This is a genomic window from Streptomyces sp. NBC_01750, assembly GCF_035918095.1.
Taxonomy (GTDB): Bacteria; Actinomycetota; Actinomycetes; order Streptomycetales; family Streptomycetaceae; genus Streptomyces.
This window is the reverse complement of the sequence record NZ_CP109137.1, coordinates 1,490,001-1,605,343: the sequence shown is the minus strand read 5'-3', so window position 1 is coordinate 1,605,343 and position 115,343 is coordinate 1,490,001. Positions and strand designations below refer to the sequence as shown.

Annotated in this window: 96 protein-coding genes, 2 pseudogenes and 1 riboswitch; of the genes and pseudogenes, 67 read left to right on the top strand and 31 right to left on the bottom strand. The window is 70.9% G+C overall.

The genetic code is table 11. The features are described 5' to 3' along the window. The first annotated feature begins 15 nt into the window (after positions 1–15). From OG966_RS07090 to OG966_RS07030, 13 genes are all read left to right on the top strand, one after another. Complete coding sequence (locus tag OG966_RS07090; RefSeq protein ID WP_326648579.1) at positions 16–1,002, top strand: aspartate carbamoyltransferase catalytic subunit; 987 nt, start codon at positions 16–18, stop codon at positions 1,000–1,002. A gap of 2 nt (positions 1,003–1,004) precedes the next feature. Next, positions 1,005–2,291: a dihydroorotase gene (locus OG966_RS07085; RefSeq protein WP_326648578.1), complete on the top strand. Its 1,287-nt coding sequence runs from the start codon at positions 1,005–1,007 to the stop codon at positions 2,289–2,291. Further along, the gene (locus OG966_RS07080; RefSeq protein WP_326648577.1) at positions 2,288–2,851 is read left to right on the top strand and encodes a PH-like domain-containing protein; all 564 of its coding nucleotides are present in this window, start codon (positions 2,288–2,290) and stop codon (positions 2,849–2,851) included. Before OG966_RS07085 ends, OG966_RS07080 begins: the two co-directional genes overlap by 4 nt. Further along, the gene (gene carA / locus OG966_RS07075) at positions 2,848–3,999 is read left to right on the top strand and encodes a glutamine-hydrolyzing carbamoyl-phosphate synthase small subunit (protein WP_326648576.1); all 1,152 of its coding nucleotides are present in this window, start codon (positions 2,848–2,850) and stop codon (positions 3,997–3,999) included. Before OG966_RS07080 ends, carA begins: the two co-directional genes overlap by 4 nt. After that, positions 3,992–7,300 carry a carbamoyl-phosphate synthase large subunit gene (gene carB / locus OG966_RS07070; protein WP_326648574.1) on the top strand — a complete coding sequence of 1,103 codons (3,309 nt, stop codon included), beginning with the start codon at positions 3,992–3,994 and terminating at the stop codon, positions 7,298–7,300. Before carA ends, carB begins: the two co-directional genes overlap by 8 nt. A 114-nt stretch (positions 7,301–7,414) precedes the next feature. Further along, the gene (locus tag OG966_RS07065) at positions 7,415–8,524 is read left to right on the top strand and encodes a quinone-dependent dihydroorotate dehydrogenase (RefSeq protein WP_326648573.1); all 1,110 of its coding nucleotides are present in this window, start codon (positions 7,415–7,417) and stop codon (positions 8,522–8,524) included. Further along, positions 8,521–9,369 (top strand): orotidine-5'-phosphate decarboxylase, encoded by an 849-nt coding sequence (gene pyrF / locus OG966_RS07060; protein ID WP_326648571.1) that lies wholly within the window; start codon positions 8,521–8,523, stop codon positions 9,367–9,369. The genes OG966_RS07065 and pyrF overlap by 4 nt, the downstream gene beginning before the upstream one ends. Positions 9,370–9,721: 352 nt before the next feature. Then, positions 9,722–10,045, top strand: a complete 324-nt coding sequence (locus tag OG966_RS07055) for an integration host factor (protein WP_005319887.1) — start codon at positions 9,722–9,724, stop codon at positions 10,043–10,045. A gap of 38 nt (positions 10,046–10,083) precedes the next feature. Then, on the top strand, positions 10,084–10,656 hold the full coding sequence (gene gmk / locus OG966_RS07050) for a guanylate kinase (protein WP_326648570.1): 573 nt from the start codon (positions 10,084–10,086) through the stop codon (positions 10,654–10,656). A gap of 88 nt (positions 10,657–10,744) precedes the next feature. Further along, the gene (gene rpoZ, locus OG966_RS07045) at positions 10,745–11,017 is read left to right on the top strand and encodes a DNA-directed RNA polymerase subunit omega (RefSeq protein ID WP_005319902.1); all 273 of its coding nucleotides are present in this window, start codon (positions 10,745–10,747) and stop codon (positions 11,015–11,017) included. A 131-nt stretch (positions 11,018–11,148) separates the two neighbouring features. Then, entirely contained in the window at positions 11,149–12,351 is a 1,203-nt protein-coding gene (gene coaBC / locus OG966_RS07040; RefSeq protein WP_326655110.1) for a bifunctional phosphopantothenoylcysteine decarboxylase/phosphopantothenate--cysteine ligase CoaBC, read from the top strand. 242 nt (positions 12,352–12,593) lie between these two features. After that, positions 12,594–13,802 (top strand): methionine adenosyltransferase, encoded by a 1,209-nt coding sequence (gene metK / locus OG966_RS07035; protein ID WP_326648569.1) that lies wholly within the window; start codon positions 12,594–12,596, stop codon positions 13,800–13,802. A gap of 136 nt (positions 13,803–13,938) precedes the next feature. Then, positions 13,939–16,083, top strand: a complete 2,145-nt coding sequence (locus tag OG966_RS07030) for a primosomal protein N' (RefSeq protein WP_326648568.1) — start codon at positions 13,939–13,941, stop codon at positions 16,081–16,083. Positions 16,084–16,194: 111 nt separating this feature from the next. Here OG966_RS07030 and OG966_RS07025 read toward each other — a convergent pair whose 3' ends face one another. Continuing rightward, positions 16,195–16,731 carry a hypothetical protein gene (locus OG966_RS07025; RefSeq protein WP_326648566.1) on the bottom strand — a complete coding sequence of 179 codons (537 nt, stop codon included), beginning with the start codon at positions 16,729–16,731 and terminating at the stop codon, positions 16,195–16,197. 248 nt (positions 16,732–16,979) lie between these two features. Between OG966_RS07025 and fmt the strand changes: the two genes are divergently transcribed. The 7 genes from fmt to OG966_RS06990 all read left to right on the top strand — a co-directional run bounded on the left by fmt (position 16,980) and on the right by OG966_RS06990 (position 25,723). Continuing rightward, complete coding sequence (gene fmt, locus OG966_RS07020) at positions 16,980–17,924, top strand: methionyl-tRNA formyltransferase (RefSeq protein WP_326648564.1); 945 nt, start codon at positions 16,980–16,982, stop codon at positions 17,922–17,924. 56 nt (positions 17,925–17,980) lie between these two features. Then, positions 17,981–19,414: an RsmB/NOP family class I SAM-dependent RNA methyltransferase gene (locus OG966_RS07015; RefSeq protein WP_326648562.1), complete on the top strand. Its 1,434-nt coding sequence runs from the start codon at positions 17,981–17,983 to the stop codon at positions 19,412–19,414. Positions 19,415–19,769: 355 nt separating this feature from the next. Further along, positions 19,770–20,501, top strand: coding sequence for a DUF4230 domain-containing protein (locus OG966_RS07010; protein ID WP_326648561.1), 732 nt, complete (start codon positions 19,770–19,772; stop codon positions 20,499–20,501). A gap of 486 nt (positions 20,502–20,987) precedes the next feature. Continuing rightward, positions 20,988–21,674 (top strand): ribulose-phosphate 3-epimerase, encoded by a 687-nt coding sequence (gene rpe / locus OG966_RS07005; RefSeq protein WP_326648560.1) that lies wholly within the window; start codon positions 20,988–20,990, stop codon positions 21,672–21,674. 75 nt (positions 21,675–21,749) lie between these two features. Next, complete coding sequence (locus OG966_RS07000; RefSeq protein WP_326648559.1) at positions 21,750–22,784, top strand: sugar-binding transcriptional regulator; 1,035 nt, start codon at positions 21,750–21,752, stop codon at positions 22,782–22,784. Positions 22,785–23,263: 479 nt separating this feature from the next. Then, complete coding sequence (locus tag OG966_RS06995; protein ID WP_326648558.1) at positions 23,264–24,706, top strand: GuaB1 family IMP dehydrogenase-related protein; 1,443 nt, start codon at positions 23,264–23,266, stop codon at positions 24,704–24,706. 141 nt (positions 24,707–24,847) lie between these two features. Then, a complete protein-coding gene (locus tag OG966_RS06990; protein WP_406732710.1) occupies positions 24,848–25,723 on the top strand; it encodes an RNA polymerase sigma factor SigF in 876 nt (291 codons plus the stop codon). Positions 25,724–25,864: 141 nt separating this feature from the next. Here OG966_RS06990 and OG966_RS06985 read toward each other — a convergent pair whose 3' ends face one another. Beyond that, positions 25,865–26,263 carry an ATP-binding protein gene (locus tag OG966_RS06985; RefSeq protein ID WP_326648557.1) on the bottom strand — a complete coding sequence of 133 codons (399 nt, stop codon included), beginning with the start codon at positions 26,261–26,263 and terminating at the stop codon, positions 25,865–25,867. A 47-nt stretch (positions 26,264–26,310) separates the two neighbouring features. After that, positions 26,311–27,324, bottom strand: a complete 1,014-nt coding sequence (locus OG966_RS06980) for a GDSL-type esterase/lipase family protein (RefSeq protein WP_326648556.1) — start codon at positions 27,322–27,324, stop codon at positions 26,311–26,313. Positions 27,325–27,580: 256 nt separating this feature from the next. Between OG966_RS06980 and OG966_RS06975 the strand changes: the two genes are divergently transcribed. From OG966_RS06975 to OG966_RS06945, 7 genes are all read left to right on the top strand, one after another. After that, on the top strand, positions 27,581–29,926 hold the full coding sequence (locus OG966_RS06975; protein WP_326648555.1) for a sensor histidine kinase: 2,346 nt from the start codon (positions 27,581–27,583) through the stop codon (positions 29,924–29,926). Then, a complete protein-coding gene (locus OG966_RS06970; protein WP_326648554.1) occupies positions 29,919–30,341 on the top strand; it encodes a roadblock/LC7 domain-containing protein in 423 nt (140 codons plus the stop codon). Before OG966_RS06975 ends, OG966_RS06970 begins: the two co-directional genes overlap by 8 nt. A gap of 3 nt (positions 30,342–30,344) precedes the next feature. Further along, complete coding sequence (locus OG966_RS06965) at positions 30,345–30,713, top strand: DUF742 domain-containing protein (protein WP_326648553.1); 369 nt, start codon at positions 30,345–30,347, stop codon at positions 30,711–30,713. 247 nt (positions 30,714–30,960) lie between these two features. After that, positions 30,961–32,439 (top strand): amino acid permease, encoded by a 1,479-nt coding sequence (locus OG966_RS06960; RefSeq protein WP_442806667.1) that lies wholly within the window; start codon positions 30,961–30,963, stop codon positions 32,437–32,439. A 10-nt stretch (positions 32,440–32,449) separates the two neighbouring features. After that, positions 32,450–32,905, top strand: coding sequence for an Lrp/AsnC family transcriptional regulator (locus tag OG966_RS06955; RefSeq protein WP_326648552.1), 456 nt, complete (start codon positions 32,450–32,452; stop codon positions 32,903–32,905). Positions 32,906–33,213: 308 nt separating this feature from the next. Next, a complete protein-coding gene (locus OG966_RS06950) occupies positions 33,214–34,005 on the top strand; it encodes a carbon-nitrogen hydrolase family protein (protein ID WP_326648551.1) in 792 nt (263 codons plus the stop codon). 56 nt (positions 34,006–34,061) lie between these two features. Next, positions 34,062–35,771 carry a flavin monoamine oxidase family protein gene (locus OG966_RS06945; RefSeq protein WP_326648550.1) on the top strand — a complete coding sequence of 570 codons (1,710 nt, stop codon included), beginning with the start codon at positions 34,062–34,064 and terminating at the stop codon, positions 35,769–35,771. Between the two features lie 148 nt (positions 35,772–35,919). On the opposite strand, the gene OG966_RS06940 is transcribed toward OG966_RS06945, so the two are convergent. Then, entirely contained in the window at positions 35,920–36,624 is a 705-nt protein-coding gene (locus OG966_RS06940) for a DUF5995 family protein (RefSeq protein WP_326648549.1), read from the bottom strand. A 104-nt stretch (positions 36,625–36,728) separates the two neighbouring features. Between OG966_RS06940 and OG966_RS06935 the strand changes: the two genes are divergently transcribed. After that, positions 36,729–37,907 (top strand): glycoside hydrolase family 6 protein, encoded by a 1,179-nt coding sequence (locus tag OG966_RS06935; RefSeq protein ID WP_406732718.1) that lies wholly within the window; start codon positions 36,729–36,731, stop codon positions 37,905–37,907. Here OG966_RS06935 and OG966_RS06930 read toward each other — a convergent pair. Next, positions 37,886–38,014 (bottom strand): hypothetical protein, encoded by a 129-nt coding sequence (locus tag OG966_RS06930; RefSeq protein ID WP_326655562.1) that lies wholly within the window; start codon positions 38,012–38,014, stop codon positions 37,886–37,888. The genes OG966_RS06935 and OG966_RS06930 overlap by 22 nt on opposite strands. On the opposite strand from OG966_RS06930, the pseudogene OG966_RS06925 reads away from it, so the two are divergent. Beyond that, positions 38,013–38,461, top strand: a pseudogene (locus OG966_RS06925) (alginate lyase family protein); the annotation flags it as partial. The gene OG966_RS06930 and the pseudogene OG966_RS06925 overlap by 2 nt on opposite strands. 44 nt (positions 38,462–38,505) lie before the next feature. On the opposite strand, the gene OG966_RS06920 reads toward OG966_RS06925, so the two are convergent. Beyond that, positions 38,506–39,729: an MFS transporter gene (locus OG966_RS06920; RefSeq protein WP_326648548.1), complete on the bottom strand. Its 1,224-nt coding sequence runs from the start codon at positions 39,727–39,729 to the stop codon at positions 38,506–38,508. A 91-nt stretch (positions 39,730–39,820) separates the two neighbouring features. Between OG966_RS06920 and OG966_RS06915 the strand changes: the two genes are divergently transcribed. The 11 genes from OG966_RS06915 to OG966_RS06865 all read left to right on the top strand — a co-directional run bounded on the left by OG966_RS06915 (position 39,821) and on the right by OG966_RS06865 (position 50,113). Then, positions 39,821–40,990 carry an ROK family transcriptional regulator gene (locus tag OG966_RS06915; RefSeq protein ID WP_326648547.1) on the top strand — a complete coding sequence of 390 codons (1,170 nt, stop codon included), beginning with the start codon at positions 39,821–39,823 and terminating at the stop codon, positions 40,988–40,990. A gap of 291 nt (positions 40,991–41,281) precedes the next feature. Beyond that, positions 41,282–41,412, top strand: a riboswitch (FMN riboswitch). 152 nt (positions 41,413–41,564) lie between these two features. Further along, entirely contained in the window at positions 41,565–42,650 is a 1,086-nt protein-coding gene (ribD, locus tag OG966_RS06910) for a bifunctional diaminohydroxyphosphoribosylaminopyrimidine deaminase/5-amino-6-(5-phosphoribosylamino)uracil reductase RibD (protein ID WP_326648546.1), read from the top strand. Continuing rightward, complete coding sequence (locus OG966_RS06905) at positions 42,651–43,259, top strand: riboflavin synthase (protein ID WP_326648545.1); 609 nt, start codon at positions 42,651–42,653, stop codon at positions 43,257–43,259. 5 nt (positions 43,260–43,264) lie between these two features. Beyond that, positions 43,265–43,909 (top strand): nicotinamide mononucleotide transporter family protein, encoded by a 645-nt coding sequence (locus tag OG966_RS06900; protein ID WP_326655104.1) that lies wholly within the window; start codon positions 43,265–43,267, stop codon positions 43,907–43,909. Further along, positions 43,906–45,243, top strand: coding sequence for a bifunctional 3,4-dihydroxy-2-butanone-4-phosphate synthase/GTP cyclohydrolase II (locus tag OG966_RS06895; RefSeq protein ID WP_326648544.1), 1,338 nt, complete (start codon positions 43,906–43,908; stop codon positions 45,241–45,243). Before OG966_RS06900 ends, OG966_RS06895 begins: the two co-directional genes overlap by 4 nt. Before the next feature lie 24 nt (positions 45,244–45,267). Further along, complete coding sequence (gene ribH, locus OG966_RS06890) at positions 45,268–45,753, top strand: 6,7-dimethyl-8-ribityllumazine synthase (protein ID WP_326648543.1); 486 nt, start codon at positions 45,268–45,270, stop codon at positions 45,751–45,753. Between the two features lie 83 nt (positions 45,754–45,836). Then, the gene (locus tag OG966_RS06885) at positions 45,837–46,109 is read left to right on the top strand and encodes a phosphoribosyl-ATP diphosphatase (RefSeq protein WP_142215995.1); all 273 of its coding nucleotides are present in this window, start codon (positions 45,837–45,839) and stop codon (positions 46,107–46,109) included. 71 nt (positions 46,110–46,180) lie between these two features. Then, complete coding sequence (gene hisG, locus OG966_RS06880) at positions 46,181–47,029, top strand: ATP phosphoribosyltransferase (RefSeq protein WP_326648542.1); 849 nt, start codon at positions 46,181–46,183, stop codon at positions 47,027–47,029. A 15-nt stretch (positions 47,030–47,044) separates the two neighbouring features. Then, entirely contained in the window at positions 47,045–47,503 is a 459-nt protein-coding gene (locus OG966_RS06875; RefSeq protein WP_326648541.1) for a PH domain-containing protein, read from the top strand. A gap of 190 nt (positions 47,504–47,693) precedes the next feature. Further along, entirely contained in the window at positions 47,694–49,034 is a 1,341-nt protein-coding gene (locus tag OG966_RS06870) for a hemolysin family protein (RefSeq protein ID WP_326648540.1), read from the top strand. Beyond that, the gene (locus OG966_RS06865) at positions 49,031–50,113 is read left to right on the top strand and encodes a hemolysin family protein (RefSeq protein ID WP_326648539.1); all 1,083 of its coding nucleotides are present in this window, start codon (positions 49,031–49,033) and stop codon (positions 50,111–50,113) included. The genes OG966_RS06870 and OG966_RS06865 overlap by 4 nt, the downstream gene beginning before the upstream one ends. 15 nt (positions 50,114–50,128) lie before the next feature. Here the strand turns inward: OG966_RS06865 and OG966_RS06860 are convergent, their stop codons facing one another. Next, complete coding sequence (locus tag OG966_RS06860) at positions 50,129–52,021, bottom strand: AAA family ATPase (RefSeq protein ID WP_326655103.1); 1,893 nt, start codon at positions 52,019–52,021, stop codon at positions 50,129–50,131. 409 nt (positions 52,022–52,430) lie between these two features. Continuing rightward, positions 52,431–53,015 (bottom strand): uridine kinase family protein, encoded by a 585-nt coding sequence (locus OG966_RS06855; protein ID WP_326648538.1) that lies wholly within the window; start codon positions 53,013–53,015, stop codon positions 52,431–52,433. Positions 53,016–53,201: 186 nt separating this feature from the next. Between OG966_RS06855 and OG966_RS06850 the strand changes: the two genes are divergently transcribed. The 3 genes from OG966_RS06850 (at position 53,202) to OG966_RS06840 (ending at position 55,657) form a co-directional block, all read left to right on the top strand. Further along, positions 53,202–54,554: a peptidase C39 family protein gene (locus tag OG966_RS06850; protein WP_326648537.1), complete on the top strand. Its 1,353-nt coding sequence runs from the start codon at positions 53,202–53,204 to the stop codon at positions 54,552–54,554. A gap of 118 nt (positions 54,555–54,672) precedes the next feature. After that, the gene (locus OG966_RS06845) at positions 54,673–54,822 is read left to right on the top strand and encodes an SCO1431 family membrane protein (RefSeq protein WP_326648536.1); all 150 of its coding nucleotides are present in this window, start codon (positions 54,673–54,675) and stop codon (positions 54,820–54,822) included. Between the two features lie 118 nt (positions 54,823–54,940). Beyond that, positions 54,941–55,657 carry a TetR/AcrR family transcriptional regulator gene (locus OG966_RS06840; RefSeq protein ID WP_326648535.1) on the top strand — a complete coding sequence of 239 codons (717 nt, stop codon included), beginning with the start codon at positions 54,941–54,943 and terminating at the stop codon, positions 55,655–55,657. 54 nt (positions 55,658–55,711) lie between these two features. Here OG966_RS06840 and OG966_RS06835 read toward each other — a convergent pair whose 3' ends face one another. Then, positions 55,712–56,974: a glycoside hydrolase family 18 protein gene (locus OG966_RS06835; protein ID WP_326655102.1), complete on the bottom strand. Its 1,263-nt coding sequence runs from the start codon at positions 56,972–56,974 to the stop codon at positions 55,712–55,714. Between the two features lie 342 nt (positions 56,975–57,316). Between OG966_RS06835 and OG966_RS06830 the strand changes: the two genes are divergently transcribed. Continuing rightward, positions 57,317–58,489, top strand: a complete 1,173-nt coding sequence (locus OG966_RS06830; RefSeq protein WP_326648534.1) for an acyl-CoA dehydrogenase family protein — start codon at positions 57,317–57,319, stop codon at positions 58,487–58,489. Between the two features lie 505 nt (positions 58,490–58,994). Here OG966_RS06830 and OG966_RS06825 read toward each other — a convergent pair. After that, positions 58,995–59,399: a hypothetical protein gene (locus OG966_RS06825; protein ID WP_326648533.1), complete on the bottom strand. Its 405-nt coding sequence runs from the start codon at positions 59,397–59,399 to the stop codon at positions 58,995–58,997. Positions 59,400–59,602: 203 nt separating this feature from the next. On the opposite strand from OG966_RS06825, the gene OG966_RS06820 reads away from it, so the two are divergent. From OG966_RS06820 to fxsA, 4 genes are all read left to right on the top strand, one after another. Beyond that, positions 59,603–60,043, top strand: coding sequence for an Lrp/AsnC family transcriptional regulator (locus OG966_RS06820; protein ID WP_326648532.1), 441 nt, complete (start codon positions 59,603–59,605; stop codon positions 60,041–60,043). Positions 60,044–60,052: 9 nt separating this feature from the next. Next, on the top strand, positions 60,053–61,693 hold the full coding sequence (locus tag OG966_RS06815) for an amidohydrolase (protein ID WP_326648531.1): 1,641 nt from the start codon (positions 60,053–60,055) through the stop codon (positions 61,691–61,693). A 517-nt stretch (positions 61,694–62,210) separates the two neighbouring features. Next, positions 62,211–62,978 carry a polyprenol monophosphomannose synthase gene (locus tag OG966_RS06810; protein ID WP_326648530.1) on the top strand — a complete coding sequence of 256 codons (768 nt, stop codon included), beginning with the start codon at positions 62,211–62,213 and terminating at the stop codon, positions 62,976–62,978. A gap of 92 nt (positions 62,979–63,070) precedes the next feature. Further along, complete coding sequence (gene fxsA / locus OG966_RS06805) at positions 63,071–63,667, top strand: FxsA family membrane protein (protein WP_326648529.1); 597 nt, start codon at positions 63,071–63,073, stop codon at positions 63,665–63,667. 200 nt (positions 63,668–63,867) lie between these two features. On the opposite strand, the gene OG966_RS06800 is transcribed toward fxsA, so the two are convergent. From OG966_RS06800 to yczE, 4 genes are all read right to left on the bottom strand, one after another. Continuing rightward, positions 63,868–64,242, bottom strand: a complete 375-nt coding sequence (locus tag OG966_RS06800) for an RNA polymerase-binding protein RbpA (RefSeq protein ID WP_161311542.1) — start codon at positions 64,240–64,242, stop codon at positions 63,868–63,870. A 255-nt stretch (positions 64,243–64,497) separates the two neighbouring features. Continuing rightward, on the bottom strand, positions 64,498–65,844 hold the full coding sequence (locus tag OG966_RS06795; protein WP_326648528.1) for an MFS transporter: 1,347 nt from the start codon (positions 65,842–65,844) through the stop codon (positions 64,498–64,500). 43 nt (positions 65,845–65,887) lie between these two features. Then, the gene (locus OG966_RS06790) at positions 65,888–66,652 is read right to left on the bottom strand and encodes a glycerophosphodiester phosphodiesterase family protein (RefSeq protein WP_326648527.1); all 765 of its coding nucleotides are present in this window, start codon (positions 66,650–66,652) and stop codon (positions 65,888–65,890) included. Then, entirely contained in the window at positions 66,649–67,332 is a 684-nt protein-coding gene (gene yczE, locus OG966_RS06785) for a membrane protein YczE (protein ID WP_326648526.1), read from the bottom strand. The genes OG966_RS06790 and yczE overlap by 4 nt, the downstream gene beginning before the upstream one ends. Before the next feature lie 64 nt (positions 67,333–67,396). Between yczE and OG966_RS06780 the strand changes: the two genes are divergently transcribed. Further along, complete coding sequence (locus tag OG966_RS06780; RefSeq protein WP_326648525.1) at positions 67,397–68,896, top strand: SCO1417 family MocR-like transcription factor; 1,500 nt, start codon at positions 67,397–67,399, stop codon at positions 68,894–68,896. 107 nt (positions 68,897–69,003) lie between these two features. Here OG966_RS06780 and OG966_RS06775 read toward each other — a convergent pair whose 3' ends face one another. Together OG966_RS06775 and OG966_RS06770 are read right to left on the bottom strand one after the other, a co-directional pair. Next, positions 69,004–70,554, bottom strand: coding sequence for an ATP-binding protein (locus tag OG966_RS06775; RefSeq protein ID WP_326648524.1), 1,551 nt, complete (start codon positions 70,552–70,554; stop codon positions 69,004–69,006). Positions 70,555–70,617: 63 nt separating this feature from the next. Then, the gene (locus OG966_RS06770) at positions 70,618–70,812 is read right to left on the bottom strand and encodes a hypothetical protein (protein ID WP_326648523.1); all 195 of its coding nucleotides are present in this window, start codon (positions 70,810–70,812) and stop codon (positions 70,618–70,620) included. Between the two features lie 296 nt (positions 70,813–71,108). On the opposite strand from OG966_RS06770, the gene OG966_RS06765 reads away from it, so the two are divergent. From OG966_RS06765 to OG966_RS06740, 6 genes and pseudogenes are all read left to right on the top strand, one after another. After that, the gene (locus OG966_RS06765; protein WP_326648522.1) at positions 71,109–71,501 is read left to right on the top strand and encodes an ankyrin repeat domain-containing protein; all 393 of its coding nucleotides are present in this window, start codon (positions 71,109–71,111) and stop codon (positions 71,499–71,501) included. Between the two features lie 256 nt (positions 71,502–71,757). Further along, a complete protein-coding gene (locus tag OG966_RS06760) occupies positions 71,758–73,176 on the top strand; it encodes a HEAT repeat domain-containing protein (RefSeq protein ID WP_326648521.1) in 1,419 nt (472 codons plus the stop codon). Between the two features lie 109 nt (positions 73,177–73,285). Then, complete coding sequence (locus OG966_RS06755) at positions 73,286–74,410, top strand: glycosyltransferase family 4 protein (RefSeq protein ID WP_326648520.1); 1,125 nt, start codon at positions 73,286–73,288, stop codon at positions 74,408–74,410. Beyond that, the gene (locus OG966_RS06750) at positions 74,407–75,567 is read left to right on the top strand and encodes a glycosyltransferase (protein WP_326648519.1); all 1,161 of its coding nucleotides are present in this window, start codon (positions 74,407–74,409) and stop codon (positions 75,565–75,567) included. Before OG966_RS06755 ends, OG966_RS06750 begins: the two co-directional genes overlap by 4 nt. A gap of 578 nt (positions 75,568–76,145) precedes the next feature. Then, positions 76,146–77,003 (top strand): annotated as a pseudogene (locus tag OG966_RS06745) (SGNH/GDSL hydrolase family protein); the annotation flags it as partial. Further along, positions 77,000–80,626: a hydantoinase B/oxoprolinase family protein gene (locus OG966_RS06740; RefSeq protein WP_326648518.1), complete on the top strand. Its 3,627-nt coding sequence runs from the start codon at positions 77,000–77,002 to the stop codon at positions 80,624–80,626. The pseudogene OG966_RS06745 and the gene OG966_RS06740, both read left to right, overlap by 4 nt. On the opposite strand, the gene OG966_RS06735 is transcribed toward OG966_RS06740, so the two are convergent. The 4 genes from OG966_RS06735 to OG966_RS06720 all read right to left on the bottom strand — a co-directional run bounded on the left by OG966_RS06735 (position 80,627) and on the right by OG966_RS06720 (position 84,282). After that, positions 80,627–81,493, bottom strand: a complete 867-nt coding sequence (locus OG966_RS06735; protein WP_326648517.1) for a biotin-dependent carboxyltransferase family protein — start codon at positions 81,491–81,493, stop codon at positions 80,627–80,629. It abuts the gene before it with no gap. Then, on the bottom strand, positions 81,490–82,119 hold the full coding sequence (gene pxpB, locus OG966_RS06730; RefSeq protein WP_326648516.1) for a 5-oxoprolinase subunit PxpB: 630 nt from the start codon (positions 82,117–82,119) through the stop codon (positions 81,490–81,492). Before pxpB ends, OG966_RS06735 begins: the two co-directional genes overlap by 4 nt. Next, positions 82,116–82,880, bottom strand: a complete 765-nt coding sequence (locus tag OG966_RS06725; protein WP_326648515.1) for a LamB/YcsF family protein — start codon at positions 82,878–82,880, stop codon at positions 82,116–82,118. Before OG966_RS06725 ends, pxpB begins: the two co-directional genes overlap by 4 nt. Before the next feature lie 124 nt (positions 82,881–83,004). Beyond that, positions 83,005–84,282, bottom strand: coding sequence for an MFS transporter (locus tag OG966_RS06720; protein WP_326648514.1), 1,278 nt, complete (start codon positions 84,280–84,282; stop codon positions 83,005–83,007). Between the two features lie 160 nt (positions 84,283–84,442). On the opposite strand from OG966_RS06720, the gene OG966_RS06715 reads away from it, so the two are divergent. The 4 genes from OG966_RS06715 to OG966_RS06700 all read left to right on the top strand — a co-directional run bounded on the left by OG966_RS06715 (position 84,443) and on the right by OG966_RS06700 (position 93,162). After that, the gene (locus tag OG966_RS06715; RefSeq protein ID WP_326648513.1) at positions 84,443–85,159 is read left to right on the top strand and encodes a GntR family transcriptional regulator; all 717 of its coding nucleotides are present in this window, start codon (positions 84,443–84,445) and stop codon (positions 85,157–85,159) included. A 60-nt stretch (positions 85,160–85,219) separates the two neighbouring features. Then, the gene (locus OG966_RS06710) at positions 85,220–86,746 is read left to right on the top strand and encodes a hypothetical protein (protein ID WP_326648512.1); all 1,527 of its coding nucleotides are present in this window, start codon (positions 85,220–85,222) and stop codon (positions 86,744–86,746) included. 160 nt (positions 86,747–86,906) lie between these two features. Beyond that, a complete protein-coding gene (locus OG966_RS06705) occupies positions 86,907–87,806 on the top strand; it encodes a hypothetical protein (protein WP_326648511.1) in 900 nt (299 codons plus the stop codon). Between the two features lie 34 nt (positions 87,807–87,840). Further along, positions 87,841–93,162, top strand: coding sequence for a hypothetical protein (locus tag OG966_RS06700; RefSeq protein WP_326648510.1), 5,322 nt, complete (start codon positions 87,841–87,843; stop codon positions 93,160–93,162). Positions 93,163–93,173: 11 nt separating this feature from the next. On the opposite strand, the gene OG966_RS06695 is transcribed toward OG966_RS06700, so the two are convergent. Next, positions 93,174–93,614, bottom strand: coding sequence for a hypothetical protein (locus OG966_RS06695; RefSeq protein WP_326648509.1), 441 nt, complete (start codon positions 93,612–93,614; stop codon positions 93,174–93,176). Positions 93,615–94,032: 418 nt separating this feature from the next. Here OG966_RS06695 and OG966_RS06690 point away from each other — a divergent pair, with 418 nt between their 5' ends. From OG966_RS06690 to OG966_RS06675, 4 genes are read left to right on the top strand one after another with little or no spacing between them, the layout of a single operon-like run. Next, the gene (locus tag OG966_RS06690; protein ID WP_326648508.1) at positions 94,033–96,801 is read left to right on the top strand and encodes a sensor histidine kinase; all 2,769 of its coding nucleotides are present in this window, start codon (positions 94,033–94,035) and stop codon (positions 96,799–96,801) included. Then, the gene (locus OG966_RS06685; protein WP_326648507.1) at positions 96,798–97,262 is read left to right on the top strand and encodes a roadblock/LC7 domain-containing protein; all 465 of its coding nucleotides are present in this window, start codon (positions 96,798–96,800) and stop codon (positions 97,260–97,262) included. Before OG966_RS06690 ends, OG966_RS06685 begins: the two co-directional genes overlap by 4 nt. A gap of 9 nt (positions 97,263–97,271) precedes the next feature. Further along, positions 97,272–97,676 (top strand): DUF742 domain-containing protein, encoded by a 405-nt coding sequence (locus OG966_RS06680; protein WP_326648506.1) that lies wholly within the window; start codon positions 97,272–97,274, stop codon positions 97,674–97,676. Beyond that, positions 97,657–98,262 carry a GTP-binding protein gene (locus tag OG966_RS06675; protein WP_326648505.1) on the top strand — a complete coding sequence of 202 codons (606 nt, stop codon included), beginning with the start codon at positions 97,657–97,659 and terminating at the stop codon, positions 98,260–98,262. The genes OG966_RS06680 and OG966_RS06675 overlap by 20 nt, the downstream gene beginning before the upstream one ends. 251 nt (positions 98,263–98,513) lie before the next feature. Here OG966_RS06675 and glpK read toward each other — a convergent pair whose 3' ends face one another. From glpK to OG966_RS06645, 6 genes are all read right to left on the bottom strand, one after another. Next, positions 98,514–100,028 (bottom strand): glycerol kinase GlpK, encoded by a 1,515-nt coding sequence (glpK, locus tag OG966_RS06670; protein WP_326648503.1) that lies wholly within the window; start codon positions 100,026–100,028, stop codon positions 98,514–98,516. Between the two features lie 30 nt (positions 100,029–100,058). Further along, positions 100,059–100,820 (bottom strand): MIP/aquaporin family protein, encoded by a 762-nt coding sequence (locus tag OG966_RS06665; protein WP_326648501.1) that lies wholly within the window; start codon positions 100,818–100,820, stop codon positions 100,059–100,061. Between the two features lie 303 nt (positions 100,821–101,123). Further along, complete coding sequence (locus OG966_RS06660) at positions 101,124–102,314, bottom strand: lipid-transfer protein (protein WP_326648500.1); 1,191 nt, start codon at positions 102,312–102,314, stop codon at positions 101,124–101,126. Beyond that, positions 102,311–102,742, bottom strand: a complete 432-nt coding sequence (locus OG966_RS06655) for a Zn-ribbon domain-containing OB-fold protein (protein ID WP_326655101.1) — start codon at positions 102,740–102,742, stop codon at positions 102,311–102,313. The genes OG966_RS06660 and OG966_RS06655 overlap by 4 nt, the downstream gene beginning before the upstream one ends. Before the next feature lie 66 nt (positions 102,743–102,808). After that, on the bottom strand, positions 102,809–103,156 hold the full coding sequence (locus OG966_RS06650) for a DUF962 domain-containing protein (protein ID WP_326648499.1): 348 nt from the start codon (positions 103,154–103,156) through the stop codon (positions 102,809–102,811). A 142-nt stretch (positions 103,157–103,298) separates the two neighbouring features. Beyond that, positions 103,299–104,108 (bottom strand): M15 family metallopeptidase, encoded by an 810-nt coding sequence (locus tag OG966_RS06645; RefSeq protein ID WP_326648498.1) that lies wholly within the window; start codon positions 104,106–104,108, stop codon positions 103,299–103,301. A gap of 60 nt (positions 104,109–104,168) precedes the next feature. Here OG966_RS06645 and OG966_RS06640 point away from each other — a divergent pair, with 60 nt between their 5' ends. Next, positions 104,169–104,672: an NUDIX domain-containing protein gene (locus OG966_RS06640; protein WP_326648497.1), complete on the top strand. Its 504-nt coding sequence runs from the start codon at positions 104,169–104,171 to the stop codon at positions 104,670–104,672. Positions 104,673–104,694: 22 nt separating this feature from the next. Here the strand turns inward: OG966_RS06640 and OG966_RS06635 are convergent, their stop codons facing one another. Next, positions 104,695–107,055, bottom strand: coding sequence for a glycoside hydrolase family 31 protein (locus OG966_RS06635; RefSeq protein WP_326648496.1), 2,361 nt, complete (start codon positions 107,053–107,055; stop codon positions 104,695–104,697). Positions 107,056–107,272: 217 nt separating this feature from the next. On the opposite strand from OG966_RS06635, the gene OG966_RS06630 reads away from it, so the two are divergent. Beyond that, positions 107,273–109,249: an acetoacetate--CoA ligase gene (locus OG966_RS06630; RefSeq protein ID WP_326648495.1), complete on the top strand. Its 1,977-nt coding sequence runs from the start codon at positions 107,273–107,275 to the stop codon at positions 109,247–109,249. A gap of 152 nt (positions 109,250–109,401) precedes the next feature. Here the strand turns inward: OG966_RS06630 and OG966_RS06625 are convergent, their stop codons facing one another. Beyond that, positions 109,402–110,721 carry an aminotransferase class I/II-fold pyridoxal phosphate-dependent enzyme gene (locus OG966_RS06625; RefSeq protein WP_326648494.1) on the bottom strand — a complete coding sequence of 440 codons (1,320 nt, stop codon included), beginning with the start codon at positions 110,719–110,721 and terminating at the stop codon, positions 109,402–109,404. Positions 110,722–110,768: 47 nt separating this feature from the next. Between OG966_RS06625 and OG966_RS06620 the strand changes: the two genes are divergently transcribed. Both OG966_RS06620 and OG966_RS06615 read left to right on the top strand, forming a co-directional pair. Next, entirely contained in the window at positions 110,769–112,043 is a 1,275-nt protein-coding gene (locus OG966_RS06620) for an MFS transporter (protein WP_326648493.1), read from the top strand. Positions 112,044–112,065: 22 nt separating this feature from the next. Continuing rightward, positions 112,066–113,007, top strand: a complete 942-nt coding sequence (locus OG966_RS06615; RefSeq protein ID WP_326648492.1) for a hypothetical protein — start codon at positions 112,066–112,068, stop codon at positions 113,005–113,007. A gap of 81 nt (positions 113,008–113,088) precedes the next feature. Here the strand turns inward: OG966_RS06615 and ptsP are convergent, their stop codons facing one another. Together ptsP and OG966_RS06605 are read right to left on the bottom strand one after the other, a co-directional pair. After that, positions 113,089–114,759 (bottom strand): phosphoenolpyruvate--protein phosphotransferase, encoded by a 1,671-nt coding sequence (gene ptsP, locus OG966_RS06610; RefSeq protein ID WP_326648491.1) that lies wholly within the window; start codon positions 114,757–114,759, stop codon positions 113,089–113,091. A gap of 78 nt (positions 114,760–114,837) precedes the next feature. Beyond that, a complete protein-coding gene (locus tag OG966_RS06605; RefSeq protein WP_326648490.1) occupies positions 114,838–115,287 on the bottom strand; it encodes a PTS sugar transporter subunit IIA in 450 nt (149 codons plus the stop codon). Between the last annotated feature and the right edge of the window lie 56 nt (positions 115,288–115,343).

Here is a 115,343-nt window from a genome sequence, read left to right as displayed (position 1 = left end):
ACGGAGCACACCCAGATGAAGCGTCACCTCATCTCGGCCGCCGACCTCACCCGCGACGACGCCGTTCTCATCCTCGACACCGCCGAGGAGATGGCCCGGGTCGCGGACCGGCCGATCAAGAAGCTGCCGACCCTGCGCGGCCGTACCGTCGTCAACCTCTTCTTCGAGGACTCGACCCGGACCCGGATCTCCTTCGAGGCCGCTGCCAAGCGGCTCTCCGCCGACGTGATCAACTTCTCCGCCAAGGGGTCATCGGTCTCCAAAGGGGAGTCCCTCAAGGACACCGCGCTGACGCTGGAGGCGATGGGCGCGGACGCCGTCGTCATCCGGCACGGCGCCTCCGGAGCCCCCTACCGGCTCGCCACCTCCGGCTGGATCGACGGCGCGGTCGTCAACGCCGGCGACGGCACCCACGAACACCCCACCCAGGCGCTGCTCGACGCCTTCACCATGCGCCGCCGCCTGGTCGGCCCGGATGCCGGGATAGGGCGTGACCTCGCAGGGCGCCGCATCACGATCGTCGGCGACGTGCTGCACAGCCGGGTGGCCCGCTCCAACGTCCTGCTGCTGGGCACCCTCGGCGCCCAGGTCACCCTGGTCGCCCCGCCCACCCTGGTGCCGATCGGCGTCGAGAACTGGCCGTGCGAGGTCTCGTACGACCTGGACGAGGTGCTGCCGAAGTCCGACGCCGTGATGATGCTCCGGGTGCAGCGCGAGCGGATGAACGCCGCTTTCTTCCCGACCGAGCGCGAGTACTCGCGCCGCTACGGCCTGGACGGCGACCGCATGGCGCGGATGCCCGAACACGCCATCGTGATGCACCCCGGACCGATGAACCGCGGCATGGAGATCACCGCCCAGGTCGCCGACTCCGACCGCTGTACAGCCGTCGAGCAGGTCGCCAATGGCGTCTCGACCCGCATGGCCGTCCTGTATCTGCTGCTGGGCGGCAACGAGCCCGCCGTCAGCCCCACCCACGCGCGCACCGAGGAGAGCAAGTAACCATGAGCAAGATTCTTATCCGTGGCGCGAAGGTCCTGGGCGGCGAGGCACGGGACGTCCTGATCGACGGCGAGACCATCGCGCAGGTCGGCACCGGGCTGAGCGCGGACGACGCGACCGTCGTCGAGGCCGAGGGGCAGATCCTGCTGCCGGGCCTCGTCGACCTGCACACCCACCTGCGTGAGCCGGGCCGTGAGGACTCCGAGACCGTGCTCACCGGCACCAAGGCGGCCGCTGTCGGCGGTTTCACCGCCGTGCACGCCATGGCCAACACCTTCCCGGTGGCCGACACCGCCGGCGTCGTCGAGCAGGTGTACCGCCTCGGCAAGGAGTCCGGCTACTGCGACGTGCAGCCCATCGGCGCCGTCACCGTCGGCCTCGAGGGCAAGAAACTCGCCGAACTCGGCGCGATGCACGACTCCGCGGCCGGTGTGAAGGTCTTCTCCGACGACGGCAAGTGCGTCGACGACGCGGTGATCATGCGCCGCGCGCTGGAGTACGTGAAGGCCTTCGACGGCGTCGTGGCCCAGCACGCCCAGGAGCCCCGCCTCACCGAGGGCGCCCAGATGAACGAGGGCATCGTCTCCGCCGAGCTCGGCCTCGGCGGCTGGCCGGCCGTCGCCGAGGAATCGATCATCGCCCGCGATGTCCTTCTCGCCGCCCACGTCGGTTCCCGGGTGCACATCTGCCACCTCTCCACGGCCGGCTCCGTCGAGATCGTCCGCTGGGCCAAGTCCAAGGGCTGGAACGTCACCGCCGAGGTGACCCCGCACCACCTGCTGCTCACGGATGAGCTCGTACGCTCGTACAACCCCGTCTACAAGGTGAACCCGCCGCTGCGCACCGAGGCCGATGTCCTGGCCCTGCGTGAGGCTCTCGCCGACGGCACCATCGACTGCGTCGCCACCGACCACGCCCCGCACCCGCACGAGGACAAGGACTGCGAGTGGGCCGCGGCCGCCATGGGCATGGTGGGCCTGGAGACCGCGCTCTCCGTCGTCCAGCAGACGATGGTCGACACCGGCCTCATCGACTGGGCCGGCGTCGCGGACCGGATGTCCTTCCGGCCCGCTCAGATCGGCCGCCTGGAGGGCCACGGAAGGCCGGTCTCGGCAGGTGAGCCCGCAAACCTCACGCTCGTCGATCCGGCATACCGTGGAGTGGTGGACCCCGCGGGCTTCGCGTCCCGCAGCCGCAACACCCCCTACGAGGGGCGTGAGCTGCCTGGACGCGTCACCCACACCTTCCTGAGGGGTCGGGCAACGGTCGTCGACGGGAATCTCGCGTGACATCTCTCATCCAGTACGCCGCCGAGCAGAAGTCGGCGGAAGTCACCGACTGGGCCGCCCGCGCAGGCTGGGTCGTCGGCCTGCTGCTCTTCATCGCCTTCGTCTACTGGCTGATGCGCCAGGGATGGAAGTGGCGCGGCAGCCTCCAGTCCGATCTGCCCGAGCTGCCCACCGCGCCCGAGTCGCCGGGCGAGGCGACAGCGACCATGAGCGGCCGCTACCACGGCTCCACGACCGCCGGACAGTGGCTCGACCGGATCGTGGCCCACGGCCTGGGCACCCGCAGCCGCGTGGAACTCACGCTCACCGACGCGGGCCTCGACGTCGTACGCCCCGGCGCGCCCTGCTTCTTCATCCCGGCAGCGCAGCTGCGCGAGGCCCGGCTCGACAAGGGCATCGCGGGCAAGGTCCTCACCGAGGGCGGACTCCTCGTCGTCACCTGGTCGCACGGAGACAAGCTGATCGACTCCGGGTTCCGTGCCGACCGCTCGGCCGAGCACACCGACTGGGTCGAATCCATCAACAGCATGATCAACACGACGGAAGGCACCGCACGATGACGACCTCCAATCCGGGGCACGCCTCGAAGAGGCCAGGGGTGTCTCCCGCCGTACTCGTCCTGGAGGACGGCCGCACGTTCCGCGGCCGCGCCTACGGGGCCGCGGGGGAGACCTTCGGCGAGGCGGTGTTCAACACCGGCATGACCGGCTACCAGGAGACCCTCACCGACCCGTCGTACCACCGCCAGGTCGTCGTGATGACCGCCCCGCACGTCGGGAACACCGGCGTCAACGACGAGGACGACGAGTCCCGGCGGATCTGGGTCGCGGGCTATGTCGTACGCGACCCCGCGCGCGTGCCCTCCAACTGGCGCTCCCGGCGCTCCCTGGGCGACGAGCTCGTCGCCCAGGGCGTGGTCGGCATCAGCGGCATCGACACCCGCGCGCTCACCCGCCATCTGCGCGAGCGCGGCGCGATGCGCGTCGGCATCTTCTCGGGAGACTCTCTCGCCGACGAGGCCACACTGCTGGCCCGGGTGCAGGAAGCCCCTGGGATGAAGGGCGCGAATCTCTCCGCCGAGGTCGCGACGGACCGGACGTACGTCGTCCCGGCGATCGGCACCAAGAAGTTCACCGTCGCCGCCATAGACCTCGGCATCAAGGGCATGACCCCGCACCGCATGGCCGAGCGCGGCATCGAGGTGCACGTCCTGCCCGCCACCGCCACGGTCGAGGAGGTGTACGCGGTCAACCCCGACGGCGTGTTCCTCTCCAACGGCCCCGGCGACCCGGCCACCGCCGATCTGACTGTCGTCAAGGGCGTACTCGAGCGCAGGACGCCGCTCTTCGGCATCTGCTTCGGCAACCAGTTGCTCGGCCGTTCGCTCGGCTTCGGCACGTACAAGCTGAAGTACGGCCACCGCGGCATCAACCAGCCCGTGCAGGACCGCTCCACCGGCAAGGTCGAGGTCACCGCGCACAACCACGGATTCGCCGTCGACGCTCCGCTCGACACGGTCTCCGACACCCCCTACGGCCGCGCCGAGGTCTCCCACGTCTGCCTCAACGACAACGTGGTCGAGGGCCTGCGGCTGCTCGACCAGCCGGCCTTCAGCGTCCAGTACCACCCCGAGGCGGCCGCCGGCCCGCACGACGCCGCGTACCTCTTCGACCGCTTCGTATCCCTGATGGAGGGCCAGCGTGCCTAAGCGCTCCGATATCCAGTCCGTCCTGGTCATCGGCTCCGGCCCGATCGTCATCGGCCAGGCCGCCGAGTTCGACTACTCCGGCACCCAGGCCTGCCGCGTCCTCAAGTCCGAGGGCCTGCGGGTCATCCTGGTGAACTCCAACCCGGCGACGATCATGACCGACCCGGAGATCGCCGACGCCACCTACGTCGAGCCGATCACCCCCGAGTTCGTCGAGAAGATCATCGCCAAGGAGCGCCCCGACGCGCTGCTGCCGACCCTCGGCGGCCAGACCGCGCTCAACACCGCGATCTCCATGCACGAGCAGGGTGTGCTGGAGAAGTACGGCGTCGAGCTGATCGGCGCCAATGTCGAGGCCATCAACAAGGGCGAGGACCGCGACCTGTTCAAGGGCGTGGTCGAGGCCGTCAACGCCAAGATCGGCCACGGCGAGTCTGCCCGCTCCGTCATCTGCCACTCCATGGACGACGTGATCAAGGGCGTCGATGAGCTCGGCGGCTACCCCGTCGTCGTCCGCCCGTCCTTCACCATGGGCGGCGCGGGCTCCGGCTTCGCCCACAACGAGGACGAGCTGCGCCGGATCGCCGGACAGGGCCTCACGCTCTCCCCGACCACCGAGGTGCTCCTGGAGGAGTCCATCCTCGGCTGGAAGGAGTACGAGCTGGAGCTGATGCGCGACAAGCACGACAACGTCGTGGTCGTCTGCTCCATCGAGAACTTCGACCCGATGGGCGTGCACACCGGCGACTCCATCACCGTCGCCCCCTCGATGACGCTCACCGACCGCGAGTACCAGCGGCTGCGCGACATCGGTATCGCGATCATCCGCGAGGTCGGCGTCGACACCGGCGGCTGCAACATCCAGTTCGCCGTCAATCCCGACGACGGCCGGATCATCGTCATCGAGATGAACCCGCGCGTCTCGCGCTCCTCCGCTCTCGCGTCGAAGGCCACGGGCTTCCCGATCGCCAAGATTGCCGCCCGGCTCGCCGTCGGCTACACCCTCGACGAGATCCCCAACGACATCACGGAGAAGACCCCGGCGTCCTTCGAGCCCACGCTCGACTACGTCGTGGTCAAGGTGCCGCGCTTCGCCTTCGAGAAGTTCCCCTCCGCCGACGCCACCCTCACCACCACCATGAAGTCGGTGGGCGAGGCCATGGCGATCGGCCGGAACTTCACCGAGGCGCTCAACAAGGCGCTGCGTTCGCTGGAGAAGAAGGGCTCGCAGTTCTCCTTCACCGGTGAGCCCGGCGACAAGGCGCAGCTGCTGCTCACCGCCAAGGTCCCCACCGACGGCCGGATCAACACCGTCATGCAGGCCATCCGCGCGGGCGCCACGCCCGAGGAGGTCTTCGAGACGACGAAGATCGACCCGTGGTTCGTCGACCAGCTCTTCCTGATCAAGGAGCACGCGGACGACCTCGCCGCCGCCGAGAAGCTCGACCCCGAGCTGCTCGCCGACGCCAAGCGCCACGGCTTCTCCGATGCCCAGATCGCGGAGATCCGCGGCCTGCGCGAGGACGTCGTACGCGAGGTCCGGCACGCGCTCGGCATCCGCCCGGTCTACAAGACGGTCGACACCTGCGCCGCCGAATTCGCCGCCAACACGCCGTACTTCTATTCCTCGTACGACGAGGAGAGTGAGGTCGCGCCGCGCGAGAAGCCCGCCGTGATCATCCTCGGCTCGGGGCCGAACCGTATCGGCCAGGGCATCGAGTTCGACTACTCCTGTGTCCACGCCTCCTTCGCGCTGAGCGACGCCGGCTACGAGACCGTGATGGTCAACTGCAACCCCGAGACCGTCTCCACCGACTACGACACCTCCGACCGGCTCTACTTCGAGCCGCTCACCCTGGAGGACGTCCTGGAGATCGTGCACGCGGAGTCCCAGGCCGGGCCGATCGCGGGCGTCATCGTCCAGCTCGGCGGCCAGACCCCGCTGGGTCTCGCGCAGGCGCTCAAGGACAACGGCGTGCCGATCGTGGGCACCTCGCCCGAGGCCATCCACTCCGCCGAGGACCGCGGCGCCTTCGGCCAGGTACTCGCCGAGGCCGGCCTCCCGGCCCCCAAGCACGGCACCGCGACCACCTTCGCCGGCGCCAAGGCCATCGCCGACGAGATCGGCTACCCCGTCCTCGTACGCCCGTCGTACGTGCTGGGCGGGCGCGGCATGGAGATCGTGTACGAAGAGGCGCGTCTCGAGTCGTACATCGCCGAGTCCACCGAGATCAGCCCCACCCGTCCCGTCCTGGTCGACCGCTTCCTCGACGACGCGATCGAGATCGACGTCGACGCGCTCTACGACGGCACCGAGCTCTACCTCGGCGGCGTGATGGAGCACATCGAGGAGGCCGGGATCCACTCCGGCGACTCGGCGTGCGCACTGCCCCCGATCACGCTGGGCGGCTTCGACATCAAGCGGCTGAGGGCCTCGACCGAGGCCATCGCCAAGGGCGTCGGCGTCCGCGGACTCATCAACATCCAGTTCGCGATGGCGGGCGACATCCTGTACGTACTCGAGGCCAACCCGCGTGCCTCGCGCACGGTCCCCTTCACCTCCAAGGCGACCGCGGTGCCGCTGGCCAAGGCCGCCGCCCGCATCTCGCTCGGCGCGACCATCGCCGAACTGCGCGCGGAAGGCATGCTGCCCGCGAACGGCGACGGCGGCACGCTCCCGATGGACGCGCCGATCTCCGTCAAGGAGGCCGTGATGCCGTGGTCGCGCTTCCGCGACATCCACGGCCGCGGCGTCGACACCGTCCTCGGCCCGGAGATGCGTTCCACCGGCGAGGTCATGGGCATCGACTCGGTCTTCGGCACGGCGTATGCCAAGTCGCAGGCCGGCGCCTACGGACCGTTGCCCACAAAGGGCCGCGCCTTCATCTCCGTCGCCAACCGCGACAAGCGCTCGATGATCTTCCCGGCACGTGAGCTGGTTGCCCACGGCTTCGAGCTGCTCGCCACGTCCGGCACTGCCGAGGTGCTCAAGCGCAACGGCATCAACGCCACCGTCGTGCGCAAGCAGAGCGAGGGGGAGGGCCCGAACGGCGAGCGGACCATCGTCCAGCTGATCCACGACGGCGAAGTCGACCTCATCGTCAACACCCCGTACGGCACCGGCGGCCGCCTCGACGGCTACGACATCCGTACGGCGGCCGTGGCGCGCTCCGTACCGTGCCTGACGACCGTCCAGGCGCTCGCCGCCGCCGTCCAGGGCATCGACGCGCTCAACCACGGAGGTGTGGGCGTCCGTTCGCTCCAGGAACACGCGGAACACCTGAACGCGGCCCGCGACTAGCAGTCCCCGCGGACCGGTAGCGGGCCGGCAATCGGGGAGGGGACACCGGGAACGGTGTCCCCTCTCGGGGGTCTGGGGTGTCCCCCCCAGAAAACAGAGCGTGAGGACGCCTTCATGTACAAGCTCTTCTTCAACCTGGTCTTCAAGCGAATGGATCCGGAGGAGGCCCACCACCTGGCCTTCCGCTGGATCCGCCTCGCGGTCCGCATCCCTGTGCTGCGGACGTTCGTCGCGGCGGCATTCGCGCCCCGCTACAAGGAGCTGCGCACCGAGGCGCTGGGCCTGCGGATGCACGGTCCCTTCGGCCTCGCCGCCGGCTTCGACAAGAACGCCGTCGCCATCGACGGCATGTCGATGCTCGGCTTCGACCACATCGAGATCGGCACGGTCACCGCGCAGCCGCAGCCCGGCAATCCCAAGAAGCGGCTCTTCCGGCTCGTACCGGACCGTGCGCTGATCAACCGCATGGGCTTCAACAACGAGGGTTCCGCCGCCGTGGCAGAGCGCCTGGGCGCCCGCAGGGCGGTCTTCGCGACCACGGTCGGCGTCAACATCGGCAAGACCAAGGTCGTGCCGGAGGCGGAGGCCGTGGGCGACTACGTGACCTCCACCGAGCGACTCGCGCGCCACGCCGACTACCTGGTCGTCAACGTCTCGTCGCCGAACACGCCGGGACTGCGCAACCTCCAGGCGACCGAGTCGCTGCGCCCGCTGCTCACCGCCGTACGCGAGGCCGCCGACCGGAGTGTGCCGGACCGTCGCGTCCCGCTCCTCGTCAAGATCGCGCCGGATCTCGCGGACGAGGATGTGGACGCGGTCGCGGACCTGGCCCTCGAGCTCGGCCTCGACGGCATCATCGCCACCAACACGACGATCGCGCGGGACGGCCTGGGCCTCAAGTCCGACCCCGAGCTGGTCAAGGAGGCCGGAGGCCTGTCCGGCGCGCCTGTGAAGGACCGCTCCCTGGAGGTCCTGCGGCGGCTGTACGCGCGCGTGGGCGACCGGATCACGCTCGTGGGCGTCGGGGGCATCGAAAACGCCGAGGACGCGTGGCAGCGGATCCTGGCGGGCGCCACGCTGGTCCAGGGCTACAGCGCGTTCATCTACGAGGGGCCCTTCTACGCCCGCGCCATCCACAAGGGCCTGGCGGCGCGGCTCGCGGCCGGCCCGTACGACACGCTCGCCGATGCTGTCGGCGCCGAGACCCGAAAGGCCACCGCATGACCCCCCGGACCACGTCGCCCTTCGGCGCACGCCTGCGCCACGCCATGGACACCCGAGGACCGCTCTGCGTCGGCATCGACCCGCACGGGTCCCTGCTGACCGCGTGGGGCCTGAACGACGACATCGCCGGCCTCGAGCGCTTCACGCGCACCGTCGTGGAGGCGCTGGCCGACCGGGTCGCCGTGCTCAAGCCGCAGTCGGCGTTCTTCGAGCGTTTCGGCTCGCGCGGGATCGCCGTGCTGGAGAAGGCGGTCGAGGAGGCGCGTGCTGCGGGTGCGCTGGTCCTGATGGACGCCAAGCGCGGAGACATCGGCTCGACGATGGGCGCCTACGCGGCGACCTACCTCGACAAGGACTCGCCGCTCTTCTCGGACGCCGTGACCGTCTCCCCGTATCTCGGCTTCGGCTCGCTGCGCCCGGCGCTGGACGCGGCGGCTGTCTCCGGTGCGGGCGTCTTCGTGCTGGCCCTCACCTCGAACCCGGAGGGCGCGGAGGTCCAGCGCTCGACGACCGCGGACGGCCGCTCCCTGGCCCAGCTCATGCTCGACCACATGGCGGCCGAGAACGCGGGCGCCGAGCCGCTCGGCTCGGTCGGCGCGGTGGTCGGAGCGACGCTGGGAGACGCCGGTGTGAATCTCGACATCAACGGCCCGCTGCTCGCCCCCGGCATCGGCGCCCAGGGCGCGACGCCCGCGGATCTTCCCGGCGTTTTCGGCGCGGCGGTGGGCAATGTCGTCCCGAGCGTGAGCCGCGGTGTGCTGCGCCACGGCCCGGACGTGGCGGCCCTGCGCGAGTCGGCGACGCGCTTCGCGGACGAGGTGCGGTCGGCGGTCGCCGGCGCTTGAGGCCGGGACATCGCGGGTCCGGGTCCTGTTCGGGCACAGGCGCGACCACGGGCGCGGTCCCAGGTGGGGCCGCAGGTCATGCCCGGGCACCAACGGAAAGCTCCGCAGCCGGCCCAATGACAGAATCTCGGCCGAAAAGTCGGTCGTTATGTCGGAAATGTCCTAGTCGGTCGATGCTGACCAGGACTTTTCGTCTGTTCTCGCTGACTGGAGCGGCCCTGGCCGCTAGTCTCCGTCGAAGAGCAAACGTGCAGCGCAGGTGCACTGCGTCGCTCGTTGCTCGCCTGGTGTGGGGCGATTAGGTTCCTCACCGGTCCGTATCCGACAGTTCGACATCCGAGGTGACGTAGGCGTGGCTCTTCCGCCCCTTACCCCTGAACAGCGCGCAGCCGCGCTCGAAAAGGCCGCCGCGGCTCGCCGGGAGCGGGCCGAGGTCAAGAATCGACTCAAGCACTCCGGCGCCTCGCTCCATGAGGTCATCAAGCAGGGCCAGGAGAACGACGTCATCGGCAAGATGAAGGTCTCCGCTCTTCTTGAGTCCCTGCCTGGCGTGGGCAAAGTCCGCGCCAAGCAGATCATGGAACGGCTCGGCATCTCCGAGAGCCGCCGTGTGCGTGGTCTCGGCTCCAACCAGATCGCGTCTCTTGAGCGCGAGTTCGGCGGCGGTGCCGCCTGACGTTCTCGGGCACTCCCGGGAACCTGGATAATCGCTGCATGGCAGCAGAGGTACATCCGCGGCTGACCGTGCTCTCCGGCCCCTCCGGGGTCGGCAAGAGCACGGTCGTCGCCCATATGCGCAAGGTCCACCCCGAGGTATGGCTCTCGGTGTCGGCCACCACAAGAAAGCCGCGCCCCGGCGAGCGTCACGGCGTTCAGTACTTCTTCGTCACCGACGAGGAGTTCGACAAGCTGATCGCCAATGGCGAGCTGCTGGAATGGGCCGAGTTCGCAGGTCATCGCTACGGCACACCGCGCCGTGCGGTCCTCGAGCGGATCGAGGCGGGCGAACCCGTGCTGCTGGAGATCGATCTCCAGGGCGCGCGGCAGGTCAAGGAGTCCATGCCGGAATCGCAGCTGGTCTTCCTGGCCCCGCCGAGCTGGGATGAGCTGGTCCGGCGGCTCACCGGCCGCGGCACCGAGTCTCCCGAGGTCATCGAGCGTCGGCTGGCGGCCGCGAAGGTCGAGCTGGCCGCCGAGTCGGAGTTCGATATCACCCTGGTCAATACCTCCGTCGAGGACGTGGCGCGTGAGCTGCTAGCCTTGATGCAGCTGTCTTCCGGGAGCTGACCATCAGCGGCTGACGCCGTGGGCCCCCGGACTCCTTCAGTGTTTGATCTTTGTCCGAACATTTTGCACGTTCTTCGGAAGGCTTAGCGTGTCCTCTTCCATCACTGCGCCCGAGGGCATCATCAACCCGCCGATCGACGAGCTGCTCGAGGCCACTGACTCGAAGTACAGCCTCGTGATCTACGCGGCCAAGCGCGCGCGTCAGATCAACGCGTACTACTCGCAGCTCGGTGAGGGTCTGCTCGAGTACGTCGGTCCGCTGGTGGACACCCACGTCCACGAGAAGCCGCTCTCGATCGCCCTGCGTGAGATCAACGCGGGTCTGCTGACCTCGGAGGCCATTGAGGGCCCGGCTCAGTAGGCATTATCTGTTCCTTCACGACAGGCCCGGCAGGGGGCACCTCCCAGCGCTAGCGAGGGGGAGCGTCCGCCGGGCCTGTCGTGTGTCATGGGGAGGTACGCATCCGAATGCGGGGAGACGCAGCAGTGTCAGTGGACAAGCCGAAGGTCGTTCTGGGGGTCAGCGGAGGCATCGCCGCGTACAAGGCGTGCGAGCTGCTGCGGAAGCTGACCGAGTCGGGTCACGACGTACGGGTGGTGCCGACCGCTTCGGCGCTGCACTTCGTCGGCGCGGCAACCTGGTCTGCGCTCTCCGGCAACCCCGTCTCGACCGAGGTCTGGTCCGACGTCCACGAGGTTCCGCATGTACGGATCGGACAGCACGCCGATCTGGTCGTCGTCGCGCCCGCGACCGCCGACATGCTCGCGAAGGCGGCGCACGGCCTCGCCGACGACCTGCTCACCAATACGCTCCTGACCGCGCGGTGCCCGGTGGTCTTCGCGCCCGCGATGCACACCGAGATGTGGGAGCACCCGGCCACCCAGGAGAACGTGGCGACGCTGCGCCGCCGCGGAGCCGTCGTGATCGAGCCGGCCGTGGGGCGGCTCACCGGAGTGGACACCGGCAAGGGCCGGCTCCCGGATCCCGGTGAGATCTTCGATGTATGCCGCCGGGTGCTCGCCCGCGGTGTCGCCGCCCCGGATCTCGCCGGCCGGCATGTGGTCGTCAGCGCGGGCGGGACACGCGAGCCGCTCGACCCGGTCCGCTACCTGGGGAACCGCTCCTCCGGCAAGCAGGGGTACGCGCTGGCGCGCACCGCGGTGGCCCGCGGCGCCAGGGTCACGCTCATCGAGGCGAACACCGGAATGCCGGACCCCGCGGGTGTCGACGTGGTCCACGTCGGTACGGCGGTCCAGTTGCGCGAGGCCGTGCTCAAGGCGGCGGCGGACGCCGACGCCGTGGTGATGGCAGCGGCTGTCGCGGACTTCCGCCCCTCGGCCTACACCGAAGGCAAGATCAAGAAGAAGGACGGCCAGGAGCCCGCGCCCATCGCACTGGTCCGCAATCCGGACATCCTCGCCGAGATCTCCGTCGAGCGGGCCCGCCCCGCTCAGGTGATCGTCGGCTTCGCGGCGGAAACCGACGACGTCCTCGCCAACGGCCGCGACAAGCTTCGCCGCAAGGGCTGCGACCTGCTTGTGGTCAATGAGGTGGGGGAGCGCAAGACCTTCGGCTCCGAGGAGAACGAGGCCGTGGTGCTCGCCGCGGACGGCGATGAGACGCCGGTGCCTCACGGACCCAAGGAGGCTCTCGCGGACACGCTGTGGGACCTCGTTGTCCCACGACTCGGATGAATTCTTGAAATCGCCTCGGCGGATGTACGAAACCCCATGAAATGCGGCACAACGTTCGCGGATTGGGGCCGATCGGCCTACATATTCATGTCACCTCACAGGTGACAGGGCTCCCACGGAGCGAGACGGGTGGTCCAGCGGGGGAGGGCGACCGATAAACTGCTCGTGGAACGTCGCGGGGCGCAGCCCCCGGCCGGTCCAAAAATGATCAGCCAGCAGCCGCTGCAACCCCAGGGAGCGATGTGTCCCGCCGTCTCTTCACCTCGGAGTCCGTGACCGAGGGTCACCCCGACAAGATCGCTGACCAGATCAGCGACACCATTCTCGACGCCCTTCTGCGGGAGGACCCGGCCTCCCGGGTCGCCGTGGAGACCTTGATCACCACCGGTCTGGTGCATGTGGCCGGCGAGGTGACCACCAAGGCGTACGCCGACATCCCCACGCTCGTGCGGAACAAGATCCTCGAGATCGGTTACGACTCCTCGAAGAAGGGCTTCGACGGCGCGTCCTGCGGCGTCTCGGTCTCCATCGGCGCGCAGTCGCCGGACATCGCGCAGGGCGTCGACACCGCGTACGAGAAGCGCGTCGAGGGCGACGAGGACGAGCTCGACAAGCAGGGCGCCGGCGACCAGGGCCTGATGTTCGGCTACGCCTGCGACGAGACGCCCGCGCTGATGCCGCTGCCGATTCACCTGGCGCACCGGCTCTCCCGCCGCCTCTCCGAGGTCCGCAAGAACGGGACCATCCCCTACCTGCGCCCCGACGGCAAGACCCAGGTCACCATCGAGTACGACGGCGACAAGGCCGTGCGCCTGGACACCGTGGTCGTCTCCTCGCAGCACGCGTCCGACATCGACCTGGACTCGCTGCTCGCTCCCGACATCCGCGAGTTCGTCGTCGAGCATGTGCTGAAGGAGCTCATCGAGGACGGCATCAAGCTGGACACCGACGGCTACCGGCTGCTGGTCAACCCGACCGGCCGGTTCGAGATCGGTGGCCCGATGGGTGACGCCGGTCTCACCGGCCGGAAGATCATCATTGACACGTACGGCGGCATGGCACGCCACGGTGGCGGCGCGTTCTCCGGCAAGGACCCGTCCAAGGTGGACCGCAGCGCCGCGTACGCGATGCGCTGGGTCGCCAAGAACGTGGTGGCCGCCGGTCTCGCCGCGCGCTGCGAGGTCCAGGTCGCGTACGCCATCGGCAAGGCCGAGCCGGTCGGACTCTTCGTGGAGACCTTCGGCACGGCCACGCTCGAGGTCGACAAGATCGAGCAGGCCATCACCGAGGTCTTCGACCTCCGCCCGGCCGCGATCATCCGCGACCTGGACCTGCTGCGCCCGATCTACGCCCAGACCGCGGCGTACGGCCACTTCGGCCGCGAGCTGGCGGACTTCACGTGGGAGCGCACCGACCGCGTCGACGCGCTGCGCACGGCTGCGGGGCTGTAAGTCTTCGTAAGCCACAACGCCCTGCGACGGCCCCGGACCGCTACGGTCCGGGGCCGTCGTTCGTACGTCCGGGCCGTCGTTCGTACCGAGGTTCCGGCGGTCGGGACTGTCAGTGGCGTCTGGTAGGAATTTGGCTGTGAGCAGCGACAACAAGCAGCCCGAAGAGCCCGCCGACGGTGGGCCGGAGCAGCTTGCGCTCATCCGGGAGACCGTGCGCAAGGCCAAGGTGCCCAAGGCCAAGCCGCGGACCTGGCGTGGGGCCGCGCTTGCCAAGGAGTTGCCCGTGGCGCGGGTCATGGTCAACAAAGGCGTGCTCCATCTCGACCAGTACTTCGACTACGCCGTGCCCGAGGAGCTGGACGCGGACGCGCAGCCCGGAGTGCGGGTGCGCGTCCGGTTCGGGGCCGGGGCGCATCGGGTGCGGGAAGGGCGGCGTGAGGGCGGCGGGCTGATCGACGGGTTCCTCATCGAGCGGCGCGCGGAATCCGACTACGTGGGAGCGCTCGCGGCGCTCGCCTATGTGGTCTCGCCCGAGCCGGTGCTCAGCCCGGAGATGCTCGCTCTCGCCCGTGCGGTCGCCGATCGGTACGCCGGGAGCCTGGCGGATGTGCTGCAGCTCGCCGTCCCGCCCAGGAACGGACGGGCCGAGGCGAAGCCCTCGCCGGAGCCGCTGTCGCCGCCGGCCGCGCCGGAGGCCGCCACCTGGGGGCGGTACGGGCGTGGGGTGGCGTTTCTGGAGGCACTCGCGAGTGGTGGCGCGCCGCGGGCCGTGTGGACCGCGCTGCCCGGGCCGCAGTGGTCGGACGAGCTGGCGCGGTCCGTCGCGGCGACACTCGCCTCCGGGCGGGGTGCGCTGGTGGTGGTGCCCGACGGGAGGCGCGCGGCGCGGGTCGATGCCGCGCTGACCGCGCTGCTGGGGGAGGGGCGGCATGCGGTGCTGACCGCCGAGTCCGGGCCCGAGAAGCGGTACCGGCAGTGGCTCGCTGTGCGCCGGGGGTCGGTGCGGGCCGTCGTCGGCACCCGGGCCGCGATGTTCGCTCCCGTGCAAGATCTCGGACTCGTCGCGATCTGGGACGACGGCGACTCGAGCCACAGCGATGAGAACGCACCCTTCCCGCATGTGCGCGAGGTGCTCGAGCTGCGCGCCACACACGACTCGTGCGGCTTTCTGCTGGGGAGCACGGGCTGCACGGTGGAGGCAGCCCAGCTGGTGGCGAGCGGGTGGGCCCTGCCGCTGATCGCCGACCGGGAACAGGTGCGCAGTGCCGCGCCCTTGGTGCGTACCGTCGGGGACGGTGAGCTGGCGCGGGATGAGGCGGCGCGGGCCGCGCGGCTGCCCAGTCTGGCCTGGCGGACCGTGCGGGACGGGCTGAAGAGCGGACCGGTGCTGGTGCAGGTGCCGAGGCGGGGCTATGTGCCGAGGCTGGCGTGCGAGCGATGCCGGACGCCCGCCCGGTGCCGGCACTGCTCAGGGCCGCTGGAAGCGCCGGGCGCGGGCGATCTGACGTGCGGCTGGTGCGGGCGCGGTGCGCCGGACTGGCACTGTGTCGCCTGCGGGAGTACGAAGCTGCGTGCCCAGATCGTCGGCGCACGGCGCACGGCGGAGGAGCTCGGGCGGGCCTTTCCCGCCGTCCAGGTGCGTACATCAGGACGGGACCATGTGCTGGACACCGTGCCGGGGCGCCCGGCGCTGGTGGTGAGCACGCCCGGCGCCGAGCCCGTCGCGGACGGCGGATACGCGGCGGCGCTGCTCCTCGACGGCTGGGCGATGCTCGGGCGGCCGGACCTGCGGGCGGGCGAGGATGCGCTGCGGCGCTGGATGGACGCCGCCTCGCTGGTGCGAGGGCAGGGCGAGGGCGGCACTGTGGTGATCGTCGCCGAGCCGACACTTCGGCCCGTGCAGGCGCTGGTGCGCTGGGACCCGGTGGGACACGCGCAGCGCGAGCTCGCCGAGCGTGCCGAGCTGGGATTCCCGCCGGTGTCGCGGATGGCCGCGGTGACCGGCAAGGCGGAGGCGATCGCCGCCTTCGTCGCGACGGCCGCACTGCCGGGCGACGCCGAGGTGCTGGGCCCGGTCCCGGTGCCGGCCGCCGACCCGGGCAGGCCCCGCAGGCCGGGCGACCCCCCGGTGGGTGAGGTGTGGGAACGGGTGTTGCTGAGGGTTCCGCCGGGCAGTGGTGCGGCGCTCGCCGCCGCACTGAAGACCGCCCAGGCGGCCAGGATGGCGCGCGGCGGCGGCGAGCCGGTACGGATCAGAATCGACCCGCCGGACATCGGTTGAGGCTGACGGCGTGAAGCCCCATGCAGCAGGAAGACCCCCGCAGTGGGGCCTGCCCCCGTACAGGAAGCGGCTGCCCCGCCCCGATAAGGACGGGGCAGCCGGGCGGGAAGGTCAGCCGTTGCGTGGGCCGGGGAAGGCGCTCGGGCGGGCCTCCTCGCGGAGGGATTGGCTGCTGCCCGTCGGCTGCGGCGGCATCGCACGGGCGGCGGGCACGGCCGGCAGTCCCGGGACCGTCAGGGTGCGGGTCGTGGCCGTCTCCGCACCGTGGTCCACATCGGCGGGACCCGCCTGCTGCGACGCGGCCCGCCGCGCGCCGTAACGGCGGTGCACCGCCTGTTTGGTGACCCCGAGCGCCGAGCCCACCGCGTCCCACGAGAAGCCCAGCGAACGGTCGAAGTCCACCGCGGCAGTCACCAGAGTCTCGACGCTGTCCCGCAGCTCCTGCGCAAGACGGACGGTCGGGGCCGGGGCTCTGCCGTAGACGACAAAGCCCGTGGACGGGCCGGAGCGGCGCGGGCGGTAGACATTGCCCAGCTGGGCGGTGAGCGTGCGCAGAGCGTCCACCTGCCGGCGGACCCGCTCGATGTCCCGCACCAAGAGATGCAGGCTTGCCCGGGCTTGGGCGTCGTGGGTTGCGTGGTCGGCCATTGACAAGCCTCTCGAACCGGCGTTGAAAAGGGGTCGGGCGCATCCTGGCGTCCCGTTTCGGTCAATCTCTCTTGACCAACGCTCAACCCGGCGATGTGGTCACGGGGCAGGGGCGTATGTGCGTATGCGCGGGGCGCACAGTCCTCCGTACGCCCCCTGCTGCCCCGCCCCATAGACTGGTGTGCTGCTCGTGACCGCATGTACACCAGCTACCTGCACGTACCAGCCTGAGAGGCAGTCAGCCACCGATGAAGCTCGTCTTCGCAGGCACCCCCGAGGTCGCCGTACCCGCCCTGGACGCATTGATCGCCTCCGACCGGCACGAAGTGGCGGCCGTTGTCACCAGGCCGGACGCTCCCGCCGGGCGCGGGCGCCGTCTGGTCGCCAGCCCGGTCGCCCAGCGGGCCGAGGAGGCTGGGATCGAGGTGCTCAAGCCGGTCAAGCCGCAGGACGAGGAGTTCCTGGCGCGGCTGCGCGAGATCGCGCCCGACTGCTGCCCGGTCGTCGCCTACGGTGCGCTGCTGCCGAAGGTGGCGCTGGACGTGCCGGCCCGCGGCTGGGTCAATCTGCACTTCTCGCTGCTGCCCGCCTGGCGCGGCGCCGCACCCGTCCAGCACGCCGTCATCGCCGGTGACGAGGTGACCGGCGCCTCGACCTTCCTGATCGAGGAAGGGCTGGACTCGGGCCCGGTGTACGGGGTGATCACCGAGCAGGTGCGGTCCACCGACACCAGTGGCGATCTGCTCACCCGGCTCGCCTTCGCCGGCGCCGGGCTGCTCGCCGCGACCATGGACGGTATCGAGGACGGCACGCTGCAGGCCGTGCCGCAGCCGGCCGACGGCATCTCGCTCGCGCCGAAGATCAACGTCGAGCACGCCCACGTGGACTGGAAGGATCCGGCGCTCCGCATCGACCGCCTCGTACGCGGCTGCACGCCCGCTCCCGGTGCCTGGACGGTCTTTCGCGGCGAGCGGCTCAAGCTGATCCAGGCGGCGCTGCTGCCGGACCGCACGGACCTCACGGCCGGCCGGCTCTCGGCGGGCAAGAACAATGTGTACGTCGGCACCGGATCGCACGCCGTCGAGCTGCTCTGGGTCCAGCCGCAGGGCAAGAAGCCGATGCGCGCCGCCGACTGGGCGCGCGGAGTGCGGATCGCCCCGGGCGAGCGGCTGGGAGCCGCGGACGTAGGCTGAGAGGGTTCGGCCCTCTCAGCTGGGAGGGGTTCGGCCCTTTCCATCGCGGAGCACCTTTGAACGAGCAGGCACATCGCCGTCCCCCGAAGCCGTACCGACGCCCCAAGAAGGATCCCGTGCGGATCCTCGCCTTCGAGGCGCTGCGTGCCGTCGACGAGCGGGACGCGTACGCGAATCTCGTTCTGCCGCCCCTGCTGAAGAAGGCCAGGGAGAAGGACGACTTCGACGGGCGGGACGCGGCGCTCGCCACCGAGCTGGTGTACGGGACGCTGCGCCGCCAGGGTACGTACGACGCGATCATCGCGACCTGTATCGACCGTCCGTTGCGCGAGGTCGACCCGCCGGTACTCGATGTGCTCGCGCTCGGTGCGCACCAGCTGCTCGGAACGCGGATCCCGTCGCATGCCGCGGTCTCGGCGAGTGTGGAGCTGGCCAGGGTGGTGCTCGGCGACGGGCGGGCGAGGTTCGTCAACGCCGTCCTGCGGAAGATCGCGCAGGACGACCTCGACACCTGGCTGGAGCGGGTCGCGCCGCCGTACGACAAGGACGCCGAGGACCATCTGGCCGTGGTGCACTCGCATCCGCGGTGGATCGTCTCCGCGCTGTGGGACTCGCTCGGCGGCGGGCGCGCCGGGATCGAGGACCTGCTGGAGGCCGACAACGAGCGGCCCGAGGTGACCCTCGTTGCCCGGCCCGGGCGTTCCACGACCGATGAACTGCTCGAGGCGCTCGGCGAGGAGTCGGGGCTGCCGGGACGCTGGTCGCCCTATGCCGTGCGGCTGGCCGAGGGTGGCGAGCCCGGTGCCATCGAGGCCGTACGGGAGGGGCGGGCCGGAGTCCAGGACGAGGGCAGCCAGCTCGTCGCGATCGCCCTGGCCAACGCTCCGCTGGAAGGCCGCGACGAGCGCTGGCTCGACGGCTGCGCCGGTCCCGGTGGCAAGGCGGCGCTGCTCGCCGCGCTGGCCGCGGGGCGGGGCGCGTCGCTGCTGGCTTCCGAGAAGCAGCCGCACCGGGCCCGGCTGGTGGAGCGGGCGCTGGCCGGCAACCCCGGCCCCTACCAGGTCATCGCCGCCGACGGCACCCGGCCGCCGTGGCTGCCCGGTTCGTTCGACCGCGTGCTGATGGACGTGCCGTGCACCGGACTCGGCGCACTGCGGCGCAGGCCCGAGGCCCGCTGGCGGCGGCGTCCCGAGGACCTGGAGAGCTTCGCTCCGCTCCAACGCGGCCTGTTGCGCGAGGCGTTGAGTGCCGTACGGGTCGGGGGCGTGGTCGGATACGCGACCTGCTCGCCGCATCTCGCCGAGACCCGGGTGGTCGTGGAGGACGTACTCAAGGGGCGCGGTGGCCCGGCCGTCGAGGCCGAGTGGCTGGACGCGAGGCCGCTGATGCCGGGCGTCGCGGGGACGGGCGACGGGCCGGACGTGCAGCTCTGGCCGCATCTGCACGGCACGGACGCGATGTACCTGGCGCTGCTGCGGCGTACGGCCTGAGGGGCACACGCTGCCGACTGCGGCGTCCCGGAATGAATGCGCGTCACCGCTCGGCATCGCTCGTGAGCACGGCCGGCGAACCATCTCCCGCATCGCCTGCAACATCGACATCAGCGGGCGACCCGACGGGGAAAGCGCGTCAGCGTTGTTGTGCGGCTTTTCTTCTGAGAGCCGTCGGCGGCCTCGGCGTCCGTCCCGGGGGAGACCGGTCCGCCGACGGGTCGGGCGCGCGGTGAGACAGCGGTGGACACCGCCGGACCGGTCCGGCGCCCGGTCGGGCGAGCGGACGCGGGAGGCGTTGCCCACGGCGCTTCCCGGCAGGACGGCACGGGCAACGTCCCCCGGGCGAAGCCGTATGTGCCGTCACGCCGGAGTGGTTGCCGGCGACGGGGGCACCCGAAGTCAGGTGAAGACTTCCACACCGCACACGGAGGAACAGCACCGGCAACCGGGCCCGGCGCCGAGGCGTTGGGTGAAGCCGGTTGTCGTGGTCGCCCTGCTGCTGGCGCTTCTCGCGCTCATCGGCCGGCTCAGCCCGTTCCCGGGTTTCGGTGATCTCTTCGGCGACGAGACCCGTGACAGGACGGGTCCCGCGCTGCTCAAGTCCATTCAGGACATGAGCCGTTACGAGGGCGCCGCCGGCGACTTCCAGGTGGTCGTCGACTTCGAGAAGGACGCGAAGTTCCTGCCCGACGCCATCCGTGGTACGCGGACCCTCTACGTGGCCGCCGGTTCGGTCGGCGCCTACGTCGAGCTGGGAAAGCTGGACGACGAGGACGTCCGGGTGAACTCCGACCGCACCGAGGCCGTGCTGCGTCTGCCGCACGCCCGCCTCGGCAGCCCCGCTCTGGACCCCGACCGCTCGTACGCGGTGTCCAAGGAGCGCGGACTGCTGGACCGTCTCGGCGACCTCTTCTCGGACAGTCCGGCCGACGAACGCGCCGTGCACCGACTGGCCGCCCAGCACATCGGTGACGCGGCGAAGCACAGCGAGCTCACCGCGCGGGCGGAGAAGAACACCACGAGCATGCTCGAGGGACTGCTGCGCTCGCTCGGCTTCGAGCGCGTCACCGTCGAATTCGGCTGATGCGTCGACAGGGCGTCGCGGTGAGTCCCTCGGCTGTCGCGGTGGCCGTCGCGCGGTCTGCTCAGGGACGGCAGGAGGACTGCGGCGGCACAGTGTGGGCCTACCGGCAGACCAACCGACCGGCAGACCAACCCCCGGCAGAGCTGGTGCCGGGCTGCCCGCACCGAGACCTACGTAGCCCTGGAAGGCCCACGGGGCGTGTGCGCCAGGACGCCGCCCGTGTCGAGATCCGCGCCGTCGCCCCTCCTGCTCCACGGGCCGAGGCCGCCGGGCGGCACCCGCATGCCCTGCGCCGCGACTGACGCCCGGAAGGCGGCGGCGTCCAGCCGGGCAGGAGTGCAGGAAGCCGGCGACGCCCCCAATTGCCCCGGGGTGCCGGGCGAATCGCCCAGATTGCGCGGACTGTGCTGATCCCGGGAGTCTCTGGTCCGTACCGGGAGGCCTACCGAGGAGGGGAAGAGGCCCGGAACATGGCAGGCTTGGCACATGGCCGTTCAGATCAGCCCCAGCATCCTCTCCGCCGACTTCTCCCGCCTGGCGGAGGAGGCCAAAGCCGTCGAGGGCGCCGACTGGCTCCATGTCGATGTCATGGACAACCACTTCGTGCCCAACCTCACCCTGGGCGTCCCGATCGTGGAATCCCTCAGCCGCGCGACGGACACCCCGCTGGACTGCCATCTGATGATCGAGGACCCCGATCGGTGGGCCCCGCAGTACGTCGAAGCGGGGGCCGGGTCCGTCACCTTTCATGTCGAGGCCGCCGCCGCTCCGGTACGGCTGGCGCGCGAGATCCGGGCCAAGGGCGCCCGCGCGTCGATGGCGCTCAAGCCCGCCACCCCCATCGAGCCGTACGAGGATCTGCTCCCCGAGCTCGACATGCTGCTGATCATGACCGTGGAGCCCGGCTTCGGCGGCCAGGCCTTCCTGGACATCATGCTGCCCAAGATCCGCCGCACCAGGGAGCTGATCTCCAAGCACGGCCTCGAGCTGTGGCTGCAGGTCGACGGCGGGGTCTCCGACGCGACGATCGAGCGCTGCGCCGAGGCCGGCGCGGACGTGTTCGTCGCCGGTTCGGCGGTGTACGGGGCGCAGGATCCGGCGCAGGCGGTGCGGGCGCTGCGCGGCAAGGCGCAGCAGACCCTCTCGTCGGCGCCCTGGGCTTGCAACCACTGAGCCACAAGCAAGTGAACTCGGCCCATCAGGGCCGATCAAGGTCCGGCGGATCTGACAGGATGACGGATCCGGAGTGTGTACAGCAGTGAGGAGATCGCGGTGTCGACGGGCCGATCAGCCATGCGGATGGGACCCGCTGAGCTGGTGCAGGCGGCGGCCATGGCCCGCCGCTTCTACCTCGAGGGCAAATCCAAGATCCAGATCGCGGAGGAGTTCGGCGTAAGCCGCTTCAAGGTCGCGCGGGTCCTGGAGACGGCGCTCGAGCGTGATCTCGTACGGATCGAGATCCGCGTACCCGCCGAGCTGGACGCGGAGCGCTCCGACGCGCTCCGCGCCCGCTATGGCCTGCGGCACGCGGTCGTCGTCGAGTCCCCGGCGGAGGGCGAGGAAGAGTCGCCCGACCCGGAGAACCTGGGCGAGGTGGCCGCCGACCTGCTCGGCGAGCTGGTGAACGAGGGCGATGTGCTGGGTCTGGCCTGGGGCCGGTCCACCATCCATATGGCGGCCGCGCTCGACCGGCTGCCGCCGTGCACGGTCGTGCAGCTCACGGGAGTGTACGACGCAGGGACCGCCGAGCGCGGCTCCGTCGAGGCGGTACGGCGTGCCGCGCAGGTCTCCGGAGGCGAGGCCCACCCCATCTACGCCCCGATGCTGCTGCCCGACCCGGCGACCGCCGCCGCGCTGCGCAATCAGACCGGGATCGCCCGCGCTTTTGAGTACTTCGACAAGGTCACCGTCGCCGCGGTCTCCATCGGCTCCTGGGAGCCGGGTATCTCGACCGTGCACGACATGCTCACCGACGAGGAGCGCGCGCACTACGCCTCGCTCGGCGTCGCCGCCGAGATGTCCGCGCACCTCTTCGACGCGGAGGGCCGTCGGGTCGGCCGCGACCTGGGCGAGCGGTGCATCACGGTCGAGGCCGACCGGCTGCGCCGTATCCCCGAGGTGGTGGCGATCGCGGGCGGCCAGCGCAAGGCGGAGGCGATCGCTGCCGTGCTGCGCTCCGGTCTGGTCACCAGCCTGGTGACGGACACGGCGGCAGCCGACCATCTGCTCACGGCCCCGCCGGGACCGCGGCCCGCACTCGACCGGGCCGACCCGGACGACTGACGGGACGGTCAGCAGGACGACTGCCGGACAGCGGTCGGGGGCCGGCAGCCTGAGCGGCACGGGCGCGCCTCGTGCGCCGGGCTGAACGCTGCCGCCGCCATATGCCGGGTCGGTGCGGTGCGGCCGGACCGCGACCGGCTGGTGGGCAGCGGGAGGAACCCCGGGAACGAGCAGTGGACGCGGGCGACCCGGTCGCCCGAGCCCGTGCGGAGCACCGTCCTGGGCTCGTCGTCCGGGCCGCCGGTGCCCGCTCACGTCTTCCACGGCCCTGATGCCGTCCGGGCCGCGGCGCGGGCGTTGAGCCGCGCGCCCCGGGCACCCGGCCGGACGCGTTTGGAGGATCCGCTCGACCGCACGGCTGTGAGCTGGACCTTTCTCCCAGCCCGCACATGCGTATGGGCATGGGAGAATGAAGTACGTGCGATTTCCCCGGCTGAGATGACCGGGGGCCAACTCCGATCGACTGGGATGATCAGCACGTGCGTTTCCTCAATGACCTGAAGCCGCCGTACGACCTCACGTACGACGACGTGTTCATGGTGCCGAGCCGCTCGGCCGTCGGCTCCCGCCAGGCCGTCGACCTCTCCGCTCCCGACGGCACCGGCACGACCATCCCGCTGGTCGTCGCGAACATGACCGCCATCGCGGGGCGCCGTATGGCCGAGACGCTCGCCCGCCGCGGCGGTCTTGTTGTGATCCCCCAGGACATCCCGATCGACGTCGTCACCGACGTCATCTCCTGGGTCAAGACGCGCCACCTCGTGCTCGACACCCCGATCGTGCTCGCCGCCGGTCAGACCGTCGCCGACGCGCTGTCCCTGTTGCCGAAGCGGGCGCACGAAGCGGGCGTCGTCGTCGACGCGGACCACCGGCCGATCGGTGTCGTCACCGACGCCGACCTGTCCGGCGTGGACCGCTTCACGCAGCTGTCCGAGGTCATGTCCCGGGACCTGCTGCTGCTCGAGGCGGACATCGACCCGCGCGACGCCTTCAACAAGCTCGACCACGCCAACCGCCGCTACGCCCCCGCCGTGGACAAGGACGGCCGGCTCGCGGGCATCCTCACCCGCAAGGGCGCGCTGCGCGCGACCCTCTACCGCCCCGCCGTCGACAAGAACGGCAAGCTGCGCATCGCCGCCGCCGTCGGCACCAACGGCGATGTGGCGGGCAAGGCCAAGCAGCTCCTCGACGCGGGCGTGGACACGCTCGTCATCGACACCGCGCACGGCCACCAGGAGTCGATGATCAGCGCGATCAGGACGGTCCGCGCGCTCGACCCGCAGGTGCCGATCGTCGCGGGCAACATCGTCGCCGCCGAGGGCGTACGCGATCTCATCGAGGCCGGCGCGGACATCATCAAGGTCGGTGTGGGCCCCGGCGCCATGTGCACCACCCGCATGATGACCGGCGTGGGGCGGCCGCAGTTCTCGGCCGTGCTGGAGTGCGCCGCCGAGGCCAAAAAGTTCGGCAAGCACGTCTGGGCCGACGGCGGTGTGCGCCACCCGCGCGACGTCGCCATGGCGCTCGCCGCCGGCGCGTCCAACGTCATGGTCGGTTCCTGGTTCGCCGGTACGTACGAGTCGCCGGGCGACCTCCAGCAGGCCCCCGACGGGCGTCTGTACAAGGAGTCCTTCGGCATGGCGTCCGCGCGCGCCGTCCGTAACCGTACGAGCGAGGAGTCGGCGTACGACCGGGCCCGCAAGGGGCTGTTCGAGGAGGGCATCTCCACCTCGCGGATGTTCCTCGACCCGGCCCGGCCCGGTGTCGAGGACCTGATCGACTCGATCATCGCCGGTGTCCGTTCCTCCTGCACCTACGCCGGCGCCGGCTCCCTCGAGGAGTTCGCCGAGAAGGCGATCGTCGGCATTCAGAGCGCCGCGGGCTACGCCGAGGGCCAGCCGTTGCACGCCAGCTGGAGTTAGTCACCGCCCATCCACGTCCGGCCCGCGCGCTCGCCGCCCGGGCCGGACGCGTTGTTCGGCGTCAACTCGACTGCCCAGGCATGTGTGGAGCAGGACGGGGTATACGCGCTCTGCACTGACCACGGAGCAGGGGAGGACGAAGTGTCCACGGCGAGCACGGTCCCGGCCGAACTCACGCAGCCTGGTACACAGCGCCTGAACATGGCGGAGCTGGATCTTCCGGATGTTCGGAAACCGGGGGAGGTCGCACCCAAGGACGCACGCGAGATCTCGAGGCTCTTCTTCGTTCGGCTCGCCGAACTGGAGGAGGGGACGCACGAGCACCAGTACGTACGGAACACCCTCATCGAACTCAATCTGGCGCTTGTCAGATACGCGGCCGGCCGCTTCCGTAACCGCGCGGAGCAGATGGAGGACATCGTCCAGGTCGGCACCATCGGCCTGATCAAGGCGATCGACCGGTTCGAGCTGAGCCGCGAGGTGGAGTTCGCGACCTTCGCCGTCCCGTACATCGTCGGCGAGATCAAGCGGTTCTTCCGCGATACGAGCTGGGCCGTGCATGTGCCGCGGCGGCTGCAGGAGTTGCGGATCGATCTGGCCAAGGCCACCGACGAACTCTCCCAGAGGCTCGACCGCGCGCCGAGGACCGCCGAACTGGCCGAGCACCTCGGGCTCGACGAGGAAGAGATCATCGAGGGCGTGGTCGCCAGCAACGGCTACACGGCAGGCTCGATCGACATGCCGGTGGACGACGCGTCCGACCACGCGCCGACGCCGCTGTCCGACCGGCTCGGCGCGCCCGACGCCGACCTGGAGACCGCGGAGAACGTCCAGGCGCTCAAGCCTCTCATCGAGGAACTCGACGACCGCGACAAGAGGATCCTCCAGATGCGCTTCGGAGCGGAGATGACCCAGTCGGAGATCGGCGTGGAACTGGGCGTTTCCCAGATGCATGTGTCCCGGCTGCTGACGCGCATCACCTCACGGCTGCGTGACGGCCTGCTCGTGGCGGAGTGAGACTCCGCCCCGCGCATCACCAGTTCCCCCCACGGGAAAAGCGGCGTTCCGACTGGACCGGGACGCCGCTTCCGCGTGACGGCTTCCCCGTGCTCCGGGTCCGGGAATCAGCGGCGTGTTGCGGGACCGGCGGTTCCGGGATCAGCAGGCGGTCCGAGCCGGGACCGGTCGCATCCAGGTCGCCTGCACCCTCTTGCCGTACGGCAGTGGGCAGACCTCCACCCGGCCCGCGAGCCGGAGCACCATGTGCCAGCCGAAACCGCCGCCGCCGGCGAAGTCGGGCTCGCGCGGTACGGGGGGCAGCGGGCTGGAGTCGTCTATCTCCACCACCAGCGTGTCCTGCCCCGCCGTCAGATGCAGCCGCCACCAGCCGGCCGTGTGCCGCAGCGCGTTGGCAACCAGCTCGGAGACGACAAGCAGCACCGCGTCCCCGTCGACCCAGGGGCAGTACTGCGACAGGAAGTCCGCGGTGGCATGGCGGGCCCCCGCGCTGTCTCGTTGCGGCGATTCCTCGATCACCACATGCGGCTCTGCGTTCATCACCGCTCGCATACCCCGGTTGTCGCACTTCTATCAGCCAGTGAACATTACGTGTCGGACGGCCGGGTCGACGAGATCGCCGGGCGGAGTGCGCCGGCGACCGCGGCGGCCAGCACGGCATGCCCCTCGTCATTGGGGTGCACGCCGTCGGCCAGCTGCCCGGGACCGAGCAGATCGCGTCCTGGCAGCAGCGTGAGCCGCTGGTCGCCGGACCCGTCGGCGATACGGTCGCGGACGGCCGCCTCCATTGCCGTGCGCAACTCGGCGAGGGTGGCGCCGAGCGGGTTCGGGGTCTGCTCGGCGTCGGGGCGCAGTACGGGGGAGACCAGCAGGAGCGGGATGTCCGGGTGCCCCTGGCGTACGAGCTCGATGAACGCGCGCGTCGTCTCGTACAGCAGCGGGACGGAACAGGGAATGCCGGTCCAGCAGTTGGTGCCGAAGGCGAGAGTGATCACATCGGCGGGCAGTGCGGACAACTGCTGCGCCGTGGCCAGTTCGCCCCGGGCACCGCCCGCGTATCCGAGGTTGACGGTGTCCAGGCCGAGGGTGCGGCCGACGACCGCCGGCCAGGAGTGGGCGGGGCGGGTGGACCACCAGCCCTCGGTGATGGAGTCGCCGTGGACGAGCCAGCGCGGGCGCGGCGCGGCGGGCGTGACCGTGCCACCGATCGCTCGCACGCCCAGGACCACGGGGGACTGGGCCTCGGGTGGATGGACGGTGAACGGGCCCCTGGTGCCGCCGGGCAGACTGATCGTGACGACCGCCTCCTCGGCCGGGTCGGTGAAGGTCTCGGACACACAGCCGTCGTCCTGCCAGAGCGCGAAGCAGTGCGCGAGATCCCGCAGCGCGTCGGTCGGACCCGGCACGTCGGCGCGGTAGCGGATCTCGACCGCGTCCGCGCCGTCAGCCGTGAACTCCAGCCGTACGCCGGTGGGCAGTGCGGCCCGCTCGCCGGCGTCCCACGGCAGCCGGCCCAGGTCGGCCGGGTCCGCGCGCACCGCGCGCCCATGGTCCAGCCAGGCCACGCCTCGCAGAAAGGGTCCGGGGTCGAGCCAGGTCACGCGGGCCTCCCAAGGTCGGGTGCGGGAACCGCACGACACTGTCCGGTCCAACACTGTCCAGTCCGGCGCGGCACCATGCGCCAGGCATGGCGGGTGTCGACGGAGTCCGTTGCCGGACCCCTCCGGAGCCCCCCGCAGTTACCTGCAGGAACATTGCGTTGCGCATGCCGAATCGCGTAGCTTGACTGCGCTTACCGGGGGGTAACCATCGTCGATCAGTTGCCCCCGATCCGTTGTCCTATGTTCTGGGGAGACCATGCGCCGGCGATTGGGCCGCCCCACGATCCGCGGCCGGATCGTGACTCTGACGGTCATACCCGTTATCGCTCTGATGGCGCTGTGGACCTTCGCCATGGTCTCGGTAACCGGCGACCTACGGGCTCTGATCCGGGTCCAGAGCGTGTACGAGGACTTCGGCACCCCGGTCGACACCGCCGTGGGCCAGATCCAGATCGAACGCAGGCTCACCGCCGAGTATCTGGGAGCGGGGCGGAACGACGGCCCGGCCACCGTCGCCGCGCTGACCGGGCAGCAGCGTTCGACCGACAAGGCCGTCGGCGCCATGCGGGACGCGATCGGCGACCGGGACCGGCGTGCGGACCTCACCGAGCGCCAGCGGCAGTCGCTCGACGAGATGGCCGGCGCCGTCGACGGCCTGGAGGACCTGCGTGGGCGGGTGCTGGACCGGGCGATCTCCTGGGAAGACGCCGTCGACGCGTACACCACCCTCGTCCAGCCGACCTTCGACGTGCAGTCCACGCTCACCGCCCTGCAGGCCGGCCAGCTCGCCCGCGAGGGGCAGGTGGTCGTCGAGCTGGTGCGCGTGCGGGAGTTCGTCTCCCGTGAGGACGCCCTGGTCGCCGGGGCGCGTGCCGCCGGAAGTCTCACCGACCGCCAGTACGACGCGCTCACCGCCACCATCGAGGACCGGCGGGTCTTTCACCGTACGTACGTCCCCGACCTCCCGGACGACTCCAGGAAGCTGTTCACGGACTTCGAGGCGGGCGCGGAGTACCGCGCGCTGACAGCCGGTGAGGACGCTCTGCTGCGGGCCGGCGCGTCCGGTGCCGGCAGGGCCATGGCCGCCGACTCCTGGCGGACCACGACGGACCGCGCGGTCAAGCGGTACATGCTGCTGTGCACCGATTCGGCGCTGAACACCGCCGACCGCGGCCGGGCCTTCGCCTACCGGGAGATGGTCAAGGCCGCGGTGGTGGGTCTGCTCGGACTGATCGCGGTGGGCCTGTCGATCTGGTTCTCGGTCACCAGCGGCCGGCGCATCTCGCGCCGCCTGGAGGAGCTGCGCGACGCCGCCGAGGTGCTCGCCACTCGGCAGCTGCCTGATGTGATGGAACGGCTCGGCGCGGGCGAGGAGGTGGATGCGGCCGCTGCCGCACCGCCGCTGGACTTCGGCGGCGACGACAGGGGTCTTGACGAGATCGGCCAGGTCGGCCAGGCACTCAACACCGCCCGGCTGGCAGCCGTCGAAGCCGCCGTGAAACAGGCGACCCTGCGCCGTGGCGTCTTCGCCGTACTGCTCAACATCGCCCGCCGCAACCAGGCCCTGGTGCACCGGCAGTCGAAGCTCGTCGACACTCTGGAACGCCGCACCACAGACCCGGACACGCTCGAGGACCTGTTCCGGATCGACCACCTGACGACCCGGATGCGACGCCACGCGGAGGGGCTCATCATCCTCTCCGGGGCCACGCCGGGACGACGCTGGCGCAAGCCGGTACCCGTGGTGGACATCGTGGCCGCCGCGGTGGGCGAGATCGAGGACTACACCCGGGTCGTGGTGCCACCGATGCCGGCCGTGGGCATCAGCGCGGAGGCGGTCGCCGACGTGGTGCACCTCGTCGCCGAACTTGTCGAGAACGCCGCAGTGTTCTCCCCGCCGCACACCCAGGTCACCATGCGCACCGGCCGGGCCGGCAACGGATTCGTGCTGGAGATCGACGACCGCGGGCTCGGTATGGACGCGGACGAACTGGACCAGGCGCACCGGACGCTGGCGCGGCCCCGCGACTTCGACCCGGCACAGGACGAGCGCCTCGGCCTCTATGTCGTCGGCCGGCTCGCCGAGCGGCACGGCATCGGGGTCACCCTCACCCGCTCGCCGTACGGCGGCATCACGGCCGTGGTGCTGCTGCCCCACCCGATCCTCGCCCCAGTCGAGCCGGCCCCGTCGGCCCCGTCGGCCCAGGAAAGGGAACCGGTGGACAGGCCACAGCCCGCCCCGGTCCGTGCCCTGCCGACAGCAGCACCCAGGGCGCTGGAGGTCGTGCAGCCGGTGCAGGCCCGGGCCCCGGAGGAGCCGCAGGCGCAGCCCGCCCCGCAGCTGCCCGAGCCCGCCCCGCAGGCACTCGGACTGCCGACCCGGGTGCGCCAGGCATCGCTCGCCGCCCCGCTGCGCGACGCACCGTCCGCAGTGGCCGAGGACAGCGACCGTGAGGTGTCTCCCGAAGAGATGCGCTCGATCTTCGGGTCCTTCCAGCGCGGTCTCGATCGCGGCCGCAAGGGCGATCCCGCAGGGCCCGCGTCGCCGGGGGCAGCGCCGTGCACCCGTACGACCGATGAAGGGACGGACGACGATGGCTGACGAACCCACGGAGGACCCCACAGGCCTCGGCTGGTTGCTCGACGATCTGCTGGCCAGGACCGACCATGTGCTCCAGGCGGTGCTGCTGACCGCGGACGGTCTGGTCAGCAGCGCCTCCAAAGGGATGGCCAGGAAGGACATCGAGCATCTCTCCGCCGTCTGCGCGGGCTTCCACAGCCTCGCCAGGGAGGCCGGCAGCCGCTTCGGGGCCGGGTCCGTGCGGCAGACGATGGTGATGCTCGACCACGCCTTCCTCTTCATCACTCCGGCCGGCGACGGCAGCCGGCTTGCGGTGCTCTCCGACCCCGAGACCGACGTCGGACAGCTGGCCCACGAAATGTCGCTGCTGGTCAGGCGGGTGGGCCGGCATATGGCTGTCCCCACGCGCTCGGCCTCCGAGGCCACCGACACCTAAACCGTGAGCGACCACTGGTACGAGGACGAGACCGGGCCTCTGGTACGGCCGTACACCGTGGCCGGCGGCCGGACACGTCCCGCCGCCGAGCACACCATCGATCTGATGTCGCAGGTCACCGCCGTGGACCCGACCGGTTCCGAGCCGCGGCTCGACCATGCCCGCAGCTCGCTGCTCGAGCTGGTGCGCCGCGAGCCGCGTCCGGTCGCCGAGATCGCCGCCGACGCGGATCTGCCCCTCACCGTCGTACGCGTCCTGTTGGCCGACCTGGTCGATGCCGGACTGATCCGGGTCTCCGCGCCGGTCACCCACGCAGGTCTGAACGACCCGGAGCTGCTGCGCGAAATCGTCGACCGGCTGCGGGAGCTGTGAAGCCACCCTTCACCTGGACGCAATGTTTCCCCGTGGTGCTCTGCATCGCGCAATGATCGTCCGCAGATGCGCAACAACGATGCATTACGGGTTCTGAGCCACGGCTCATAGGCTCAGGCCCCGTACCTGGAGTGGCGGTGATCGCCTGCTCGGCGGTCCCTCCCCTCATGCGCGGGCACATCCGCCATGCCCGCGGGCCGCCGACGGTCACCCGTCGCCGACCCGCAGCCATGAAGGAGCCCCCGCAGTGCTGGACCACGGCGAAGCGCCACTCGCAACCGAGCCACCGCCCGCCCCGAGCCGGGGACCGAGCACGAGCTTCGGCTCCCGGCTGATGCGGCGCAAGCCCGTCGAGGCTCTGGTGGCCGAGGGCGGCCAGGGCGAGGGCGGCACGCTCCGCCGCTCGCTCACCATGTGGCAGCTGACCATGATCAGCATCGGCGCCACCCTGGGCACCGGAATCTTTGTGGTGCTCGGCGAGGCCACGCCGCTGGCCGGCCCAGCCGTCGCGATCTCGTTCGTCCTCGCCGGCCTGACCGCGCTGTTCTCGGCGCTCTCATACGCCGAGCTGGCCGGCTCCATCCCTGTTTCCGGCTCCTCGTACTCGTACTCGTACGCCACCATGGGTGAGATCGTCGCCTGGATCTGCGGCTGGTGCCTGATCCTGGAGTACGGCGTCTCGGTCGCGGCGGTCGCCGTCGGCTGGGGCGAATACCTCAACGAGCTGCTCGACGGCACCTTCGGCTTCACCATCCCCGATTCGGTGTCCGCCCCCCTCGGTGAGGGCGGCTACATCAATCTCCCGGCCCTCGTCGTCATCCTGCTGGCCATGGTGTTCCTGATGCGCGGGGCCAAGGAGAGCGCCCGGGTCAACACGATCATGGTGGTCGTGAAGATCGTCACCCTGGTGCTGTTCTGCACGATCGGCTTCATGGGCATCAAGGCCGGCAACTACACGCCGCTCGCCCCGCTCGGCGTGACCGGCATCAGCGCGGCCGCGGCCACCCTCTTCTTCTCCTACATCGGCTTCGACGCCGCTTCCACGGCCGGCGAGGAGGCCAAGAACCCCAAGCGGGATCTGCCGCGCGCGATCATGCTGTCGCTGCTCGTCGTCACGGTGCTGTACTGCCTGGTCGCACTGGTCGCCGTCGGCGCCATGCCGTGGCAGGACTTCGAGGGCACCGATGCGGCGCTGGCGCAGATCATGAAGGACGTCACCGGTCACAGTTTCTGGAGCGTCGTACTCGCCGCCGGTGCGGTCGTGGCCATCGCCAGCGTCGTCTTCGCCGTTCTGTACGGCCAGACCCGCATCCTGTTCGCCATGGCCCGCGACGGTCTTGTCCCCAAGGTCTTCGCCAAGGTCGACGCCCGCACCGGGAGCCCGCGCGCCAACACGCTGATCGTCTCGCTCTTCTGCGGAGTGCTCGCCGCCACCATCCCGCTCGGCGAGCTTGCCAATGCCACCAGCATCGGCACGCTCTTCGCGTTCGCGCTGGTCAACGTGGCCGTTGTCATTCTGCGGTACACCCGGCCCGACATGCCGCGCACCTTCCGCGTGGCGCTGTTCCCGGTGACGCCGATCCTGGGTCTCCTGTTCTGTCTCTACATGATGGTCAGCCTTCCGGGCGTCACCTGGGCGGTCTTCGGAGGCTGGATGATCGTCGGGCTCGTGCTCTACTTCGGTTACGGCATGCGCCGTTCCCGACTGGCCGCAGCAGAGAAGTGATCCAGCAACAGTGCGACTGAACGATCTCGACGAACGCATCGTCCACGCCCTCGCCGAGGATGCCCGCCGCTCCTACGCGGACATCGGCTCCGAGGTCGGCCTCTCCGCGCCCGCCGTCAAGCGGCGGGTCGACCGGCTGCGTGCCGAAGGCGCCATCACCGGGTTCACCGTACGGGTGGACCCGGCGGCTCTCGGCTGGGAGACCGAGGGCTTCATCGAGATCTACTGCAGCCGCAACACCTCGCCCGCGGCCATCGAACGGGCTCTGAAGCGCTACCCGGAGGTCGCGTCCGCCTCCACCGTCACCGGTGAGGCGGACGCGATCGTCCAGGTATTCGCCTCCGACATGCGCCATTTCGAGCGCGTGCTGGAGCGGATCGCGGGCGAGCCCTTCGTGGAGCGCACCAAATCGGTGCTGGTGCTCTCCCCGCTGCTGCGCCGCTTCACGTCGGGCGCGCCCACGTAGAACCGTCCCCGGCCCGTGGACCCCGGAAGTGGCAGAGCTTCGCGCTGCCGGGGGGGGAGGGGCCGTGCCATCCGCGACCGCAGCACCATGCGCATACGCCCGAAGGGCTCCGCGGACCCCGCCGCGGGCTCCGCGGACCTTCTGCTGTCACGCGATCACGGCTACGCGCAATGAATCGCCGCCTCCACCGCTCATTGCGCAACGGATCGACCATCGGCGCGCAACGCTCGCGCCTTGTCCGGGCCGAAGTCCGGAACGTACCGTCTTAATGTCTTCTTCACCCCGCATCCACCGCCCCGAGGTCGCCCATGTCCCCGCTGCGCACCGCACTGCTCCAGAGCTCCGGACGACCGGGATCGGTCGCCGGAAACCTCAAGGTGCTCGACGAGGCCGCGGGCCGTGCCGCGAAGGCCGGTGCCGGACTGCTGATCTCCCCCGAGATGTTCCTGACCGGGTACGCGATCGGTGACGAGGTGCCCATGCTGGCCGAGCCCGCCGACGGCCCGGCAGCGCGGTCCGTCGCGGAGATCGCCGAACGCCACGGCATCGCGGTGATGTACGGCTACCCCGAGCGCGAGGGGGAGCTGATCTTCAACTCCGCTCAGCTGATCGGCCGGGACGGCAGGAGCCTTGCGAACTACCGCAAGACCCACCTCTTCGGCTGCTTCGAGCAGCAGTGGTTCACCCCGGGCGAGCAGCAGGTCGTCCAGGCCGAGCTCGACGGAGTCCGGGTCGGCATGCTGATCTGCTACGACGTGGAGTTCCCGGAGAACGTCAGGGCGCACGCGCTCGCAGGCACCGACCTGCTGCTTGTGCCGACGGCCCAGATGCACCCGTTCCAGTTCGTCGCCGAGTCCCTGGTCCCGGTGCGGGCCTTCGAGAGCCAGATGTACATCGCGTACGTCAACAGGACCGGCCCTGAAGGGGAGTTCGAGTTCGTCGGTCTCAGCTGCCTGGCGAGCCCCGACGGCACGACCCGCGTCCGCGCCGGCCGCGGTGAGGAACTGGTCGTCGGCGACGTCGACCTCGCCCTGCTGAACGCCTCGCGCGAGGCCAATCCGTATCTGCGCGACCGCCGCCCCGGCCTCTACGCGTCCTGACCCGCTCCGCCTCCCCGCTCGCCGCACCACGCTTTCCCGCAAGGAGTCCGTACCCCATGACGTCCACGCTGCCCACCACCGCTGTCCAGCACTCCGACGAGCAGCCGCCGATCACCATGTTCGGGCCGGACTTTCCTTACGCCTACGACGACTTCCTGGCCCACCCCGCAGGCCTCGGCCAGATACCGGCGACCGAGCACGGCACCGAGGTCGCGGTCATCGGCGGCGGTCTCTCCGGCATCGTCGCGGCCTACGAGCTGATGAAGATGGGCCTCAAGCCGGTCCTCTACGAGGCCGACCGGATCGGCGGCCGGCTGCGCACCGTCGGCTTCGACGGCTGCGACCCCGAGCTGAGCGCCGAAATGGGCGCGATGCGCTTCCCGCCCTCCTCCACCGCGCTGCAGCACTACATCGACCTCGTCGGCCTGACCACGCAGCCCTTCCCCAACCCTCTCGCCCCCACGACCCCGTCGACCGTGGTCGACCTCAAGGGCGAGTCGCACTACGCCGAGACCATCGACGACCTGCCGCAGGTCTACCGCGATGTGATGGACGCCTGGAACGCCTGCCTGGAGGAGGGTGCCGACTTCTCAGACATGAACCGCGCCATGCGGGAGCGCGATGTGCCGCGCATCCGCGAGATCTGGGCCAAGCTGGTCGAGAAGCTCGACAACCAGACGTTCTACGGCTTCCTCTGCGAGTCCGAGGCCTTCAAGTCCTTCCGGCACCGAGAGATCTTCGGCCAGGTCGGCTTCGGTACGGGGGGCTGGGACACCGACTTCCCCAACTCCATCCTGGAGATCCTGCGCGTCGTCTACTCCGAGGCCGACGACCACCACCGCGGCATCGTCGAGGGCAGCCAGCAGCTGCCGCTGCGGCTCTGGGACCGCGAGCCGGCCAAGATCGTGCACTGGGCGCAGGGCACCTCGCTGTCCTCCCTGCACGGCGGCGAGCCGAGGCCGGCCGTGACCCGGCTGCACCGCACCGCGGGCAACCGGATCACCGTCACCGACGCCTCGGGCGACATCCGCACGTACAAGGCGGCCGTCTTCACCGCGCAGTCCTGGATGCTGCTGTCCAAGATCGCCTGCGACGACTCGCTCTTCCCGATCGACCACTGGACGGCGATGGAGCGCACCCACTACATGGAGTCGTCCAAGCTCTTCGTCCCGGTCGACCGGCCGTTCTGGCTGGACAAGGCCGTCGACGGCCAGGGCAACGAGACCGGCCGTGACCTCATGTCGATGACGCTCACCGACCGGATGACCCGCGGCACCTACCTGCTGGACAACGGGCCCGACAAGCCGGCCGTCATCTGCCTCTCGTACACCTGGTGCGACGACAGCCTCAAGTGGCTGCCGCTGTCCGCGAACGAGCGGATGGAGGTCATGCTGAAGTCGCTGGGCGAGATCTACCCCAACGTCGACATCCGAAGCCACATCATCGGCAACCCCGTCACCGTGTCCTGGGAGAACGAGCCCTACTTCATGGGCGCGTTCAAGGCGAACCTGCCCGGCCACTACCGCTACCAGCGCCGTCTGTTCACGCACTTCATGCAGGACCGGCTGCCCGAGGACAAGCGCGGCATCTTCCTCGCGGGTGACGACATCTCCTGGACGGCGGGCTGGGCGGAGGGCGCCGTCACGACCGCGCTGAACGCGGTATGGGGTGTGATGGCCCACCTCGGCGGCACGACCGACCCGGGCAACCCGGGCCCCGGCGACCTCTACGACGAGATCGCCCCGGTCGAGCTGCCGGAGGACTGACCCGCGGCGGTCACCCGACGACGGGTACCCGCCCACGACTTCCGCCGGCTCCGGTCGGCGGACCGACCTGCCGTCCGGGGCCGGCCGCGATCCGGCCGTCCCCGGACGGCACTCAATCCGTGAACCGCCTCGTGGCCGGGGGCCCTGATCAGCGCCAGGGCGTGAGCAGGCAGCGGCCGACCAGGCCGACGCCGGCGTCCAGCCGTTCGGTGAACTCCCCGGCCAGCTCCGGAAGATCCCTCAGCCGCCACAGCAGCCGCGCTGCCGACCAGGCGCCCTCGCGGGCCCGCTCCAGGCTCCATGACCCCACCAGGTGGGTCAGCGGGTCGGCGATCTGCAACAGATCGGGGCCGGGCATCAGATCCTCGCGGATGCGCTCCTCGAGCAGCTCGAGGACGTCGCCGACCCCCTCGAACTCACCCTCCACATCCGCCGGTTCGCAGCCGAGCGCGTGGCAGGTGTCCACCACGGCAAGTGCCAGGTCGTGCCCGATGTGCGCGTTGATCCCGGCCAGCGCGAACTGCAGGGGGCGTACGCCGGGATGGCGGCGGTACTGGAACAGGGGCCGCCAGCAGGCCGGCGGACGCAAACCGTCGGCGGTCGCGCCCACGGCAGAGAGATAGCGCTCGGCGAAGAGCACGCTCAGGGTGGTGGCGGCCCGCGGGTCGGGGAACCCACCGCCGTCGATGCGCCGGCCGATCTCCTCGGTGACCGTCAGATAGACCCGGTTGAACACCGCGAGCCCGTCCGCGGCCGGCCAGGCGGAGCCGTACGCGGACATACGCGCCACCACCGAGTCGACCGCGGCCGGGCCGCAGCCCGGCCGCACAGCGAAATGTTCCATCTGAGCCATGGACGAAGGGTCCCAGCCATAGGCTCGTGGCCGTGGTGCCCGGCCGGGGCTTCCCCAGAACGGGGGAACGACGGCGCTGCCGGTGTCACCTGGAGGGGGAGATCGTGTCAGGCGTCCGTACTCAACTCCGTGCCGAGCGTGCTGCCCGACGGCGCGCCGCGCGCCGTCGGGCGATGGTGGTGGCCGCATCGGCCGTGGTCGCGGCCGCGGCCGCGGCGGGGGCGGCCGGTGTGCTGGCGCAGACGTCGGCGGACGACGAGAAGAAGCGCGCGGCCCCCTCGGTCACCAAGGCCACGGTCCCCGCACCGTTGCCTGCCGTACCGTCCGCGACGCCCACCCGCCCACGGCCCAGTGCCTCACCGAGCCGGGCGCCCGCACCGTCCCCGTCCGTCGCACCCGGGCGCGCGCGCAACGACACCGCCCCTGCCGTCCTGTACAGGCATCCCGAGTCACAGGTGCTGGACTGGGTCCGCGCGCACCACAGCGATCCGAGGCGGACCGTGATCGAATCACGGATCGCGGCACGGCCCAGCGCCGTCTGGTTCACGGAGTACGACCCCGGTGCGGTCACGGGCAGGGTGCGGTCGGTGACGTCGGCTGCCGCGGCGGTGAACCGCACGGCCGTCCTGGTGGCCTACGCGATACCGGACCGGGACTGCGGGGGAGCGTCCGAGGGCGGGGCACCGGACCTCGGCGCGTACGACGGATGGGTCCGGGAGTTCGCCGCGGGTCTCGGCGACAAACCGGTCCTGGTGATCCTCGAACCCGACTCGATCGCGCAGGCCGACTGTCTGTCCGCCGAACAGCGGTCCGCACGCTTCGCAGCCCTCGGGCGCGCGGCGCGGACGATGAAGGCGGCCAACCCCCGCGCCAAGGTCTACTTCGACGCGGGGCACTCAGGTTGGCGTCCGGCGGCCGAGCAGGCCGCCGCGCTGCGCTCGGCCCAGGCAGGCACCAGCGGCGACGGCATCTTCACCAACGTCTCCAACTTCCACAGCACGGCCGACGAGGTGGCCTACGCACGCCGGGTGCTGGCGGCGCTCGGCGGCCGACCGGGCCTCGGGGCGGTGATCGACACCAGCCGCAACGGCAACGGCGCGCCGCCGGCCGGGCAGTGGTGCGACCCCGCCGGGCGGGCGATCGGCCGCGCGCCGACCACCGACACCGGCGAGGCGGGGATCGACGCCTATCTGTGGGTCAAGCTGCCGGGGGAGTCGGACGGCTGCAAGGGCGACGCCGGGTCCTTCACCCCCGATTACGCCTACGAGTTGGCGACGGGCTGACGGTACGCGCCGCGCTCGTCGTCCTGCCTGCTGTCCTCGTCGCCGCTGTCCTCGTCGCCGCTGTCGTACGTCGAGGTGCCCGAATCCGGCAGTGGCTCCTGCGTCACCGGCGACAGGAGCCTCGCGCGCAGGACGGTTCTCGACGCCCGTACCCGGCGGATCGGCCCGCAGACAGCCGCGGACGGCAGTCGGCCGCAGGAGCTCGCCCGGACCCGCAGCCGGCACTACTCGGCCTTCGACCTGGTCGTCGTGTACGCCCGCCTCGCCGACATCGGCAGGCACGTCGGCGTGAAACCTGGGACTACCGGGGGCCGCAGTGGCAGAGCCTGTTCAGGGCGGTCGACCATCTGCTGCCCGCCGCCACCGGGGCGGCCGCCTGGCCGCACCCCGAGCTCGAGTTCTACCGGTAGGCGGCGAGTGATGTGGTGCACGCGGCGGCCGACGCCGGCGACGGGCAGGCCAGGGCGGCGGTCCCGCGGCTCGAGACACCACCGGGCGGTGACCTCTGGGCGCTGCGGCCCGCCGCCGAACAGCTCGACTCCATCGCGGGCTGAGCGGCGCGCCCGCTCCGGCGGGGGTCCGCCCCGCCTCCCGCTCCTCAATCGCCGGCGGGGCTGCGATCCGCCCGCCTCACCGCGTCAGTCGTGCCTGACGTGGCGGTTTCCCGGCCGGCCGAGCGCAGCACTCCCGCGCCCACGATCAGGCCGCACGCGAGCGCCGTCACCAGACCGAAAGAGACGACCAGGCTGGTGGCGTCGGCGACCGCGCCGATCGCCGAGGGAGCGATGAGTCCCGAGGTGTAGGTGATGGTGGCGACGCCGGCGATGGCCTGGCTGGGATGGGGGCCGCTGCGCCCCGCCGCCGCGAAGGCGAGCGGCACCACGACGGCCACACCGAGTCCGATGAACCCGAAGCCGGTCATCGCCACGGCCGGATGGGGCGCCACGACCACCAGCAGTCCGCCCGCGGTCGCCAGTACACCGCCCGCCCGCACCGTGCGCACCGGTCCGAAGCGGTCCACGATGCGGTCGCCCGCGAGCCGCGCCACCGCCATGGTCAGCGCGAACGCGGTGGTGGATGCGGCCGCGAGGCCGGCCGATGTACCCAGTTCGTCCCGCAGAAAGACCGCCGACCAGTCCAGGCTCGCGCCCTCCGCGAACACCGCGCAGAACCCGACCGCGCCGATGACGATCGCCGACCTGGGCGGCAGCGCGAAACGAGGCGGCTCCTCGTGGGGCGCGCTGCGCAGATCCAGTAGGCCCTGACAGGCGATCAGACCGAGCGTGGTCAGTACCGCGGCGGCGACGGCGTGGTGCAGCCGGGCGTCGCTGCCGAGATGCGCGGCGAGAGTACCGCCCGCGGAGCCGATCAGCGCACCGGCACTCCACATGCCGTGCAGCCCGGACATGATCGAGCGGTCGAGGCGGTTCTCGATCTCGACACCCAGGGCGTTCATCGCCACGTCCGCCATGCCCGCCGTGGCGCCGAACACGAACAGCGCCGTACAGAGGGCGAGCAGATTCGGGGCGAAGGACGGCAGGGTCAGCGAGAGCGTCCACAGCGTGATCAGGCCGCGCAGCGCGTTGCGGGCGCCGAAGCGGTGGCTGATCGCGCCGGCCAGCGGCATCGCCACGGATGCGCCCAGCGCCGGGAAGGCGAGCGCGAGACCGAGCTGCCCCGCGCCGACCGCCGCATGCTCCTGGATCCAGGGGATGCGGGTGGCGAAGCTGCCGGTGACCGCGCCGTGCACACAGAAGACGGCGGCCACGGCGTACCGCGCGCGCTTCAACTGGCTCTGTCCGAAGACCACTTCGCCGGCCATGCCTGTGCCCCTCCCCACAGAAGTCCCGCGTAAACTATCAGGAACCCTGCCTGATAAATAGCGGCGGGCAGTGATCTGGAAGGATTCCGGCATGCCCGCATCCCCGAGCACCGCCCGGGTCATCAACGACCGGCTCGCCCTCCGACTGCTGCAGCAGGAAGGCCCGTTGACGGCAGGGCAGCTGAAGACCATGACCGGACTCTCCCGTCCCAGCGTCGCCGATCTGGTGGAGCGGCTGCAGATGTCCGGTCTGATCCGGATCGTCGGCGAGGCGGGCGCCGAGCGCCGGGGCCCCAATGCCCGGCTGTACGGGATCGTCGCCGACCGCGCGCACCTGGCCGCTCTCGATGTACGGACCCGGAGCGTGACCGTCGTCGTCGCCGATCTGCTCGGCGTGACCCTTGCCGAGGCCTCACTTCCCATCGGCGGCGACACCGGCACCGGGCCCGCCGTCGAGCGGGCGGTCGCACTCCTGGAACGGACGGCCCACGAGGCGGGCGCGGCCCGGCTGCACAGCGTCGGCATCGGCGCGCCCGGCCTGATCGACCCGGCCACCGGCGAACTGCGCCACACCTCCGGCCTGCCCGCCTGGCACCGCCGCCTCGTCGCCGCACTCCAGGAGCGGCTGCCTGCCAGGGTCCTCGTCGAGAACGAGACCAACCTGGCCGCCGTGGCCGAACAGCGCCTGGGTGCGGCCCGCGACCGCGACACCTTCGCGCTGCTGTGGCTCGGCCACGGGATCGGCGCGGCGCTCTTCCTCGACGGCAGACTCCGCCGAGGTGCGTCGGGCGGGGCGGGTGAGATCGGCTTCCTGCCGGTACCCGGCACGACGGGACTGCCGAGCGGGGTCGACTGCGAGGGCGGCTTCCACTCGCTGGCCGCGTCCGCCGCGGTCTGCGCGCTCGCCGACCGGCACGGCATCGAGGTGCCGCGGTCCGGGGAACCGAGGGCCGCGGCGGTTGTACGGGCGGCCGTAACGGCCGGCCGGGACGGCTTTCTCGACGCCTTCGCCGACCGTCTCGCCCTCGGCGCGGCCGCGGTCGCCTCCGTCCTCGACCCGGGGTGTGTGGTCCTCGGCGGGGAGGTCGGCCATGCCGGTGGCGCGGAACTGGCCGCCCGGGTCGAGGCCCGGCTGGCCGAGCTCTCTCCGCTGCGTACCGAGGTACGGGCGGGAGTGCTCGGGGGCGCCGCGGTCCTGAGCGGCGCGCTGCTGGCGGCGCGCGAGGCGGCCCAGGACGAACTCTTCGCACCGGGCGCGTGAGCGCATGGCACCACCGTGCGTGTGAGTCGCGGCGTGTCGCAATCGTTCTGACCGGGCCGTCCGGGACGGCTGCTCGCAGCGGCGCGAAGCCCGGCGGCGGCAAGGGCCGGACTCCGCCGCCGGGCGGTCGACACCCCAGAATCCGAGGAGGTGCCGCAGAGAGTAATTGGACTAGACCAGGGCGGTCAATAGGTCTGAATCAGCCATCCGATACGAGCTTGTGAGTCAGCCCACAGCTGTTCACTCGCATGGCCCTTGACCGGGCGTGGCACACTGGCCCTGTATCAGCAGCAGCGCACTCCGGGGTCGGTGTAATTCCGAACCGGCGGTTACAGTCCGCGACCCGTCCGCATCCAGCGGCCGGTTGACCAGGTGAAATTCCTGGACCGACGGTGAAAGTCCGGATGGGAGGCAGTGCGCGGCGGGCGACCTTTCCGGTACGCCGGCCGTAGTGGCTGATCGCCGTATTCGGCGATCGGTGCGCTCGGTCCCGGCGTCGCTGTGAAGCATTGTCCCGCTCTCTGTCGTCATCGACAGGCCCCGGAGTCCGTGCCCGAAGAGGCAGGAGGACCCGGTGGCCACCGCAGCCGACACGGACGCCATGCGCCGAGCGATTCTGCTCGCCGCCCGCGGACTCGGCTCCACCAGCCCCAACCCGGTTGTCGGGTGCGTCATCCTCGATGCCTCCGGACAGCCCGCAGGTGCCGGCTTCCACCGGCGCGCAGGCGGCCCGCACGCCGAGGTCCACGCACTGCGAGAGGCCAAAGAGCGCGCCCGCGGCGGCACCGCGTACGTCACCCTCGAGCCCTGTAACCACACCGGCCGCACCGGGCCCTGCGCCCAGGCCCTTGTCGAGGCCGGGATCGAACGGGTCGTGTACGCCGTCGGCGACCCGACCGCACAGGCCACCGGTGGCGCGGACAGTCTGCGCGCCGCCGGAGTCCAGGTCGAGCAGGGCCTCCTCGCCGACCAGGCCGAAGCGGGCAACATCGCCTGGCTCACCTCTGTACGCCTCGGCCGCCCCTACGTTCTGTGGAAGTACGCCGCGACCCTCGACGGCCGTATCGCCGCGCAGGACGGCACCAGCCGCTGGATCACCTCGCCCGAGTCCCGCGCCGACGTCCACCGGCTGCGCGCCGAGGCCGACGCGGTGATCGTCGGCTCCGGCACGGCCCGCGCCGACGACCCGCACCTCGCGATCCGCGGCATCGAAGGCGCCGTCCAGCCGCTGCGCGTGGTCGTCGACACAGAAGGTACCGCCGTCAAGCCCGGCGCCCGCGTCCTCGACGACGCCGCGCCCACGCTGATCGCGGTCGCCGAGGACGCCGAGACCGGACTGCGCGATGTCGTACGGCTGCCTCGCGCGGCGAACGGCCTGTCCGTACCGGCCCTGTTGGAAGCCCTGCACCAGCGCGGCGTCCGCTCCGTACTCCTCGAAGGCGGCCCGACGCTTGCCGGAGCATTCGTCGCCGCGGGAGCCGTCGACAAGGTCGTCGGTTATCTCGCCCCCGTACTCCTCGGCGCAGGCCGCACCGCCCTCGCCGGCGCCGGAATCTCCACGATCGCCGAAGCGTTGCGGCTCGACATGACCGAGACCGTACGCATCGGCCCCGATCTGCGCGTTACCGCCACACCCGCCACCGCCCCGAAGGAGCGCTGAGTGTTCACCGGAATCGTCGAAGAGTTGGGTGAGGTGACCGCCGTCGAGAAGCTCGGCGACTCCTCCCGCTTCCGACTGCGCGGCCCCGTCGTCACCGAAGACGCGAAGCACGGGGACTCGATCGCCGTCAACGGCGTCTGTCTCACAGTCGTCGACTTCGGCGACGGCGAGTTCACCGCCGATGTGATGGCCGAGACCCTCAACCGCTCCAGCCTCGGCGCGCTCGCGGAAGGCTCCCGCGTCAACCTGGAGCGGCCGATGGCCGTCGGCGACAGGCTCGGCGGCCACATCGTGCAGGGCCATGTGGACGGTACCGGCACCATCGTCGAGCGGAAGCCGTCGGAGAACTGGGAGATCGTGAAGATCTCCCTCCCCGCCGACCTCTCCCGCTATGTCGTCGAGAAGGGCTCGATCACCGTCGACGGGGTCAGCCTGACCGTCGTCGACGCGGGCCCCGACTACTTCACCCTCAGCCTCATCCCCACCACCCTCGCGCTGACCACGCTCGGCATCAAGCAGCCCGGCGACCCGGTCAACCTCGAGGTCGACGTCATCGCCAAGTACGTCGAGCGGCTGCTCGGCGCCGGCTCCGAGGAGTCCGCGAAGTGAGCGCAGTGTCCTGGCTGAACTCCGAGGCGTTCACCGCCTTCGAGCAGCACATCAAGTGGTCCGACATGATCGGTAACACGATCGGTCTGATCGCGCTCGCGCTCGGCTGGCGGCGCTCCATATGGACCTGGCCGGTGCAGTTCGTCTCCGGAGTCATTCTCTTCGCCGCGTTCGCCTCGTCACATCTGACCGGCAGCGCGGGCAAGCAGGTCGTGGTCATGGTCGTCGCCGCGTGGGGCTGGTGGCAGTGGACCCGTGGCCGGCAGCAGGCCCAGGACGGCTCGATCGCCATCCGCTTCGCGAGCCGGCGCGAGCGCGTACTCCTCGTCGCCGCCGCGGCAATCGGCACCGTCGCCGTCGCCGGGCTCTTCACCCTGGAGCCGTCGCTCTCCTGGGACCCGTGGCCCGACGCGTACATCTTCGTCGGCACTCTGATCGCCATGTACGCCCAGGCGCGCGGCCTCGTCGAGTTCTGGTTCGCCTGGCTGCTGGTCGATCTCGTCGGCGTCCCGCTCAACTTCGCCAACGGCTTCGCCTTCTCCGGTTTCGTCTACATCATTTACGGCGCGCTCGTCCTGTGGGGCATGCGCGACTGGTGGCTGCGCTCCCGTACGAGCGCCAAGCCCTCCCTGGAAGGAGCGGCAGCATGACTTCCCGCCCGTCACCCACCACCCTGCCCGAGGCGCCTCGCGCCACCCCCTCGACGCCCACCTGGTACTCCACCGACAATGTCGAGGACTTCGCCCTCGACCCGGTGGAGCAGGCCATCCGCGACATCGCGGCGGGAAGGCCCGTCGTGGTCGTCGACGACGAGGACCGCGAGAACGAGGGCGACCTCGTCATCGCCGCCGAGAAGGCCACACCCGAGATCGTCGCCTTCATGATGAGCGAGTGCCGCGGCCTGATCTGCGCTCCTATGGAGGGTGAGGAGCTGGAGCGGCTCGACCTGCCGCAGATGGTCGAGCACAACACCGAGTCGATGCGGACGGCGTTCACCGTCTCCGTCGACGCGGGCCCGGCCTTCGGCGTCACCACCGGTATCTCCGCGGCCGACCGCGCAACCACCCTCCAGCTGCTGGCCGGCGGCAGGGCCGAGGCTTCCGATTTCGTACGCCCCGGTCATGTCTTCCCGCTCCGCGCCAAGCCCGGCGGGGTGCTGGTCCGCAACGGCCACACCGAGGCCGCCGTCGACCTGGCCCGCCTCGCCGGACTGCGCCCCGCCGGCGCGATCGTCGAGATCGCGGGCGAGGACGGAGTGATGCTGCGGCTGCCCGAGCTGATCCCGTTCGCCCGCAAGCACGGACTGACGATCATCTCCATCGAGGACCTGATCGCGTACCGCCGTACCTCCGAGCCGACAGTCAAGCGCGAGGCCGAGGTCGATCTGCCCACCTCCTTCGGCCAGTTCACCGCTTTCGGCTACCGCTCCACCGTCGACGGCGTCGAGCATGTCGCGCTCGTCCACGGCGAGATCGGCGACGGCGATGACGTCCTCGTACGCGTCCACTCCGAGTGCCTGACCGGCGACATCTTCCACTCGCTGCGCTGCGACTGCGGCCCCCAGCTGCAGGCCTCCATGGAGCACATCACGAAGGCCGGCCGCGGCGTCGTCGTCTATCTGCGCGGCCACGAGGGCCGTGGCATCGGCCTGCTGTCCAAGCTGCGTGCGTACGAACTCCAGGAGCGCGGCCGCGACACCCTCGACGCCAATCTCGAACTCGGCCTCCCCGCCGACGCCCGCGACTACGGCGCGGGCGCGCAGATCCTCGAGGACCTCGGCGTACGCAGCCTCCGGCTGATGACCAACAACCCCGACAAGATCGCCGCGCTCGTCCGCCACGGCCTCACGGTCGACGGCCGCGAGCCGATGCCCGTTCAAGCGGGCGAGCACAACCTCCGGTATCTGCGCACCAAGCGGGACCGGATGGGACACGATCTGCCCTGGCTCGACGCCTCCGGCGCGTCCGCCTGCGGCAACCAGTAAGTCAGTAAGCGTCAAGGGAGAAACATGAGCGGCAAGGGTGCACCCGAACTGTCCGTACGCAACTGCGGCGACCTGCGGGTGGCTGTGATCGCGGCCCAGTGGCACGAGAAGGTCATGGACGGCCTCGTCGACGGCGCTCTGCGCGCATTGCACGAGCTGGGCATCGACGAGCCGACACTGCTGCGTGTCCCCGGCAGCTTCGAGCTGCCGGTGGTCGCCAAGGTGCTGGCGGGCCGCGGCTACGACGCGGTCGTCGCGCTCGGCGTCGTCATCCGCGGCGGCACCCCGCACTTCGAGTATGTGTGCCAGGGCGTCACCCAGGGCCTCACCCAGGTCTCCATCGACACCGGCGTCCCGATCGGCTTCGGCGTCCTGACCTGCGACACCGAGGAGCAGGCGCTGGACCGCGCCGGACTTGAAGGGTCGAACGAGGACAAGGGCCACGAGGCGGTCACCGCCGCCGTCGCCACCGCCACCACGCTGCGTACCGTCAGCGAACCCTGGCGCTGAACGTCCCACCCGCCGACCGGCACCACCCTTCGGCGGAGGTGCTGCGCGCCGGCCTTTCCGCACCCCTTAGGCTTGGGACCATCATGGCGAACAAAACCTTCGAAGAGCTCTTCGCCGAGCTGCAGCTCAAGGCGAAGAACGGCGACCCGGCCACCTCCCGCACCGCCGAGCTGGTGGACAAGGGAGTGCATGCCATCGGCAAGAAGGTCGTCGAGGAGGCCGCCGAGGTGTGGATGGCCGCCGAGTACGAGGGCAAGGAAGCCGCCGCCGAGGAGATCTCGCAGCTGCTGTACCACGTCCAGGTGATGATGGTCGCGCGCGGGATCTCCCTCGACGACGTCTACGCCCACCTCTGAGCACCGCCCCGACTCACGGAACAACGCGAACAACTCCGTACGGAACAACGCGAACAAAGGAAGCCCGTCTCATGCTGCGCATCGCCGTCCCCAACAAGGGTTCACTGTCCGGACCTGCGTCGGCGATGCTCCATGAGGCCGGCTACCAGCAGCGCAAGGAGTCCAAGGAGCTCGTACTCGTCGACCCCGAGAACGACGTCGAGTTCTTCTACCTGCGCCCGCGCGACATCGCGATCTACGTCAGCTCCGGCAAGCTCGACATCGGCATCACCGGCCGCGATCTGCTGTTGGACTCCGGCGCCAACGCCGAGGAGATCCTCCAGCTCGGCTTCGCCCGCTCCACCTTCCGCTACGCGACCAAGCCCGGCACTGCCGACGGAGTCGGCGACTTCGGCGGAATGACGGTCGCCACCTCCTACGAGGGCATCGTCGCCAAGCACCTCGCCGACGAGGGCATCGACGCCTCCGTCGTCCACCTCGACGGCGCCGTCGAGACGGCGATCCAGCTTGGCGTCGCGCAGATCATCGCGGACGTCGTGGAGACCGGTACCAGCCTGCGCAACGCCGGTCTGGAGGTCATCGGCGAGCCGATCATGAAGTCCGAGGCGGTCGTCATCCGCCGCACCGGTGCGCCCGCCGACGACCCCAAGGTGCAGCAGTTCCTGCGCCGCCTCCAGGGCGTCCTGGTCGCCCGCAGCTACGTGATGATGGACTACGACTGCCGGGTCGAGCACCTCGAGCGGGCCGTCGCCCTCACCCCGGGCCTCGAGTCGCCGACCATCTCGCCGCTGCACCACGAGGGCTGGGTCGCCGTCCGTTCCATGGTCGCGGCCAAGGAGGCGCAGCGGATCATGGACGATCTGTACGACCTCGGCGCACGGGCGATCCTCACCACGGCCATCCACGCCTGCCGCCTCTGAAGGATGCCGGAGACCATGCCCGCCGCCGCGCCTCAAGTCCCCGCGCTCCCGGTCACATTCAGGCCGACCCGTACCCGGATCGTTCTGCTGACCGTGGGCGCGGTGATGTTCGCCGTGATCACCGCCATCGCCCTGCTGCTGGAGAAGCTGAGCGCGGCGGAGCGGAGCAGCTTCATCTTCACCGCCCTGGTCTTCCTCGGAGTGCTGGCCCTGCTCAGCAGGCCGAAGGTCGTCGCCGACGAGAACGGCGTCACTGTCATCAATCTCACCCGTACGCGCCAACTGGAGTGGGCCGAGATCCTGCGGGTGAATCTCCGCCCCGGGGACCCGTGGGTCTTCCTCGACCTCAGCGATGGCACCAGCCTGCCTGTACTGGGCATTCAGCCCGGTATCGCCAAGGCGCACGCCATCAGTGACGCCCGCGCTCTGCGGGCTCTCGCGGAATGCCGGGGCACCCGCCCGGACGAGGACTGAGCGGCGATGCCCCTGCCGCGTCCGCCGCGCGCTTGACTACTCTGGTGACGGTGGCGACAAGCGCGCCCCGCTCCGCACCACCCGGCCCCCAGCGGCCCGCGGGGCACCTGCGACCCGAGGAGTGACTCCCTCCAGCAATGGACGGATCGTCCGGTAGTACCTGCGCCGCCCCCTCCCAGGAGGCGGCGGCATGATCGTCTCTCTTCTGCTGCTCGCCGCAGCGTTCCTCCTGATCCTCGCCAATGGCTTCTTCGTGGCGGCCGAGTTCGGCCTGGTCACGGTGGAGCGGCCCGATGCCGAGCGCGCCGCCGCCGAGGGCGACCGCCGCGCCGGCCGTGTCGTCAAGGCACTGCGGGAGCTGTCCTTCCAGCTCTCCGGCACCCAGCTCGGCATCACCATCACCTCGCTCGTGGTCGGCATGCTCGCCGAGCCCGCGCTCGCCGGACTGCTCGCCGGGCCGCTGACCGCCACCGGGCTGCCCGCGGGGGCCGTCTCCGGGATCGCGGTGGTGATCGCGATGCTGCTCGCCTCCGCCGTCCAGATGGTGATCGGTGAGCTCGTCCCCAAGAACTGGGCGATTTCCCGGCCGTTGCAGGTCGCGCGATTCGTCGCCGGCCCGCAGCATCTCTTCTCTACGGTCTTCCGTCCGGTCATCACCCTGCTCAACACCGTCGCCAACCGTCTCGTGCGGATGCTCGGCGTCGAACCCGCCGAGGAGCTGGCGTCCGCCCGCACGCCCGGTGAGCTGGTCTCGCTGGCCCGCCACTCGGCACGCGCCGGAGCGCTGGAGCAGGACACCGCTGACCTGTTCGTACGGACGCTCTCGCTCGGCCATCTCACCGCGCAGCATGTGATGACGCCGCGGGTGAAGATGAGCGCGCTGCAGAGCGACGCCGCCGCGGCCGATGTCCTCAACCTCACCCGCGCGACCGGACTTTCGCGCTTTCCCGTCTACCGGGAGCGCATCGACGAGATCGTCGGCATGGTGCACCTCAAGGACGCACTCGCGGTGCCGGTCGACGAACGGCAGCGAACCCGGGTGGACCGGGTCGCCGTCCCACCGCTCCTCGTGCCCGAGACGCTGCCCGTGCAGCAGCTGCTGGAGCGGCTGCGCAGCGAGCAGCCCATCGCCGTCGTGGTCGACGAGTACGGCGGCACCGCCGGAGTCGTCACGCTCGAGGACATCATCGAGGAACTCGTCGGCGAGGTCCGCGACGAGCATGACGCTGAGGCGGACGCCCAGCCCGAACTGGCCTCCGTGGCCGCGGAGGAGGGCAACCCCGCCTGGGAGGCAGACGGCAGCTGCCGCGTCCTCACGCTGCGCCGGATAGGCCTCGATGTGCCCGAGGGCCCGTACGAGACGGTGGCAGGCCTCGTCGCCGATCTGCTGGGACGTATTCCCGCCCCCGGTGACCGGGCCGAACTCCCCGGCTGGCGGCTCCTGGTCCGCCAGGTGGGCCGCTACCGGGCCGAGCGGGTGCGCCTGGTGCGTACCGCCGACGTCCCGGCCCTGCCGGAGGCCGTGCGATGAGCGTCCTCCAACTTCTTTTCGCCGTCCTGCTGGTGCTGGCCAACGGCTTCTTCGTCGGCGCGGAGTTCGCGCTCGTCTCGGTACGCCGCAGCCAGGTCGAACCGCTGGCCGCGGAGGGTTCCTCGCGGGCCAGGCAGGTGCTGTACGGACTGGAGAACCTGCCGCAGATGATGGCCGCCGCGCAGTTCGGCATCACCATTTGCTCACTGACCCTGGGCGCGGTCGCCGAACCGACCGTGGCCAATCTGCTGGAACCGGTTTTCCACGCCGCGCATCTGCCCGATGGGCTGATCCATCCACTGGGCTATGTCGTCGCACTGGCCGTGGTCGTCTCCCTGCACCTGGTCATCGGCGAGATGGTCCCGAAGAACCTGGCGATGGCCGCCCCGGAGAAGACCGCGCTCTGGCTCAGCCCGGGCCTGGTCACCTTCGCCCGGCTGTGCCGCCCGGTCACTGCGGCGCTCGGCGCCTGCGCCCGGCTGGTGCTGCGGGCCTTCCGAGTCGAGCCGAAGGACGAGGTGGAGGCGGTCTTCACCAGTGAACAGCTGAACCGTCTGGTGGAGGACTCGGGCCAGGCGGGGCTGCTGGAGCCCGCGGAGCAGGAGCGGCTGGAGGATGCGCTGGAGCTGGGCAGCCGCCCGGTGACGGATGTGCTGATCACCCGCTCCGCGCTGGTGACGGTCGCCCCTTCGGTCACCCCGCGCCAGGTCGAGGAGCTGACGGTACGTACCGGCTACTCCCGCTTCCCGGTCTGCGGGGAGGGCGAAGGCCCGTTCATGGGTTACCTCCATGTCAAGGATGTCCTCGACCTGGAGGACCGGGAACGGGCCGTGCCCCAGCAGATCTGGCGCCCCATGGCGACCCTGCGGGGCGAGCTCCCGCTCGATGACGCCCTCACCGTGATGCGCCGCGCGGCCACCCACCTCGCCCAGGTCGCGGACGCGTCGGGACGGGTGCTGGGTCTGGTCGCGCTGGAGGACGTCCTGGAAATGCTGGTCGGCGAGGTCCGCGACCCGGCCCACCGGGTGACGGTCCCCCGTGCGTCCGAGACTGCCCTGGACACCGCCCTGGTCGGCTGAGGGCCGAGCGGCGGCTCAGAGCGGCGGGTCCTGCGGGTCGCGGTCCACCGGACCGCGGCCCGACAGGACCTCGCCGTACGCCTGCATCAGATCGGGCAGCCTCAGTGTGGCGAGATCCTCGCGGGTCGGCGTGCCGGGATATCCGGACAGCCGCAGATCCCGGTAGGCGCAGCTCTTCTCATAGAGCGTGCGCAGGAACCGGCCGTTGCCGAGCTCGTCGATCCAGCCCTGGTCGACCACATGTCCGCTGATGGAGCGCAGTTCCTCACGCACCTCGTCGTCCCACACATCACCGTTCTCGGCCGCGAGCACTTCGCCGATGGCGGTCAGTTCGAGGGGGCGGTACGAGGGGAAGTCGACCCGCGTGGTGAAGCGCGAGGACAGACCGGGGTTGGTGGCGAGCAGCCGGTCCATGCCCTCGGGATAGCCGGCCAGGATGACCACCAGATGGTCGCGGTTGTCCTCGGCTCGCTTGAGGAGAACCTGGAGGGCCTCGTCGCCGTACGCGTCACCCTTGGAGTAGCCGGAATTGGAGAGGCTGTACGCCTCGTCCACGAACAGCACTCCGCCGATCGCCGAGTCGATCAGCTCATTGGCCTTCACGGCCGTCTGGCCCAGGAACTCACCGACAAGATCGGCCCGTTGGGCCTCGACCAGATGGTCGCCGCCGAGCAGGCCCAGCGCGTAGAAGACCCGGCCGAGGATGCGCGCGACGGTCGTCTTGCCGGTGCCTGAGGGACCGGAGAAGACGAAATGCCGTTTCGGCGGCTGCACCGGCAGCCCCTGGTCGGCGCGCAGCCGAGCCATCTTCAGCTGCGCGGACAACGCCTTGACCTGCCGCTTCACCGGCTCCAGGCCCACCATCCGCTCCAGCTCCGCGAGTGCTTCGGCGAGCAGCACCGGATCGGTGGGGCCCGCCGGGAACTGCGGTGGAGCGGGCTGCGCGGGAGTAACCGCCTTCGGCCTCGGGCCGGCGGGCGGGACGATCGGCACGGCGCCCGGGAGCTGGGTCTGCGGATCGGGGCCGAGCCGCGCCTCGGCCGTGAGCGCACTGTCCCCCTCCGCCTGTGCGTCCGCGGTGTCCTGCCCGAAGCCGGCCAGCGACACCGCGGCCAGTCCTGACGACTCGTCGTACCCGTCGATCCCGTCGTACTCCGCGATCGCGGCCAGACGCGCCGATGTGTCCATGAAGGCCGGATCGATCCGGTGCACCGCCCGGTACAGCGGCAGGGCGGCGGCGCTGCGGCCGGTACCCTCGTGGGCCCGCGCCAGCCAGTACCGCAGCTCCTTGCGCTGTGGCTGCTCACTGCGGCAGCGCATCAGAGCGGCGGAAAGCAGCGGCTCGGCCTGCCCGTACATCTCCAGACGCACCCGGGCCATCCCGCCGAAGAGTCCGGCCTCGATGCCCAGCAGCGGATCGTTGACCAGCGGCTCGGTATGACGTACGAGCTGCTCCCAGTCCTTGACCAGATACGCGCGGCAGGCGTGCAGAAAGCGCACCTGGGGATCGGCGTCGACCGGCGGCAGACCCGCGAGCGCCCGGTCCAGCTCCGGCACATGACGGCCGTCGAGCCAGTGGGAGGCGTGGGCGAGCAGCAGATCACGCGGGCTCTCGAGCACCGGCTGAACCCACCAGCCCAGCCAGTACCAGGAGTTGAGGGTGCGGCGGTGGCGGGCGCGCTGCTCGCCGAAGCGCTCGCGGCTGCGGTACATGCGCAGCAGCGCGGTGGTGGTGTCGACGCGCAGGGCGTGCAGGCCGAGCCAGCCGTCGGCCATCCCGGGATCGACCCGCACCGCGGCCCGGAACTCCTCCTCCGCCTGCGGATAGGCCCCCATGGTGTAGGCCTCCACGCCGCGCACCCAGGCGAGGTCGGCCGGGGCCGGTGCGCCCTGCGTGCCGATGTCCATCAGGTCCCCCACAAAACGTGCACCTGTGATGTCCCGCCGGGCGGGCGCCCGTCGGCAGCGAACTGAACCACCTTGCCGTGGACGGGAATTGACCCCACCGAGGTGCATCGTACCTGCGTAAGGGGTGTGCGACTAAGGGCACGACAAGCACCCCGGTGACGGTGACCCAGGGTGAGCGAGGAGTGGGATGTGGCGCCGGGGAGGAGGGGGAGAGGGCAGAACGAAGCCCCCGATCACGGGGGAACAACCGGGGGCTTCGCGTCTGCGGCGGCTCCGGAAAGCCGCACATTGAGAACGTAAGACCTGTACGCCCCCTCGGTCAAGCAGAGTTGAGGCACTCTTGAGGCGGATTTCCGACTGCTCAGTATGCCGGGGAAAGGCAGTAACTGTACGTGATGATCCGGTTCGGTCACGCTGTCGCAGAAGGCCCCTGGAGCCACTTGTACCCCTCCTGACACTCGCGTACCAGGGCATCCGCGAACGGACGAGAAGGGTCCGACAAGAAATGGCGTGTCTCCGCCATGGTCCAGTCGTCCCAGAAAGCGGAGAGCTCGCTTCCATCGCGGTCCCGGCCCCGCTGCCAGGACTCTTCCGCGCTGCGCTCCATCCACAGCAGCCTCGCGAGAAACGGGCGCAACGCCCGCCGCCCAGCCCCCACGCCCTCGATCAGCACCACAGGAGCCGCCTCCAGAGAGCACGGCGGTCCGAAGCGGCGCAGATTCCAGTCGTACGGGTCGTAGTGCGCGGTCCTGCCGTGCGAGAGCGGGCCGATCACTTGGATCAGCATCCGGTCCGTCCAGGCGAAGAGCTCCTCATGGGTGGCCAGGTCGTCGAGGTGCAGCACCGGCACGCCGTCGCCGAGTGCCGTCGCGAGCCGGGCCGCGAACGTGCTCTTCCCCGAGCCCGCGTGGCCGTCGACCGCGACCAGCCGCACCGGTCCGCACGAAGGCGGAAGTGCGCGCAGCGCCATGGCCTGCCGATCGAGGTCGTCCATCCCGCCAGCCTAGGAGGCCCGCCGCCGATGAGGCCCGCCCCCTGAGAGTGCGGCGCACCCCTCCGCAGGTCCGGCCAGTGGACCAGACCAATATTGGTGGAGCGACGCGGTCCCAAGTGCTGGCAGAAGTCCGCCGGGACCCGCGATAGTTGCCCCACTGTCGCGCACCTGACTTGGGGGGTCCCCATGCCCAGACCTACTTCGCGCAGATCCGTGCTGAGTGCCGCGGTCGCGGCAGCGGCGGGTGCGGGCGCGCTGTCCTCCGCCGCCCCGGCGGCCGCCGCCCCGGCCGGTCGCACCGGTTCCGTCCCGCTGGTCGACAACCAGTTCTGGACCTCGTACACCGACTGGCGCTTCGGCACCGCGGCCGGCACCCGGGCCGTCGCCGGCCGGCGCCCCGGAGTGGTCATCGCCGCCCCTGCCGGCCGCACCGACTACACCGATCCGCACACCGGCACCACTGCGACCTGGGAGTACGCCACCTGGACGTCGCCCGTCCACTGCTCGCAGGTGCCGGCGACCGAGGTCATCGCCTCCTGGAACGCGCACACTCCGGCCGGTACCTGGCTCCAGGTCGAGCTGCGCGGCGTCTACTCCGACACCACCCCGACCCCCTGGTTCGTGATGGGCCGCTGGGCGGCGGGCGACGGCGACATCCGCCGTACGTCCCTCGACGACCAGGGCGACGGCAAGGCCGGCATCTGGACGGACACCTTCTCCATCGACGACGCGGCCGGCGGACTGCGCCTGGTCTCGTACCAACTGCGGCTGACCCTCTACCGCAAGCCCGGCACCCGGCTCACGCCCACCGTGTGGCGGCTCGGCGCGATGGCCTCCGACATCCCGGACCGGTTCACCGTCCCCGCCTCCGCACCTGGACTCGCCCGCGAGCTTTCCGTACCGCGCTACTCGCAGAACACCCACGTCGGCCAGTACCCGGAGTACGACAACGGCGGCGAGGCCTGGTGCAGCCCCACCTCCTCCCAGATGATCATCGAGTACTGGGGCCGGAAGCCGTCGGCCGCCGACCTTTCCTGGGTGAATCCCGCCTTCGCCGACCCCCAGGTCTGCCACGCGGCCCGCTTCACCTTCGACTACCAGTACAACGGCTGCGGGAACTGGCCCTTCAACGCCGCCTATGCGGCCACCTTCAAGGACATGAGCGCGGTCGTCACCCGGCTCTCCTCGCTCACCGACCTCGAGACGCTGATCCGGGCCGGTATTCCGGCCATAACGTCCCAGTCCTTCCTCAAGGAGGAGCTGACCGGCGCGGGCTACGGCACCTCGGGGCATCTGATGACCGTGATCGGGTTCACGGCCGACGGGGATGTGATCGCCAACGACCCCGCATCGCCCAGCAACGCCGCCGTACGCCGTGTCTACCGTCGCGCCGAGTGGGAGAAGATCTGGCTCCGCACCAAGCGCTACAACGCGAGCGGCAAAGTGGTCTCCGGCACAGGGGGCGTCTGCTACCTGTACTGGCCCGCCCAGCCGACCCCCGCCCAGCGCCGGGCGCTGGAGGCCGTCGGCATCCGGTGAGGCACCTGCCGGCCCCGCGTGCAGTGACGCACGTCTCTACCCCGGGACCGGTATCGCTGGCACTCTGGTCGGGGCACGGGGGGATGTCCGCCTACCAGACGACTGAACGAGACACATCATGACTTCGACCGCCATCACCGCCGACCGCGCCGAGCCCCGCACCCGGACCGGTGGCCCCGAGGACAGCTCCGAGATCCTCGAGCACATCCTCGGCTGGACCCTCGTCGTCGTCCTCGCCATGCTCGTCACCCAACTCGGACTGGTCTAGCGGCTCCGACTCTCTCCTGGGCGCGGCGACAGCACGTCGTCCACCTGCGCAGGGAGAGCGCCTGCGCAGGTCTGCCATACTGCGGAGATCCTGTGGCAGTTGGAGACTAGGGCTCAATTTGAATAATAGTCAACAGCGTGGCGCGACCGAACGATCCCAGGTACGCCGCGTTGAACTCATCGCAACCGGGCGGAAGTTGTTCGCCGACACTTCCTACGACGCACTCTCCATGGACGACATCGCCAAGCATGCGGGAGTCGCCAAGGGCCTGATCTACTACTACTTCAAGAGCAAACGCGGCTACTATCTCGCGATCATCGAGGACTCGGTGGCCGACCTCGTCTCACGCGCCGCCGGTGACACCGAACTGCCGCGCGCCGAGCGCGTGCACCGCACGATCGAGGCCTATCTCTGCTACGCCCAGCACCACCAGGCGGCCTTCCGCACCATCGTCACGGGCGGCGTCGGCTTCGACACCCAGGTGCAGTCCATACGTGACGCGGTGCGCGATGAACTGATAGCGACCATCGCCGAAGGCGCGTACGGCAGGCGAGAGATCCCCATGCTCGCCCGGCTCGCGCTGCTCGGCTGGCTCAGCAGCGTCGAGGGGATCACCCTCGACTGGCTGGGGCATCAGGAGCCGGCGCGGGAGACCGTGTGCGCGCTGCTGATGCGGATGCTGCGGGCCACGCTCGGCACGATCGAGGAGTTCGCGCCGGACTGCCCGGAGCCGCCGCGTGAACCGACGTCGGTGCCGGCTTCCGCGTCTGCTCAGGCTTCCGCGCCTGCTCAGGCTTCGGGATCTGCTCAGGCTCCCGCGCCCGTCGAGGCGTGACGCGAGGGCGGGGAGCCCGCCGGCTCCCCGCCCTCGCCCGGGTACTCCCGTGGGCTACTTGATGGCCTTGATCAGCTCTCCGCCCGTGGTGTCACCGCTGAGCTCCCAGAAGAAGGTGCCGCCCAGGCTCTGCTGGTTCTTGTAGGTCATCTTCCCGGCGATGGTGGCGGGGGTGTCGTAGCTCCACCACTGGCTGCCGCAGTGCGCGTACGCCGTCCCGGCGACGGTCCCGTTGGCCGGGCACCTGGACTTGAGCTCCTTGTAGTCGTCGATGCCCTGCTCGTACTTGCCGGGCGCCGGTCCGGTCGCCGTGCCACCGGGCGCCTTCTGAGTCACGCCCGTCCAGCCGCGTCCGTAGAAGCCGATCCCGAGCAGCAGCTTCGACGAGGGGATGCCGAGTCCCTTGAGCTTGGTGATCGCGGCGTTCGTGTTGAAGCCCTGTTGCGGAATGCCGGTGTAGGAGGTGAGCGGTGAGTGCGGGGCGGTGGGGCCCTGCGCCGCCCAGGCGCCGAAGAAGTCGTAGGTCATCGGGTTGTACCAGTCGACGTACTGGGCGGCGCCCGCGTAGTTCGCCTTCTCGATCTTGCCGCCGGACGAGGCGTCCGCGGTGATCGCCGCGGTCACCAGGTTGGAGCTGCCGAACTTCGAACGCAGCGCGGACATCACGTTCTTGAAGGCGTCGCGACCGCTGGTGTCACAGCTCAGTCCGCAGGCGTTGGGGTACTCCCAGTCGATGTCGATGCCGTCGAAGACATCCTTCCAGCGGGGATCCTCGACCAGGTTGTAGCAGGACTGGGCGAAGGCGGCCGGGTTGGCCGCGGCCTGGCCGAATCCGCCGGACCAGGTCCAGCCGCCGAACGACCACAGCACCTTGAGGTTCGGGTGCAGCTTCTTCAGCTTGCGCAACTGGTTGAAGCTGCCGCGCAGCGGTTGGTCCCAGGTGTCGGCGACGCCGTCCACGCTCTGTCCGGCGGTGTAGGTCTTCTCGTAGTCGGCGAACGAGTCACCGATGGCGCACTTGCCGCCGGTGACATTTCCGAAGGCGTAGTTGATGTGGGTGAGCTTGTTCGCGGACCCGGAGGTCTGGATGTTCCTGACGTGGTAGTTGCGGTCGTAGACGCCCCATTCGGTGAAGTAGCCGACCACCTTGCTTCCGGCGGCGGCCGCCGCGGGCGCGGCCACGGGCTTCGCGGCAGGGGCGGACTCGCCCGCGGAGGCGATATGGGCGCCGGTGATCAGGGTCGCGCCGAGCACGGCGGTACACGCGGCGGCGATGAGCGCCCTCAGGCGGGCGCGGGGACGGTGTGGTCCGAGCATCATGTCTCCTCGTGGGGGAGGGAGAGCGAGTGGGGGCGTGCTGTCGACCGTCGGGCCTATGTGGCATGAACACGGGCATGCGCTGGGGGGAACGGTAGAAGGACTAGACCAGTGGGGTCAATGGTTCGGACCAATTTCACCGTTCGGCGGGGCGGTACCGGAACGAGTCCTTGCAGCCCGTGACGGACGCCCGCTGATCGGGCATACTCAACGCGCCACAGCCGCCGTCGAGCCACTTTCGTGATCCGGAAGGGCAGCATCGGCCTGGCAGTAAGACCGGCGGCGCGCCCACACCCTTCGCGCGCGCCCGCCGCAGCGCCCGACAGGGAGGAGAGCGCCGTAATGCCCGATCGCGCCCCGCAGCCGGTGGATCGTCAACTGCCCACCGAGGAGTCCAGGGATCTGATCGCCCTGGTACGCGACATCATCCAGCGGGAGATCGCTCCCCGGGCGGCCGAGGAGGAGGATTCCGGGCACTTCCCGCGCGAGGTCTTCTCCCTTCTGTCCGAGTCCGGACTGCTCGGCCTTCCGTACGACTCCGAGTACGGCGGGGGAGACCAGCCGTACGAGGTCTACCTTCAGGTCCTCGAAGAACTCGCCGCCGCCCGCCTCACCGTCGGCCTCGGCGTCAGCGTCCACTCCCTCGCCTGCCATGCACTGGCCGGCTACGGCACCAAGGAGCAGCAGGCCGAGCATCTGTCCGCCATGCTCGGCGGCGGCCTCCTGGGTGCGTACTGCCTCTCCGAACCCGCCTCCGGATCGGATGCCGCGTCGCTGCGCACCAAGGCCGTGCGCGACGGGGACAGCTGGGTGATCACCGGCACCAAGTCCTGGATCACGCACGGCGGAGTCGCCGACTTCTACACCGTTCTGGCCCGCACCGGCGGTGAGGGCGCCCGTGGCATCACGGCCTTCCTCGTCCCCGGCGACGCGCAGGGCCTGAACCCTGCCGCACCCGAGAAGAAGATGGGTATGAAGGGCTCGCCCACCGCCCAGCTGAACTTCGACGGCGTACGGGTCCCCGACTCCCGCCGGATCGGTGAGGAGGGCCAGGGCTTTGCGATCGCGCTCTCCGCGCTCGACTCGGGCCGGCTCGGCATCGCCGCCTGCGCCGTGGGGCTCGCCCAGGCCGCCCTGGACGAGGCTGTCGCGTACGCCACCGGACGGCAGCAGTTCGGCCGGCCCATCGCCGACTTCCAGGGGCTGCGCTTCATGCTCGCCGACATGGCGACCCGGATCGAGGCAGGCCGTGCGCTCTATCTCGCCGCCGCGCGGCTGCGCGACGCGGGACGGCCCTTCTCCCGGCAGGCCGCCATGGCCAAGCTGTTCTGCACGGACGCGGCGATGAGCGTCACCACCGACGCCGTCCAGGTGCTCGGCGGCTACGGCTACACGCTGGACTTCCCGGTCGAGCGCTATATGCGTGAGGCCAAGGTGCTACAGATCGTCGAGGGCACCAACCAGATCCAGCGCATGGTCATCGCCCGTCACCTGGCCGGACCCGAAACGCGCTGATCCTGTGACGTGCTGAACCGGCCGTCCCACACCGGCGGCGCCGCGAGCCTGCTCCACTCCGGGTCGCGGCGCCCCGGCAAGGTCTGGCCCTTGCTCGCCCACTTGCGGAGCAGCTCGCGGTAGATGGGCGGATCGGCCGGATGCGGAACCGATTCTTCTGGAGCGGGCGCCGCAAGGCGCCGCCCGCCGCTACTGGTCGTGGCGTACTGCAGGGTCATGACTGGGCAACGCCCTGTGTCCCAGCCGGGTTACCGCCTCGGCGAATCGAGCGCGAGTTCGCGCCGTACCCGCCGCGGCCCGCGGCAATCGAGTACGGCGCCGGGGCTCCGGCCTCCCGCAAGCCCCTGACGTGCCGTCAGCCTCCTGCCGTCCAGGAGGCCGACCGCCGACAGGTCCACTTCGGCGAAGTGCGGGTTCCCGAAGATTCAGCCCGGTCCTGCACCACACCGGCCTTGCCGTCATGGTGCAGGGAAGCTACTGGTGGCCTGCCCGGTCCTCGGACCGCTCAGGCCGCACGCCGCAGGTGCGGCACCTTGACCGGCCGCGAGCCCGCGCCGCCGACGTGCGAGAAGGGCTGGGTCCGCCAGTCGAGCCCCTGGGGGAGCGTCAACAGCAGCGCAGTGTCCTGCTCCTGGACTTCCAGCGTCTCGTCCGCGGGACGCCCCTCGGCGGCCGTACGCCCCGTACCGGCGCACACGGTCAGCCCGAAGGGGTTCCACGGGGTGGGGCACAGCGCATGCTCCGGCAGGACGCCCTCGTCCGCCAGCAGCGCGATCGGCTGCACGCAGTCCGGGCAGATCACCCGGTACATCTCGAAGGTGTCGTACGCGTCGAGCTCATCGATCTCGGCCGGATCGGCCGAATCAACAGGCTCCGGTTCGGTACGTCCGCTGTTCTTCAGGTTCTGCATGGAGATTCCCCCCTCAGGTGGGCCGACCAGGCACTTGCGGCCTCGACCACAGCAAGCAATTCCCCACGCGCCGGCCAGGTAACCACGTGGTCACGACGGACCGGCCGGCAAACCTGTGGCATTGGTCACATGCCCGCCGCAGGTGCCTCTCCGGGTTGCCTCCGACTGTGCCGGAAGCGACCTGGGGCAATAGGTTGATCCGCATGGAGGAGCTGGATCGTCAGATCGTGGAATTGCTCGTCGCGGACGGGCGGATGAGTTACACCGACCTGGGCAAGGCCACTGGCCTGTCCACATCGGCGGTGCATCAACGCGTCCGCCGCCTCGAGCAGCGCGGCGTCATCCGCGGTTACGCCGCCGTGGTCGACCCCGAGGCGGTCGGGCTGCCGATCACCGCCTTCATCTCGGTCAAGCCCTTCGATCCCAGTGCCCCCGACGACATTGCGGAACGTCTCGCCGACGTGCCTGAGATCGAGGCCTGTCACAGCGTCGCGGGCGAGGAGAACTACATCCTCAAGGTCCGCGTCGCCACCCCGCTCGAGCTGGAGCACCTGCTGACCCGCATCCGCTCGCTGTCCGGCGTCTCCACTCGTACGACCGTCGTCCTCTCCACCCCGTACGAGGCACGCCCGCCGCGTATCTAGGCTGTTCCCATGACCGACAGCACCGCCCCCCAGGCCGAACACCGCACCGTGCTGCTGCGCGGTGGAGAAGTCCACAGCCCCGCCGACCCCTTCGCCACCGCGATGGTCGTCGAACGAGGACATATCGCCTGGGTGGGCTCGGAAGGCGCCGCCGACGCCTTCGCCGCCGGCGTCGACGAAGTGGTCGACCTCGAAGGGGCCCTGGTCGCTCCGGCGTTCACCGACGCACACGTCCACACCACGGCGACCGGCCTCGCCCTCACCGGCCTCGATCTGTCCGGCGCCCGCACCCTGGTCGAGGCGCTCGGTCTCGTACGGGAGCACAGCGCCGCACACGCCGCCGACAAGGTCCTCCTCGGCCACGGCTGGGACGCCACGCGCTGGCCCGAGCAGCGTCCGCCGTCCCGCGCCGAACTCGACCGGGCGGCCGGCGGCCGGCCGCTCTATCTGCCCCGGATCGACGTCCACTCGGCCGTGGTCACCACCGCCCTGCTCGACCTCGTCCCCGGCGTCACCGACCTCGCCGGGTACCACCCGGACGCGCCGCTGACCGCCGCCGCCCACCACGCCGTACGCGCCGCCGCCCATGCCGCGATCACGCCCGCGCAGCGCGCCGCCGCGCAGCGCGCCGCACTCGCCAGGGCCGCCTCGCTCGGTATCGGCACCGTTCATGAATGCGCCGGCCCCGACATCAGCGACGAGGACGACTTCACCTCCCTGCTGGAACTGGCCGGAGCGGAGCCGGGCCCGCGCGTTGTCGGTTACTGGGCCGAACAGGTCGCGAGCGCAAAGGACGCACAGCGCATCCGTGAACTCGGCGCCGTCGGAGCGGCCGGTGACCTGTTCGTCGACGGCTCCCTCGGCTCGCACACCGCCCACCTGCACTCCCCGTACGCCGACGCCCCGCACACCGGCGCCGCCCACCTCGACACCGCGGCCGTCGCCGCCCATGTCGCCGCCTGCACCGAAGCCGGGCTCCAGGCCGGTTTCCACGCCATCGGTGACGCCGCCCTCACCGCTGTCACCGAAGGCATCAGGACCGCCGCCGACACGCTGGGCCTCGCCCGAGTACGCGCAGCCCGCCACCGCGTCGAACACGCCGAGATGCTCACGCCCGAAACCATCGCCGCCTTCGCCGAATTCGGCCTCACCGCCTCCGTCCAGCCCGCCTTCGACGCGGCCTGGGGCGGCTCGGAAGGCATGTACGCCCAGCGCCTCGGCGCCGAGCGGGCCCGCACCCTCAACCCGTATGCCGCACTGCTGCGCGCCGGAGTGCCCCTCGCCTTCGGCTCCGACGGCCCCGTGACCCCGCTCGACCCCTGGGGCACCCTCCGGGCCGCCGCCTTCCACCGCACACCCGAACACCGGATCTCGGCCCGCGCCGCCTTCACCGCGCACACCCGTGGCGGCTGGCGGGCCATCGGACGCGACGACGCCGGCGTCCTGGTCCCCGGCGCGCCCGCCGACTACGCCGTCTGGCGCACCGAGGAACTCGTCGTCCAGGCCCCCGACGACCGCGTCGCCCGCTGGTCCACCGACCCGCGCTCCGGCACCCCTGGCCTGCCCGATCTCACCCCCGGCACCGAACTGCCCCGCTGCCTGCGGACGGTGGTCTTCGGACAAACTGTCTATGAGAGGCCGAACGAGTGACGTGAGGACATTTCGTACCGCCGATCGATGCCCGACGCGCTCCGTCGCGACCTGCGCATCTTCCGCGCTGACCTGGTGATTTGGGCAAAGATCGCAGATCAGGCGACTGTTGACAGTGAGCGCCCACCGGCCGGTAGGTTCGGCCGAGTCCACCACGGGACGTCCGACCGGCAGACCTTCACGCAGTCGTCGAACGCCGCTGGGTCATGGGGTGGTGCGTCGCACCGGCGCACTGTCACTGGGAGCCAGGTTCAGCGCCCGCGCCTCGGGGGCGAGGGAAGGTCTCAGCCGGCCGGCAGGTGTGACCCGGGTGGGGCCCGGCGTTCAGTAGACAACGGCTCTCGGTAGACCCGCAGCCAGCGGGTCCCAGGTCGGCCCGAAGGACGCCGGGCCCCGATCCGCAGCCCCTCGTCCCGCTTCTGTGCCGAAGACACGGCACCCCAGGTCCGTGCCGCCGCAGCCGCTCGATGAGCGCTCGCTATGGTGGGGCTCTGCGTACGGACTTTAAGGGGCAGCAGTGAACGACGGCGGTCAGCGGCGGTACGGCCCGCTCGGCAGGGCCTTGGTGATCATCCCGACCTACAACGAGGCCGAGAACATCAAGCCGATCGTCGCCCGGGTGCGCGCTGCCGTGCCCGAGGCGGACATCCTCGTCGCCGACGACAACAGCCCCGACGGCACAGGCAAATTCGCCGATGAACTCGCGGCCCATGACGACAAGGTGCAAGTACTGCACCGCAAGGGCAAGGAAGGCCTCGGCGCCGCCTACCTCGCGGGCTTCGCCTGGGGTATCGAGCACGGCTACGGCGTACTCGTCGAAATGGACGCCGACGGCTCCCACCAGCCCGAGGAACTGCCCCGGCTGCTCACCGCCCTCAAGGGCGCCGACCTGGTCCTCGGCTCGCGCTGGGTCCCCGGCGGCCGCGTGGTCAACTGGCCGAAGCACCGTCAGTTCATCTCGCGCGGCGGCAGCACCTACTCCCGGCTGCTCCTCGGACTGCCGCTCCGAGACATCACGGGTGGCTTCCGGGCCTTCCGCAAGGAGACCCTCGAAGGGCTCGGACTCGCGGACGTCGCCTCGCAGGGCTACTGCTTCCAGGTCGATCTGGCCCGCCGGGCCGTCGCCGCCGGTTACCACGTCGTCGAAGTCCCGATCACCTTCGTGGAGCGTGAGATCGGTGACTCGAAGATGAGCCGCGACATCCTTGTCGAGGCGTTGTGGCGGGTCACGGCCTGGGGCGTCGGCGACCGGGCGAATCGTCTCCTCGGCCGCAAGTCTTCCTGAACCGCCTCCCGGTGTTGCGTCCTCGCGCCGGACGGATCCTTCCTGATCGCCCCCTTACACCGCTCCGGCGGGCGTCCAGGCACACTGGGAGCATGACGACCGGCACACCTACCCCGACGGCCCGCAAGCGCTCGAGCGCCCGCAACCTCGTCCCGCTCGGCATCGCCGCCTGGCTGGTGCTCGAGATCTGGCTGCTGACCCTTGTGGCCGGAGCGGCCGGCGGGCTCACCGTCCTCGCCCTGCTCGTCGCCGGCGGCATCGGCGGCGCCGTCGTCATCAAGCGGGCCGGCCGCCGGGCCTTCCGCAATCTGACCGAGACCCTCCAGCAGGCACAGGCCGGCATGAGCCCGGCGTCCGGGACCGGCAGTACCGGCAGTACCGGCAGTACCGGCAACGGCTTCCTGATGCTCGGTGGCCTGCTCCTCATGCTGCCGGGACTGATCTCCGACGTGGCGGGCCTCCTGCTCCTGCTGCCGCCCGTCCGCTCGGCGCTCGGGCGGCACACGGAGCGTTCCCTGGAGCGCCGTATGCGCGCCGCCGCGCCCGGCAGTCTGGGCGATGCCTTCCAGCAGGCCCGCATCCACCGCCCGGACGGCAAAGTCGTCCAGGGCGAGGTCATCCGGCAGGACGCCACGCAGCCGCCGCGGGGCTACGAGGACGACGGCCAGAGGCCCCCGCTGACCCCCTGACCTGTGGCCGTCCCCTCCTCCGGGAAGACACGCGATCTTTCGGCCCGCGAGCCATCGGGAGAGCACGCCGGCTTTCGACGAGAGGGCACGCGAGCGCATCCGGGACACAGCAGAGCCGCGGGCCGTGTCACACACTCGGTGTGACACGGCCCGCGGCTCTTGATCTTGCGTTGTGCTGGTAGTGCGGTGTTGTTACGGGGTCAGGCGGACTTCCGGCTGTCCCGCGGATGCACAGCGATGTTCATGGCGCCGGAGCGAAGGACCGCCAGCCTCTCGGCCAGCACTTCCTCCAGCTCCTCGCGGGTGCGCCGCTCCATGAGCATGTCCCAGTGCGTTCGCGCCGGCTTGCCCTTCTTCTCCTCGGGGCCGTCGCCGTCAACCAGGAGTGCCTGGGCGCCACACGCCTTGCACTCCCACTCCGGCGGAATGTCCGCCTCTACGGAGAACGGCATCTCAAATCGATGGCCGTTCTCGCATGCGTACTCCACCGCCTGGCGCGGGGCCAGATCGATGCCGCGGTCCGTCTCGTAGCTGGTCACCACGAGTCGCGTACCGCGGAGAGCTCGCTCACTCATGAATCGTGCCTCCCGGGCTTGTCGCCCACAGGACAGGTGTCGCTGTCGTCGTCATCCGGTCAACGTCCGGTCGGCGGTAAAGATTCCCGTTCCGGGTCATGCGTCGCCCGTCGTGCCGCCCCTTGTTGTACCCACCAGTGCCCGTTTTGTCACATCTGACAGAAAGTGTCACCCAGTGATTTCACTTCTTGAGCACGCAGTAACGGTCCGGCTGGCAGGCCAAAGGCGTACACTACCGGCCTTTCACTTCAACGTCTAAATCCGGTCCGGCACGGGGTTGCCCGCGGCCGCCACGGCACGCCGCACCGGCACCCGCGCCAGCAGTACGAATCCCAGCGCGAAGAAGATCACCAACGAGATGATCGCTTCCCGATAACTGCCGGTCAGCTGGTATGCCAGCCCGAATACCAGCGGCCCCAGCCAGCTCAGCCCGCGGTCGCTCATCTCGTAGGCCGAGAAATACTCGGCCTCCTTGCCGCGCGGAACCAGATGTGAGAACAACGACCGCGACAGCGCCTGGCTACCGCCCAGAACCAGCCCGATCGCCCCCGCGAGACCGAAGAACCAGACCGGCGCCCCGGCCGGCAGGAAGTACCCTGCCGCCAGAATCAGCGTCCAGACGGCCAGGGAAGCCAGAATCGTCCGCTTGGCCCCATGCGTTCTGGCCAGTCGGCCCATGCCCAGCGCGCCCACCACCGCGAGCACCTGCACCAGCAGCACTGCCGTGATCAACGTCGTCTGATCAAGACCCAGCTCCTCGGAACCGTAGATCGAAGCCTGCGAGATGACCGTCTGGACCCCGTCGTTGTAGATCAGATAGGCCAGCAGGAACGACAGCGTCAACGGATGCCGGCGCATGTCCCGCAACGTGGCCATCAACTGCCGCCACCCCGAACCCACGGTGCCCTCACCGCTCGGCGCCACCCGCCGGTCCCGCAGCCGCCGCAAGGGCACCAGCGTGAAGGCGCCCCACCACAGCCCCGCCGAGGCCAGACAGATCCGCACCGCTGCGGACTCCGAAAGCCCGAGCGTCTCGTGACCCGAGTACACGAGGAGGTTCAGCACCAGTACCAGAGCGCCTGACGTATAGCCGAACGCCCAGCCGCGCGACGACACCGCATCGCGCTCGTCCGGCTCCGCGATCTGCGGCAGATACGCGTTGTACAGCACCATCGACACCGACAGCGACGCATTCGCGACGATCAGCAGAAAAGCTCCCAGCAGGTACCGGTCGCCGTCCAGGAAGAACATCCCCGTCGTCGCGGTCGCACCCACATACGCCGCCACCGCCAACAGCGGCTTCTTGCGGCCGGTACGGTCGGCCGCCGCACCCGCAAGCGGCATCAGCAGCACCGCCACCACCACCGACACGGACACCGCGTACGCGAAAACGGAACCCGCCCGCACCGGCACACCCAGCGGATGCACAAAGCCCTCGGCATCCGCCGCGGCTTTCGCCACCGAGGTCAGATAGGGCCCCAGGAAGACCGTCAGCACACTCGTCGAATAGACCGAGCACGCGAAGTCGTAGAAATACCAGCCGCGTTGCTCGCGTCTGCGCTCACTCGCCCCGGTCGTCCGGTCCGCGGTGTCGGTTGTCACCCCGCGCCCCCTCGCTCGTCCCGTTGTGCAGACGCGCGGGGTTTCAGACCCAGACTCCCCGGTCGGTCAGTACCGTGCGCAACGTCTCCAGATGATCGGTCATGATGCCATCCACGCCGAGGTCCAGGAGCGCTGCCATCCGATCCGCCTCATTCACCGTCCAGACGTGCACCTGCAGACCCCGATCGTGCGCCGCCCGCACGAAACGCCGGTCCACCACCCGGATACCGCCCTGGGACTCCGGGACCTGAGCACACACCGCCCCCGCCCGCAGCGCCGCCGGAATTCCGTAGGACCGCAGCCGCAGGGCCATCACACCCCGCACCCCGTATGACGTCGCCAGCCGCGGACCGGCAAGACGCATCGCCCTGGCCACCCGGCCCTCCGAGAAGGAACCGACACACACCCGGCCCCAGGCATCCGCCCTGCGAATCAGATCCACCAGCGGGACCAGCGCCGGCTCCGCCTTGATGTCCACATTCCAGCGCGCCTGGGGAAACTCCTCCAGCAGTTCCTCGAACAGCGCCAAGGGCTCCCGGCCCGCCACCCGCGCCTGCCGCACCTCGCTCCACGGCAGCGCCGCTATCCGGCCGCGCGCGTCAGTCACCCGGTCCAGCGTCGCGTCGTGAAAGGCGACCAGCCGCCCGTCCGCGGTGGTGTGCACATCGGTCTCGAAGTAGCGGTAGCCGACATCCGCGGCCCGCCGGAAAGCGGCCGCGGTGTTCTCTATCCCGTCGGCCGCCCCGCCTCGGTGGGCGAAGGCGAGTATCGAGGGATGGTCCAGGTAAGGGTGGTGTACGCGAGTCACTGCCGCAGTATCGCCTGCTTCGGTGTCCCGCCGGCGACCACCGTGCTGCCACCGTCCCGCTCCGAGATGGCGAAGACGCGCAGGAACAGCTGCGCCAGCGGCCCGATGGCCAACGCGTAGGCGACCGTGCCGACGCCCACCGAGCCGCCCAGCACAAAGCCGGTCGCGACCACAGCCACCTCGATCGCCGTGCGGACCAGCCGGACCGAGCGACCCGTAAGACGGTGCAGCCCGGTCATCAGGCCGTCCCGCGGACCCGGCCCGAAGCGAGCCGAGAGGTACAGGCCCGTGGCCACGCCATTGAGCAGGATGCCTGAGACCATCACCGGAATCTGCGCCCCGAGCCCCTGGACATCCGGCACCAGCGCCAGCGTGCCGTCCATCGCGATCCCGATCACCAGCACATTCGAAACCGTGCCCAGACCCGGCCGCTGCCTCATCGGAATCCAGAGCAGCAGAACGGCGGCGCCGACGATGATCGACACCACACCGATCGTCAGCCCCGTGCGCTCGGCCAGGCCCTGATGAAGCACACCCCACGGCTCGAGCCCCAGCCCGCCGCGCACGAGGAGCGCCGAACTCACCCCGTACAGAGCCAGACCGACGTACAGATAAAGCAGCCTGCGGGTGAGATGCGCGGCCACGATTGCGCCCCCTCTGGTGGTTGTGGACTGACGCATGACACTCTGTGGCTACGGAACAGATGGCAACCATGGCCAATTCGAGGAAGGTGGACTGACTTCCATGACGCAGTGGACCTCAGCGGTAGGCGTGGCTCAGCTCGCCAGGCAGCTCACCTCCCAGCAATCCCGCCCGGCCGGACCAGGGACCCGCAAGCCCCCCGCCTACCGCGCTCTCGCCGACGGCATCCGGCTCCTCGTACTCGAAGGCCGTGTGCCCGTCGCCGCCCGGCTCCCCGCCGAACGCGAACTCGCCCTCGCCCTCTCCGTCAGCCGCACCACCGTCGCGGCGGCCTACGAAGCGCTGCGGGCCGAAGGCTTCCTCGAGTCCCGCAGGGGAGCGGGCAGCTGGACCGCGGTACCCGCCGGGAACCCCCTGCCCGCCCGCGGACTGGAACCACTGCCGCCGGAATCGCTCGGCTCGATGATCGACCTCGGCTGCGCCGCCCTGCCCGCGCCCGAACCCTGGCTCACCCGAGCCGTCCAGGGAGCGCTCGAAGAACTGCCTCCGTACGCGCACACCCACGGCGACTACCCGGCCGGCCTGCCCGCCCTGCGCCAGATGCTCGCCGACCGTTACACCCGCCGCGGCATCCCCACCATGCCCGAGCAGATCATGGTCACCACCGGCGCGATGGGCGCCATCGACGCCATCTGCCACCTCTTCGCGGGGCGCGGCGAACGTATCGCCGTCGAGTCCCCCTCCTACGCCAACATCCTCCAGCTGATGCGCGAGGCCGGGGCCCGCCTTGTGCCGGTGGCCATGGCCGAGGGGCTGACCGGGTGGGATCTGCCCCGGTGGCGGCAAGTGCTGCGCGACGCCGCGCCCAGGCTCGCCTACGTCGTGGCCGACTTCCACAACCCCACCGGCGCGCTTGCCGACGAGGACCAGCGGCGCCGCCTCGTGGACGCCGCACGTTCGGCCGGCACCGTCCTCGTCGTCGACGAGACCATGTCCGAGCTGCACCTGGACGACGGCATCGACATGCCACGGCCCGTCTGCGCCTTCGACCCTGCGGGCAGCACCGTCCTGACCGTCGGCTCGGCCAGCAAGGCCTTCTGGGCCGGCATGCGCATCGGTTGGGTGCGCGCGGCCCCCGATGTGATCCGCTCCCTGGTCTCGGCGCGCGCCTACGCGGACCTGGGCACTCCGGTGCTGGAGCAGCTCGCGGTCAACTGGCTGATGCAGACCGGGGGCTGGGAGGAGGCCGTGGCCATCCGGCGCACCCAGGCACGCGAGAACCGCGACGCGCTGGTCACGGCGGTCCGCCATGAGCTGCCGGACTGGGAGTTCGATGTACCGAGCGGCGGGCTGACGCTCTGGGTCCGCACCGGAGGGCTGTCAGGATCCCGGCTCGCCGAGGTCGGTGAGCGCGTGGGGGTGCGGGTGCCTTCCGGGCCGCGGTTCGGGGTCGACGGGGCCTTCGAGGGCTACGTACGGCTGCCGTTCACGGTCGGCGGGCCGGTCGCGGAGGAGGCCGCGGCGCGGCTGGCGGCGGCCGCGCGGCTCGTCGAGACGGGCGCGAGCACCGGCACGGAGGCGCCGCGGACATTCGTTGCCTGACAGAAACCGCAATCCGGCAGCTGTCGGCGTCCAACTGCCAGTTGTCATCCGGAAGTTGTCATCCGGTGGTCGTCGGCACGAGATCCATGTCCGCCGGTCGATGAACGTCAGCTCTCGGCCGGTACGGGATCCGGGGCCGCCGCTTCGACTCGCTCCAGTCTCTCCGGCAGCAGCTCCAGCACGGCCTGCCGGTGCGCCTCGGTCGTCGTTTCGTCGTACGGGTCCGGGGTCGCCGGCACCTGCAGTCTGAGCACCGACCCAGTGCCGAGCCGTGCGTAGCCCCGGCCCGGCGGCACTTCGGCCGTCGGCGTGGTGTGCGGCTCCACGCCGAGCACGGACTCCACCTGCTCGAAGGTGGCAGGACCCAGCACCACGCGGGCACGCGTATGCGTCCGCACGGCCTCGGTGAGCGCGTCCAGGCTGTCGAACTGCTCGGCCACGACAACCGTCACCTGGACCGCCCGGCCGTGGCGCAGCGGTACCTGCAGCAGCTGCTGCGGATCGGTGCGCCCGTCGGCCGCCGCCAGATGACCGAAGATGCTCGGCCGGTCCATCAGGATCCACAAGGGCCGTTTGGTGTCCTCGGGTGCCAGGTGCCCGGCCTGCCGGGCACGGTTGGCGGCGATCAGCCGGCGTTCGGTCTCGTGCGCCGCCCACTCCAGCGTCGCCAGCGCCCCGGCCAGCCCGCACTCCTGAGCCAGTACCCCTGCCCGCCCCGTCAGACAGGCGTACTCACCGGTGCCGCTGCCCTCGATGATCAGCACGTCCCCGTGCTGCAGGGCCTGGAGAGCGATCGAGCGCAGCAGGGTCGTGGTGCCGCTGCCGGGCTCGCCCACGACCAGCAGATGCGGCTCCTTCGAACGCGGGCCGGTACGCCAGACGACCCCCGGCGCGTCCCTGGTCTCCTCGCCTTCCGTCACCGGCACGGTGCGCTGCACGGCACCGGCGTCGGTGAAGCCCAGCACGGTCTCGCCGGGGACGGTGACGAAACGCTGGGCGGCGATGGATGTGGGCAGCGCGGGGAGCACGCTCATCACGAGCTGGTTGCCCTCCTCGTCCCAGCTGAAGAGATACTCGCGGCCGCGCCCGGACTTGGCGTGCAGCAGCTGCTCGATCCGGGTCCGGGACTCGGGCTCGCCGTCGGTGAAGTACCCGGGGTACTTCACCCGCAGCCGGGTGAGGCGCCCGTTGCTGTCGAATTCGTAGTCGCTGAAGGACTTGCTCCACTCACCGCCGTGGGCGAAGAGCGGAGCCGGGTCCTCGGCGACGGAGAAGTACGGCACGAGCGCCTCGTAGATCGCCTGGAGCCGACCGGTCTCCGCCTCGTCGGGGCCGGTCCTCACCGGCGTACGCACCCGGCCCTTCCAGGCGGCGCCGGCCATCACCGAGATCAGGGCGACCAGTGGCCCGTACGGGATGAGCGCGACCACCAGGACGCAGGCCGCGACCAGGAACAGCGTGGGACCACGCCGATCCTTGGGGGTGGCGGCCCACCTGTGCCGGGTCGTGATGACCAGCTGCCGCAGACCACGGGTGACCGTGATCAGCGGATGGAGGACGTCCGTGGCGCTGTCGGCGGCCGTGCGCGCGATCTCGCGGCTCCGGGCGAGCTGTGCGCTGCCGCTGCTGAGAATGCGGGGGAGTGGTCGCCGGGCCACATCGGTCTCCTGAAGTTTCTGATGGTGCTGATGGAGCTGGAGGTGCTGTGTGGGGCGCGGGCGTCAGAATCTGATCCCGCCCAGGAGGCTGGCAAGGCTCGCTGTGCCTGCCTTGACGCTGGGCGCGATGGCGGTGCCGGCCATGAAGAAGCCGAAGAGCGCGCACGTGAATCCGTGGGACGCCTTGAGCCCGTCCTTCCTGACGAACAGGAAGACGACGACTCCGAGCAGCACGACGCCTGAGCATGAAAGGATCATGAGAGTTCTCCTGGTCGAGGGACAGTCACCATGAGTCCTTCCATGCTCACAGGAAGTACTCATGTGACAAAAGGTGCAAATGGGTGAAATGCTCGGTATTTCACTGCACTGGAGGACGCCGGAGAACCGTCCGGGGGGCACACTGCTCGGTTGCGCGGCACAGTGCCTCGCATGCGGTGATCCCTGCCTCGGGCGGGCCGCGTCGTATCGCCGCGCGGGCAGTAGCCTGTCGATTCACTCGTACGGGCGCTCCTGCCGTGCGCCCCAGGTCAACGCAGTGGAAGGCGGTCCGTCCGATGAGCGAAGCCCCGGATCCCGAGGTGATCGAGCTCGCGACCAAGGTCTTCGATCTGGCGCGGCAGGGAGAGGCCGAGGCGCTCGCCGCGTACATCGACGCCGGAGTCCCGGCGAACCTCACCAACGACCGCGGTGACACCCTCGTCATGCTGGCCGCGTACCACGGGCACGCCGCCGCCGTGGAGGCGCTCATCGCCCGCGGCGCGGAGCCGGACCGGGCCAACGACCGAGGCCAGACGCCGCTCGCCGGAGCCGTCTTCAAGGGCGAGGACGCCGTCATCCGCGCCCTGCTGGCCGGCGGAGCAGATCCGGAGGCGGGCACTCCGTCCGCGATGGATACCGCGCGGATGTTTGGGAAGACGGACCTCTTGCAGCTGTTCGGCGGCCATTGAGCGGCCGCCGGGACTCCGCCGGGACTCAGCGGAGAGGGACGCCGTAAATGTGGTCGCGGTGGCGAAATGGGTGGGTCATCATGACGTCGGGCCCTACCCCGGACTTCATCCGGGAATTCCCCTGGGGCCACAGACGAGAGGCAGACGAAGATGGTCTACACCAAGCGGAAGACGACGGGCGTTCCTGCATGTTGCTGCGCGGCCTAGGCATCCCCACCCCCCGGTTGCGTCGACAGCTTGATGTGAGGCTTTCCCCATGTTCGATCCAGTCATAGCGCCCAGCGGTACGCTGCTCGGCCTGCTGCAGAGAGGCCGCGGTGACGGCACCCTGCACGCACTCGCCGCGCCGCGCGCCGAAGCGCTCGCGGCCCTCAACCACTGCGTACTGAACGATCCCCGCCACGACTGGCAGGTCGAGAACCGCTCGCTGTACTACGCACGCCTCTACCTCGATCTCCACGGCAGTCTCGAGGAGATCGAGCGGCACCTCCGGGACATCGACGACCAGCTCGACACCGACGAGGCCAGGACCGGCCTCGCGCTCGCGGTGCTCGGGCACCTCGCCTCGTACGGCAGGGGCGACGCCCTCTCACTGCTGCGCAGGTACGCCGCGAGCGGAGCCAACTGGGCCTGGGCCCTCGATGAGCTCGCCCTGCGCGACAACGACTCGGGGCTGCGGGCGCTGGCCACGTCGGTGCTCGCTCGTTTCCCGGCCACTGCGGAGGGTGACGCCGAACTGGCCGTCGCCGTACGGGACGCCTTCGAACCGCGGCCGTGGCGGTTGTGGGAGGAGGACCCGCGGGACGCCGTCGGCGCCCGTGTGCGGGCAGCGCGGGAGGCAGGCTCCTTCGACCGCTGGCAGCGTCAGATGCGCCCCACCGGGCCCCGGCCCGGATGGAGCGTCCAGGCCGTCTTCGACTGGGCCGAGCAGGGCCTGGAGCGCGGCAGCGCTCTCCATGTGCCCGCCGCCCGCTGTCTGTCCGCCGTCGCCGGACCCGACGACCGGCCGCTCATCGTCGAAGCCGCACGTCAGGGACCCGACGGCGCGCGCTGCGCCGCCCTGCACTATCTCGCCGAATCACGGGACCCCGTCGTACTCGACCTGATCGAGGCCGCGGCGCTCAGTGGCTCTCGTGAGGTCGCCGACGCCGCTGTCTCCGCGTTCGAGCGGATGTGCGGCGACGAGGCCGTCGACCGGGCGCGCGGCTGGGTGCACCGGCCCGACGCGCTCGGGGCGTCCGCGGCGGGTGTGCTCGCCTGCCGGGGCGGAGCCACCGACGCCAAGCTGGTGCTGGGCGCCCTGCGCGAGACGGTACGGGCCGACGGTCCCGACGCACCGCCGCTGTGGACACTCGTCGACGGCGCGGGACGGCTCGGCATCGGCTGCGCCGCACCCGTACTGCGTCATGTGTACCGGGAGACCGCTTCTTCTCAGCTGCGCGGGCGCGCGGCCCGCGCGCTCGCCGCCACCGACTCCTCGTTCCCGACCGGATTCGCCGTCGAATGCCTGTGGGACTGCGAGGAGACCACGAGAGAAGTCGCCGCCCTGCACGCCGAGACCGGCGATGTGCGGGTCGCGGAACGCTTGCGCAGGCTGGCCGCGGACCCGGCCGAGGAGGCCGAGGTACAGACCGCGGTACGAAGCAGAATCGGCCCGGATATGCCCGCCGTGTAACCGTCTGCCCCGGGATGACGGGGCCGCTGTCACAAACGCTCATGGGACGTTTCACGGGCGGAAAGATCCACGTTGGCCGCTCCACCCCGAGCACGACGACAACTCGGGTATGCGTGTCGTCATCGTCACCGAATCCTTCCCGCCCGACGTCAATGGTGTGGCGCACTGCGCCCTGCAGACCGCCCGGCATCTCGCCGCACGCGGTCATGACCCGCTCGTCATTGCCCCGGCCGTCGCCGGGGCCGACAGCTCCGAATGGAGCGCGCCCTGCCCCGTGGTGCGCGTCCCCTCCCTGCCACTGCCCGGATACCCGCAGGTGCGGGTGGCTCTGCCGAGCCGCCGGGTGGCGGCGGCGATCGCCGCCCACCGGGCGGATCTCGTCCACCTCGCCAGCCCCTTCGTGCTCGGCGTGCGCGGCATGGCGGCCGCGGCGCGGCTCGGCCTGCCGGCCGTCGCCGTCTACCAGACCGACCTGGCGGGCTATGCCCGTACCTATGTCGGTGCGGGAGAGGGCGCCGCCTGGCGGCGCATCCGCGCCGTACACAGTGCCGCCGACCGCACACTCGCGCCGTCCACCGCCGCCCTCCGCGATCTGGAGGGACACGGCGTCGAGCGGGTCCGGCTGTGGCCGCGCGGCGTCGACGCCGCGCGATTCCGGCCGCAGCTGCGGGACGAGGAGCTACGGCGCAGCCTCGCCCCCGACGGAGAACTGATCGTCGGCTATGTCGGCCGGCTCGCTCCCGAGAAGCATGTCGAGCTCCTCGCCGGTGTCTGCGGTATGCCAGGTGTACGGGTCGTGGTCGTCGGCGACGGGCCCAGCGAGCCATCCCTGCGCGGCGTGCTGCCCGGAGCCGTCTTCCTCGGCCGCAGGACCGGAGACGAACTCGCCCGGATCTTCGCCTCGCTCGACGTCTTCGCACACACCGGTCCTTACGAGACCTTCTGCCAGACCGTGCAGGAGGCCATGGCGAGCGGGATACCGGTCGTCGCACCCGCCGCGGGCGGACCGCTCGATCTGGTCGACCACGGGCGTACCGGGTTGCTGGTGGAACCTCTGGATGTGTACGCGGTACGGACCGCGGTCGCGACCCTGGCGGCCGACCCGGGGCTGCGTGACGCCTACGGCCACGCGGGACGGGCCGCCGTCGAGGGCAGGACCTGGTCCGTCATCGGAGACCTGCTGCTCGACCACTACGCCGAGGTGCTGGGCGCGCGTACGGCGGTGGCGGCGTGAGCGCGCTGCGAATCGTACGGCTGGCGAATTTCGTCACCCCGTCCTCCGGTGGCCTGCGCACCGCGCTCGGCGAGCTCGGCAAGGGCTATCTCGCGGCGGGGCACGAGCCTGTGCTGATCGTTCCCGGAGATCTGGAGAGCGATCGGCTCACCCCACAGGGCCGGGTGATCACCCTGCCAGGACCGGAGCTTCCCGGCACCGGCGGCTACCGGGTGCTGGCCGGCCGGCGGCGGCTGCGGCAGGTCCTGGAGACCATCGAGCCCGACCGGCTCGAGGTCTCCGACCGCACGACCCTGCGGTGGACGGGGGAGTGGGCGCGGCGCAACCGCGTCCCCTCCGTGATGGTCTCGCACGAGACGGCCGACGGGGTGCTGAGGACCTGGGGGCTGTCGGAGGGAGCCGCCGGGCGCACCGCGGACCGGCTCAACCGCCGTACCGCGTGGGCGTATTCGCGCATCGTGTGCACGACGGAGTGGGCGGAGCGGGAATTCGTCCGCATCGGGGCGCGCAATGTGGTGCGCGCTCCGCTCGGCGTGGACCTGCTGCGCTGCAGGCCGACCCGGCGCAGCACGGTCCTGCGCGCGAAGTACGCCGCCGGGGCCGAGGTGCTTCTGCTGCTCTGCTCCCGGTTGTCGGTGGAGAAGCGCCCGGGAATGGCCCTGGACGCGCTGACCGAGCTGCGGAAGCGGGGCGTACGGGCCGCGCTGGTGGTCGCGGGCGACGGTCCGCTGCGGACCGCGCTCGAGCGCCGGGCCCGTGCGGAAGGGCTGCCGGCGGTCTTCCTCGGCTATGTCGGCGACCGCGAAACGGTGTCCGACCTGCAGGCCGCGGCGGACCTCTGCCTGGCGCCGGGGCCCGCGGAGACGTTCGGCCTGTCGGCCCTGGAAGCGCTGGCCTGCGGCACCCCGGTGGTCGCGAGCGCGTCGTCGGCGTTGCCGGAGGTCATCGGGGACGCGGGAGCGGCTGCCAAGGACACTCCGGCAGCTTTCGCGGATGCCGTACAGGGACTGCTGACCCGCACGGAAGCCGACCGCCGCGCGGCGGCCAGGGCGCGGGCCGAGCTCTTCGACTGGCAACGGTCGGTGTCGGCGTTCCTGTCGGCACACGACGCCCCGCCGGTACGCGAGCGGGCACGTGGAGAGGGCGTGGCGGCATGACGGCCGGCCCGAGCACCGCGGTCGTGGACGAGCCGGGCCCGCAGCACACCGAAGCGGACGCGGGGGACGCCCCGGGGTGCGCGGGTGCGTGTCCGGCGGGGTCCCGGGGGCGGACGGGGGTGGGCGGCGACGCCGTGCCGCGCGGGTTTGCGGAGCTCTCCGGCCCCGCCGGTGCGGGGCGGAGTGAGGCCGAGCGGGGAACCGAAGCCGGGACGCGGGGAACCGGGGTTGTGACTGCCGGTGGTCGGCGCGTGGCTGCGGCGGGCGTGGATGCCGGGGCAGGTCGCCACGGTGACGCCTGGGTTCCGGATGCCTCGGGGGGCACGGGTGCGCGCCCGGTCAGGGCCGAGGTGCGCACGGCGGATGCCGCCGCCGTAGCTCCGTCCGAGGTCACGGGGCTCCGGGAACCGGGCTGCGGATCCGGACAACGCGCTCCCGAGGACGCCTCCGGATTCAACGCCGCTGCTCCGGGCGCATCGGGGCCCGCAGCCGCCGGTACGGACGCCTCGGGTCTCAACGCCGCTGCTCCGGGCGCATCCGGGCTCGATGCCGCCGCCCCGGACGCCTCCGCGCCCCCGCGCGCTCCGCGCTTCGTCGCGCTCGGGGACTCGCTCACCGAAGGCGTCGGCGATCGCGTCGGCGACAGCTGGCGTGGGTGGGCCGCTCTGCTCGCGGAGGGGCTCTCCGCCGCCGGGGCGCCCGCCCGATTCCGCAACCTCGCCGTCAGCGGTGCGCTCACCCAGGACGTCGCCGAGCGCCAGGCGCCCGAGGCACTCGCGTACGAACCCGACATCGCCTCCGTCGTCGTCGGGGTCAACGACACCCTGCGCTGCACCTTCGACATCGAGGACCTCACCCTGCGGCTCGACGAGGTCTGCGCGGCGCTCTCGGCGCGCGGCACCGTGCTGCTCACCGCCTGTCTGCCCGACCCCGGCACCATGCTCGGGCTGCCGGTGCCGCTCGCGCGCCCGCTGGCCAGACGGCAGCGGGCGGTCAACGCCGTGGTCCACGCCCTGTCGAACCGTTACGGCGCCCTGCATCTGCACGCCGCCGACGGCCCCTGGGTCGCCGACCGGTCCATGTGGAGCGCGGACCGGCTGCATCCGGGCGAGCGCGGGCACCGCATGATCGCGGCCCGCTTCCATGAACTGCTCGCAGCACGCGGGCTCGCGCACGGCGCCGCGCCAGCAAGCGAGCCCGATCAGCCCTCGCCGACACGCTCCGCGTCGCTCCTGTGGCTCGCCACGGCCGGTACCGGATGGGTGGCGCGCCGGTGCACCGATCTGCTGCCGCAGCTGCTGCGGATGGCCGGGGCGGAGGTGCGGCACTGGGCGCGCGGCACCAGCGCACGCCTGGACCACAGCGCCGAGCATGCGCTCTCCTCCGCGCTCGCTGCCGTGTCGCTGGACGTTCCCCTTGCCAGAATGGGGGAATGAGCGGGCCCTGGGAGTTCTGGATCGACCGTGGCGGCACCTTCACCGACATCGTGGGCCGACGCCCCGACGGGCGGCTTGTGACCCGCAAACTGCTCTCCCACAACCCGGAGCGGTACCGGGACGCGGCTGTCGCCGGGATCCGGCTGCTCCTCGGCGTCGGCCCGGACGAGCCCGTCCCGGCCGACCGGGTCGCCTGCGTGAAGATGGGCACGACCGTAGCCACCAACGCACTGCTCGAGCGGCGCGGTGAGCCGACCGTCCTCGTCATCACCGAGGGATTCCGGGACGCGCTGCGCATCGCCTACCAGAACCGGCCCCGGCTCTTCGAGCGCCGGATCCTGCTCCCGGAGGCGGTGTACGAGCGCGTCATCGAGGTCCCCGAACGCGTCGACGCGCACGGCGAGATCGTCCGGCCGCTGGAAATGGCCACCGTCACCGAGCAGTTGAAGGCCGCCCGGAGTGAAGGCTTCCACAGCGTGGCCGTTGTGCTGATGCACGGCTACCGCCACCCCGGCCACGAAACCCGCATCGCCGAGGAAGCCCGTACGCTCGGCTTCACCCAGGTCAGCTGCTCCCACGAGGTCAGCCCGCTGATCAAGCTGGTGCCGCGCGGTGATACGACCGTCGTGGACGCCTACCTCTCGCCGATCCTGCGGCGCTACGTCGACGAGGTCGCCGGCGAACTCGGCGGCATCCGCCTGATGTTCATGCAGTCCAACGGCGGACTGCGCGAGGCCGCGCACTTCCGCGGCAAGGACGCCGTGCTGTCCGGCCCGGCCGGCGGCGTGGTCGGTATGGCCCGTACCGCCGAACAGGCCGGATTCGGGCGGGTCATCGGCTTCGACATGGGCGGCACCTCCACCGATGTGTCGCACTACGCGGGCGAGTTCGAGCGCGAGCTCGGCACCCAGGTCGCCGGTGTACGCATGCGCGCGCCCATGATGAACATCCACACCGTCGCGGCGGGCGGTGGCTCCGTTCTCCACTTCGACGGCCGCCGCTACCGCGTGGGCCCGGACTCCGCGGGTGCCGTGCCAGGTCCCGCCTGCTATCGCCGCGGCGGCCCGCTGACCGTCACCGACGCCAATGTGATGCTCGGCCGCATCCAGCCCGGTCACTTCCCCGCGGTCTTCGGCCCCGACGGCGACCAGCCGCTGGACGCCGATACGGTGCGCGAACGCTTCGCTGAACTCGCCGACGAGGTACGCAGGGCGAGCGGCAAGGACCGCACTCCGGAGGAGGTCGCGGCCGGCTTTTTGGAGATCGCCGTCCTCAATATGGCGAACGCGGTCAAGAAGATCTCCGTACAGCGCGGACACGACATCACCCGCTACGCCCTCACCTCCTTCGGGGGAGCGGGCGGGCAACACGCCTGCGCCGTCGCCGACGCACTCGGTGTCAACACGGTGATCGTGCCGCCGCTTGCCGGGGTGCTCTCCGCATACGGCATCGGGCTCGCCGACGCGACCGCCATGCGTGAGCAGTCCGTCGAGGCGGAGCTGGACGAGGCGGCCCTCGGGCGCGTACACACCCTCTGCCACGATCTCGCCGCACGCACCCGCGCCGAGCTGCGTGCCGATGCCGTCCCTGACGCCGCGATCACGACGCACGCGCGCGTGCTGCTCCGTTACGCCGGAACGGACGCCGGCCTGTCCGTGCCGCTGGACACCGTCGCAGGGATGACCGAGGCCTTCGAGACGACCCACCGTGCCCGCTACGCGTTCACCATGGACAAGCCGCTCGTCGTGGAGGCGGTCTCCGTGGAGGCGGTGGGAACGGCGGGAGAGCACGGCGAGTACGTCGCCGAAGGGACCGCGGGTGAAGGGACCACGAGTGAAGGGACCGCGGGTGAAGGGAAGTTCGCGCCACGCGCCACGGTGCGGATGTTCGTGAACGGCGCGCGGCGGGACACCCCCCTCTACCGGCGCGGAGACCTGCGGCCCGGTGACGCCGTCGAAGGTCCCGCGATCATCGCCGAGGCCGACGCCACCACCGTCGTCGACCCCGGCTGGCGGGCGGCAGCGGGCGACGGCGGGCACCTGCTGCTGACGCGGGTACGGCCCCGCCCCGGCAGAGTCGCCGTCGGCACCGATGTCGACCCGGTTCTTCTGGAGGTCTTCAACAATCTCTTCATGGCGATCGCCGAGCAGATGGGCGTACGCCTGGAGAACACCGCACACTCCGTCAACATCAAGGAGCGGCTCGACTTCTCCTGCGCCCTCTTCGACGCGGACGGCAACCTGATCGCGAACGCGCCGCACATCCCCGTCCACCTCGGCTCCATGGGCGAGTCCATCAAGGAGGTGCTGCGCCGGAACGAGGGCGCGCTGCGGCCGGGCGATGTGTACGCGATCAACGACCCGTACCACGGAGGCACCCATCTGCCCGATGTGACGGTCGTGACGCCGGTGTTCGAAGGGGAGGAGCTGCGGTTCCTCGTCGCCTCGCGCGGCCATCATGCCGAGATCGGCGGCATCACGCCCGGTTCCATGCCCGCCTTCAGCCACACCGTGGAGGAGGAGGGCGTGCTCTTCGACAACTGGCTGCTCGTACGGGACGGGCGGCTGCGCGAGGGCGAGACGCGGGAGCTGCTGACCACCGCCCGGTACCCGTCCCGCGCACCCGACACCAACCTCGCCGACCTGCGCGCCCAGATCGCCGCCAATGAGAAGGGCATCGCCGAACTGCGCCGTATGTCCGACCAGTTCGGGATCGACGTCGTCCAGGCCTATATGCGGCATGTGCGGGACAACGCGGAGGAGTCGGTACGCCGGATCGTCGCGGGTCTGGCCGACGGCGAGTACCGCTACGAGATGGACGGCGGGGCCGTCATCCAGGTGGCCCTGCGCGTGGACCGGCAGCGGCGCAGCGCGGTCCTCGACTTCACCGGCACCTCTCCGCAGCAGCCCGGGAACTTCAACGCACCCAAGTCGGTGGTGATGGCGGCGGTGCTGTACGTGTTCCGGACGCTGGTCGCCGACGACATCCCGCTCAACAGCGGCTGTCTCGAGCCGCTCGATGTACGGGTGCCGGCAGGGTCGATGCTCGCGCCGGCCCACCCCGCTGCAACCGTCGCAGGCAATGTGGAGACCTCGCAGGCCGTCACCGGCGCGCTGTACGCCGCGCTCGGTGTGCAGGCGGAGGGCTCCGGCACGATGAACAACCTGACCTTCGGCAACGACCGTGTGCAGTACTACGAGACGGTCGCCAGCGGTTCCGGCGCGGGCGACGGCTTCGACGGGGCCGACGCCGTACAGACCCATATGACCAACTCCCGCCTCACCGATCCCGAAGTGCTGGAGTGGCGCTATCCGGTACGCGTGGACGCCTTTGCCGTGCGGGAAGGCAGCGGCGGCCGCGGCCGCTGGAGCGGGGGCTGCGGAGTCGTCCGCAGAATCCGTTTCCTCGAGCCGATGACGGTGGCGCTGCTCACCGGGCACCGGCGCATCCCTCCGTACGGCATGGCGGGCGGCGAGTCGGGCATGCTCGGCAGCAACTTCGTGGAGCGGGCGGACGGGTCGGTGACGCGGCTGCGCGGAGTCGACTCGGTGGACGTCGGCCCCGGGGACGTCCTGGTCATGAACACTCCTGGCGGCGGGGGCTACGGCACCGCCGGGGTGTAGTCATCGGACCGGGACGAACCGGACAGGTGTGCCGGGTGCGGCCTGGGCCGCCGCCGGGAGATCCCGCGCGTCGACGACGGCCACGACCGGATAGCCGCCGGTGGTGGGATGGTCGGCGAGAAAGACGACCGGGCGGCCGTCCGGCGGCACCTGCACGGCCCCCAGGACCAGGCCCTCGCTGGGGAGTTCGCCGGTCACGGCCCGCTCCAGTGCGGGTCCCTCGGTGCGCAGCCCGATGCGATTGCTCGCCGACGACACGCGGTACGCGGCCCGGGCCAGCGTGCGCAGGGCCGCGTCCGTGAACCAGTCGGCGCGCGGCCCGAGCCGCACCCGCAGCACCAGCTCGGCCGGTGGCGCTGGCCACGGGGTGCCGCCGTCGACCCGTGCCGGCGGCCCGGCCGGCCGGCCGAGTGGCAGTACGGCGCCGTCCGCGAGCGGTGCGGGACCGAGTCCGGAGAGCAGATCGGTGGAGCGGCTGCCGAGCACCGGATCGACCGTGATCCCGCCGGCGATGGCCAGATAGGCGCGTATGCCGCGCAGCGCCGGGCCGGCCTCCAGCACCGAGTCGGCGGCGACTCGCACCGGCGCGCCCCATGCCGCCGGCCGCCCGTCGACCGTGACCTGGCAGTGCGCGCCGCCGACGGCCACGGTCACGGCGCAACGCGGGCGTACCGCACAGCCGTTGAGCGTGGTCTCCAGGACCGCGGCACTCTCCCCGTTGCCCACCAGCCGGTTGACGAGGCGGCCGGACCGGGGGTCGAGCACCCCGGAGCGCGGCACCCCGAGATGGGCGTGCCCGGGCCGCCCCAGGTCCTGCACGGTGGTCAGCGCCCCTGCCCGTACGACCGCGAAGGCCCTGTCGGTCATCGGCGGATCCCGGCGAGCTGAGGTACGAACCGCACCCGCGTCCCCGGCGAGAGCAGCGCGGCGGGCTCCCGCGCGGGGTCCCACAGCACCGTGTCCGTCGTTCCGATCAACTGCCAGCCGCCGGGCGACGAGCGCGGGTACACGCCGGTGTACGGGCCGGCCAGCGCGACTGCCCCGGCCGGTACGGAGGTGCGCGGGGTGGCTCTGCGCGGCACCGCGTACGGCTGCGGAAGCCCGGTCAGATAGCCGAAGCCGGGCGCGAACCCGCAGAAGGCGACCCGGAATTCTGATGCCGAGTGGATGTCCGCGACATCCTCCTCCGCCACCTGCCACAGCGCCGCGACATCCGCCAGATCGGGCCCGTCGTAGCGGACGGGAATCTCGATCGCGTCCTGCACGCGCCCCTGGAGCGCCGGAATCTCCCATTCCACGAGCTCCTGCGCGAAGCGGCCCGGCTCGTCGAGCCCGTCGAGGAGCACGGTCCGGGCGGCGGGCACGATCTCCAGGATCGCCGGGAGGGTGCCGGCGGCGCGGCGGCGCAGCAGTTCGGCATGGAGCGCCCCGGCCTCGTCCCCGTCGTTCAACTCGATGAGGAGCGCCCGGTCGCCGACCGGCAGGGCCCTCATACGAAGGCCTCCACACGGACGCCCACGCTCTCCAGCTGCCGCCGCACCCGGCGGGCGAGAGTGACGGCCCCCTGGGTGTCGCCGTGCAGACAGAGCGAGCGGGCGCGTACCGCGACCGACCGTCCGCAGCGCGAGGTGACCACGCCGAACCTGGCCATGCTGACGGACCGTTCGACGACCTCGGCCGGATCGCTGAGGACCGCACCGTCCTGTCCGCGCGGCACCAGCGTGCCCTCCGCGGTGTACGCGCGATCGGCGAACGCCTCGGAGACGGCGGGCAGTCCGGCCTTCTCCGCCATGGTGTGCAGTTTCGAGCCGGGCAGTCCGAGCAGTGGCAGCCGCTCGCCGGACAGCAGCACGCCTTCGACGACGGCTGCCGCCTGCTCCTCGTCGTGCACGACACGGTTGTAGAGAGCGCCGTGCGGTTTGACGTACGAGACACGGGACCCGGCCGCCTTGGCGAAGATCTCCAACGCCCCTATCTGGTACGCGATCTCGGCGGCCAGCTCGTCCGGCGGGACGTCCATGGAGCGCCGCCCGAAACCGGCCAGATCGCGGTAGGAGACCTGGGCGCCGATCCTCACCGAGCGATCGGCCGCGAGGTCGCAGACGCGCCGCATGGTGGCCGCGTCCCCGGCGTGGAAGCCGCAGGCGACATTGGCGCTGGTGACGACGGACAGCAGCTGCTCGTCGTCGGTCAGCCGCCAGCGGCCGAAGCCCTCGCCGAGGTCGGCGTTGAGATCGATCGACGCCCAGGTCATGTACTCCTCATTCCTGCTCGTCAGGCCACGCGGTACTGCTCGTCGCGGGCATTCGTGGAAGGGAAGTGCTCGCGGACCCCGACCGGGCTCCGTGAGCGCCCGTGGACGCGCTCCAGGGTGCGGATCACACCAGTTCCTTCCCGCGGGTCTCGGGCAGGCCGAGCAGAGCCACCACCGCCAGGCCGTAGCCAAAGGCGCCCAGGACGAGCGCTCCGCCCACTCCCCAGCTGTCGGACAGGAAGCCGACCAGCGTGGGCAGGAACGCGCCCACGGCACGGCCGCTGTTGTAGGTGAATCCCTGGCCGGTGCCTCGTACGGCCGTCGGATACAGCTCGCTGAGGAACGAACCGAAGCCGCTGAAGATCGCCGACATGCAGAATCCGAGCGGGAAGCCGAGGACCAGCAGCAGACCGTTCGCCCCGGCAGGGATGTTCGTGTAGGCGAGGATCCCGATGGCGGACAGCACGGCGAAGAGCGCGATGTTCTTCTTCCGGCCGATCCGGTCGGTGAGATAACCGCCGGTGAGATAGCCGATGAAGGACCCGGAGATCAGGAAGGTCAGATAGCCGCCGGTGCCGACGACGGTGAGCCCGCGCTCGGTCTTGAGATACGTGGGCACCCAGGTGGCGAGCGTGTAGTAGCCGCCCTGGACGCCCGTGGAGAGCAGCGTCGCGAAGAACGTCGTACGCAGCAGATCCTTCTTGAAGATGGTGGAGAAGGTCCCGCGCTCGGTGCTGGCATGACGTCGCTCGGCCGCCGCGGGCGCGTCGGTGACATTCCGCCGTATGTAGATGACCAGCAGGGCGGGCAGGGCGCCCGTCCAGAACATCACGCGCCAGGCCGTGTCCGCGTCGAGGAACTGGAAGACCAGGGTGTAGACGATGACGGCGAGAGCCCAGCCGGCCGCCCACGCGCTCTGGACGGCGCCGAGCGTGCGGCCGCGGTGCTTGGCGGAGGCGTACTCGGCGACCAGGATCGCGCCGACCGCCCACTCGCCGCCGAAGCCGAGGCCCTGCAGAGCCCGGAAGACCAGCAGCGTCTCGTAGTTGGGGGCGAAGCCGCACAGGACGGTGAACACCGCATAGGTGATCACCGTGATCATCAGCGCCTTCACCCGGCCTATCCGGTCGGCGAGGATGCCGGCGAGCGCGCCGCCCACCGCGGAGACGACCAGGGTGACGGTGGTGAGAAGTCCGGTCTGTCCGTTGTCGAGACCGAAGTAGGCGGAGATCGCCACCATGCTCAGCGGCAGTGTGAAGTAGTCGTAGGAATCGAGGGAGTAACCGCCGAACGCGCCACCGAAGGCGCGGCGGCCGCGCGGCCCGAGCGCCCGCAGCCAGGCGAAGGCGCCGGTGTCCTCGGGGAGTTCGCCCTGCTTCGGCTGGGTCTGGGTCGTACTCATCTGCACCTCGCAGAGGGGGAGGAGGGTGCTGTCGAGACTGTGCGGTGACGCCAAGATAGGGATTGTTGAACGATCCGACAAGAGTTTCGTAGGGTCGTTCTTGCTTCTACGATGGAGCTCGCGCGTCGGTCGGAGCGGCCGGCGAGGGAGAGAGGGCGCTGTGGGGACGACGGAGTCCGAGATCGGCGGACTGGCGGACGACCGCCCGCTGTTGGGCCGCACCAGCACGGCGGAGCGGGTCGCGGACATCCTGCGCACCCGCATCGCGGAGGGCTACTTCCCGCCGGGGGAACGCCTGTCCGAGGACAGCATCGGCAAGGCGCTCGGCGTCTCGCGCAACACACTTCGCGAAGCGTTCCGGCTGCTCACCCATGAGCGGCTGCTCGAGCACCAGCTCAACCGCGGGGTGTTCGTCCGGATGCTCGCCGTCCAGGACGTCGTGGACATCTACCGCACCCGGCAGCTCGTCGAGTGCGCTGTCGTGCACGGGCTCGGTGAGCCGCCGTACCAACTGGAGACGCTCGAAACGGCGGTCGCGGGCGGCGAGCGGTCGGAGCGCGAGCACGACTGGAAAGGCGTTGCCACGGCCAATATCCACTTCCATCGCGAACTCGTCGCGCTGGCCGGCAGTGCCCGCACCGACGAGCTGATGCGCAGCGTGCTGGCCGAGCTGCGGCTCGCGTTCCATGTGGTGGACAACCCGCGGCTGCTGCACCAGCCCTACCTCGTACGCAACCGGGCCATCCTCGAAGCGCTGCGGGCCGGCGACCGGTCCGGCGCCGAACGGCTGCTCACCGACTACCTGGACGACTCGCGCACGCAAATGGTGGAGACGTACGCGCATCTGGTCGACGAGCCGGACGAGGACGGAGAGTAGCCGGACGGTCGCTTCTGCGCCGTTTCGACCGTTGTCAGTGCGAGGACCTAATCTGTGCACGTGACTTCGCCTGCCTCGACGGACTTCGTTCCGCCCCAGCTCAGCGCGGGGCCGAGGCCCGCACAGGGCCCGGCCGCCGACGAAGGGCTCGCGCGGCGGCTGCGCGCGCTCGCGTGCACCGCGCCGCTGCACGACCTCGACGTACGCAAGGCCAATCTCGCGGGCGAGTACTCGGTCTACGCGATGGCGGAGGTCGCCCTCGCGGCCATCGACCTCGTCACACTGAACATGGACTTCGACACCGGCGCCGACCATGACCAGATAGTGGCCAGGCTGCTGCCGCGCGTCGCGGCCCAGGCCCCGCGGCGCCCGGTCGCCGAGCACGAGCGGGTCGCCCGCTGGGTGCTGGAGAACCTGATCAACGTCGGCAGCGTGGACCGCGGATTCCGCGCGGTGTACGGCACCTTCGGACCCGACGGCGTCTACACCCGCCGGGACTACGACTTCAAGCTCATCGAGGAAGTCCCGGGATACGGCGGCAGTGTCTATCTCCGTACGACCGACGAAGCCGTCAACGTCCTGGTCGGCGCGCTCGACACGGACGTCACCAGCGCCCAGATCGCGGCCGAGGTGAAGCTGGAGGTCCTGATCAGCCGCGGCAGGCTCGCTGACGCACAGCTCGCCGCCGAGCAGGCCAGATACCGCACCGTGCAGTACGCCGAGACGCTGCGCAGGACGCTGGAAGCGACACGGCGCAATGTGCGGGCCGTCGACTGGCTGAACGCCGTCCCTGACATGATCGCCGAGGCGCTCGACCATGTCGCCGACCGCTACCGCCATGAGAACGCGATCCTCACCAATATCCGCAAGGCACGCGACGAGGCAGAGGATCCGGAGCACAAGCGCCGCGCCGCCGAGCTGGTCGACATAGTCAAGGACTGCATCCGGCGCCACACCCAGCTGCAGTCCCGGCTGCTGGAGGCCGGCCCGCTGTTCCGCGCCGAGCAGGACCGCCAGGCCTTCGCCCGGCCCACCGCGCGCTCCGGACTCGATCTGTACGGGCAGCTCGTTGCCCCGCTGCTGCCGCTTCCCCTGGCTGCGGCGATCCGCGTCACGGACGCCTTCTTCGCGCGCGGCACCGGACTGCGCACACCGTCGTCCGTACGCGTCGGCGATCTGGTCGACATGCTGCTGACGCCGCCCGTCGAGCGTGAGCATCTCGGCGCGGAGATGCCCGAGCCCGATCTGATCGCCACCCCGGACGACAGCCGGTTCAGCGACGAGCAGCTCGCGAGCGCGATGGAGCTGCTCGACCTGGAGCACGACGCACCGCGCCGGCTCTCCGGCCTGCTCGCCGAGGCCCGCCGCCGCGACCCCGAACTGCCGTATCTGGTCGCGCTGCTGGCCGTGCACGCGGCGAGCCCGCCGGTCGGCACCGCCTACCGGCAGGGCGAGGAGCGCCTGCTGTTCGCCGTCGACGACGGCACCGAGCTGGACGACCCGGAGTTCGGCGGCGCCGACCTGATCGTGGGCATGGCACTGCTGGACGCGGCAGGCATGGCAGCCGACCGCACGGAGGCGGCGTGAGCAGCAGCCCGCGCGGCTCCGTCGAAACTCCGGCCTCGCCGGCGCCTGAGGCGCGGAGCCCCGGTTCGGGAAGGGGCGGGCCCGGGAAGAGCCCCGCCGCAGGCGCCTCGTCCCCATCCACACCCCATCCCCTCGGCCCAGACCTTCCGCAGGAGCACCCGTGACCGACCACCACGCCGAACAGCACGCGTGGCGTGAGGCGGACGTCCGCGAGGCGCCGGGCCCGGCCACCGGCGCCGCGGTCACGCCCGCCGACGCCGCCGACGCCGCGCGGCTCGTCTCCTTCGGACTGCAGCCCAAACTGCTGCCCGCACGCGACGCCGAGTACGCCGAACTGCTGCGCCGCTACCGCGAAGAGGGCGCGTTCGCCCGGCTCGCCGACGCCGTTGCCACCGGCCTCGGCCTCGTCGTCCTCGAAGTCTCACCGCGCGCCGGTATGGCCGTGGCCGCCGGTGAGGACTCGGTCTTCGCCGTCCGCATGGGCGACTACGCCCGGCGTGCGTCCGCCGACTCCGCCGACCGCTTCCTGCACGGACTGGCACATCTCGCCGTCGCCGCCATGGCGTTCCCCCGGCCCGAGGACCTCGCCGACGACAGCTACATCGGCCGGATCACCGTCAACGGCATCGACGCCTTTGTCCGACAGGCCTGCCGCCGTCTCGAGGAGCGCGCCGAGGAGCAGGGCGAGAACACCGACCCCGCCACCGAAGCCCCCGGCCTGGAAGCGGCCTGGCGGATCTACGCACGGCGCAGCGCCACCGGCGCCACCAAGGACGCGCGCCGCCTCGCCGGATCCACCACCGGCATCGTCGGCAAGGCCGTCGCCTTCCTCACCGACTCGGGCTTCCTGCAGCGCACCGGTGACGACGCCGGAGGCGCGTACCGCACCACCGCCCGCTACCAGCTGCAGGTACGCGATATGGCCGGCAGCGCGGCCATGGCCGCGCTGCTCGAGCTCGGCGTCGTACCCGTCAGCGACGGCACCGCCACGCTTGTGCCGCCGCCCGACGCGGACGACCTGGAGCTGGCCGCCGACGCCGGCCTGCCCTTCCACGCCTGATCCCGCCACCTGCCGAAGACGAGAGTCCGCCGCCATGTACGAGCTGTCCCGGGTACGCCTCTACTCCATCGGGCCCGCCGGTGCGCGCTATGCCGACACCGTGCTGGACCTGCGCGGAGTCGGCGAACCCGTGCCGCACCCCGCCCCCACCCAGGCGGAGTTCTTCGAGGAGGAGCCGGTCGGGCCGCCGCGCCGCCCCGCCCCCGCGGGCGTGCTCTTCCTGGAGAACGGCGGCGGCAAGTCCGTACTGCTGAAGCTGATCTTCTCGGTGATGCTGCCCGGCCACCGCAACACCCTTGGCGGCGCCAGCTCCGGTGTACTGCGCAAGTTCCTGCTCGCCGACGACTGCGGGCATGTCGCCCTGGAGTGGCAGCACACGCTCACCGGCGAGCTGGTGGTGGTCGGCAAGGTCAGCGAGTGGCGGGGCCGCCAGGTCTCGGGAGACCCGCGGAAGTTCGCGGAAGCCTGGTACTCCTTCCGGCCGGGCCCCGGCCTCAGCCTCGACTCGCTCCCGGTCGCCGAGTCCACCGCCGTCCGCCCGCCCGTCGAGGGCGCGTCGCGGGCGCATGGCCGCCGACGCACCATGAAGGGCTTCCGGGACGCCATCACCGAGGCCGGCAAGGTGTATCCGCACCTCGATGTGTACTGGGAGGAGATCCACGACCGCTGGAACGAGCACCTCGGCGACGTCGGCCTCGATCCCGAACTGTTCCGCTACCAGCGGGAGATGAACGCCGACGAGGGCGAGGCGGCCGGACTCTTCGCCGTCAAGAAGGACTCCGACTTCACCGACCTGCTGCTGCGCGCCGTCACCGACACCCGCGATACGGACGGCCTCGCCGACCTCGTCAGCAGCTTCGGCAACAAGCTCGGCCGCCGCGCCGAGCTCACCGCCGAACGTGACTTCACCGAGGGATCGGCGGATCTGCTCGGCCGGATCGTGGAGGCGGCCGGGACCCGCGCCAGGACCCGCGAGATCCACGCGGGCGCCGAACGCCGCACCCGAACGCTCGCGCGTCGGCTCTCCGCGCGCGCCGCGGAGGAGCGCGGGCGCACCGCGGACCTCGCCCAGCGGGTCACCTCCGCCGCCCACACGGTCACCGAGGCCGAGCAGGCCCGCAGCCGCAGCTCTCTCATCGCCGCGGAACTCGCCTACCGGCACGCCTCGCTGGCGCTGACCGTCGCGGAGAAGGGTGCCGCGGCACAGCGCCGCGAGCTGACCGAAGCGCGCACGCTGCACTCTGCCTGGCAGGCCGCCGAGGCCGTACTGCGCCACCGGGCCGCCGGCGACCGCTCCGCGCGCGTCGCCGCGGCGATCCGTGAGGCCGAGCGCGACGCGGCCCCGGCGCTCGCCGCCCGCGCCACGGCCGCCGCCGATCTCGTCCGCGCGCTGCACTCCGCGGCCGAGGGCGGCGAGCAGGTGGCCAACGAGGAGGAGGAGCGTTCCGCGGCGCTCCAGGAGACGGGCGAGGCCGCGCACCGCGCAGCCACGGTCGCCGCCACCGAGGCACAGCGCGCCCGCAGCGAGATCGGTCACCTGCGCCAGCGGCTCAGCGAGGTGGAGCAGGAGACGGCCGAGGCGGTACGGGCCGGCTGGCTCGACGACTCCGCACCCGACGCCGACCCGGCGCGAGCGGCGCTCGCGGCGAGCGACGCGGAGAAGACAGCGGTCGCGGCCTGGGACGCGGCCCGCGAGGCCGGGCGCGCCACGGCGGACCGGGCGAAGGAGGCCGCCGCGGCGGAGGCGCGCGCGGACTTGGCCGCGGCCCGTGCGGCTGACGCGGCGCTGGCCGCGGAGAACGCGTACGGGGCGGAGCGCCGCGCGGCGGACTCGATCGCCGAGGACGAACGCCTGGCGGAGCTGCTCAGCCTGCCGCCGTCGGCTCCTGCGACGGTGCCCTCCCCGAGGCGAGGCCCGGGCGCGGCGGGCTCGGGCGACCTTCCAGCCGGGGGCACGCCAGAGTCCGCGGATGGCGACGGGCGTCCCGCTACCGGGCACGGGGAGACGACCTCCCGGGCGGCGGCCCGCTCGGCCGACGGGCTGCGAGTCGAGTCCGCAGGCCAGGGGCCGTCGGTCCCGGCGCCGGGCGGTGGCGTTGCCGGTACCGACGGCGAGTCGTCCGCCGACGGGTCCGGAGGCTCGGCCCATGCCCGGGCCGGAGCTGCTGCGGGCCACGGCCCCACGGCGGCCGATGACGCCGGCGGCGTTGCCGGTCCGGACCGCGGGCCCACCCTCTCCGAGGCGCCCGGTGGCGTGGGCGGCCACGGGCACGCCGGTGCCGGTGCCGGGCGAGCGGCCACCCACGGCGCGGACCACGGGCACCCGAGCCCCCGTCCGGCTCACGAGTTCGCCGAAGGACCTGCGTCTCCCGCGCTCGCCGGGCACGAAGGCCCGGGTCACCCCTCCGCCGCGCGCGTTCCCGCCGCGGCTCATGCCACCCGCACCGTCGTCACCGCGCCCCTCCGTACCGACGAAGGCCCCCTCACCGCAGACGAGCTGGACCGGTTCGCCGACGAGCTGCGCGAGCTCCTCGACCGGTCCGTCGCCTCCGCCGAGCGGAATCTCTTCGATCTGCGTACCGCCGCGGCCGACGACGCCCGCATCCTCGGCGCGCTCGGCGACGGGGGGCTGCTGCCCCCGGGACCCGACGTCCTCGCCACCGTCGAGTACCTCGGTGAGCACGGCATCCCCGCCCTCCCCGGCTGGCGATACCTCGCGCAGGCCGTCGACCCGGCCGACCATGCCGCCGTGCTGGCCGCCCGGCCCGAGCTGGTCGACGGTGTGGTGATCACCGACCCGGCGTCGCACTCCCGTGCGCGTGAAGTCCTTGCCGGTGCCGCGCTGTTGCCCCGCTCCGCCGTGGCCGTCGGCACCGCCGCCGCGCTGCTCGCGCCCGTGCCGAGCCCCGGCGCCGGCGACAACGGGGATGTGTTCCTCGTACCACCGAACCCCGCCATGCACGACGAGCACGCCGCCGACGAGGAGCGGCAGACGCTGCGGACCCGGGCCACCGCCCGGGACGAGGAGATCCGCGCGCTGGCGGCCCGGCTCGCCGGAGACCGGACGATCGCCGCCCGCCTCGGCTCGTGGCGCGACGACTGCCCCGCCGGCATGCTCGCCGAGCTCGCACGGGGTGCGCAGACGGCCCGCGAAGCCGCCGAGGAGGCGCAGGCGACGCTCAGCGAGGCCCGTGCAGTGCGCGCGGAGGCGGACGAGGCCGCGGCGGACGCCGCCCGTGTCCGGGACGATCGCCAGGACGCGGCCCAGCGCGCCCGCCGCGCCGCCGACGCACTCGCGGGACTCGCCTTCCGGCTCCGGGAGCGGGCCGGCTGGCAGGTGAAACTGCGTGAACTGGCCGACGAGGCCGCCGAGTCCGAGGCTCGGGCCGCAGTCTGCCTGGAGCGCGCGAAGGCCGCCGACGAGGACCGCCGTGCTGCTCAGCGCGCCGGTGACGACGCCCGCCGTACCGCTCGCGCGCTGCGCGCCGAGCGGGCCGAGATCGCCGGCGCCCCCGAGATCCTCCCCGACGTGGATCCTGACGCGCCGCGCGCCGCGCTGCCCGCCCTGCGCGAGGCCTACCGCGCTGCCTCCCAGCTGTACGAGAAAGTGGGCGTCGGCGCCGATCTCCGCGCCGAGCAGGCCCGCGCCGAGAGCGACGAGAGCGCGGCCCTCGCCCAGCTGGACCGGCTCACCAACAAGGTCCGCACCCGCGCCGCGCAGCTCCTTGAGGGCACGGACGGTGCCGACGGGCCGTCCCGCCAGGCAGCCTCCGCCCGTGCCGAGTCGCTCGTCCAGATGCTGGAGTCGCGCGCCTCGGAAGCCAGTGAGAAGCTCGGCCGGCTGCGTGGCGAGTCCGAGCGGCTGGCCCCCGCGGACGGCGACGCACACACCGATCTCCCCGAGGATCTGGTTCCCGCCGACGCCGAGCACGCTCAGGCCCAGCTGCGTAACGCCTCGGCCGAACTGGCCTCCCGTACCGAGGCGTTGGAGACGGCCCGCGTCGCTCACGCCGCCCTGCTCCAGGCGCACCGGACCGCCGAGGACGCGGCGGGCGGCTTCGACGAGACAGCCGCGCTCCTGCGTGACCTGCTGCGGGACCACGGCCAGGACGAGGAGACGGAACAGGCCCCGGATCCCTACCCGGGCAGCCTGGAGGAGGCGCGGCACTCCGCCGCCGAGGCCAGGCGTTCACTGCGCGGCTGCGCCACCGACCTTTCGGCCGCCGAGGCAGCGGTACGGGAGGCGAGTGACATCCTTGTACGGCACGCCAACTCCACCCGGTACGAGCAGGTGCGCACCCCGGCACGCCAGCAGATCCGGGAATTGCCCGCCGCATCCCTGCCCGAGCACGCGGCGAAGTGGGCGGAGGCCTTCGCGCCCCGACTGCGGGTACTGACCGACGAGCTCGAGCAGTTGGAGCGCAACCGCGACACCATCGTCGACCGGCTGCGCGGTCTGGTGGAGTCCGCGCTGACGACGCTGCGTTCGGCGCAGCGGCTCTCGCGCCTTCCCGAGGGACTGGGTGAATGGTCCGGGCAGGAGTTCCTGCGGATCCGCTTCGAGGAGCCGGACCAGTCGACGCTCGCCGAGCGGCTCGGCGGAGTCATCGACGAGGCGACCCGAGCCGCCGTGAAGAAGAACTCCACCGCAGCCTACGGAGAGGGCCGCAGGGACGGAATGTCCTTGCTGCTGCGTGGAGTTCAGGCAGCGCTCCAGCCGAAGGGCGTCGCCGTGGAGATCCTGAAGCCCGACGCCGTGCTGCGCGCCGAGCGAGTCCCGGTGGGGCAGATGGGGGATGTCTTCTCCGGCGGCCAGCTGCTCACCGCGGCCATCGCCCTGTACTGCACGATGGCCGCCCTGCGCAGCAACGACCGCGGCAGGGACAAGCACCGGCACGCCGGCACGCTCTTCCTCGACAACCCGATCGGCCGGGCCAACGCGACGTATCTGCTGGAGCTCCAGCGCGCCGTCTCCGATGCCCTGGGCGTCCAGCTGCTCTATACGACCGGGCTCTTCGACACCACGGCCCTCGCCGAATTCCCGCTGGTCATCCGGCTGCGCAATGACGCCGATCTGCGCGCTGGCCTGAAGTACATCAGCGTGGAGGAGCATCTGCGGCCCGGACTGCCGCAGCAGGACCCGTCAGGTGAGTCGGTGCACGGTGAGATCACCGCGACCCGGATGTTCAAGCGGACGCCCCTCCCGGCGGAGCCCGCCACGGACACGGCCGCCAAGGACCGGCCGGCCACAGACGTGGCCGTCACGGATCGGCCCGCCCTGGACCCGGAGGGCGCGGCCCAGCCGTCACCGACTCCGCCGGCCGGGCCGCCCGCGACCGCTGCACATCACCCATGAGGCGCGGCCGGTCAGGCTCGCGAGAGCCTGCCCGAGCCACTTCGCCGTATCCGCTCGGTCTGGCGGGCGTCCGCCCTGGCCATCCGCCGCGCCGTGCGGCGCTCACGTCGCAGCTGTCGCGCCGTGCTGCTCGGTATGGACACCACACCATTGCGCTGGTTCCACACCTGGCGGGTCACCCAGACGTCCAGCACCGCCCACGTCGCCACCACCGTGCTGCCCACACTGCTGAGCACCATCGGGAAGGCCAGCCAGGATCCGGTGAGCGTGCAGAGGAAGGCGACCATCCCCTGAATCATCGTCAGTGAAGCGATGATCACCGCGCGGACCGCTGCCGTACGGACCGGGTCGGCCATGCGTCTGCTCACCGCCGGCTCCTCCACCCAGAGCTGCCGTGGGACATCCGCATGACTCGTCGCCCGCACCACGCCGCGACGCTCGTCCCTGTCCATGGAACCTGTCACTCCCACCTCTGTCCGACTTCAGGGGTGGGTGCCCGGATTCCGCTGCTTTACTCCCGCTGCCGAATCCAAAGCCGGAGCGAAGCCGAACCGAATGCGATGTGCGCGGCGCCTGCGGATCTCCGAGTCCCCGTACTGATTGACGATTGAGCAGGGCGGATGATTCCCGCAGAGCGAAGAATTCCAGCCATCTGTGACGGTCCGAAAGATGACGTGCCGCCAGGCGAGGTCCGCCGTCGCCGGAATGCCATCTCCCCGAATACCAGGACAACCCATGATCAACGCGTCCGTCGTCGGCCGAAAAACATCCGGACGTGCCTTCGAGTTGTCAGTGTGACAGTAGTAGGCTCACGCCGTTTGTTGACGGAACACCACCCGCAATCGTGCGGGGGTTGATCAGGGGGAGGCCATGCGCTTTCGCGGGAAGTCCATCCGCCGGAAGATCGTGGCGTTGCTGCTGGTGCCGCTTGTCTCCCTCACCGCGCTCTGGGGCTTCGCCACCGTACTGACCGGACGGGAGGCGAGTCAGCTCCTGGATGTCACTTCCGTGGTGGAGGAGGTCGGTCATCCGGTCGCGGACACCGTCGTCGTCATCCAGAAGGAACGCCGTCAGACGCTCATCTACCTTGCGGACCGCAGGGCTTCCGACGCTCTGCCCTCCCTGCGCGATCGGCGCGCGGCCACCGACCGGGCCGTCGCCAAGATCAAATCGAATCTGGAGAAGTCCGGAATCCGCGACGACATGCGGCCCGACACTTCGCAGAAGCTCAGCTTCCTCCTCGACGAACTCGACGGCCTGGGCGCTCTGCGCCGCTCCGTGGAGGCCGGCACGGTCTCCCGCAGCCAGGCCCTGGAGTTCTACAACCGGCTGGTCGACCCCTGCTACAGCTTCCTGCTGACGCTCCATGCGCTCAGCGATGTCGAAATGGAACGCCAGGGCCGCGCTCTCGTCGGCCTCGTCCGCGCCGCCGAAATGCTCTCCCGCGAGGACGCGTTGATCGCCTCCTCGCTCACCACCGGCAAGATCACCGCCGATGAGATCCGTTCGCTCTCCGACTTCGTGGCCAAGCGCGAGCTGTACTACGAGACCAGCCTCGAAGTCCTGCCCGCCAAGGAACGCGAGATCTACGAGCAGTACTGGAGCAGCCCCGAGACCGCGCCGCTGCGAGACACCGAGGAACGCCTCATCCAGGCCGGCCCGGTCAGCGACGCGGGCGCGTCCGAAGCCGGGCGCTGGCAGTCCGCGGCCACACCCGTCCTCGACGACCTCGCCCGAGAGGCCAAGGAAGCGGGCGTCCGCTACCAGCACCGGGTCGAGCCCTCGGCGTACAACGTCTTCGTCAAGGCGGGTATCGCGGGCGTACTCGGCTTCCTCGCCCTCCTCGTCTCGGTGATCGTCTCCGTACGCATCGGCCGTGACCTTGTCCGCGACCTCTCCCGCCTGCGCAAGGAGGCTCACGAGGTCTCCGGTGTCCGTCTCCCCAGCGTGATGCGCCGTCTCGCCGCCGGCGAGCATGTCGACGTCGAGACCGAAGCCCCGCGTCTGGACTACGACAAGGACGAGATAGGCCAGGCGGGCCAGGCGCTCAACACCCTTCAGCGGGCTGCCGTCGAGGCCGCTGTCCGCCAGGCCGACATGCGCCGCGGAGTCTCCGAAGTCTTCGTCAACCTCGCCCGCCGCAACCAGGTCCTCCTGCACCGCCAGCTCACGCTCCTCGACACCATGGAGCGGCGCACCGAGGACACCGAGGAACTCGCGGACCTGTTCCGCCTCGACCACCTCACCACCCGTATGCGCCGGCACGCCGAGGGCCTGGTGATCCTGTCCGGCGCCGCACCGTCCCGCCAGTGGCGCAAGCCGATCCAGCTGATGGACGTCGTACGGGCCGCGGTCGCCGAGGTCGAGGACTACGAGCGCATCGAGGTGCGGCGGCTGCCGCGCATCGGTGTCGGCGGTCCGGCGGTCGCGGACCTCACTCATCTCATCGCCGAACTCCTCGAGAACGCGACGGTGTTCTCGCCCCCGCACACCGCCGTCCAGGTGCACGGCGAGCGGGTCGCCAACGGCTTCACGCTCGAAATCCACGACCGCGGCCTGGGCATGGCCCCGGAAGGGCTGCTGGACGCGAATCTGCGGCTCGCCGAGACCCCCGAGTTCGAGCTCTCCGACACCGACCGGCTCGGGCTCTTCGTCGTCAGCCGGCTCGCCCAGCGCCAGAACGTCCGGGTCTCGCTGCAGCCCTCCCCGTACGGAGGGACCACCGCGGTCGTCTTCATCCCCGCGGCCCTGCTCACCGAGGCTCCGGAGACCCAGGGCACCGGCTTCCGCCTCGACCGCAAGAGTGAGAGTGCGGCCGGACGCCGCGGCAGCGACGGCAGGCACCCGGCGCTCGCCAAGGTACCCACCGGTCTGAGCGGCTCCACCCTGCTGGACGGCCCCGTCGAACTGGAGGCGCCCGTCGGCGCCTTGGGCTTTGACGACCGGCCGGTCCTCGGCGGAGGCGGCTCGCTCGCCGACATCGAGGACACGGAGAGCGAACGCGGCGGAATCTTCCGCGCCCGTGCCCGGGACCGCCGTCGCGAATCCCCGGACGAGCAGCACCAGCAGGCGCGGGACCAGTCGCCGGGCCCGATCGGCGGCCCGGTGCCACTGCCGCGCCGCAAGCCTCCGACGCTGGTCACCGACAACGGCCGCAGGGTGGACGAGCGGGGTCGTACCCACCCCGCCCCGGCCCCGGGACCCGCGCGCGCCGCGGAGCCTCCGCCCGCGCCGGTCCCCGATCCACGTCCCGCTGCCTGGCCGGGACCCACGCCGGTACCCGCACCCACACCCGTACCCAATCCGGAACCGACACCCGTACCTACTCCGGAACGCCCACCGGCCCCCGCCGCAGGACCGGCCCCGGCCACGCTCGACGGCCTGCCCCGTCGGGTCCGCCAGGCCAGCCTCGCCCCTCAGCTCCGGGAGACGTCCGGCGCTGCCGGGCAGCCGCCCGCACCGGCAACCGAGCAGGACATCGAGCGGGACGCGGAAGAAGTGCGCAACCGCATGGCTTCAATGCAGCGAGGCTGGCAGCGCGGCCGCCTGCAGAACGCCGAAGAGGCCGAGGCCACCGACCAGGCCGCCGGTTCCGGCGAGACCGCACCAGGAACCACATCTGAGGGGGACGGTCGATGACCGCACCGCACGCCGCATCCAACGCCCACCCGACCACCAACGGCGTCTATCCGACCACCAACGGCTCCGGCGAGCTCAACTGGCTGCTTGACGAGCTGGTCGACCGCGTCGCCAGCATCCGCAAGGCACTTGTGCTCTCCAGCGACGGACTGGCCACCGGCACGTCCCGGGACCTCACCCGTGAGGACGGTGAGCATCTCGCCGCTGTGGCCTCGGGATTCCACAGCCTTGCCAAGGGCGTCGGCCGCCACTTCGAGGCAGGCAGGGTCCGGCAGACCGTCGTGGAGCTGGACGAGGCCTTCCTGTTCGTCACGGCGGCGGGCGACGGCAGCTGTCTCGCCGTGCTCGCCGACGCCGACTCCGACGTCGGCCAGGTCGCGTACGAGATGACCCTCATGGTCAAGCGTGTCGGCGTCCACCTCACCACCGCGCCACGGACCGGTCTGCGCACCGGAGGGTGAGTGGATGGCATGAGTGAGTCAGCTCAGTACGCCCAGCAGCCCCACCACTTCTTCGATGCCGAAGCCGGCCCCGTAGTCCGTCCGTACGCGATGACACGCGGACGGACGAGCAGCGCGACCCGGCACCGCCTCGACCTGATCGCTCTGGTCGTCCCGGAGCTCGCGGCCGACGACCCCGGCAACGACCAGTCGCTCTCCCCGGAGCATGTCGAGATAGTCGAGCGCTGTGGCGACACCCCTCAGTCGATAGCCGAGCTCGCGGCTACCCTGGACCTTCCTGTCGGAGTCGTCCGGGTCCTCGTCGGCGATCTCGTCGAGGACGCACTGGTGCATGTAACCCGTCCCGTTCCGCCGGCCGAACTGCCGGACGTGAGCATTCTCCGCGAGGTGATCAATGGTCTTCGGGCGCTCTAGCCGCCGAAAGCCACCTGTCGAACCGGTGACGTTGAAGATCCTGGTGGCGGGCGGATTCGGCGTGGGCAAGACGACCCTGGTGGGTGCGGTCAGCGAGATCAGACCGCTGCGTACCGAGGAGACGCTGAGTGAGGCGGGCCGCCCCGTCGACGACACCGAAGGCGTCGAGAACAAGACGACCACCACGGTCGCCATGGACTTCGGGCGCATCACGCTCCGCGAGGACCTGGTGCTGTATCTCTTCGGCACACCGGGGCAGGACCGTTTCTGGTTCCTGTGGGACGAGCTGGCGCAGGGCGCGCTGGGCGCGGTCGTCCTCGCCGACACCCGCCGCCTGGAGGACTCCTTCGCGGCGATCGACTATTTCGAACGCCGTGGCATCCCCTTCACCGTGGCCGTCAACTGCTTCGAAGGGGCGGGCCGTTTCCCCGGCGAGAGCGTGCGTGCCGCGCTGGATCTCGACTCCGAGGTGCCGCTGCTGATGACCGACGCGCGCGAGCGCGAGTCGGTCAAGGAGGTGCTGGTGGCGGTGGTGGAGCACGCCCTGACCCGTGCCGACCGCCGGCGCGAGCACGCCACCACCTGAGAACGCCGCCACCTCATCCGGCGATCCCGGCAGAGGCAGACCCCGGCAGAGACACGGCCCGTACCCCCACCGACTGGGGTACGGGCCGTGAGCTCTTCGCGGCCGGCTCACGAACGCCGGCCTGGGAGCACCGGCTCAGGAACGCCGGCCTGGGAGCACCGGCTCAGGAACGCCGGCCTGGGAGCACCGGCTCGTCAGTGCACCCGCTCAGGAACGCCTGCTCAGGGAGCGCGGGCCCAAGAGCGCGTCGCTCAGGACTGGCCGCCGGCCTCCTCCCAGCCGAAGCTCCGCTCCACCGCCTTGCGCCAATTGTGGTACTCGCGCTCGCGGGTCTGCGCCTCCATCCGCGGCGACCACTCGACATCGCGTTTCCAGTGCGCCTTGAGCTCATCGAGGTCGGACCAGACGCCGGTCGCCAGCCCCGCCGCGTACGCGGCCCCGAGGCAGGTGGTCTCCGAGACCTTCGGCCGGATCACCGGTACGCCCAGCACATCCGCCTGATGCTGCATCAGCAGGTTGTTGGAGGTCATCCCGCCGTCCACTTTGAGCGTGGTGATCTGCACCCCGGAGTCCTGGTACATCGCGTCGACGACCTCACGCGTCTGCCAGCTGGTCGCCTCCAGCACCGCCCGCGCCAGATGGGCCTTGGTGACATACCTGGTCAGGCCGGTGATCACCCCGCGTGCGTCGGAGCGCCAGTACGGGGCGAAGAGCCCGGAGAACGCCGGGACGATGTACGCGCCACCGTTGTCGTCCACACTGGCGGCCAGCGTCTCGATCTCGTCCGCGCTGCGGATGATGCCGAGCTGGTCCCGGAACCACTGCACCAGGGCGCCGGTGATCGCGATCGACCCCTCCAGGCAGTACACCGGCGCCTCGTCGCCGATCTTGTAGCCCAGGGTGGTGATCAGCCCGCTCTTCGAGGGCACGGGCCGGTTGCCGGTATTGAGCAGCAGGAAGCTGCCGGTGCCGTAGGTGTTCTTGGCCGTGCCGGTGTCGTAGCAGGCCTGCCCGAAGATCGCGGCCTGCTGGTCGCCGAGCGCGGATGCCACCGGCACGCCGGAGAGCTGGCCGACAGCCGTCCCGTACACCTCCGCCGAGGACCTGATCTCGGGAAGGATCGCCTGCGGCACGTTCATCGCCGACAGGATCTCCGGATCCCACTCGAGGCTCTGCAGGTTCATCAGCATGGTGCGGGAAGCGTTGGTCACATCGGTGACGTGGACGCCCCCGTCCGTACCGCCCGTGAGGTTCCAGATCAGCCAGGAGTCGATGGTGCCGAAGGCGATCTCACCGCGTTCGGCCCGGCTGCGCAGTCCTGGCACATTGTCCAGCAGCCAGGCCGCTTTGGGTCCCGAGAAGTAGCTGGCCAGCGGTAGTCCCGTCGTGTCGCGGAAACGGTCCTGCCCGTCCGTGCCGCCCAGTTCATGGCAGAGCGCGGCGGTACGGGTGTCCTGCCAGACGATCGCGTTGTGCACCGGCTTGCCGGTCGCCCGGTCCCACAGGACCGTCGTCTCCCGCTGGTTGGTGATGCCGAGCGCGCTGAGCTGGTCGGTGCGCAGCCCGGCCTTGGCGATGGCTCCCGCCACCACGGCCTGGACCTTGGACCAGATTTCGGTGGCGTCGTGCTCCACCCAGCCGGGCTTGGGGAAGATCTGACGGTGCTCGCGTTGGTCGACGGCGACGATCGCGCCGTCCTGGTCGAAAATGATGCAGCGGCTGGATGTGGTGCCCTGGTCGATTGCGGCGACGAATTTTTCCGTCATGACGTCCCCTTGTCGAAGCGGCCTGAAGGCCTAGAAGGCAGCGTTGAAAATGAGGCCGGCCAGCAGCCCGCCGATCACGGGTCCGGCCACCGGCACCCAGGCGTAACCCCAGTCGGATGTTCCCTTGTTGGGGATCGGCAGCAGTGCGTGTGTGATGCGCGGCCCCAGGTCGCGAGCCGGGTTGATGGCGTAGCCGGTCGGCCCGCCGAGCGAGAGTCCGATGCCGACGACCAGCAGCGACACCAGCAGGATGGAGATGCCGGAGCCGTAGATCCCGGCGTTCTGCCCGGGGATCTGGCCGATGCCGATGCCGTCGTTCTTGCCGAAGGCCAGTATCGGGAGCACCAGACCTGTCGTCGCGATGATCTCGGTGATCAGGTTGGCGGCCGGACTGCGGATCTCCGGGCTGGTCGAGAAGATCCCGAGCGTGGGCTGTGCGTTCGTCTCCTCCGCGTTGGCCTGGAACTGAGCGAAGTAGACGAGATAGGCGAGTACGGCGCCGAGGGTCGCGCCGACCGTCTGCCCGAGGATGTACAGCGGAACCTTGCTCCACTCCCCGGTGTCCACGGCGACGCCCAGCGTCACGGCCGGATTGAGATGACCACCCGACAGCGGAGCGGCGGTGTACGCGCCGGCCAGCACACCGAAACCCCAGCCGAAGGCGATGACGACCCAGCCCGCGGCCTTCGCCTTGGAGTGATGAAGCGTGACGGCGGCACAGACGCCCGCGCCGAAGAGGATGAGTATCGCGGTGCCGATGACCTCACCGACGAAAATGTCTCCATTGCTCATGGCAACTCCTAGGCCCTCGCCCGGGGCCCTGCCACGGTCCTCCGCGCAGGGTGCGTGCTCCATGGCGTTCGTGCTCCATGGCGTTCCATGGCTACGGATCACAAGGCAGGGGGAGTCCCGTACCCGCCGGTGTCCGTGACGAGCGTGGTGAGCGTGCAGAAGTGCGGCGATGCCGACGATGAGGCAGTGTTCACCGGCCGTGATGGGTCGTCAAGGTCGTTGACAGCAAGTGCAGTTCACGACCGGTGCGTTGACACGCTAGCGGGGAACGTAAGGCAGCGGGAGTACGCCTCGCAGGTCTGTTCAGCGAACGGCGACGACCGCCGAACCATGGCCGAAAAGCCCCTGGTTCGCGGTGATCCCGGCACGGGCTCCCGGTACCTGGCGCTCTCCGGCCGCACCCCGGAGCTGCCAGGTCAGCTCGCAGACCTGCGCGATGGCCTGGGCCGGCACGGCTTCACCGAAGGACGCCAGCCCGCCGCTTGCGTTCACCGGGATGCGCCCGCCGAGAGCCGTGGCACCTTCGCGTACGAGCTTGGCTCCTTCACCCGCCCCGCACAGACCGATGTCCTCGTACCACTCCAGCTCCAGGGCTGTGGAGAGGTCGTACACCTCGGCGAGCGAGAGGTCGTCGGGTCCGATGCCCGCCTCCTCGTACGCGGCCAGTGCGATCGACGCGCGAAAGGAGCGCGGGGAGGGCCCCACCGCGGCCGCCGAGTCGGTCGCGATGTCCGGAAGGTCGAGTACGGCCTTCGGATAGGTCGGCGTGACGGTGGAGACCGCGCGGATCCGGACCGGATCGGCGGCCCCGTGCCGACGCGCGAAGTCCATGCTGCTCAGCACCAGCGCGGCGGCGCCGTCGGAAGTCGCGCAGATGTCGAGCAGCCGCAGTGGATCGGCGACCACCGGGGAGGCGGCGACGTCCTCGGCCGAAACGGTCCTGCGGTAGCGGGCGTTGGGGTTGAGCGCGCCCGCCGCCGCGTTCTTGACCTTGACCAGCGCGAAGTCTTCGGGAGTGTCCCCGTACAGAGCCATACGGCGGCGTGCGTAGAGCCCGAAGTACGCCGGGTTGGTCGCGCCCAGCACCCGGAAGCGCAGCCAGTCGGGGTCGTCCGGCCGATCGCCTCCGGCCGGTGTGAAGAATCCCTTCGGCGCCGAGTCCGCGCCCACCACCAGCACTACATCGGCCATCCCGGCCAGGAGCTGGGAACGTGCGGTGTTGACCGCCTGCGCGCCCGAGGCGCACGCCGCGTAGACGCTGGTGACGCGTGCCCCCTGCCAGCCCAGCGCCTGCGCGAACGTCGCCCCGGCCACATACCCGGGATAGCCGCAGCGCACCGTGTCCGCGCCGACCACCGACCGCACCTGCTGCCAGCCGATCCCGGCGTCGGCCATCGCCGCCCTGGCCGCTGTCGTGCCGTACTCGACGAAACTGCGCCCCCATTTGCCCCAGGGATGCATTCCGGCCCCGAGGACCGCCACATCGCCGGTCATGACGCCGTCTCCACGGGCCGCCAGTGCCAGGTCGTCCAGACGGTCCCCGCGTCCTCGTTGAGCACACCGGGTACGACCTCGACCTCCATGCCGACCGCCAGTTCCGCGACGGTCACACCCGGCACGGCCTGACCGAGGACGACCATCCGCTCGGCCTCGAGCTCGACGGCGAGAAGCGCGTACGGCTTCCACTCCGCGGCCGGGTCGGACACGTACGGAGCCGGCGGACGGTAGCGCCCGTCCGTGTACGACCACACCCGTCCCCGCTTGGAGAGCTGTACCTCCGCCAACTCACCGCCCGCGCAGGCGGGGTTGCGGCAGTACGAGTCCTCACGCGGGAAGAACACCGAGGAGCAGGCCGTACAGCGGGTGCCCAGCAGTCGGAAGTCCTCCTCACCGCTGTCCTGTGTGAACCATCCGGCCACCACGGGCGTGCGCGTCAAGGTTCCTCCCCGGCACCGCAATCTGACGGAACGTCAGAAGTGTGCCACGGGTCAGCGGTTCTCGGCGAGCCACTTGTCGGCGATCTCGGCCAGTTCACCGTCCCGGCCCGCCAGCATCATCCGGATCATCTGCACGTCGCCCCGCAGTGACCAGGCGGGATGCCCGAAGGTGGCGGGGTTGTTCTTCTCGATGAAGAAATGCGCCGGCCAGGCGGTCCCGTAACCGATCAGCGGCAGAGCGGCCGCATACCGCTTCCGCCCGCGCGCCAGCCCGTACACGCTCACCGCGAGGCCCGTCAGCGTGCCGGTCAGATGGACCCAGCGGGTCGCGGACCTCGAATGCATCGCGACGTAGTAGGGCCAGAACTCCTCGTACGAATCAAATGTCTGCTGCGCCATACCGGCACCGTATTCCCTCGGCGGAGAACCGGATACGGCCCGCGTGCGTCCGACAGCAGAGAACGGCCGGCCGGAGCCTACGGGGGTGGTCCCGGCCGGCCGCTCCGCGGCTGTCCTCCTCAGTCGGCTCCCGCCGTCCCGCTCAGTGCCCGGCGACCGAACGCCACGCCACGGGGAAGTCGAAGAAGGTGTCAGGGAAGGGCTCCGGCTTGTAGGTGAAGTGCCACCACTCCTCGGGAAGGTTCACAAAGCCGACCGCGCCCAGGGTGCTCTTCAGCAGTTGCCGGTTGGCACGCTGCTTGCCCTGAATCCTGGGGTCATCGGTGTGCGACAGCGTGTCGAAGCAGTCGAATCCGGTCCCCATGTCGACGGAATTGTCCGGGAAGCGCTCGGACTTCGGCGCATAGCACGGGACGAGACGCTCGCCCGGGACATACGGCCTCGTCGGCAAGGCCGGCAGCTTCACGATGGTGAGATCGACCGTGCTGCCCCGGCTGTGCCCGGACTTCTCCGCTATGTAACCGTCCTCGAACAGTCGCGACTTGTCGACTTGAGGATAGAACTCCTTTTTCATCGCCTCGTCCTCGAGGTCCTTCGCCCACCGCACGAAGTGGTCAACGGCCCGCTGGGGCCGGTAGCAGTCGTACACCTTCAGTGAGTAGCCCTGCCGCAGCAGCTTCGACTGCGCCCGGTGCAGCGCCTGCGCGGTGGGCCGGGTGACGATGCAGAGCGGCCGGCGGTAGCCGTCCACCGGCTCGCCCACGAAATTGTGCACGGTCTTGTAACGCATCTCCTGGATGATCGTCGGGTCAACGGTACGCAGCGCCACGAACTCCTTCGGCGCCTTCGGTTCGGAACGGGCCTGTGCCATGGGGGTGGTGGCCGCGGTGATGGCGAGGAGCGCGACGGCCGTCGCCCCGAGGGCGCGGAACGCGGAAGCAAGTCCAGTCATGCGCCCACCGTTTACCAGTTCCCGGCCCGGCGGGAAAGGGTGATCGGATACAGTCCGCGCGTGCCCAAGGACTCCCACTGCGGCAACTGCGGAGCGCCGTACGGCCCGGGCGCCGGCTGGCCCCGTACCTGCCCGGCCTGCGGCGAGACCGCGTACCGCAATCCGCTGCCCGTCGCCGTCGCGCTGCTCCCGGCCCATGACGCCGACGGCACCGGACTCGTCGTCATCACCCGCACCATCGAACCGCAGCGCGGCGGCATCGCGCTGCCCGGCGGCTTCATCGACCACGGCGAGGACTGGCAGCAGGCGGTAGTCCGGGAGCTGCGGGAGGAGACCGGGATCGAGGCGGCGCGCGCCGACGTCCGGCTCGCCGACGCGCTGAGCTCGCCGGACGGCCATCTGCTCCTCTTCGGCCTGCTGCCGGAACGCACTGCCGCGGACCTCCCGGACCCGGCGCCCACGGACGAGACGGACGGCTGGCATCTGCTGCGCGGCCCCGCCGAGCTGGCGTTCCCGCTGCACACCGTCGCCGTACGGAACTGGTTCGCCGGCCGATACGGCTGAGTGGGCCGCGAGCCGCATGTCCCTACGGCTGACCACCCAGCCCGCGTACCCTCCCCCGCCACCGCGGCGGAGCGGTCCCGTCCCCCTTGATCTGCTTCACCACGACCCGCCCGTCCACCAGCCGGGTCGTATACCGCTCCAGCTCCGCCTGCTCCCAGCCGTCACCCAGGTCCGGGACCACCAGACCGCCGCCCTTGCGCCCCTCGGCCGGTGCCCACACCTCCAGCTCCATGCCGCCGTCCACGCCCCGCACCGGGATCACCGCCCCGCCCCGCGCCAGTACTGGGATACGTGACAGAGGCGCGTCCACCAGGACCTGCCCCGGCCCTTCGTACGCCCGCCCCGTGGCCGTGTCGTACCACCGGCCGCGCGGCAGCCGCACCGCCCGCCTGTCCGTCCCGCGCTCCAGCACCGGCGCGACGAGCAGCGCGTCACCGAGCAGAAAGGCGTCCTCACAGTCGCGCAGCACCCGGTCCTCCGGAGAGGCCCACCACAGCGGCCGCGCATACGGTGCCCCGGTCCGCCTCGCCAGGTGCGCCAGCGTGACGAAGTACGGGCGCAGCCGCTCCCGTTCGGCGAGGGCCGCCCTCGCGTACGCGAGAACCTGCGGGCCGAACTCCCAGGGCTCCCTGCGCCCCGCGTCGATCGCCGCATGCGTACGGAACAACGGCAGCTGTGCCCCCAGCTGGAACCAGCGCAGATACAGCTCCGGCGACGGACTGCCGTCGAAGCCACCCACATCCGGACCGGAGTACGGGACGCCGCACAGCCCGAGCCCCAGCACCAGGGAGAGCGAGGCACGCAGCCCGGGCCAGCCGGTGGAGACATCTCCTGACCAGGTGCCTCCGTACCGCTGCATACCCGCCCAGCCGGAGCGCGAGAAGAGGAACGGCCGCTCATCCGGGCGCAGCTGCCGCAGCCCCTCGTACCCGGCGCGTGCCATCGCGAGGCCGTACACATTGTGGGCCTCCCGGTGATCGCCCCCTCGCCCCTCCAGTACGTGCCGGGCGGAGCGCGGCAGCGTCATGTCGCCGAACGGCATGAAGGACACCGGTTCGTTCATGTCGTGCCACACCCCGGAGAACCCCTGCGCCAGCCGCTCCTCGTACAGCCCGCCCCACCACCGGCGGACCGCCGGATCGGTGAAGTCCGGATAGACGCAGTCGCCGGGCCAGACGACGCCGCGTACCTCCGCGCCCCGCGCGTCCCGTACGAAGGCCCCCGCCGACTTCCCGCTGTCGTACACCGCTTTCCCGGGTTCCGCCTTCACCGCCGGATCGACGATGGAGACCAGCCGGACCCCGTCCTCGCGCAGATCCCTGGCCATCGCCGGCAGATCGGGAAATCGTTCCCGGTCGACCGTGAAGACCTGATGCGCGTCGTAGTGGTCGATGTCCAGATGGACCGCGGACAGCGGCAGGTCCCGCGCCCGGTAGCCGGCGGCGATCCGGCGCACCTCCCGCTCGCTGCCGAATCCCCACCGGGCGTGCTGCGGGCCCAGCGCCCAGGACGGCGGCAGCGCGGGGGCGCCCGTCAGCTGGGTCCAGCCTGTCAGCACACGTGCGGGCGTGCCCACCACCACCCAGCAGCGCAGCGGCCCGCCGTCCATCCGCACCTCACTCGTGCCCGGCCGGTCGTGCCCTGATCCCGCGCCCTCCTCGCCCTCCCGCAGCGTGACCCGGCCCTCCCAGGAGTTGTCGTGGAAGGCGAGATGGGTGCCGGCGTCGGCGACCACCAGCTGCACCGGCATGGTGATGTACAGCGGGTCGTCGTCGGGACCGAAGCTGCCCCTGGGGTCGGTGTTCCACAGGCGGTATGTGCCGTCGCGCAGCCGCGGTCCGCCGGCCCGGCCGCCGAGCCCGAAGAAACGCGCGTCCGCAGGCACTTCGGTCCGCTGCACCCACCGGGCCGGACCGCCCTGCACCGGCTCCCACCAGCGCGGCGGCAGATCCCGGCGCAGTACGACACCGCCGGGCGTCCGGATCTCGACGGCGCCGTGCCGCGAGACCTCGACCGTCACCCGCTCCGACACCACGCGCCAGCCGCCGTCCTTGTCGGGTTCCAGCGCGGCTCGTGGATCCGGTTCGGGAGGCGCGCCGTCCAGCGCGTACGACGGCTCGGGCTCCGCGCCGTCCCAGCCCCAGAAGACCGCCCCGCCGGCCGCGACCCGGATGCGCAGCTCCGAACGGGCGAACCGTATGACGCCGCCGCCGGGCAGCGACTCGGCGCCGCTCACCGGTCCCGGCACCCTGGCCCGCTCCGCTCCCCGAGCGGGCAGCCCCCGGGCGTCGGTCCGCCGTTGCCGCCATGCCGAGCGTGCCGCGCGCAGCCCCTGCACCGTTCCGAAGATCTTCACCGAGCGCACCAGCCCACGACCGTCCATGCAGCTCACCCTGTCATCCACCGGAGCGTGAGCGGGGTTTGTTCAACTCCCGTTCACCCGTGGTCAGAGCACATATACCCTCGTCCGACCATGGGTGGTGGGCCCTGGTGCGAAAGACGATCACATGGCATCGTCCGTGTCAGCCGTGTCACGCGCACACCCCGCTCGTGCGCGAGACACACGCAGACACCGCGTAGAGCCACCCGGGAGCCGCACCATGACCTCAGCAGCGAACCCTGCCACTCTCTGGCAGCCGGACCCGGACCGCATCGCAGCCGCCCGGATCACCCGTTTCCAGGCCTGGGCCGCCGAGCGCCACGGGGCCCCGGCCGAGGGTGGCTACGCGGCATTGCACCGATGGTCCGTCGACGAGCTCGAGACCTTCTGGCGGGCGGTCGCCGACTGGTTCGACGTGCGGTTCTCCACTCCGTACGAGCGTGTCCTCGCCGATCCCGCGATGCCCGGCGCCCGGTGGTTCCCCGGTGCCACCCTCAACTACGCGGAGCATGCGCTGCGCACCGCCGAGGACCCGGCCCGCGCCCAGGACGCGGCGCTGTTGCATGTGGACGAAACACATGAGCCGACGCCGATCAGCTGGTCGGAGCTGCGTCGCCAGGTCGGGGCGCTCGCCGCGGAACTGCGTGCCCTCGGCGTACGCCCCGGAGACCGTGTCGGCGCCTACCTCCCGAACATCCCGCAGGCGGTCACCGCCCTGCTCGCCACCGCGGCCGTCGGCGCGGTCTGGACCTCCTGCGCGCCCGACTTCGGCGCCCGCAGCGTCCTCGACCGCTTCCAGCAGGTCGAGCCCGTCGTCCTGTTCACCGTCGACGGTTACCGCTACGGCGGCAAGGAACACGACCGAACCGAGGCCGTCGCGGAGCTCCGCCGTGAACTCCCCACTCTGCGCGCCGTGATCCACATCCCGCTGCTCGGCACCGAAGCCCCCGACGGCGCGCTCGACTGGTCCGCGGTCACCTCCGGCGAGACGGAACCCGTCTTCGAACAGGTCCCCTTCGACCACCCGCTCTGGGTGCTGTACTCCTCCGGCACGACGGGTCTGCCGAAGGCGATCGTCCAGTCGCAGGGAGGCATCCTGCTGGAGCACTTCAAGCAGCTCGGCCTGCACTGTGACCTCGGCCCCGAGGACCGCTTCTTCTGGTACAGCTCCACCGGCTGGATGATGTGGAACTTCCTCGTCTCCGGACTGCTCACCGGCACCACGGTGGTCCTGTACGACGGCAGCCCCGGTTATCCCGACACCGGCGCCCAGTGGCGCATCGCCGAGCGCACCCGGGCCACCCTCTTCGGTACCTCCGCCGCATACGTGATGGCCTGCCGCAAGGCGGACGTCCACCCCGCGCGCGACCACGACCTCTCCCGCATCAAGTGCGTCGCCACCACCGGCTCCCCGCTTCCGCCCGACGGCTTCCGCTGGCTGCACGACGAGGTGGCCGATGACCTGTGGATCGCCTCGGTCAGCGGCGGCACGGACGTGTGCAGCTGCTTCGCCGGCGCGGTGCCCACGCTGCCCGTGCACATCGGCGAACTCCAGGCCGCCTGCCTCGGCACCGACCTCCAGTCCTGGGACCCTCAGGGCAAGCCGCTCATCGGCGAGGTCGGGGAACTGGTCGTCACCAATCCCATGCCGTCCATGCCGATCCGGTTCTGGAACGATCCCGACGGCAGCCGCTACCGCGAGAGCTACTTCGAGATGTTCCCCGGTGCCTGGCGGCACGGCGACTGGATCACCATCACCGACCGGGGCTCCGTCGTCATCCACGGCCGCTCGGACTCGACGCTGAACCGTCAGGGTGTCCGGATGGGCTCGGCCGATATCTACGAAGCCGTCGAACGCCTTCCGGAGATCCGCGAGTCGCTGGTCATCGGTCTGGAGGAACCGGACGGCGGCTACTGGATGCCGCTCTTCGTCCACCTCGCCGAAGGTGCCGCCCTCGACGACGGTCTGCGGGCGCGCATCAAGCAGACGATCCGCGAACAGCTCTCCCCGCGCCATGTCCCGGACGACATCATCGAGGTCCCCGGCGTCCCGCACACCCTCACCGGCAAGCGCATCGAGGTACCGGTGAAGCGACTCCTGCAGGGCACGGCGCTGGCGAAGGCGGTCAACCCCGGCTCGGTCGACAACCTCGAACTGCTGCGTTTCTACGAAGACATCGCCCGCGAACGCGGCTAGCAAGGAGCTCGAAACCAAGCCCGTCCGGCTTCCGAGGCGAGGGGGCCGGAAATCAAGCCCGTCCGGCTTCCGAGGCGAGGGGGCCGGAAATCAAGCCCGTCCGGCGATTGAGGACAAAACGGCAGCCGGACGGCCCCGGCCGAAGAACCGCACTACCCCCCGTACGTGGCCTCGGACTCACCCAGCACCGCCGCGAAGTCCGAGGCCAGCCTTCCCGCCTCCACCGGCTCCAGTTCCGCCGTCGTGATCCGTACGCCGGGCCCCGACCCGATCCGGAACCGCGCCCCTGCCGCAACCCACCAGCCCCTGGACCGCAGCCCGTTGACGACGGCGGACTCGTCCCGCACCGGCACCCACACATTCATCCCGCTCACACCATGTGCCTCGACACCATGTGAGGCCAGCGCGGCCACCAGGGCGGCTCGCCGTTCCCCGTAGGCGGTCCGCGCGCGCCCCACCTGTGCCGTCGTGTCCCGATCGGTCATCAGCCCGAGCACGGTCCGCTGCAGCAGATGACTGATCCAGCCGGATGTCAGCAGCAGCCGACCGTCGTGCCGGGCCAGCGTCGTCGGATCGCAGGCGGCCGCGGCCCACCGCAGATCAGTTCCCAGATACTTGGTGACGGTCCGGACATGCGCCCAGCGCGCCAGACCGCCCGCGGCGAGCGAGTGGAGCGGGGCGCCCGAGATGTCCGAGGCATGGTCGTTCTCGATCACCAGCACTTCGGGCGAGCCCCGCAGCACGTCCACGAGTGCGTCGCGCCGCCCGGCCGAGAAGCATCCGCCGTACGGATTCTGCGCCCGCGGACTTGCCACGACGGCCCGCGCCCCCGCCCGCAGCGCCGCGCTCAGCGCCTCCGGCCGCATGCCCTCGTCGTCCACCGCCACCGCCGCGGACCGCAGACCCAAGGCCTGTACGAGATCAAGCAGATGGTGGTAGCCCGGATCCTCCATTGCCACCGCGTCGCCCGGCCGCAGCTCGGTGGAGAGCAGCCGCGCCACACAGTCGAGCGCCCCGTGCGCGAAGGTGAGGTGCTCGACCGGCACCCCTTCGCCGCCGATCCATGTCCGGGCCGCCTGCTCCAGCTCCGGCAGCCTGGGGGCCGAACGGTGCGAACGGGCCCCGGGGGAGAGCCGCGCGGGTGGCACCAAGTCCGGGAGGAAGGCCGGATCGGGGTGGCCGCCTGCCAGATCCCGCAGCCCCTCGGGCACCTTCGGCGGCCGCCGGGACGCGACGGCCGGCGCCGCGGCGACCACGGTCCCGCCCCGTCCACGCGTCACCACGACACCGCGTCGGCGCAGCTCCTTGTACGCCGTCGCGACCGTCCCGGCACTCACCCCGAGATCGTCGGCGAGCCGCCGGACGGGCGGCAGGGCATCCCCGGGCTCCAAACCCCCGTCCGCCACGGCCCGTTCGACGGACGCGGCGATTCCCTTGGCGGTCCTACCCTCGATCGAATATTGTGCTGTCACGTAGTTGACTATGTATCAATACATAACTCACGTCAAGGGGGGAACCGGTGAGCCTGCTCCACCGCCGGGCCGCACTGAAAGACCGCATCCCAGGAGGCCGCGACGGCCGTCGCATGCTCGGAATCACCTTGGTCGACAAGGTGGGCAACGGCCTCTGGACCGCCACGCAGGCGCTCTACTTCACCTACGTCACGGGCCTGTCCATCACCGAGGTGGGCCTTCTCATCGCGGTGTCCGCCGGTATCGGCATCGCCGGCGCACCGATCGCAGGACGTGTCGCCGACCGGCTGCCCATCACCCGCGTCCTCATCGCCGCCCAGCTCGTGCGCGCCGCCGCGGGCCTGGCCCTGCTCACCACCGACCACTTCGCAGTGCTGCTGGCCATCGCGGCATTCGGCAGCCTCGGCGACCGCGGGGCCAATGTCCTCACCAAGCTCTACGCCGCCCGCATCGCCGGCTCCGAGCGCGTCCGCTACCAGGCCGTGAACCGCACCGTCGGCAACACCGGCTTCGCCATCGGCGGCCTCGCCGCCGCAGCCGCGCTCGGCGTCGGCACCACAACCGCGTACCAGTCACTCCTGATCGGCAACGCCCTCACCTCCGTGTGCGCCGCCCTCCTCACCCTGCGCTGCGGCGAGCCCCCCGCCCCGTCGCGCGTCGTCAACGGATCCGCGCGCAAGACCGTCGCCGCAAAGCCCGCCAACCCCTGGCGCGACCGTACGTATCTCCTCTACGTGGCCAGTGAAGCGGTGCTCTTCCTCGACGATGCCGTCTTCATGGTCGGGCTGCCGCTCTGGATCGTGCACGCCACCGAGGCCCCGCACGGCCTGGCACCGCTTCTGCTCGTCCTGAACAACGTGATGGTGGTGGCCCTCCAGATCCCCCTCGCCCGATTCGGCGCCACCACGCGGGCCGCCCGGCGTCTGCTCGGACCGCTCGCGGCCGCCTTCGCCGCCGGCACCCTCGCCCTGAGTGTGTCCGCGGCGGACAGCCGGTGGCTCGCGATCACCGCACTCGTCCTCGCCGCCGTCGCACTCACGCTGGCGGAAATCCTCCACGCCACCATCTCCTGGGAACTCTCCGTCGCTCTCGCCCCCGACGAGGCACAGGGCGCATACCTCGGAGTGCACGGCGTGGCCGCATCGGCCCAGCGCAGCGCCGGGCCGCTGATCGTCACCGGGGCCATCGCGGCGGGCCCCGCGGGCTGGGCACTGCTGGGTGCCGGACTTGTGGCCACCTGCTTCGCCCAGAGCCGCCTGGTACGGAGCAAGCTGCCCGACCCCGCGTTGTCAGTGCCGCCAGTTACGGTGAGTCACCAGTAGTCAACAGCGCTCAGGGGGAGACATGGCGTACACGAGGCAGTCCAGGCGGCCCAAGCGGTCGACGCGGTCCACGCGTCAGCGGGCCAGGAACAACGCAGCCATGCGGCGCACCCTGCGCCGCGAGGTCCCCGGCACCGTGGGACTGCTGGCCGACGAGCAGGACTTCACCGCGATGCGCCGCTACCGCACCTTCACCTTCGACGACCACGCGAGTTATCTCCGGCAGATCGACGACCTGCTGCGAACCCTCGCCGCCCGGCAACTGCACACCACCGTTGCCCTCTTCGACCCCGAGGACTTCACGGAGTACTGCGCCGAAGCCGGCCTCGACCCCGACGCGGCCATGAGCCGCTCCCAGTACACCGCGGAAATCGCCGGCCGCGGCGCCACCGTCCCGTACACCGGCCAGGCCCTCGACAGCCTGCTGCCCCAGCTCATCAACAAGGCGGTCCGCAAAGCCACCTGGGAGTACAGCACGATGCTCCTCGCCGACCTCGGAGAGTGCGCCGACTGCGGCCAGGACATCGGCCGGGCCGCCTTCGACCGGGCCTCCCGCATCCTGATGCGACTGCTCGAGGAGGCCGGACCCGGCACACACCATCTCGTCTGCAGCGTCCCCGCCCCGGACGAACAGCTCCTCGCCGTCCTGCACGCGGAAGGAGCCACTGCGGCCCCCGCCCAGCTGGACGCCTCCGAGGGCGCGGAGTTCGTCACCGTCCTCGCGGCAGGCATCGCCCTCGAGAGCCCTGGCGGAGTAGTGCTTCGTACGAGCGCTCCCGACACCCCGGACCACCTCCATGGCTGGCGGCTCCACCAGGGCCGGCTCCTCCCGCTCACCGCCGGTGAGGTCTTCAGCGCCTACTGCACCGACGCCACCACCGGCGAGCCGCTGTCCCCCGAGCCCGGCGTGGAGTACTGCGCGGGCTTCGACATCACCACCGACGACCCGGGGAACCATCACTGAACGCCGAAGGGGCTTCCTGCCGTCCCCGGCAGGAAGCCCCTTCGGTATCCGTCTGCTGAAATCCGCTTGCTGATCTGCCGGCTACTCGCCGGAGAGCACCGCCCGGGCGGCCACCCGGGCCTCCTCGGCGGTGTCGGCGGCACGCGCCGCGGCGGCAGCCCGCTCGCACTGGGCGAGCGTGTACTTCGCCAGCGTCGCCCGCACGTACGGAATCGACGCCGCACCCATGGACAGCGAAGTCACACCGAGACCGGTGAGCACACAGGCGAGCAGCGGATCGGATGCAGCCTCACCACACACACCACAGCTCTTGCCCTCGGACTTCGCGGCCTCGGCCGACAGCGCCACCAGATCCAGCAGCGCCGGCTGCCACGGATCCTGCAGCCGCGACACCGCACCCACCTGACGGTCGGCGGCGAAGGTGTACTGCGCGAGGTCATTGGTCCCCAGCGAGAGGAATTCGACCTCCTGCAGAATCGAACGCGCCCGCAGCGCGGCGGACGGAATCTCCACCATCGCACCGAACTTCGCCCGCAGTCCGGCCTCGCGGCACGCGTCCGCGAACGCCTTGGCGTCCGTACGGTCGGCCACCATCGGTGCCATCACCTCGAGGTACACCGGCAGACCGTGGGCGGCCTTGGCCAGCGCCGTCAGTTGCGTCCGCAGCACCTCGGGGTGGTCCAGCAGACTGCGCAGCCCGCGCACGCCCAACGCCGGGTTCGGCTCGTCGGCCGGAGTCAGGAAGTCGAGCGGCTTGTCCGCACCGGCGTCCAGCACCCGCACGACCACCCGGCCCTCGGGGAACGCCTCGAGCACCTTGCGGTACGCCTCGACCTGCTTCTCCTCGGACGGCGCCTGCTTGCTGTCGTCCAGGAAGAGGAATTCCGTACGGAACAGCCCGACGCCCTCGGCACCGGCCTCCACCGCGGCGGGCACATCGGCGGGACCGCCGACATTGGCCAGCAGTGGCACCTTGTGGCCGTCCGACGTCGCACCCGGTCCGCTGGTCGCGGCGAGCGCCGCCTTCCGCTCCGCCGCGGCCCGCTCCATCGCCGCGCGCTTCTCGTCGCTCGGCTCGACGAAGATCTCGCCCGTGCTGCCGTCGACCGCGATCAGCGTGCCCTCGGCCAGCTCACAGGCGCCCGGCAGCGCCACCACTGCGGGCACTCCGAGCGCCCGCGCCAGGATCGCGCTGTGACTGGTCGGACCGCCCTCTTCGGTGACGAACCCGAGCACCAGCGCCGGGTCGAGCAGCGCGGTGTCCGCCGGCGCGAGATCCCGCGCGATCAGTACGTAAGGCTCGTCGCTGTCCGGCACACCCGGCATCGGCACACCGAGCAGCCGAGCGACGATCCGGTTCCGTACGTCATCGAGGTCCGCGACCCGTCCGGCCAGGTACTCACCGGCACCCGCCAGCAGCGCGCGGTACGCGGCGAGCGCGTCGTACACCGCACGCTCAGCGGTACTGCCGACGGCGATGCGCCGATCCACGTCGGCCATGAGTTCCGGGTCCTGCGCCATCATGGCCTGCGCCTCGAGCACGGCCTGCGCCTCGCCACCTGCCAGATTGCCCCGAGCAATCAGGTCGGCGGCCACGGCTTCCACGGCCTTGCGCGCGCGCCCCTGCTCGCGCTCCGCGTCCTCCGCCGGAATCTGCTTGGCCGGCGGTTCCAGGACCGCCGTGCCCATGTGCCGAACCTCGCCGATCGCCACACCGTGGCTCACGCCGACGCCTCGCAGCGTTGTCTGCATTTCACCCGTCTCCGATTGAGCGACGGCCGCTGCCGCCGCGATGGATGTCCAACTGACGCCGCCACCGCGGCGTCGGCGTCACTGCCAGCCGAAGAGGGAGTCGCCGGCCTTTACGTCGCCGTCCTCGCGGACGTCGGAGAGGGAGTCGGCCGTGGCCTCGAGCGCCACGATCGGACAGATGGCGGACTTCCCGGCAGCCTCGACGGCCGACGGGTCCCAGCGCACCACAGACTGTCCGCGCTGCACGGTGTCGCCCTTGTTGACGAGCAGCTCGAAGCCCTGGCCGTTGAGCTGAACAGTGTCGATGCCGAGGTGCGTCAGCACTCCGTGACCCTGCTCGTCGACGACAACGAAGGCGTGCGGGTGCAGGGAGACAATGACGCCGTCAACGGGGGCGACGGCCTCCGACGGCTCACGCACGGGGTCAATAGCGGTACCGGGGCCGACCATCGCACCGGAGAACACCGGATCCGGCACCGCCGCGAGTCCGATGGCACGTCCAGCAAGAGGGGACGTCACTGTGGTCATGGGGCCTCCCAGGGCGGAGATTCGTACGGCGTCGTCGCGGACTGTCCTGAACGACG

What these genes read in the sequence shown, in the direction of transcription:
- OG966_RS07090 (WP_326648579.1), top strand. Translation starts at nt 16, where the DNA reads ATGAAGCGTCACCTCATCTCGGCCGCCGACCTCACCCGCGACGACGCC.
- OG966_RS07085 (WP_326648578.1), top strand. Translation starts at nt 1,005, where the DNA reads ATGAGCAAGATTCTTATCCGTGGCGCGAAGGTCCTGGGCGGCGAGGCA.
- carA (WP_326648576.1), top strand. Translation starts at nt 2,848, where the DNA reads ATGACGACCTCCAATCCGGGGCACGCCTCGAAGAGGCCAGGGGTGTCT.
- OG966_RS07065 (WP_326648573.1), top strand. Translation starts at nt 7,415, where the DNA reads ATGTACAAGCTCTTCTTCAACCTGGTCTTCAAGCGAATGGATCCGGAG.
- pyrF (WP_326648571.1), top strand. Translation starts at nt 8,521, where the DNA reads ATGACCCCCCGGACCACGTCGCCCTTCGGCGCACGCCTGCGCCACGCC.
- gmk (WP_326648570.1), top strand. Translation starts at nt 10,084, where the DNA reads ATGGCAGCAGAGGTACATCCGCGGCTGACCGTGCTCTCCGGCCCCTCC.
- OG966_RS07025 (WP_326648566.1), bottom strand. Translation starts at nt 16,731, where the DNA reads ATGGCCGACCACGCAACCCACGACGCCCAAGCCCGGGCAAGCCTGCAT.
- fmt (WP_326648564.1), top strand. Translation starts at nt 16,980, where the DNA reads ATGAAGCTCGTCTTCGCAGGCACCCCCGAGGTCGCCGTACCCGCCCTG.
- OG966_RS07010 (WP_326648561.1), top strand. Translation starts at nt 19,770, where the DNA reads ATGTGCCGTCACGCCGGAGTGGTTGCCGGCGACGGGGGCACCCGAAGT.
- rpe (WP_326648560.1), top strand. Translation starts at nt 20,988, where the DNA reads ATGGCCGTTCAGATCAGCCCCAGCATCCTCTCCGCCGACTTCTCCCGC.
- OG966_RS06985 (WP_326648557.1), bottom strand. Translation starts at nt 26,263, where the DNA reads ATGAACGCAGAGCCGCATGTGGTGATCGAGGAATCGCCGCAACGAGAC.
- OG966_RS06975 (WP_326648555.1), top strand. Translation starts at nt 27,581, where the DNA reads ATGCGCCGGCGATTGGGCCGCCCCACGATCCGCGGCCGGATCGTGACT.
- OG966_RS06970 (WP_326648554.1), top strand. Translation starts at nt 29,919, where the DNA reads ATGGCTGACGAACCCACGGAGGACCCCACAGGCCTCGGCTGGTTGCTC.
- OG966_RS06950 (WP_326648551.1), top strand. Translation starts at nt 33,214, where the DNA reads ATGTCCCCGCTGCGCACCGCACTGCTCCAGAGCTCCGGACGACCGGGA.
- OG966_RS06945 (WP_326648550.1), top strand. Translation starts at nt 34,062, where the DNA reads ATGACGTCCACGCTGCCCACCACCGCTGTCCAGCACTCCGACGAGCAG.
- OG966_RS06940 (WP_326648549.1), bottom strand. Translation starts at nt 36,624, where the DNA reads ATGGCTCAGATGGAACATTTCGCTGTGCGGCCGGGCTGCGGCCCGGCC.
- OG966_RS06920 (WP_326648548.1), bottom strand. Translation starts at nt 39,729, where the DNA reads ATGGCCGGCGAAGTGGTCTTCGGACAGAGCCAGTTGAAGCGCGCGCGG.
- OG966_RS06915 (WP_326648547.1), top strand. Translation starts at nt 39,821, where the DNA reads ATGCCCGCATCCCCGAGCACCGCCCGGGTCATCAACGACCGGCTCGCC.
- OG966_RS06895 (WP_326648544.1), top strand. Translation starts at nt 43,906, where the DNA reads ATGACTTCCCGCCCGTCACCCACCACCCTGCCCGAGGCGCCTCGCGCC.
- ribH (WP_326648543.1), top strand. Translation starts at nt 45,268, where the DNA reads ATGAGCGGCAAGGGTGCACCCGAACTGTCCGTACGCAACTGCGGCGAC.
- OG966_RS06885 (WP_142215995.1), top strand. Translation starts at nt 45,837, where the DNA reads ATGGCGAACAAAACCTTCGAAGAGCTCTTCGCCGAGCTGCAGCTCAAG.
- hisG (WP_326648542.1), top strand. Translation starts at nt 46,181, where the DNA reads ATGCTGCGCATCGCCGTCCCCAACAAGGGTTCACTGTCCGGACCTGCG.
- OG966_RS06875 (WP_326648541.1), top strand. Translation starts at nt 47,045, where the DNA reads ATGCCCGCCGCCGCGCCTCAAGTCCCCGCGCTCCCGGTCACATTCAGG.
- OG966_RS06870 (WP_326648540.1), top strand. Translation starts at nt 47,694, where the DNA reads ATGATCGTCTCTCTTCTGCTGCTCGCCGCAGCGTTCCTCCTGATCCTC.
- OG966_RS06865 (WP_326648539.1), top strand. Translation starts at nt 49,031, where the DNA reads ATGAGCGTCCTCCAACTTCTTTTCGCCGTCCTGCTGGTGCTGGCCAAC.
- OG966_RS06860 (WP_326655103.1), bottom strand. Translation starts at nt 52,021, where the DNA reads ATGGACATCGGCACGCAGGGCGCACCGGCCCCGGCCGACCTCGCCTGG.
- OG966_RS06855 (WP_326648538.1), bottom strand. Translation starts at nt 53,015, where the DNA reads ATGGACGACCTCGATCGGCAGGCCATGGCGCTGCGCGCACTTCCGCCT.
- OG966_RS06850 (WP_326648537.1), top strand. Translation starts at nt 53,202, where the DNA reads ATGCCCAGACCTACTTCGCGCAGATCCGTGCTGAGTGCCGCGGTCGCG.
- OG966_RS06845 (WP_326648536.1), top strand. Translation starts at nt 54,673, where the DNA reads ATGACTTCGACCGCCATCACCGCCGACCGCGCCGAGCCCCGCACCCGG.
- OG966_RS06835 (WP_326655102.1), bottom strand. Translation starts at nt 56,974, where the DNA reads ATGCTCGGACCACACCGTCCCCGCGCCCGCCTGAGGGCGCTCATCGCC.
- OG966_RS06830 (WP_326648534.1), top strand. Translation starts at nt 57,317, where the DNA reads ATGCCCGATCGCGCCCCGCAGCCGGTGGATCGTCAACTGCCCACCGAG.
- OG966_RS06825 (WP_326648533.1), bottom strand. Translation starts at nt 59,399, where the DNA reads ATGCAGAACCTGAAGAACAGCGGACGTACCGAACCGGAGCCTGTTGAT.
- OG966_RS06820 (WP_326648532.1), top strand. Translation starts at nt 59,603, where the DNA reads ATGGAGGAGCTGGATCGTCAGATCGTGGAATTGCTCGTCGCGGACGGG.
- OG966_RS06815 (WP_326648531.1), top strand. Translation starts at nt 60,053, where the DNA reads ATGACCGACAGCACCGCCCCCCAGGCCGAACACCGCACCGTGCTGCTG.
- fxsA (WP_326648529.1), top strand. Translation starts at nt 63,071, where the DNA reads ATGACGACCGGCACACCTACCCCGACGGCCCGCAAGCGCTCGAGCGCC.
- OG966_RS06800 (WP_161311542.1), bottom strand. Translation starts at nt 64,242, where the DNA reads ATGAGTGAGCGAGCTCTCCGCGGTACGCGACTCGTGGTGACCAGCTAC.
- yczE (WP_326648526.1), bottom strand. Translation starts at nt 67,332, where the DNA reads ATGCGTCAGTCCACAACCACCAGAGGGGGCGCAATCGTGGCCGCGCAT.
- OG966_RS06780 (WP_326648525.1), top strand. Translation starts at nt 67,397, where the DNA reads ATGACGCAGTGGACCTCAGCGGTAGGCGTGGCTCAGCTCGCCAGGCAG.
- OG966_RS06770 (WP_326648523.1), bottom strand. Translation starts at nt 70,812, where the DNA reads ATGATCCTTTCATGCTCAGGCGTCGTGCTGCTCGGAGTCGTCGTCTTC.
- OG966_RS06765 (WP_326648522.1), top strand. Translation starts at nt 71,109, where the DNA reads ATGAGCGAAGCCCCGGATCCCGAGGTGATCGAGCTCGCGACCAAGGTC.
- OG966_RS06760 (WP_326648521.1), top strand. Translation starts at nt 71,758, where the DNA reads ATGTTCGATCCAGTCATAGCGCCCAGCGGTACGCTGCTCGGCCTGCTG.
- OG966_RS06755 (WP_326648520.1), top strand. Translation starts at nt 73,286, where the DNA reads ATGCGTGTCGTCATCGTCACCGAATCCTTCCCGCCCGACGTCAATGGT.
- OG966_RS06740 (WP_326648518.1), top strand. Translation starts at nt 77,000, where the DNA reads ATGAGCGGGCCCTGGGAGTTCTGGATCGACCGTGGCGGCACCTTCACC.
- OG966_RS06735 (WP_326648517.1), bottom strand. Translation starts at nt 81,493, where the DNA reads ATGACCGACAGGGCCTTCGCGGTCGTACGGGCAGGGGCGCTGACCACC.
- pxpB (WP_326648516.1), bottom strand. Translation starts at nt 82,119, where the DNA reads ATGAGGGCCCTGCCGGTCGGCGACCGGGCGCTCCTCATCGAGTTGAAC.
- OG966_RS06725 (WP_326648515.1), bottom strand. Translation starts at nt 82,880, where the DNA reads ATGACCTGGGCGTCGATCGATCTCAACGCCGACCTCGGCGAGGGCTTC.
- OG966_RS06720 (WP_326648514.1), bottom strand. Translation starts at nt 84,282, where the DNA reads ATGAGTACGACCCAGACCCAGCCGAAGCAGGGCGAACTCCCCGAGGAC.
- OG966_RS06700 (WP_326648510.1), top strand. Translation starts at nt 87,841, where the DNA reads ATGTACGAGCTGTCCCGGGTACGCCTCTACTCCATCGGGCCCGCCGGT.
- OG966_RS06695 (WP_326648509.1), bottom strand. Translation starts at nt 93,614, where the DNA reads ATGGACAGGGACGAGCGTCGCGGCGTGGTGCGGGCGACGAGTCATGCG.
- OG966_RS06690 (WP_326648508.1), top strand. Translation starts at nt 94,033, where the DNA reads ATGCGCTTTCGCGGGAAGTCCATCCGCCGGAAGATCGTGGCGTTGCTG.
- OG966_RS06685 (WP_326648507.1), top strand. Translation starts at nt 96,798, where the DNA reads ATGACCGCACCGCACGCCGCATCCAACGCCCACCCGACCACCAACGGC.
- OG966_RS06680 (WP_326648506.1), top strand. Translation starts at nt 97,272, where the DNA reads ATGAGTGAGTCAGCTCAGTACGCCCAGCAGCCCCACCACTTCTTCGAT.
- OG966_RS06675 (WP_326648505.1), top strand. Translation starts at nt 97,657, where the DNA reads ATGGTCTTCGGGCGCTCTAGCCGCCGAAAGCCACCTGTCGAACCGGTG.
- glpK (WP_326648503.1), bottom strand. Translation starts at nt 100,028, where the DNA reads ATGACGGAAAAATTCGTCGCCGCAATCGACCAGGGCACCACATCCAGC.
- OG966_RS06665 (WP_326648501.1), bottom strand. Translation starts at nt 100,820, where the DNA reads ATGAGCAATGGAGACATTTTCGTCGGTGAGGTCATCGGCACCGCGATA.
- OG966_RS06660 (WP_326648500.1), bottom strand. Translation starts at nt 102,314, where the DNA reads ATGACCGGCGATGTGGCGGTCCTCGGGGCCGGAATGCATCCCTGGGGC.
- OG966_RS06650 (WP_326648499.1), bottom strand. Translation starts at nt 103,156, where the DNA reads ATGGCGCAGCAGACATTTGATTCGTACGAGGAGTTCTGGCCCTACTAC.
- OG966_RS06645 (WP_326648498.1), bottom strand. Translation starts at nt 104,108, where the DNA reads ATGACTGGACTTGCTTCCGCGTTCCGCGCCCTCGGGGCGACGGCCGTC.
- OG966_RS06635 (WP_326648496.1), bottom strand. Translation starts at nt 107,055, where the DNA reads ATGGACGGTCGTGGGCTGGTGCGCTCGGTGAAGATCTTCGGAACGGTG.
- OG966_RS06630 (WP_326648495.1), top strand. Translation starts at nt 107,273, where the DNA reads ATGACCTCAGCAGCGAACCCTGCCACTCTCTGGCAGCCGGACCCGGAC.
- OG966_RS06615 (WP_326648492.1), top strand. Translation starts at nt 112,066, where the DNA reads ATGGCGTACACGAGGCAGTCCAGGCGGCCCAAGCGGTCGACGCGGTCC.
- ptsP (WP_326648491.1), bottom strand. Translation starts at nt 114,759, where the DNA reads ATGCAGACAACGCTGCGAGGCGTCGGCGTGAGCCACGGTGTGGCGATC.
- OG966_RS06605 (WP_326648490.1), bottom strand. Translation starts at nt 115,287, where the DNA reads ATGACCACAGTGACGTCCCCTCTTGCTGGACGTGCCATCGGACTCGCG.